Raw genomic sequence first — 115343 nt, 5'->3', positions numbered from 1 at the left:
TGATCTTGTCGACGAAAAGAACCGCAGCAGTGTTTTTGCTGTTTTTTATACATCAACCAATATTTCGGTCGTTGTCGGGCCCATTCTGGGTTCAATTTTTTACATCGACTATCCGTCTCAACTGCTGGTTGTCTCTGGGCTAATCGGTTTCGCGCTGGCGTTCATTCTTGGGAAATGGGTGCGGGAAACGCTGCCGGCATCAGTTGCTGCCTCCAGAACAGCGGACAACTTAAGATGGTATCATGTGCTCAGGGACCAGTTTATGGATTATACAGTAATTATAAAGGACCGGACCTTTCTCCTGTTCATCATTGCAGGAATTGTGCTTGGACAGACATTCATGCAGCTCGACCTTCTATTTCCGGTGTATATGAGTGAGATGGTCAACAACCAGAATCTCTTCAGTTTCGGCAGCTGGTCGTTCGATATTGATGGTGACCGCGCCTTTGGACTGGTTCTCGCGGAAAACGGCCTGCTTGTTGTCTTATTGACAGTGGTCATTACACGATGGATGGTGAAATTCAAGGAACGCGATGTCTTCATCGCCTCGGCGGTCCTGTATGCAGTTGGGATTTATATATTTGGCCAGACAACATGGATTTGGGGGCTTATTATCGCAATGGCGATTTTTACATTCGGGGAGCTAGTATCGGTAGGGATCCAGCAAAGCTTCGTCTCCAACCTTGCTCCCGAACACTTGCGCGGCCAGTATTTCGCAGCAGCCAGCCTTCGTTTTACTATAGCCAAGACAATCGCACCCATTTCGATTCCGTTGTCCGGCTGGGTTGGATACGAGTGGACCTTTATCATACTCGCGCTCCTTTCCTTAGTAAGCGGATGGATTTACTGGATTACCTTCAAGACCTACTATAAACAGAGGTCTCTGGCTTAGAGATTTTTTAAAAAAAAAGCAGGTTATGCATTAATGGAATTGAATAATAACATGATGGTGCACACGCAGGTTCAGCAAAGCTATAGTGTGCGCCTTTTTACTATATATAACCGGAGGAAATTCGTATGCATTGGCAGACAAAAAAACAAATGGCAGAGCTGCTGGCACGCCTTGTCAGCATTCCGAGCATCACCGGTTCCGAGTCGGAACTGCTATTCCCGGACTTGCTCGCCCTTGAATTAAAGTCACTTCCTTATTTTCAAAAAAACAGCCATCATTTACAGGTTCATAAATCACCGGGGGCGTCTTTCCTGACCGCATTCGTTGAAAAACCGGACACTAAAAAGACCATTGTGATGATCAGCCATTTTGATGTAGTAGGCGTCGAAGATTACGGCCAGCTAAAAGAGGATGCCTTTTCAACCGAAAGGCTGACCAATCGCTTCAGAGAAGAGCCCGAGATGCTGACAGAGGCTGCCCGAGCTGAGCTTGAGAAAGGTGACTGGGTATTTGGCCGCGGGACGATGGATATGAAGGCCGGACTCGTTGCCCAGATATCTTTATTGGAGAAGTCTTCTTACGGTGAAATTGATGGGAATTTGCTTATGGTCACGGTTTCCGATGAGGAAGTCGGCTCAAGAGGGATGCTTGCCGCTGTCGAGGAAATGGTACGCCTCCAGGAGGAGCTTTGCCTGGAATACGAGCTTTGCCTCAATTCCGAGCCATCGTTCAAGGAGCATCCGCTCGATACAACCAAATATATGTACACCGGCACAATTGGCAAAATGATGCCGACATTCTTTTGTGTAGGCCAGGAGACACATGGAGGTGAACCATTCGCCGGGCTCAACGCATCGCTCCTAGCCGCAGCACTAACCATGGAGTTTGAACTGAGCAACGATTTTCTAGAGGAGGTTGGGGTGGAGAAAACTCCTCCGCCCACCAATTTGATGCTGCGTGATTTAAAGGAAAGCTACAATGTCCAGACTCCGACTTCGGCGGTTGCCATGTTCAATCTTCTTTATATGGAGCAGACTCCGGAAGAAATTGTTGCCAGGTCGCTTGAAAAAGCAGAACAGGCTGCCAAACATGTTCTTTGTCATTACCGCAGCAAAGCGGAAGCTGCGGGCGTTGCCGGACTTCCTTTTGATATTCCAGTGCTCGCGTGGGCGGATCTTTTTTTAAAAGTAAAGGAAAGCATTGGTGCCTCCCGGGCGGAAGAATTGCTAACATATGCACTTAAGGCAAGTGCCGGGGAGGATGAGCGCGGCAGGAGCCTGCGTATTGTTCAGGAGTTTTCCGCCTACGTTGAATCAAAACCATTCATCGTCTTTTATTTCAGTCCGCCTTTTTATCCGGCGGTTTCGTCGAGATTCCATGAAACCATCCGTTCCTTGGGCGATTTTTTGAAAAAGGAACAGCCAGAGCTTGTTGAACGGGGATTCTTCCCTGGATTGTGTGATTTGAGTTATGCTACGTCATCGGTTTCAAAAAAGGATACGCAGCTGCTTATTGGGAATATGCCTCTGTATAAACATGGCTATAGCATCCCATTTGAGTTGATCGATCAATTAAGGATGCCCGTTTTCAACCTTGGGCCATACGGTGCAGATCCCCATCAAAAAACGGAGCGTCTGGAGCTGAATTATTCCTTTGTAACATTGCCTGGTTTGATCGAGAAGCTCGCCCGCCATGTATTTTCTATGTGAGCCCCGTTAGACTTATCAATAAAAGATGCTTAGCCGCTGCTAAGCATCTTTTTTATGTTTCGTCCTAATACCAGTGGATAAAAGAGCTTTGGATTCATGCGATTATGGAAGAAAAACATTCGTCAACTGGCTTTTTTGAAAACTTTGTGAACTTTCAGTTGTATCACTTGAAACATGAGCGTATACTGCTATTAAAGGTAGATTTCAATATTGGGATGGTGAAAATGATGGATTGGATGTCGCCGACCTCTTTGTCTGGAATCATAACATTTGTAGCGTTATTTTCCTGGGGTGTTTTCCTAAACGTAAAGCTTTATAATGATATCGGACAGTAGGCTTAGCCTGCTGTCCTTTTTTCTGAAATCTCAGCAGTTATTATTTCTTTTTTACCTAAAAACGCGCTAAACTGTAGAGGACGAAATTGGAAAAGAGGTACATAGGATGAGTGATTTTAAAACGAGATTGGAGAAGTATGCAGAGCTTGCCGTGAAGGTTGGTGTTAATATTCAGCCTGGGCAAACTCTTGTTATCAATTGTACGCTTGATGCAGTCGAGTTCGTCAGGCTCGCTGTCAAAAAAGCGTACGAAGCGGGTGCGCACAATGTTGTTGTCAACTGGACGGACGATAAAGTATCCCGCACGAAATATGAACTTGCTCCTGAAGAAGCATTCAACGAATACCCGAAATGGCGCGCAAAGGAGTCTGAGGAACTGGCAGAAAATGGCGCGGCGTTGATGTCAATAGTGTCTTCTTCACCAGACTTGCTGAAAGGCGTTAACCCGCATCGAATTGCCAACTTCCAAAAGTCTGCCGGCAAAGCTCTATCCCGTTACCGCCAGATGATGCAGGCAGATAAATTCAGCTGGACTGTTATTGCGGTTCCTTCCGCGGAATGGGCTGCAAAGGTTTTCCCGGATGTCCCAGAATCCGAGCAGGTCAGCAAACTTTGGGATGCCATCTTTGCTTCTGTCCGTGTCGATGCTGAAGATCCGGTACTCGCGTGGAAGCAGCATGACCAGACATTGCACGCAAAGGTTCATGTATTGAATGAACGACGCTTTAAGTTCCTTCATTATAAAGCTCCAGGAACTGATTTGATTATTGAGCTGCCACAAGGCCATCTTTGGGTGGGAGCAGGCAGCACGAATGAACAGGGCCACGAGTTTATGGCGAACATGCCTACTGAGGAAGTGTTCACCGTTCCTTTAAAAACAGGTGTGAATGGCGTTGTCTCTTCGACCAAGCCGCTTTCATACGGCGGCAATATCATCGACAAATTCAGCGTTACCTTCCAGGAAGGCCGAATTGTTGATGTAAAAGCGGAAGAAGGCGAGGAAATTCTTCGCCAGCTAGTCGAAACCGACGAAGGCTCTCACTATCTAGGTGAAGTGGCGCTCGTACCGCACGACTCACCAATTTCAAACTCGAATGTTTTGTTCTACAATACATTGTTCGATGAGAATGCCTCAAACCACCTTGCAATCGGGGCTGCTTATGCTTTCTGTCTCGAAGGCGGCAAGACAATGACCCGGGAGCAGCTTGACGCGGCAGGTCTGAACGACAGCCTGACCCATGTCGACTTCATGATTGGCTCTGCTGAAATGGACATCGACGGCATTTCCGAAGACGGTACACGAGTGCCAGTCTTCCGCTCCGGCAACTGGGCAATCTAAGCCCTGCGCGGGTTTAAGCAAATTTAATCAAACGTCCGTTTAAATTTGAATACTGAAGCCAAGCATGAAAAGCATTGGACTCCTCTTCAGGAATCCAGTGCTTTTTTCCATTTCACAAATAGCCGAATGCCTTAAAAAGCTTGTATCTCCTGACAGCCAGTATCCCTTTCCAATGCCGTTTTGCTGTTTCCGCCTCCTCGGGGTACATACCCCAGCTCCAGGTAATATCCCAGACACCGTCTTCATCCATCGCCTCAAGATAATGCGACAAGTTCTGCTCGACAAGTGTTCCGAACCGCTCACAAAGCGGGCTTTCCGGTGTGTCTATGAAATCAAGCGGCAGTGGTTTATAGCCTTTTCCCCATTCGGAAACGTTTCGGTCCACTGCCTGTTCTGCCAGGGAAAGCACCTTTTCGGTAACGCTATTTAACGAAAACGGTAGCTTTAAATTAAACTCCTGTTCCTGCGGGCTGAGGATTTTTATCATTTGAAGAAAATTATTAATCTCATGCCAGTCCATTTCGGATTGTTCCATTAAATAACTGACTGCTTTTTCAATGCTGTCCCATCCGGTTTGTGCGGCCTCACTTCCAGCCTCTGACCAATGTACCAGGAACGCAGCGAGTTCCGCACCAGGGTTGAACATCCAATTGTCCTGTGCCCTCTCCTGCCAGTGCCACCATGGAGCGTGTGGATATTCATTGTTTGCAGGCTGGACTGTTTCCCACATTCCGGTGTCAGTATCGGCGGTTTTTACGAGATAATCCAGCATCCTACTCACAACCGGCTCATCCCGATCTGCCCCAATTTCAAATAAAATCTGCCCTGCTGTCCAAGTTCCGATGGCAGAAGAAGCTGGCAGCCAGAAATCTGGTTCAATTCCATGCCCAAAACCGCCATCTTCATTTTGATAATGTTTCAACTGCTCGATAACTTCTTCCCTACTTCCATTTTGAAAAAGAAAATCAAAGCGGGCTAGTTCCAAATCCCTTCCTTGTGTCGCTATGTATTCCCTTGCCTGTTGCAGCTTACTTTCCTGAACCTTGCTCATATCCATCTCCCCCTTAAAAAACTTACTAGTAAACAATTCGATAGGAAACTATCGATTTCCTTTTGAATATATGAAAAGGCCATCCTTATGCTGGATGGCCTTTGTAAAAATAATTTATGCCGCCTTTTTCCAGGTCCGGACCTCACCTTTTCTGAAGGTAGGGAAATTGACTTGATAGTATACTGAAACGACTCTTATCGTAAACGTGACAGCCAGACAACTATAAAAAGCAACTGCATCCGGAACATGACCGTCCAGCATGCAGTAAATGAACGCCCCTGCTATGGAGGCTACCGCATAGATCTCCCGCCTGAACACGAAAGGAATTTCTTTTGTAAAAATATCGCGAGCAATGCCGCCTCCTATTCCGGTGGCAAGGCCCATCGACAGGACAAGGAACATCCCTGCACCAGGAATAGAAAGAGCGGCATCCGCACCAAGCCCAGTGAAAACGCCAAGGCCAATGGCGTCCGAGACCATAATTGTGTTTTTCAGCCTGATTGTATTTTTATAAAAAAGAATAGTAGTAATTGCGGCGGCAACACTTGCCAGAAACCAGTACGGTGATGAAAAGGCTACTGGCGGAAACTGACCAATCAATACGTCGCGGATAATCCCCCCGCCTAGAGCAGTTGCAACAGCCAACGAGACTATGCCAAAAAGGTCGAGCCTCTTCTTAATTCCGGTCAATGCCCCCGACACCGCAGCGGCAATGATACCAATATATATGAAAATCGTAAATATCACAGTGTCCATTGTGCTTTCTCCTAAAGATGAAATGCATTCCGAAAATAAATGTACTCTCCCTGGAGCGTCACGGCAATTGATTTTTTATGAACGTTTTGTGTAGATATATGACAATGCCATTTACCACCTATTTCTCTTTGCCAACAAATTGCAGTGACTTTTATCGATACTATTGATAGAGTATTTTATAGCTTTATTTATAATTGGGGGAATACCAGATGAGTCAATTTTTACAAGAGTTTAAGAAGTTTGCAATGAAGGGGAATGTCATTGATTTGGCAGTCGGGGTCATCCTTGGTACAGCCTTTGGTAAAATTGTTACTTCTCTTGTACAAGATGTCCTTACGCCCGTGCTTGGTATCTTGATGGGCGGCATTAAATTTACCGGTCTGAAGATTCAAGTTGGCAAAGCTGTAGTGCTTTATGGACAGTTCCTGCAGACTGTCTTTGATTTCCTGATCGTCGCCTTTTCCATCTTCATGTTTATCAAATTCATTAACCGATTTAAAAGGAAAGAAGAAGAGAAAGTTGTTGAGAAAATCGACCGGTCTGAGGAGCTTCTGACCGAAATTAGAGACCTTTTGAAGGAGCAATCAGGGAAACGCGGACTAGAATAGTGTGGACGTAATTTTTAAAAAAAACGATTAAAAGGTTGAAACCTTTCATATAGTTGTTCGTAAAACACTTTACTACAAATCCAGAGGTGACCTTTTATATGTACGCTCAAACAAGTACAGAATATTTACCGTCCGTGATGAGGACTTTTGCCATGTCGATTGCGTTTGCATTCCTTGGCTCCATTGCAGGCATGTTTGTTCCGCCTGCACTGTTCATGCCGCTTGTGTTCGTTGAACTTGGCATGCTGCTGTTTGCGTTCTTGATTCGAAGAAAAAAGCTGATATCATATACATTCCTTTATACCTTCACGTTTATCTCAGGGATTACGACGTATCCAGTGGTTGCCTATTATGCAGCAGCATCAGGCGGAAACACCGTTCTTTTGGCGCTAGCTACAACCACAGTCGTGTTTACCGGCATTGGTGTTTACGCAACTAAATCGAAGCGCAATTTTTCCTGGATGGGCGGGATGCTCGTCGCAGCCCTTCTTGCTCTGATTGCGATTTCCATCTTCAATATCATCTGGCCGCTTAGCTCGACAGGGATGCTTGCCTTTTCGTTCATAGGAGTTCTTGTTTTCAGTGGTTATGTATTATTTGACTTCAGCAGGATGAAGCATTACGGAGTATCTGCAGAGGAAGTGCCGCTGATGGCCCTTAACCTGTATCTTGACTTCCTTAACCTGTTTACCAGTATCCTGCGGATTTTCGGAATCCTTGGCAGCGATGACTAAACTTCTAATTATTGATATAAGAAAGCAGGTCCCCCGTCCTGCATTTCTGAAACAGTTAAACCCGGCTTGAGCCGGGTTCTTTTTATGTTATTTTGTTTTTATAGGAGAACTGACTTCGACGTATCGTTTTTGAGTGAGGATAGCTGCCTCATTTAAAAAACGAATTTTTCTTCTTACCCCGCAATATATCACCGGACCAACCCTTCCTCTTTACCATTCCGAACAGTAATAATGTAGAAAAGATAATTACCCCGAAGGAAAAAAGGTAACCATACTTCCATTCGAGCTCCGGCATATACTTAAAGTTCATTCCCCATATTGCTCCAAGTACAGTAGCTGGAGTGAACAAGGTTGTCAGGACCGTCAGTGTTTTCATTATCTCATTGCCGCGGTGTGATGAAACTACCTCTTCCAGATTAATTAAGGTATCAATCTCTGCCTGATAATCACTAACTATGGTGAAGCCTCGTTCAATTTTCAGGCAAATTCGCTGATAATACGGCTTATCAGCAATCTTTTCGGTGAAGGCCTCCTCCAGCGCTATTCTAATTTCCCTGATTGGTATCATCAAATGCTTCAACACGAGAAGCTCATGCCTGCACTGGTAAATCTCTTCGAGTATCTCGGTACTATTCTGCTCCTTCATTTTCCAAAGTAAGTTATTCAGCCTTACTTCAAATGGATCGATTTTAATAAGACTGCTAGTCATCACTTCACCAAGGAGAACTGAAAAGCCCTCAATTGCGTTCCCTGTATTCTCCATCTGCTCATCTAAAATATATTTGCTATCGTTTTTACCAAGGAGACTGTATTCAAGATTTGAGGTAATCAGAAAGTCCTCGCCCACAAAGAAGTGGAAAAGGTGGTTATCATCTTTATCCAATAAGTCCTGCCTGAACACCAATGAACCCCCGACCCACTCCGCCCCCGGCCTAAACGTATTTATCACAATACTATTTGTTTTTGTTTCCTGGATTTTTTTTATCCAGTAATCAAGGTCATATTGAGCTTTCTCAGCAGCTATCTCCTGCAAACCTTCTAAGTCAAAATCCTCAAAGTCATACCAGTACCATGAATTATTAAACTTTTTCACCATGCCGCTCCACATCCTAAGAAAAAGGTATTACTTTATCCATCCCCATCTTGCCCCCATTCAAAACTGGTACTACTTTATTGACATGTTTTTAAACTTAAAAGGCGGGTATTTAATATAGACAAGATATGAAAGATAGTAGAGACAAATTTTTATAAAGGAGAGGATTTAGCCGTGAAAACAAATACAAGATATTTGGTCGCAGGAGCCGGAATTGGAGCGCTTCTCTGGTATGCGTTAAAGCCTTCAAAAATGGATGTAAAAGGTATGTATGAAACGGTTGCAAACAAACTCCCTTTTGGAAAGACAAGCACCGAACCGGTAGTCGCAAAAGCAGGTCTTTCAGATCCGATGGATTTCGATGACAACAAGATGGTCAGTGAAGGTTCGCAATATGGGGTTCATTACTATAATCAGAACGAGCAGGATAAGGCCTAAAGGAATATCTTCCTTTAGGCTTTTTGCCGCTAGAAATACACGTATTCGGCCTATTTAATGGGGGAATTTCCATGGGGTATGGATTTATTGCGGTATATATCAGTATCATTCTCTTGGTGGTTGAATTGTGTACTGCCCTATTTGTGCTGACCGGCCTGGACAAACATATTGCGCGTTTTCAGGTTATATCAATATTAACAGGGACCGGCTTTACGACAGGTGAGTCGGAGTTAATTATTGCACATCCAATCCGAAGACGGCTCGGTGCCTTTTTGATATTCTTTGGGGCCTTTTCACTTGCGGTTATTATCTCTGCAATAAGCGGAATTCTTCAGGAGAGCTTTCACTTCAAGGAAATTGGCATCGTTGCGGGTATCCTGGCAGCCATCTTGTTGATTGTCAAGCTTCCTTCAGTGCAAAAAAAGCTTTCTGATAAAATCCACAAAGAGCTGGAGGAGGATTTCAGCCTCGAGGAGCTGCCTATCAAGGACGTTTTTTTGCATGAGGAAGATGATTTCTTTGCAGATATTCATATTCATGAGGAATCGGGTTTTATCGGGAAGACGTTAAAAGAACAAATTAAAGAAGAGGACGACATGAATGTTCTTTTCATCAGGAGAGGCGATGTCATTCTCCGCCATAACCGTTATAAGGAAAAAATCCAGGCAGGTGACCAGCTCCTCCTTTATGGAGATAAAAACTTCCTCGAAGATTTTTTTGCTGATGAAATTGAAGCTCAAAGGAAAATGGAAAAGGAGAAAATTAAGACCCACACCAGAAGCCAGAGATAAGAAAAAGCCCTTCATTTAGGTGAGGGGCTTAGTCATAATAGCTGTTACCCTGAAAGATAAGAAATAATTACTATTTAGTCAAATTGTGCTTGAATGCGTAAATAACGGCCTGGGTCCGGTCCTGGACCTGTAGCTTGGATAGGATGTTGCTAACATGCGTTTTGACGGTTTTCAAGGCAATGAACAGCTCGTCGGCAATTTCCTGGTTCGCTTTGCCTTCAGTCATCAGAAGGAGAATTTCCATTTCACGCTCTGTCAGTTCTTCATGGGGAAGGATTTCCTTCTTCTGCCGCATTTTCATCATCATTTTTCCGGTGACTTCGGGTTCAAGAATTGACTGCCCCTTGTATGTAGAACGGACTGCGTTTGCTATTTCGCTTGCCTTGGAAGTTTTCAACATATAGCTCGTCGCCCCTGCCTCGAGAGCTGGGTAGACCTTCTCATCATCAAGAAAACTTGTCACAATGATGATTTTCGCATCGGGCCATTGCTCGATAATTTGCCTGGTCGCCTCGATGCCATCCATTTCCTTCATAACCAGGTCCATGAGGATGATGTCCGGCCTTAAGCTAAGGGCAAGTTCCACGCCTTTTTTTCCATTATCAGCCTCGCCGATTACCTCGATGTCAGGCTGGGCTGAAAGATAGGATGAAACACCGATCCGCACCATTTCATGGTCATCCACAAACACTACCTTAATCATTTTCCCCATCCCCATTCGACACAGCCGGAACCTTTACTTCAAGCCGTGTCCCTTTATTTTTAACGGAAACAATCTTCAATGTACCGCCAATTTCAAGTGCCCGCTCATGCATATTTTGCATGCCATATGAGCCCGCCTTCCTGTCCTCTTCATCAAAGCCAACTCCATCATCGGTTACACGAAGGATGATCAAACCGTCGCGTTTAACTAATAGGACACTCAACGAATTTGCCTTTGCATGGCGAAGCGTGTTCGAGACGGATTCCTGAAGGATCCTGAACAAGTGGTCCTCGACCCCTTTATCCATCTGGAACTTTTCTGCCTTCCAATTAATTTCGATTGTAACCTTTTGGGCCAATTCGCTCATCAGTTCAGCTATGCCTTCTTGAAGCGTCTTACCCTTCAACGCAGCCGGCCTCAAGTGAAGGAGGAGTGCGCGCATTTCAATTTGCGACTGGTGAATCATTCCCTCCACTAGCTTTAACTGTTGAGCTTCCGGTCCTTTCTCCAGCATTGTCTCTGTTATCGCCGACATTAGCATCGAGGCAGCAAAAAGCTGCTGGCTGACCGAGTCGTGCAGCTCGCGGGCAAGGCGATTGCGCTCCTGTGAAATAATTTCCTGGATTCTCGTTTCCTGGACTTCCGCCTTTTCTGTCGCAAGTCGCTGGGATATTTTCGCTTTTTCCGTTAGCTGGCGATTGAGGTGCCCAATTTGGGCCTGAATTTGCCTCATTTCGTACAGCGAGCTCTCTGACTTCTGTTCCGCGTAATGGCCTTCCTCAATTTGGCGTAGCGACTGCTCAACCAAAGCAAACTGCGACCTCCAATATTGTCCGGAGACAAATCCGCCAACCATTCCCAGGACACCCCCGAACAGAGGAGTGAAGATGAGGAATGGAATACCCAGAATATGTGTTGTCCATAACGAAGACCATTTATCGAGCGGATAAACGGCAAAAAACGCCGCCGTGCTGGCCACTGTTAAAAGAAAGGCAAAACCAAGGCTCCATAGGACCTGACGTTGAATTGCGCTCATATCCTGGCCACCTCTAGGTTCCCGACAACGAGTGAAGTAAAAATCTTCACTTTCTGGCTCGCGATATCGTAATCTCCCGTTTTCATGTGAAGAACCTGATTAAACACTTTTGGTTCCTCATGTTCAAACACAGTCGTTGAGCCGGCGACCACAGAATGATGAACGCTGACTTCAAGCTCATAAGGCACAAGGATTCGGACATTGCCAATAATATTGCGGACAAAAATCACTGATTCCCCTTTTGGCAGCAGAGTATAAGTTAAATCAATTACAGTGTCGCCAATGCCTGTTTGGATATTGATGTCGTTCCAGTCATATACCCCGCCAGGAGTCTTTTGTGATGCAAATATGACATTCTCGAGAAGCGGCTGTCTCCGGATGAGGGGTCTGCCGGGTTCAGGAGTGACAGCCGACAGATCGATGTCGGGCTTTATTTGCTTTGGCGTTTTTTTGGATTGAATAAATTGGGTGAGCACAAATAACAGCAACGCAATCAGGATAAGCTTAAATGTCATCATATTAATAATGCTCGTGACCAGAATGATAATTCCAATCCAGAAAATCAGCCTCCAGAACTTCGAGTGCCGTTTTTTCCTTCCCATATAAATCATTGCACCCGAGAGGAAGATAGCAAATAACAGCCCGCTATTAAAAAAGGCAATTTCCAAAAGAAGCACAATCGCTCCAGCAATGATTAGCCAGCCCATATAATCCCCTGTCATTTTTCTATCCATCTTGCTTCCTCCCCACAGGTGTCAGTCTATAGTGAATTCACCAATTAACTTTTGGTGAAAAGCTTTCAAAATTAAGTTAAGTGCAGCTATTCCTGCACATGATAGTCCATATCAAGGATATCATTCCCAAGGTTTTTCAGGAAGGGACAGGTTAAAACTTTGTTCTCTTCTGTAACCTTTTGACTATTTCCGCGGTAAAAAATTAAAGGGCGGACTCGTTCGAAATAACGATTTCCACACACTTGTTTTGTTTGCCAAAAGGAGACTCCATTCTGTAGGAGTCCCCTTTCATCCCTTTCTTACTGAGCGTCTTTCATTTCCTTGCTCTTCATATCTTTTTCAAGCTGGGCAATTCTGGCATCAATTGTGTTGCGGAAATACGAGCTATTGACTTCATGCTCCAAATTATCAAGGTATGATTCAATTTCCCTGAATTTGTTCGCTGATTTAATTTCACCTGTATCGACGACCTGATTAATTCGATGATTGGCGCGGCTCATATTTTCCCGTCCCATTAATTCCAGGCGGCGCAGGTTCATATCCTTCAATTTGTGCTTCATTTCCTCATACTTTGCCTCAAGCTCATTCAACTGGCGGCTGGCAAGGGCAATTGCTTCTTCCAGGCGTACAGCCCGCTCCGTATATTGCATCTGTTCACGGTTAGCAAATTCGTAAAGTTCCTGTTCGCCTGCCAGGTTGGCTACATCTGCCTGAGACGAGCGTTTTTCCGCCATTTCCTTAGCAAGGTGATACTCACGAGTGAATTCTTCCTTCAATGCATGCTGGCGCTCTACAAGATTCCTGACTTTTTCAGTTTCCTTTTCACACTGGCGCAGGTACTCGTTCAGCATCGCAACTGGATTCTGCCTTTCCTTTTGGTCCAATGCTTCATGAAGGTCTGCCATTACTGTGTTTTTAAGCTTTGTAAATAAGTTAGCCATTTCGAGTCTCTCCTTTAATTAGTAATTTTTGTTTAGTTCGTTCCATTGCCTTTCAAAGTTAACGAATGGATCGCCCGCTTCTGTTTTTACTGGCTCAGCATACTTTGTGCCGTTCCAGTGTTTGTACACAAGGTACAGCACATAAGCAGCCGCTACACCGAAGATGGCCGGGGCATTGCTTGCGGCGATTGATAAAACAATTAAGCCGATGATTCCCAGTCCGATTTTCCCCATTGTGGAATCCGTTTTGAGGAATTGTTTAATGACGAAGTACAGGATTGCCAGACTAACCGCCATCCCTGCAATCGGCCCGATGGTTGACAGCAATACAATCGCCGCTATCCCTCCAGCAACAAGTAACCCAAATTTTTTCATGTTCATTTCCTCTCCTTTCATGTCTCTATCTTAGCTCTATCGCAGATTTTCCATAACGAACCCTAGCCAGATTTTGAACTAAGACTTGAGGCTGAGGACATGCAGGACCTATGGATTTTATCCTCCAAAAAAGCACCCGTCGAATTCCAAGGGTGCCAGCAGTAAGTCTTATTTGATATGAGTATTTACTGTGTGACCCAGCCCCATAGAAGACCCAATATGCGAAAAGCTTCGGTTCAGGATGTTGCTCCGTAACCTGGTGAATTGTCAGACCATGGCCTCTTCCAAACTAATGGTGTTTTTCTCACAAAAATATCCCGATTACGATTATTCTTTTCACCATCAGGGAAACAGTTAAGCAGGCGCACTAGAATGAAAAACCAGGCCAAGTTCACACTATACAACAGAGGTACACAGGAGGCGCATTAATGGAAAACTTTGGAAACCTGTCATGGTTGGAACTAATCATATTCATACTCGCCAGCTATCGGCTTACACACTTGATTGTTTTTGACAAAATTACAGAGTTTCTCCGCAAGCCGTTTATGAAAAAAAAGCGAATCGAAACGGCTCATGGGAGCGAAGTCAAAAACGTTCCAAAAAATATGTTCGGCTATTTGCTTAACTGTTACTGGTGCGCGGGAATTTGGAGTGCTATTTTCTTCGGAGGGGCTTATCTTTTGTTTCCGGATTTTGCACTTATCATTGCGTTTGTATTCGCGATTGCAGGCGGCCAATCCATCATTGAAACATTCGTTGGGGTAAATATAAAGAAGGTTGCCTATTATTCGGCACTTGAGCACGCCAACAAAGATGTCCCTGCATCACCGCCAAAAGAAAATCCAAAGGGATAGAAGGTGAAAATAAACGGGATTCCACCGGCAGGCGGGATCCCGTTTTGCTTTACATAGAATTTTTATCCTTTTCCTATCAGTCCGTCTCCATTTTTATCAAATCCCAGGAAGATACAATTCCTACCGGCTTTTCTTTATGGGAGCCGTTCTCGGTTATGATAACTGCTTCAAGCTTGTTTTCACTCTCCGTACGTGACTCATACAAATCTTCTAATTCAAAAATATTTATATCCTTTGACACGATTTTAACTGTATTAGTCTTTTCATACTTTTGGACATCAGCAATTTTTTGTCCGGAAAGATCAATTGATGCTTCCTTTAGCCTGCTTGAAAAAAACTTGCGCAGTCCGCTCTCGGTCATCAAGAATTTGAATTGGTCCCCATCATATACCGGGTATTGAGTATACTCATATTTGTCCATTTCCAGGATGGCCTCACTTACATCACCGTCTGCCTGAAAGGTCTTTACTGGCTTTGAAGCAACAGTCAAAATTGATGGCGGAACTGACAAAAATTCAGCAATGCTCTCAATTTGCTCAACAACCTCTGTATGAGGCTCGGCAATATAGAAATTTTTGCGGCTCTTCTCATGTACAAGTGCGTTACGGAGCCGGGCATAGCTTTTCAAATCATCAAAATAGCGTCTGATTGGAGCATGACGGTTTTTCACTTTATGGAGAAGCTCAACAAAATGGTCTGTATCACCATTGTTCCCAAGCTTTTTCAATTCTGTGTGAATCTGATTGAACGCAATTTCAAAGCGTTCCGATTTTTCTCTTTGGCGTTTTATCTCGTTTTTTTCGTTAGCCATAGGCTGCCTCCTCAAAATTTTCTGACCCCCTCCTTATTTACCATTCTTGTTAAAGATCTGAAACATAGAGGATGTTTCCAGCCCATGTCTCCCATATGAAGACAAATTGAGCTGCACCCAATCTCGAAGTGTTATACATTCATAAGCTCGATGAATGACAAAACAACCTGGTTTTGCTCTCGAAGTGTCATTCACACTAAAAATAGCACCAGGCATAAATGCCCGGTGCATAAGACGAATACTAGTTCTTTGATTCACTTATCGCTTTCTCAAACTGGCCAATAATGTCATCGGCGTGTTCAATGCCAACAGAAATGCGGACAACCTGACGATTTATACCCAGTGCAGCTCGTGCTTCCGGCGAGAGTGCCCGGTGCGAGGTTACTTCAGGATGAGAAACTGTTGTTTCTACTCCCGCTAGAGTTGGAGCTATTTTAATCCAGGACAAAGCACGGAAGAATTTGTTCATATCGGCCTGTTCCGACAGTTCGATTGTAACCATTGCCCCAAAGCCGTCCTCTCCACCGTATTCAAAAGGATAATAGACACTTTTTACGCCAGAATTCCCTTTAAGAGCGAGTGCAAGCTTGCGGGCGCTCGCCGACTGTACCCTCATCCTTAGCGCTAACGTCTTAAGGCCGCGGACGGTAAGCCACGCTTCAAATGGGCTTAAATTGGAGCCGAGATTGGAAATTTTTCCGCTTGCCCTTGCTATCAAATCCTCCCTGCCAACAATGACACCAGAAGTAACATCGCTGTGCCCGCCAATGTACTTTGTCGAGCTATGAACAACCATATCCGCACCAAGCTCATAGGGGCGAACATGAAGCGGTGTTGCAAACGTATTATCAACCAGTGTCAGCAATTGTTGCTTCCTGGCCAACTCAATAACCCCACTTAGGTCTTCAACACGCAGCAGTGGATTGGTAATCGATTCTGTATAGAGAAGACGGGTGTTCTCCCGAATCTCTTTTTTAACCTGGGATAAATCTGTAAATGAAACAAAGCTCGTCTCAATGCCAAAGTCGTTTAGTTCATCCTTTAGCATATGATAACTTCCGCCATACAGATCATCAGCAGCAATAATATGGTCGCCTGCCTTTGCAGCTGCGAGAATCCCGGCTAATATGGCTGCAAGCCCAGAGGACGCAGCTGCACCCGCCGGCGCGCCTTCTAGCCTGGCTACAGCTTTACCAAGCTCGTCCGTGTTCGGGTTGCCTGTACGTGAATACAGGTATCGGCCATTCCCTTGGTAAAAGCCTTCTAGCTCGTCAAGGTCCTTAAAGGTGAATGCGGACGTCTGGTAAATCGGCGTCACTTTGCTGGCAATCTCTCTGTTCTCTTTTTTGTCACCATGCAATACTCTTGTCTCAAACTCATTTGCCATTTTTGACACCTTCTTCTGTAATCTTCCCTTATGAGGTGGAGTATATCAATCCATGCTTAATCCGTCAACGACCCATGTCACAAAACCTCACACAGAAAATGACATTACTAACCTAGTTAAGCACAAAATATTGGATTCATTTACCTAAGTTAGGGAACTATAAAGTAGATAACCAACCGAGGAAAAAGGAGGACCACAATGAGCGGACAAAGCAAAATGCCTAAATTTCCTCGAACTTATTGGCGGGAGATCGAACTGCCTAAGTTCGAAAAGCTAAGCGAAGATGTTTCTGTCGATGTCGCAATCGTCGGGGCAGGAATGACCGGAATTACCACAGCCTACTTACTTACCCAGCAAGGAAAACGAGTAGCCATCATTGAAGCCGGAAGTGTTTTGAACGGTACAACCGGGCATACAACTGCGAAAGTTACCGCACAGCACGGTTTGCTATATGATGAATTGATCAATCATTTTGGCGAGGAAAAGGCCAAGCTCTATTACGAATCTCATTCTGATGCACTCGGCTTTATTAGAAGGACTGTCAACGAACAGGGTATTGATTGTGATTTCAGTGACCAGGAAGCCGTTATATACGCGACAACCGAGGAATATCAATCCAAGCTTGAAACCGAAATGGAAGCCTATCAAAAGCTTGGCATCCCGGGAGAACTAAGGAGCAGCATCCCGTTTGATATTGAAATAAAGAATGCCCTGGTTATGCCCAACCAGGCCCAGTTTCACCCTCTCAAGTATTTACGGGCACTCCTGAAAAAGGCTGTTGACGCTGGCTGCCTCGTGTATGAAAATACGACCGCCAAAGATATCACAGTTGAAGGCGGGACTGTTGTGCATACGAAGGAAGACAGAAAAATTTCCTGCGGTCATGCAGTCATCGCCTCGCATTGGCCATTTTTTGACAAAAGAGGGTTGTACTTTGCCCGTATGTATGCGACACGCTCGTACGCGATTGGAGTCAAGACTGAAAAAGAATATCCTGGCGGGATGTACATCAGTGCTGACTCACCGTCACGCTCGATCCGCTATACGCCGGTTAATGGTGAGAATCTGCTGATTATCGGCGGGGAAAACCACCGGACCGGGACTGGCAAGGATACGCTTGAGCATTATCAGGCACTTGAAAAATGGACCGAGGAAGTTTTCGGCATTCATGAATATGAGTACCGCTGGTCGGCGCAGGATTTGGAGACGCTTGATAAGCTGCCGTATATTGGGCCATTAAAGGACGATGAGGAGAACATCCTTGTGGCAACAGGCTATAAAAAGTGGGGCATGACGACCTCGACGCTAGCGGGGCATATCCTGACTGATTATGTGTTGAATAAGGAAAGTACCTACAAGGAACTCTACCATCCTTCCCGCTTTGAAATGGACCCTGCCCTTAAGAAGGCTGCTACCTTTAATTTGGAGGTTGCGGGTCATTTTGTAAAAGGGAAGCTTGAGTTCATTCCTAAGGATCCGGATGATCTGAGGGTTGGCGAAGGCGGGGTTGTGCTCGTAAACGGAAAGCGGGCTGGCGGCTATAAGGACGAGAACGGACAGCTTTATTTAGTTGATACGACTTGTACACATTTGGGCTGTGAATGCGAATGGAACCATGCCGAAAAGACCTGGGATTGTCCGTGCCATGGTTCGCGTTTCTCGTATGGCGGCGATGTGGTTGAAGGTCCGGCTATCGAGGCGTTGAAAAAGCTGGAAGAGTAGTTGGGGAAGATGGCAATTCACTTAAGTGGGTTGCCATTTTTCTTGGGGAGGGCAAGTGATGGAGCTTAGCTTAAGAGAATAGTTATGTTGAGTGGTTTTTTGCTGTTTGTAACTAGTGAAAAAAGCTTATACGGAATGTCTATATTTATTAAAGATTTTGCTAGTAAGGACTAAATACTAACCTGAAACTGGCATAGTCACTGCCTGTTAGGTACTAGCCCCTGCACGGCAGTGTCTAGATACTGCCTGACAGGTACTAGTAATTCCCGCCGTCTGCTCCGAATGATAACTAGTGATTATATAAGATTTTCGGAAAATTGGTTAGTTAGGAAAGACTAGTCATCCTCTTGGCAATTTAGTATCGACCGATTTCTTATTAAGCCATCAATCTCGGCAAACCAGAACCGTCTGCCCCAAAAGGAGGCACTTCCAAAAAATAAAAGCCACCAAGCGGCGGCTGAGTAGTGTTATGGCTTCATATTCATCCAGCTTTCAAGATAATGCATTGCGAATACAAGGTTTCCCCCGTACTGAACCTGCACAGCAGAAAGCTCGACTTCCATATACGCTTTGCCTTCTTCATGAAATGTAATAAAGTCACCTTCATTCGTTGCCCCTGTCTCGACACCTATCACAAGTTTCTTGCCAGCAGCGCGGGCCATATTGACTTCATTGCCGATGATGTCAGCAATGGCGGGTGCTGTATCCCGGTAAGCCATGATGGTCGGCGAGTCGACTGTACCTATTACCCATTCAGCTAAATTGCCTTTACCGAGTTTATTGTTGTATGTGTGTTCATCGAACCAGAATGGCATGTCGGCTCCAAGCGGAAGCCTAAGCTGGGCGGCCTGGGATTTCGCACTCAATAGAATATTTTGGTACGAGAGGACAGTGCTTTTATAATTGGACGTCCATCCGCTGAATAAGTAAGGCTCCACATCGAGATGGACTCCGGCAAATTTTTCTGCAGGCAAAGCCGTTGCCTGATAGTTTTTAACCCAACTAAAAAATGCATTCAAATATGTTGAACCCTTCGAGGATACCCAGTTAGGCGCTCCGTCCAGGGCATGTACCTGAATACCGGTAGCCGAAGCCTTGCTAATGAATTGCTTGTAGGCGGCATTCGGAATACTGCTGTTGATTTGGAGGTAAACCTGGTTGGCATTGTTTCCGGCGAGAAAAGCAACCACATCATCCGGTTTCGACTGTATGAGGGCTGTATCCCAGAGCCAGGTTGCTCTCGGTGTTCCCTCCGCTTTTACAACTCTTGAACCAAACGGATTTGCCAATGAACCAACCACCAATAATGTTAACATGATACATACAATCTTGTTGCGCAAAAACATTGTTCTTCCTCCTTTTGATTTGTCCCAGACATTCAAAAGAAGTCCGGCGGCGTGGCAGCCGTTCGGTTTCCCGGGTAGGCCCATCGCTTTGCGTCCCTGCCTTTAGACAGGTTTGCCTTTGTCAGATTTTGCTTTGATTGCGTAATCTTATTATAGCGCCTTAGTACCTATTCAAAAATAAGTCTTTATAACCAGAAAATATGACAAATCTCCGCAACGAAAAGCCACCTAGGGATTCCCCAAAGTGGCTGCAAAATTTTCCTCTTAATCGTCGTTTGGCCGGTTGCGCACAAGCCTGTCCTGGCCTGTCGTGAATTTCACAAGCTCCGAGCTTGTTTTACCGACCTTCTTGTTGTTGTTTATTTGCGCATTGCGGTTCCCCAGCTTTTGTCTGCCCATAATAAAACACTCCTTTACCAGGATGTATTCATAGTTTGGGCTCTTTAACCCCGATTATGCTGGCAGTTTCTTCATTCCTCTTCCTAGCCTGTTATTTTTTTGAACAGTATAGACTTGCTCTAGGCCGGGCTGCCAAGCGTACTTCCTACCTTCTAACTTACCAATAAACAGCTGTTATCCGACATGTAAATCCTGCTTGGCGGACACGCCTCCCTCCATTTAAGATCGCTGCTGTATTCCTGCACAAAATCTCACTTGCTTTGTATACATCGAAAACAAGAGAGTGGATATACTTTATTTATAAAGCCTTTTAGAATGGATAGCGGAATAACGAATTTAGGGTTATTCCCTCGTTACAAAACCAGTCCGCCTAAAACCATGAGAAGATTTAAAATGATGTACCATATAACGGAAGGAAAAATACTCTTGGATTTGATTGTTATACCACCGAACAATTCTCCAATTGAAAAGGCCAGACAGATCAGCCAAGGAAAACTAATGAGTTACGCTGCAGGCCAAAGCCCAAGCTTGTCGCTGCCACTGCACTTTTCACCTACTTGCTCCGAAAACCGGCTCAAAAGAGCCTTCCCAAAAAGCTCTTTAAAAAAGCATTTGTAAATGCAAATAGAATAGCGAGCAGCCATATTTCTTGAAAATAAGACCAGCCATTACTAATAATAAAAGGCAAAAATACCGCCACATTGATTGTTATCGCTATCATCAGAAAGTGCGTAATCTTTATACAGTGGAAACCTGACTAGATGAAAGGAAAGCAGATCGGTTCATTCCAATCCGGTTTCCTCAAATATTTAATAAAAGTGGCTATAAAATAGAAAGCCAATACACAGCCCTCGGTGGTTAAACCGCAACTAAAGATAACCTGCTTAACACAATCCGCCATTCTTTTGTTTCGAACTGCCCGTCCAATTTGAGTTTATAAACAGGTAGATAAAGAACCCAATTCTAAATGTCATAGTGGTAATAATGAGGGATATGGGATAGACGTACAAGCTAAACAGAATTCCTTTCATATCATATAACTAATCAGCTAAATAAAGGAGATTGGTATATGTATATTCGAAAGCGCAATCCTGCGAGGGATGATGATCGGTTAATTGATATAACAGTTAATAATTTTCGGACAAGCACAGCGGCGGTACGTGAAAAATTAAGGACGGCTGACGGGGTAGTCGTCGTTTGTACGGAGAATCATGAAGTTGCCGGGTATCTTTCGTACAGACTGGTTTTTCCTGGAACGGCATATATCACCTATGCAGTTTTGGATAAAGAATTCCAAGGGCAAGGAATTGGCCGTGCTTTACTTCCGGACTTAGTTGAGTATGCAAGAGAAAACGGAATCCGTGCTCTAACCGGATTTGTCAGCAATCAGAATATGAAGAGCTTGAATCTATTTATGAAATGGGGATTCGTCCCCATAGCTACCCGGCAAAACGGATATTTAATTGGAAGATTTTTGTTATGAAGCAAGCAACTTGTATTTCTTAAACAAAAAAGTGTTCGCCCAGTTGAAAGCAGGGGAACGCTTTTTCTTTTAGGTTCCGTAACCGCGCATATTTGGGGAAACTATCCCCTGTCTCTCCTTCTTAACGTATGTAACTTACTTACGGGTCTACTTTTTTATTCCAGAAAAGTAAAAAAAGTGTTCGCCCAGCCCATAGCTGGTGAACACTTTTTCCTTCTTAACAGGAATGTCTATTCCTGCCTCTGCGATCCTGGTCTCTTCTATCTTTGCGGTCCTTGTCTCTAGGATCTTTTAGGTCCTTGCCTCTTGTGTCTTTGCGATCCTTGTCTCTGGGATCTTTTAGATCCTTGCCTCTTGTGTCTTTACAATCCTTGTCTCTGGGATCTTTTAGGTCCTTGCCTCTTGTGTCTTTGAGATCCTTGTCTCTGGGATCTTTTAGATCCTTGCCCCCGACCGAGTCTCTTCCGCGGCAATTTGAATCTTTTCCAATGAAATCTTTTGAATGCTGGTCTTTCCCGGACGGATTTTTGTCACTCAGACCCAACACAGAGGTATTTAGTAGCGGCAGGTTGCCGGATGGGATTTTTCCAAGAGGCGTCTTGCCGGATGGAATTTTGCCTGATAACAGATTGTTGGATAGTAGCGGGGTTTTTCCTCCTATAGGAATCTTTCCTGTTAATCCCAAGACGGAGTTGCCCATGTTGTTTTGTAAAGATTGCCTAAGGCTGTTCCGAAGAAGTTCCCTTGCAATCCTTTTTCCTCTGCTTTCACTCACCTGTATCACCTCCTTGTTACTGTCCTACTACTACTTTATGATTCTAGGACAAGTTTGCTCACGGACAAGTGATGATTTTTGAAAAAATAGGCTATTTAGAATTAAGGTTTCAACTTAAATTCTTGGGCTTTTCCCCCTAGTTTTAATGGCCTCATCCAGGGAATAGAAAAGTTCATAAACTCCCTATCCCAATATGAGTCCTATCCTATAAATAGCACTATTCTAATGAGCTCATTTCCACTTCAGTGCATAGGATTCTACTCATTAACAAGGATTTGAATATTATCCATAATTGCCTCAATGTCTACCTTCTCTTGTGTGTTGGCCATGTTATATAATTTGATTATCTTTGTCAATTAGGTACATGGTTGTATTGTGGGCGATAGCCCCGCCATTTACCTTCTGAAATTTCATATGATACGAATCTGCAATTTCTATCGTTTCAGCAATGCTGCCTCTAAGAAATTTCCATCCGGATGGGTCAGTTTGAAAGTTTTGTGCATACTTTTTAAGTATCTCTAAACTATCCGTTTCCGGGTCTAATGTAATTGCTAGTAACTCAACTTTCTCTCCAAACACGCCTTCCTTCTTCAATTCGGCCTGCATTTTTGCAAAATCAATCATAGTTAGGGGACAAATATCCGGGCAATTTGTATAAAAAATGTCAGGAGCTTCACTTTATGATTGTTTAATAAAACATCTGTCGCATGGGTGGCAAGAGTTTAGCACATGACATTTTAGATTTGTGGTCTCTAAATAATAAAAAAGAGCTGTCCGAAAAAACCGCTGAATAACGGTTTCTCGGACAGCTTTTACCACAGATTCTTTATTCCTCGGCCTAGTCTGCTGTTTGTTTTTCAGCCGCAAGTACTGGCGCCTTCCTAGCCATGGTGGCTTGTTCGTAGGCAAAGGCAATCTGGATAAGCTCCGGCTCGCTCCAGGCCGTTCCGGCAAACGTAATCCCAACAGGTTCTCCTTCATCGGTATATCCTGCCGGTACGCAAACTGAAGGATACCCCGCCCGCGCGGACAAATCGCAGCCTTCCTCATGTGGAAAAAGAATCGCATCTACGCCATAATCCTTCAATACGAAGTCAATTCCGTTTTCCTTTGCATGATATTCGTTAAATTCAAGTGACCGGATATACTCCTCCTCATACAGCCCGCCGCTTGTTGCCTCAGAGTTCTTTAGGACATCCTGCCCGTAACGGAGCATCTCCTCAGGATTTTCATCATTGAAGTGAATCACGTCAGCAAGTGTCCTTACCTTGGCTGACGGTGTGAGCCCTTTTAAATAAGCATTAACGCCCGCTTTAAACTCATATTTTAACACTTCCCAATCCCACATAAATCTCGCGGATGGGATAACAACATCGACTACCTCTGCTCCCAGCGATTTCAGCACCTCAATCGCGTGATCGGCTATCTTCGCCTTTTTTTCACCAGCTTGGGAAAAATAAAAATCACGGGCAATCCCTATTCTTTTCCCGGTAAGCCCCTCTTCCAAAAAAGCTGTAAAGTCAACATGTTCTAATGGATTTGCAAGCGTCGCCTGATCCGCTGAGTCAACCCCGGATAACGCTGACAGCAAGATGGCCGCATCGGTTACCGTCCGAGCCATAGGGCCGGCCGTATCCTGGGAATGGGCAATCGGAATAATACCGCGGCGGCTGATTAGACCGACCGTCGGTTTAACGCCGACTAGTGAATTCTGGCAAGCTGGATTTAGGATGGACCCGGAAGTCTCCGTCCCAACTGCTGCCGCAGCAAAATTCGCGGCAATTGAAGCCCCCGATCCAGAGCTTGACCCGCCTACATCAAATTTTCCTGGCCCATACGGATTCAATGTCTGCCCGCCGCGTGACGAGTACCCGCTTTTCATTTCATAAGCCATGTAATTTGCCCATTCGGTCATGTTTGTTTTTCCAAGAATGACAGCACCGGCTATCCGAAGGCTTAGAGCAACCTCCGAGTCCTCGATTGCATATGAATCAGCCAATGCTTTTGAACCTGCACTTGTATGCAGCTTATCTGCTGTGTCGATATTATCCTTCAGCAGCACCGGGATACCATGCAACGGGCCACGCGGGCCATCCGCCTTGCGCTCGGCATCCAATGCCGCCGCAATATGCAGCGCCTCGGGATTGATTTCTAGCACTGACCGCAGCTCCGGTCCTTTATGGTCATACTGAGAAATTCGGTACAGGTACATCAGCACGAGTTCCTTCGATGTCAGCTCGCCGGATTTCATCTTTTCCTGCATATCTTCAATTGTGGCTTCTTCAAGCCATGTATCATACAAATTCTTTAGTTTTGGATTTTGCAAAACTCTCTGCCCCTTTTCTGTGCCAATTTTATTATTTTTATTTCGCCAGTCGGCTATCCAAAACCTTTTTTATAAAAATAAAAGCCCCCGAAATTGGGGGCAAATCATAATTAAACACTATTTTTGTATTGATAACATTTAGTCCGCTCTTTCACCCTGAAATGTTGGCAATTATCATATGGATAGGTTACCATTTTTCATTAAAAATGTTGCCAACAGCCTTTATTGGCATCGTTTCAATAGAATTTTTACTCTGAAATGTCTCCAATAGCTTCTATTGGAACCGTTTCACCGGTCTATTTACATTAAAATGTTTCCAATAGCCTGTATTGGCATCGTTTCACTGGGATTGTTACTCTGAAATGTCTCCAACAGCCGATATTGGTTCCGTTTTCACCTACTTATTACTAGCGGAAATGTTACCAACGATTATTTCCTTTTCGCGCGTTCAAGCTGACGGATGTTGTCTACCGCAATTTGGCCTTTATAGAAAATCCGTTTTTCAACAGAGAGATTCAACTTCTTTGCAAAAATCTTCAACTCGCGCTCTTCCCGCTCGGTTACGAGCGAAATGACCGTTCCATCTGCACCCATCCGGCCAGTCCTTCCCGAACGGTGGATGTACTGCTCGATATCCCGCGGGAAATCCACATGGACCACATGCGTGACTCCTTGAATATCGAGGCCGCGCGCCGCGACATCGGTTGCAACAAGCATGTTTATTTTCCCATCACGGAAATCTTTAATAGCCTTCTGCCTGACCGTTTTATCAAGCTCACTGTGGAGCAGGCCTGCAGATAACTCTTTAAACTGAAGCTTTGCGGTAATTACCCCAATCTCAGTTATATCATTAATAAACGCAAGTGTCTTAATGTTTTGGAGGCGGACAATCTTCTCAAGCAGGAGCAGCTTTTCCCGTTGCTCACATGAGAAATAAATATGCTCGACCTTCCCTTGCTCGATTGACGTGTCCTTTTTAATACGAATTACTTCCGGATTTTCTGTCAGCCTCTTGGCCATCTCTTCTGTTTCCGGCTTCATTGTTGCCGAGAACAGTACCACCTGGCGGGACTTCAGCGATGATTTAACAATGTCCTCCACCTGCCCGATATGCTCGCGGACCAGCAGCTGATCGCCTTCATCTAGTACAACCATCTTCACTTCATGCATCTTGATTTTCTTCTGCTTGATTAATTCATTCATCCGGCCTGGTGTCCCGAAGGCAATATGCGGCTTCTTCTTAAGCTTCTCAAGCTGCCGTTTCACGTTGGCGCCGCCAATGAACGTTGCGCCGCGGATGCCGCTCCCTTCCGACCACTTCTGGAATTCTTGATACACCTGCATAATTAGCTCCTGGCTGGACGCAAGCACGACCGCCTGAAGCCCAATGCTTGAGCTGTCGATTTTCTCGAGGACTGGCAGCAAGTACGCAAGTGTCTTTCCGGTCCCAGTCGGCGACTCGGCAATCAAATCACGTCCATCAAGGATCGCAGGGATTGCGGCCTCCTGAATTGACGTCGGCTGCTTAAAACCCGACTTCTTCCAAACACTTTGAACAAATGGCTTAAAAGTTTCTTGTATATTCAGCATAAACTGCTCCTTTTTCACAGGTGATTGTTCCTATTATAAGGATAATTCGGGGATAAATCCATTCACGCCCGTTTTGGAAAAAGAATGCTGCCCATACGTTCAGCCTTTACCTCATTGGCTATACCCCCGGTTTATCTTTGTTCCTATCCTTACAAACTTACCATGCTTCGGGACGGCGATTTGATTGAAGTGGCTGACAAGGTAATCAAGGGCTTCTGCAAGTTCATCCCCGTTCATGGGCAGGCCATGTCCGGTAACTGCGAGTAGTGGCTTTAAGAACAAGAGTTTCTTGACTGATTGGTACGCGGCTTCCCAGTCGGTTGTGTAGTACTTTGGCGGGCCGCTGATTTCCTGTGTTTGTGTTAGTACCTTATAAAGAGATTCCTGTTTTACCGTTACAAATGCGTCTCCGGCAATCAGGGTCCTGTCACGCTCCCGGAACAGTGAAATATGCCCCGGTGTATGACCTGGAGTATGCACCCATTTCCATTCCTCAAGCCCCGGAACGCCTCCATCATTAGGCAAAGCCGCTATCCTGTTACCGAGATTGATGCCGTGATTCGGGAAGAGAGGGGAAAGCTCAGAGACCAAACCACCATCTGTCTCCGGGTCTCCTTTCGGGTAATCCCCTCTCCCGGTCAAGTAAGGGAGTTCCAAACGATGTGCATAGACAGGCACCTCCCACCTTTCAAGCAACTCAGCAAGCGACCCAACATGGTCAAAATGTCCATGAGTCAAGATAATTGAAGCAGGTTTTGCCCCTTTTCCGAACCGATTCTCGGCGGCATCAATAATTTCATCCGCGCATTTCGGCATTCCTGCATCAATTAACGAGAAGCTTCTTTCTGTTTCCGGATTGCCAATTAGAAACAAATTCACAATTTTCGTTGTATACATATAAACGTCATCAAGAACATTAATGCCAATTTTATCGCCGATGCTAATTAGCGGCAAAACTGAATTCTCAAATTTGTCATCCATTGTTTTCTCCTCCGGCCACACCAATTATTATTCTTACTATGTGAACAGCACTCATTTTTATCCAGCAAACGCTTGCTTACCTTAAATTTGACAGATTTGTCAAAGCAAATTTGAAACTATTGTGAACAATGACCGGACGGCAACTTTATGGAGGGAACCAATGATAAGATAAAAACAATACGATACCAACATATCGGAGTTGAAAATAATGCTTAAAAAGACCCTATTAATCATCGTCCTGTTATTTTTGGCGATTTCCAATAAAACACTTGCAGACACTCATATAAATCCATTCCTTTTGAACACAACGATTGAATTGGCTTCTCCTCAGGATTCCACTCCTATTGCAGCTGAAACTAAAGTCTTGTCGGTAAGTGAAACCTTACCCATACAGTCCTTTATCATTCCTGTTGTTGCAGCAGTTTTAATTATCGGCGGACTTATCTTTTATTGGTTTTACCTTAGGAAGAAACTCGTTTAAACCCAACACTTTCGAACCTGTTAACCAAAAATCGTCCGAGGCATATTATGCCCCGGACGATTTTTTAATGGCCAATATTGTTGACCGACGGAATCAGCATCCTGAATTCCTCATACGTAATCATTGTATCCCAATGGCCGGTCAGCTTGGCCATTGCGACAACAATAAAGAAGGTTGCAAAGAAAGCGATTGGAATGGTCCATTTATTAACCTTTTTGTTGGCGACCGTCATGTTCAACGTATCTTTGACAGGGCAGACTTCCACACACGACATACATGCCGAGCAATCCGGAGTCCTGACTGCCTTTTTCGTCGAAACGGAAATACGCTGAGGACAAACCCTTGTACAGGCATTGCAATCGATACAGGTTTCTTCGTTCCTCTTGATTTTGGTAATCCCAAAAACAGAACCCAGCCCAATCATCGCACCGTACGGGCACAGGACGCGACACCAGAAATTTTTAAAGAAAACCGACAGGACGGCAAGTACAAGCAAGACAGTCAACCCTACACCGCCAATATTTAAAAAGAACATCATCATCTTTACATCGGAAATTTTATTATAATTACCAGCCATGAAGTCAATCGCATAAAAAACCGGCATATCAATAATGATCGCCTTCAGGAAAAATATCAGTATCAAGTATTTCAATGGAGTCAGAATCCAAATAAGCCATCTTGGCATGTCAAAGTTCCGTTTGAAGAGCTTTCTGCCAAACCTGGCAAGCCATTCACCAAGCGTTCCAATTGGACAAATCCAGCCGCAGAATGCTTTCCGAAAAATAAAACCAGAAGCTACAAAAAATGTGAATAGTACAAGTCCTGCAGGATGGATTGGATCAAAGATGCCTGTCGTGACCCAAACCTTCAATCCGACTAGTGCTGACACTGGAAGGAAGCCCTCTACCGCCCCGGGCCTTGGCACGAGCCGCTCAATGCCCATCAAATTGAAATGCTGGTAAAACTGATAAAAGCGAAACCCGACAAATAGCATGAAGAATGCAAATGCTATTTGCACTGCCATCCTAGTATATTGGATAGGGTGCCTCTTGACCCGCTTATAATATTTTGTTAATGCTGACATGTCTCTCTTCCTCCGTTTCATTCCTTATACCGGACACTTAAACTAACCATTAAAAAGGAATTCTGGCAGTTCGATCTATATCCACTATAAAAAATGTTTCGGAGGGAGTATGTGATTTAAATAACAAAGGTGGGAAGTTCGGAAAAATGTCACACAAATTGACCGTGTAAATGAACAATGGGTGAACGTCTGGCGCTTATTGGAAGCATTTCACCCTCTGCAATATGGCAAAATGTGCCCAATAAGCTGTATTGGAACCATTTCACCCTTTGCAACAAGACAAAATGTGCCCAATGAGCTGTATTGGGACCATTTCATCCTCTGCAACAGGGCAAAATGAATCCAACAAACAGTTTTTTACTCGAAATAATGACGTCGCCCTTTTGCCTGTTGCATGCGAACGATTGTTATTCTTTTTCCACTTTAAAAATAATCCCGTTCTGTTTCCTTGCTTCATCTATGACTTCGAGCACAATGCGAGATTGCTGCTTTAATTCCTGGTAAGCTTCATTCTGCTTTTGCTCAATGATATCTGCAAAGCGAGCTGCTTCGTACATCATGTCTTCCTCAGCAGGCTTGGAACCAAAGCTAAGCTTCTCTCCGCTTTTCCTGTCCAGAAATTCAATTGACGAAATCGGGGCCGCATCTCCCAGGATAAAGGTTCCGCTCTCCCCATGGATTTCACACGGAATAAATGAATCGGATACTTTCGAGCACATGATCGTACAAACAAAGCCTGGATAGGACAATACCAGAGTTCCGGAGCCATCAATCCCTGTTGGCAGCATGACTGGAGAGTACGACACCTTTTGCGGCCTGCCAAACAGCCGGACAGCAAGATGGATTGCATAGACACCGAGGTCCATTAGAGCCCCGCCGGAGAATTTTGCTGAAAAAATATTTGGTTCTTCACCTTTTAAAACAAGGTCATAGCGTGAGGAGTATTTCATATAGGTAAGAAATGCGCTCCTCAAAGTCCCCGCTCGGCCAAGCTCCTCTCTCAGGATGTCAAGATTCGGCGAATGGATATTGCGGATTGCCTCAAATAAATAGACTCCATTTTCCTCCGCTACACGAAATGCCTCTTCCAGCTCTTTTGAGTTTGAGAAAATTGGTTTTTCGCAGAACACGTGCTTCTTATTTTTCAAAAAAAGAAGTGCCTGCCTGAAATGCTCGGAGTTTGGAGATGCTATGTAGACTGCGTCGATATCTGGGCTTTGTGCCATTTCTTCAAGGTTTGTGAAAATTTGAGGAGCACCTGTCTTCTCGGCAAATTCTCGAGCCTTTTCCTCAGATCGAGAGTAGATAGCCCTAAGCTCAAGTTTGCCGCTTAGACGAGCTGCCGAAATGAACGCCTCTGTAATCCAGCTCGTCCCGATTGTTGCAAGATTAATCATCGAAGATACCGCCTTTATGGTTTTTCTTTCATTTTAGGCTTATTGGGACAGATGTCAAAATTGAGGTCTTAAATGGCGGGTTTTATGGAAAAATAGTAATATATATGATATATATACAAATAACATTTATTGCGCTTTATGAAAGAGGTAGAAAACTGTGGAGCATACTTCATCTAATTTTATCCGCGATATCATCATAAAAGACTTGGAATCAGGAAAGCGTGACAGCGTTGTGACCCGCTTCCCTCCTGAACCGAATGGCTACCTGCATATCGGGCATGCCAAATCAATCATCCTGAACTTCGGCCTGGCTGACGAGTTCAAGGGAACCACCAATCTACGCTTTGATGACACCAATCCTTTGAAGGAAGACATTGAATACGTCAATTCAATCAAGGAAGATGTCCAATGGCTTGGCTTCGAGTGGGACAATCTTTATTTTGCTTCTGATTATTTTGAGGAAATGTACAACCGAGCTGTACTTTTAATTAAAAAGGGGCTTGCCTATGTGGACGACTTGTCCGCAGATGAAATCCGTGAATACCGCGGCACTCTGACCGAACCTGGCAAGGAAAGCCCGTACAGGAATCGTTCCATTGAGGAGAACCTCGACCTGTTTGAACGGATGAGGGCTGGCGAATTTGGGAATGGCGAGAAGGTACTCCGCGCTAAAATCGATATGAGCTCGCCGAATATCAACCTGCGTGATCCTGTCATTTACCGGATTTCACATACGACTCACCACAACACTGGCGACAAATGGTGCATCTATCCGATGTATGCATTTGCCCACCCTATCGAGGATGCGATTGAAGGTGTGACTCACTCGATTTGTACGATTGAATTTGAAGACCAGCGCCCATTTTACAATTGGGTTGTCGAGCAATGTGAAATGGAGGCAACTCCGCAGCAGATCGAGTTCGGCCGCCTAAATGTCACGAATACAGTTATGAGCAAACGCAAATTGAAGCAGTTGGTTGACGAAGGCTTCGTTGACGGCTGGGACGATCCACGGATGCCGACAATCTCCGGGATGCGCCGCCGCGGCTATACCCCTGAATCGATTCGTGCGTTCGTCCGGGAAACAGGCGTTTCAAAAGGCTCCGGTGCAGTAGACGAGCAAATGCTTGAGCACTTTGTCCGTGAAGATTTGAAGCTGAAAGCTCTTCGGACGATGGCGATTCTGAACCCGCTCAAGGTTGTTATCACCAATTATCCTGAAGGTGAAGTTGAATGGCTTGAGGCTGAGAACAATCCGGAAAATGAGGAAATGGGCAAAAGGCAAATCCCGTTCTCCCGCGAAATTTATATCGAGCAGGACGACTTCATGGAGAACCCTCCAGCCAAGTACTTCCGCCTCTACCCTGGCAACGAAGTGCGCCTGAAGCACGCGTATTTCATTAAATGCGAGGAAGCTATTAAAGACGAAGCTGGCAATGTTGTCGAGCTTCGCTGCACGTACGACCCGGAAACAAAGAGCGGCACTGGTTTTACCGGCCGGAAAGTAAAAGGAACGATCCACTGGGTCGAAGCTAGCCAGGCGGTTCCTGCTGAGTTCCGTTTGTACGAGCCGCTAATCCTTGATGACAACGGCGAAGAAGATGGCGAAGATGATGCGAAAACGTTCCTGGACAAGGTGAATCCAAATTCGCTTCAGGTACTGCAAGGCTTTGTCGAGCCAAACATGAAGGGTGTGGCAGCCCAGGAGAAGTTCCAGTTCTTCCGCCACGGCTACTTTAATGTAGACCCGAAATATACAAATGAAGAAAAACCGGTATTCAACCGGATTGTTTCGTTGAAGAGTTCGTTTAAGCTATAAAAAGACTATAGCCCCTTCCAAATCCGGAAGGGGCTCTTTTTATAGAAGTTCACTTTTGATTTCCTCAATTTGTGCGATATGCCTCTTCTCATGAAAACCCAGACACTCAACGTAGTTCTTCAGGCTCATTCTCCCAAACCTTGGGTGTTCAGCAGATTTTGTTTTTAAGGAATCTTCGCCTATCTCATCAACAAGCTGTTCAAGGCTCTCCCTAGACTCAAGCAGCAATGCACATACATCCTGCTTCTCCATAAATTCCTCTGGTGGCTCGTTCTTTGTTCTTACCTTTTCTGAGCGGTCAGTGATAAGGCTGAAATCACGTTCTTCAACCGTCTCACTTTCAGCCTTTTTCAATATTTCAACGGCTTGCTTCTCTATCGAGTACAGATGATGGGCAACCTGTGCCGCACTCCACCTGTCCTCAGCTGGTTTTTGGTTAAATTGTTCTTCGGTGAATTCCATAATGCACTGCATTAGGTCTTCCCGGATTGATTTAAGTTGTGACAGCATTCTACTCACCTCGTTTATTATCTAGTTTCCCGCTGCAACAACTTGTAAAACTAGTTAAATAGAACACTCCGTACTAGCGCAATATTAATTCAGCGATTTTTTAATTAATTCTAACAGTTTTGAGATTAATTCAGCGGTTTTGAAATTAATTCTTAAAGTGCATAATATTCGGAAAACTAATACCAAAAAAGGCGGGGCTCACTTAACCCCCGCCAATCTTATTCATATCGCAATGATTCTATCGGGTCGAGCTTTGATGCCTTGTTCGCCGGCAGGATTCCGAAAATCACGCCGATGACCATTGAGAACAGGACACCGCCGACAACAACCTGCCAGGAAACGAGTGACGGCCAGCCTGCGAATATGCTTACCAATGTCGCAACGCCCCAGCCCAGGCCAATTCCCAGTATACCACCAATCAATGTCAACGTCACAGACTCAATCAGGAACTGTGTGAGTACCTGATTTCGGGTTGCACCAAGCGCCATCCGAATCCCAATTTCCCGCGTCCGTTCTGTGACGGAGACGAGCATGATATTCATTACACCTATACCACCGACAAACAGTGATATCCCGGCAATGCTGCCGATGATGAGGGTCATGATATTCGTAATTTGGCCCACTCCCGCCGCTATTTCTTCCATATTGATGACCCGATACGACTCCTCCGTATTATGAAGATTATTCAGTGTCCTTTCAGCCTTTTTGCCGGCTGTCTGGATATGGTCCGGATCATCGGCCTGAAGGGTCACTTGCGTGTAATCCGAGCTGCCATACATCATCCGCCAAGTCTGGAAGGGCATATACACTTCCATCGAACCAAACGCGAACAATCCTTCGGGCTTTTCGAGTACACCTATAATTTCCACAGGCTGATTAGCAACCAGAATAACCTTACCGACAGGTGATTTTCCTTCAAAAAGCTCTTCCTGAAGCTTGTTGCTCGCAAGCCCTACCCGCCTGCCACCAAGGAAGTCAGAGGAGGAAAGCTCCCTTCCCTTTTCAATTTTCAATTCATACAGGTCCATATACTCTTTTGTGATTCCAACTGCAGAAACATCTATCGTCTTTTCCTTCAGCCTGGCAGAGGAAAATTGAGTGCTCGAAGCGACTACTCGTTTCACCTCGGGGATTTGTTCAAGAGCGCGAATATCTTCCTGGGTGAACGGGGCTTTAAGCATGATATTTGGATTGGCACGGATTTCTTCGTCAGAAGGCTGATAAAATACTTCTATCGTATTGCCGGGTCCGGTTATCTGTTCCTTCAGCATCGCCTCACCGCCCTGGCCAATCGCCACGACTATGATGACTGCCCCGACCCCGATGATAATGCCTAGCATAGTCAAAATCGACCTCAGCTTATGTGCCTTCAGTGAGCTCAATGCCATCTTGAAATTTTCCATTACACTCATCAGCGCGTCCCCCATTCCTCAGAATCGGGCCGGACAACCTCTCCATCCCTCACAAGGATAGTCCGATTCGCGTATTCGGCAATTTCCGGCTCATGAGTCACAACAATGACCGTAACTCCTTCTTCCTGGTTGAGCCTCTGGAAGTGCTCCATAATCGTCATGCTCGTTTTCGTATCCAGCGCTCCCGTAGGTTCATCAGCAAGGATAATTGACGGACGATTGACGATGGCGCGGGCGATGGCCACCCGTTGTTTTTGGCCTCCTGAGAGTTCGTTAGGCATATGGTCCATCCTGTCCCAAAGACCCATTTTACCAAGAGCCTCCTCGGCCCGTTCCTCCCGCTCATCCTTACCCACTCCCGCATAAATCATTGGAAGCTCAACATTTTTCCGGGCAGACAATCTTGGCAGCAAATGAAACTGCTGAAATACGAAACCTATTGACCTGTTTCGCACTCCAGCAAGCTCTGCTTCCTTATAATCCGAGATATTGACTCCTTCAAGGAGGTACGTTCCTTCAGATGCTTTATCAAGGCAGCCAATAATATTCATGAGCGTTGATTTTCCCGATCCGGAAGGGCCCATAATGGCAACAAACTCGCCCTCTTCAATCGTTAAATCCACTTCCTTCAGGACATCAATTTTCTCGGAGCCAATGGTATAGGATTTTGTGACTGACCTTAGCTCAATCATTTAACAGTCACTTCCATCGCGTCCTCAAGATCTTCATTCGGGTCAGTGACTACCTTCTCCTTCAGTTCCAGCCCCTCAGTAATTTCAACCTCGGTGCCGGAAATAATGCCTGTCTTCACCTCTCGCTTGTAGACGATGCCTTTTTCTGCGACAAATACATACTGCTGGTCACCGTCGTCAACAAGTGCAGAATCCGGGAGGACAATCCCTGTCTTCTTCTCGATTTCAATTTCCATAATGACCTGGAAACCGGGCTTCAGGACGGAGTTTTTTCCGCTAAGCTTAACAAACACTGGATACTGGACCGCCTGCTGAGGGGCACCAGCGATTTGCGTTTCAGGCAGCGTCCCTACCTTTGTTACTTCCGCACCCCACTCCTGGTCTTGAATCGCGTCCGAGCGTACATTTACCTTTTGTCCAAGGCTAACTTTCAATGTGTCATATTCGGATAAAAGGCCTTTGGCCACCAGGCCATCCATTTTTCCAACAACAACGGCTGGCTCTGCACCCGCCGCTGATGCATTTTCGTTCACCAGCAAGACGGTACCATCTATATTACTCTTAATCTCCAATTCTGCTGTTCTCTTCTCAATGCTTTCTTTTTGCAGGTTTGCCTGCTTCAGCTCAAGCTCGGCAATCTGTAATTCAGCTTCAAGCTGGCTAATCTGCGCAGTTACCTGGGAAAGAGCGGCAGGGTCTGGAAGAATTGTGTCTGTCAAAGCTTCCTCCTGCGCCCTTAGCTCGGTCAGCTGGCTTTCAGTTTGCGAGATTCTAAGATTAGTTGATTCGAGAGAAAGACTGTTTTGCTCTTCCTCAAGCTGAAGCTGGGCATTTTCAAATCTGGCTAAGACAGTGCCTTTTTTAATAGACTGTCCTTCCTCAACAGTAACTTCCTTCAAGGTACCGCGTTCTGGAGAAGGATAGACAATCTGTTCCTGTTCAAGGCTAATTGTTCCCGGCACTAGCAAAAAAGAGGAAATTTCGTCTTCCGCCACTTCAATTACTTTCACTGATGGGCCTTTCGCGTAAACCTCCCGATAGACGCTGACACCAATCATGGCCGAAAGCAGCAATAGGATGAGTGTGCCTATCAATATTTTCTTTTTCATAAGAAGTTAGGCGCCTCCTGGTATCATGGACCCAAGAAGAGCCATCAAAATACCAATCAGGAAGAAAATAATTGCAATCGTCCATGATAGCCACTTCGAAAGTCCCGCTACTTTGTGGAGGCCGATTGCCGTAAGAATCGTTGACCAGATGGTAAAGACCTCGATTGCTCCAAGCACACCAGTGTCCTTGCCAAGCAAGCCTCCTAACGAAGTGACATGAGTCTCATAGCTTGTCCCTATCAAATTACCAATGATCATATTCAGCAGGTGGCCAACCGATGTTACAAATACAATGTATGTATTCATTGAAAACAATTGCCTGAACGTCACAGGTGAGCCAGCAATCTTTGTGATGGCAAGGTAAATTGCGCTTGAAATTAGCACTGTTAGGATTGGAATGAGCACTCCTGAACCAATCATCGTATACTTTGTAAAAGCAAGAACCATGTCTAAATCCTGTTCAGAAATTCCTGGGCCGTCCACGTCACTCGGCTTCATCAGCCGGGACATTAGCCACATTGCAACAACCTCGATGATGGTTACAATTAGCAGTGGTACCCAAATTTTTGGTTTTCTCCTAATTCGTTCAAATGTCTCGATCGGGCTGGTAAAAATCCCAATCAAGGATGGTGCTGGCTGTTTCACGTTTGCCTCTACTTGCGGTTCCATAGCTGTTCCCCCTTAAAGATTTATAAGGAAACCGTACCATATTTAGGAATTTCTATAAATAGATAAGTCGAATTTTTGCGAATTTTACAGATAAAACAAGCAACGTTAACAAATTTTAACAGCGCTAAAGAGGACTCATCCCCCACCGAGAGTTATTTGAATATTATTCAATGAAAAACTCAAGAACGAAAAAAAGCTTATAATATAACAGGCCTGGCTCAAAAAGCCAGGCCTGTTGCATTTAAGAATTCCTGAAAAACATATATATAGCCGCCATGAGTAAGATGGTGCCGATTGATCGATCAAACCCAAAAGATACCTGCCGGCCGCCAAACCATCCGAAATGATCAATAATGGCGCTAATCAAGATCTGCCCGGCCATGACCGCTACAATCGTTGTCGTCACACCTAGTTGTGGCACAAGGAATACAAGTATGAAAACATAAAACGCCCCCAAAAGTCCTCCTACAAGCTGCCACTTCGGGACTCCGGAAGCTAGTAGCACATTGCCTTTCCCCAAAATCGGCATCAATATTGCAAGCGCAATCGTCCCAATAACAAAGGAGACAAACGACGCCTCAATTGTTCCGACTGTTTTTCCAAGCCTGCTATTAACTGCCGATTGTATGCTGACTGCCATCCCGCCAAGCACAGCAAGGAGAGGCAAAAGTATTTTTCCCAAAAAAAGCCCTCCTTCTTAAAAACCGTTTACATTATAGCAATATACCTCTTTTATGTATAATGAAAAAGGCAAATGGTTATATCTGTTAAAAAAGTTTAAATACAGTCACTATGATTTCCTTTGATTGTTAGTATCGCAATGCGGGTAATCTTGTCTGTCCCTCCTTTTTCTACTAGTACATATACTATACAGGACGTAAGTGGATATCTGTTTACGCTGCATGAACCGTTTATAGACAGGAAAACTATTATTATACGCCTGGGAGGAACACACAAATGAAATTCATCAGAAAAACACAGCTAGCCGCCATAGGCTTTGCACTTGGCTGGCTGATTTATTTAAATATCCTGGCATTAGTGAATGATTCCAATCAAGCCATGCCCTACATTGATTGGTTGGTATATATTCTAGCCTTCCTGCTGGGAACAGCCATCTTTTTCTATACAAAACGGTATATAGGCAACCAATGGCTGGCAGCACCTTTCGTACTTGTCCCTTATATCTTTCTTTATCACCCGCTCCTGCCAATTTTCCAACGGGCAATTAGCAGTGAAGGATATAATCAAAGGCTATTGCTTTTTTTCATGTCAACGAGCCCCTACATTCTGCTCATAACAGCTCTGGCATTTATGGGGGGGATCCTGTTAAGCAAAAGAATCTAAAAGTGAAAAATCCTCCCGTCATTTGGCGGAAAGATTTTTGCTCTTACTTCTGTTTCACACTCTTAATCTCATTCAAATCCTGTCATTTCCCTAACAGCTTGGTCTATCTTCACACTAATTTCATCACTTCCGCCAGCATAAAACATCAGTACATTGCTGGCTTTGTAAATCTGATAGCCAATCAGGTTCATTGTGGCGGTGGACTCATTAAATTGATTGATTGCCGAGTCAACTTCATGTTCATTTTGAAACACATACACGGAAATTTGTCCTTCAGAAAGATTATAAATAACAGGTTCGAGCCGATTCAGATCTTGATGGAAGATATTTTCCTCGATGCGCTCAGCTTTATTAATCTCCAGGCCCTGCGTCCTCAGAGATTCCTCCACCAATTCAAGCGACAACAGAACCGTGCTCGCATTCTCTTTAGCATCCGAATAAGCTCCATCGCTATCATGTACAACCTTAGCAGATTCCTGTTGGCTTGTTGAATTCATTGGTCCTGTCAGTGAAAGGCCAATAAAAACAAAGAGGAACAAGGCTGCAAACCCCGCAACGCCCCACATGGATTTTTTTAAAATTTTCATCCTTCTATCGTTCCGGCCCAGCCGGTTGGCCTCTTCCAATAAGTTACCGTGGATACTTTTGAATGCTTTCGGGGCTAACTGTTTTTCTGGCATACTCTTCAAGGCAAGCTCGAGTTCACGAAATTCTTCCTGACCATTCATTGAAGCTCCCTCCTTTCTGGCTGCGAAGAGCTTTTAAAGCACGATGATAATTTGTCCTGACCATATCAGGAGTCCAATTTAATACCTCTGCCGTCTCAGCCACACTCAATTCCTTGATGCCCCTTAATATGACAACATCTCGGTAGCTCTGTTTTAGCCTTTGAATTGCAGACAGCAACTCCTGTGCCTGTTCATTTCCTTCAAAAATTGATTCCGGGGTCTCCCCGGACATACCCTCATGTCTCTTATCCAGTTTGGCTATTGTTTCCCATATCCTGTTTTTCTTCTTTCTTGCTTCATCAATAGCCACATTGCGGGCAATCGTAAATAGCCACGTTTTGGGGCTTGAGTTGTAATTAAAGCTATCTAGTCCTTTCAGTGCCTTTATGAACGTTTCCTGTACTAAGTCCTCCACATCGCGCTTGCCTGTGTAGTAAATCAAAAAATTATAGACATCGTGGCTATAAGCATGGAACCACTCTGAGATGATTTCTTGTCTCGACATTCGTTTTTCCCCCGTTTTCCCTCTCGTATATTAGACGGAAGTTCTGTCATTCTATAACACTCCATGCAAGAAAAAGATAAAAAACCCACAGATCTGCCTCTATTCCTCTAAAAGTTGGCGCTATGGGAGGAACTCGCGGAATAGACCCGAATGAAAAGCTGAATAGTAGCATAAATTTACTGCCCAGCTCCGCCCCTTCAAAAAAAGCCTGGCAGAAAATCGACCAGACTTCTTACTTTCTATAGTACATTTTTAAAATTGAAATACCACCCTTAATTTACCAATATTTCTTTTCAAGGTAATGCAAGAAAGAAGAGCTTTTATAGCGAACCTTTGATAAAACCCGTGTTCCTTAACAAATCTATCATTCTATGTATAGTTTTCATCATCTGCAAGACATATTGCAGATGGTACTTGTAGCATTAGAACTTCCAATAGAGTATTCTTTAAAGCTAAAAATAAATATAATACGATTCGGTGTTCCGTTTCACCGTACAGCCATTTTTTAAAAAAACCTTCTGCATTTCTCTATTTGCCTGATGGGTGCTGCCAACATAATAGCTTGCGCCAAGGCCCATAAGCATATAAAGGAATTGTGCATGCAACACTGGACCCAGGCCCCGTCCCCTTGCTTCAGGAAGAATGCCGAAGTAAAACAACCTTCCCTCCTCATATGTACCAGGCTCAATATGCGGGATCGTAACTCCAATTGGTGTATCTTTTTCAAAAAAGACTCGGCAGGCACTGCGCCAGCTCTCACCGAGTTCAGCCTTTACCGACTGGAGATGCTCGTCCATAGAGAGAGCAGACTGCTGATTGGCGGAAAAACTCATCGACTGGCCCCAGTATTTTTTGAATTCCTCGTCAGCCAGGCCGGAACTATCGAGCGAAAGCCAATCCAACGAAACCTCTGGCATTGGCAAGTCTAGTAAATCCTTATACACTTCCACGCTTGAGGAGAAATGTTTAAATCCGCTTTTTAGTAATGCCTCTACAATAGAAGCTTCATCAGCTGTTTCTTTTTCAAACATAAAACCTGCCCGTTTTGCCCCAAACCTTGAAGCCATTTGGACGAACATTCTTACTTTATCTCCCCAGTTTAAACCTAAGCCTGGATGGGCCTGCTGTTCAATAACCAATGACTCCGGCAATCCATACAACAGCTTAAATCCTTCCCCAAATAGCTCATTAACCAACTTTATTGATTCCTGTTTCTTTTCCAAAAATCTCTCCCCTAGCTCTTACCTTATTTTTATAAACTTCAGCCGTATACTCTATTTATTTGCGCATTGTCCTTAGTTAAGCTTAGCTCAAACACATCCGGATTGGACAGGGACCTCCATTGTTCAAATCCAAAGTTTCTATCATAGTGATTCAAAATTAGAGCAAGCAGGTTCCCATGCGTTACGAATGCAGCGTTGCCTTCGGAATGTGCCAAAACGTCGTTTAGGGCGGAAAGACCCCTTTCCGTTGCCTTTCTGCCTGATTCCCCGCCTTCAAACTCCAGGTCTGGATTTGCAAATGAGTGTTCAAGCATAGACAGCCAATTCTTTGTTGGAGTTGAAGTCAATACCCGTTCTGCTAATCTTGGATCTGTTTGTATAGGTAGCCCAGTCTTTTCCGCAAACGGTCTTATTGACGAAACTGCCCTCTCATAGGGACTGGAAACAATATAGCTGATCTTCATGCCTATTAATAACCCAGCCAGCTCGAGGGCCTGTGCTTTTCCCAACGCGGTAAGGGCAGCATCCGGCTCCTGTCCATCAGCCTGGCAATGGCGAATGATATACACCTTTTTCATTTTTTCTCCTCCATTATAAGTTTAATTACATTGACGTTTTAATTCTCCAGGTGTTTCAGCCAAATTGTTTTTTAAAAAAGTTGGGAAAATAATGTTAGAATTTACAAATTATTCAGAAAGAATTATAATTACTGTGATTTTGTTATAAAGGGGGATCGTTTTACGTAAAATTTAAATTTTAGGGGGAATTGCCAATGGCAATGAAAGAAGAATTAATTAAAAAGGCTAAATCTCAACCTACTTCTCCAGATTACACAGCTATCGTCCAATCTCATGCCTTCAAGCAGCTGCTCCAGGAAAAACGCAAATTTTTGCTGCCATTTTGTTTGTTCTTCATGGCATTTTACTTCACTCTTCCAATTTTAACAGCCTATACAACGGTTCTGAACAATCCTGCATTCGGCCCTATTAGCTGGGCATGGGTGTTTGCCTTTGCCCAATTTATCATGACCAGGGCACTTTGTACGATTTACACTAGAAAAGCGTCAAAATTTGATTTACTTGTTGATGAAATTAAAGAAACCTACGTGCGGGGGAAATAGCGGATGAATATTTTGGCTTTTTCGTTGTTTTTAGGAATTGTAGCATTGACCTTGGTCATTACGTATTTCGCTTCTAAAAAGACAAAAACAGCAAGTGATTTCTATACAGCCGACTCGAGCTTAACAGGCTTCCAAAATGGACTGGCTGTTGCCGGCGATTATATGTCCGCCGCTTCATTCCTAGGAATTGCCGGAATGGTTGCCTTATCAGGCTTTGATGGCTTCTTCTATAGTATCGGCTTCCTTGTCGCCTACCTGGTTGTCCTTTATCTGGTTGCCGAACCGCTCCGGAATCTCGGGAAATTTACCATGGCCGATATGATCGCGGCCCGCTTTAATGATAAAAAAGTAAGAGGTGTTGCCGCCCTTAATACAATTACTATCTCAATATTTTATATGATTGCCCAGCTAGTCGGCGCAGGTGCACTTATAAAGTTATTATTAGGAATTGATTATATTTATTCAGTCCTGATTGTTGGGACTTTGATGACGATTTACGTGGTTTTTGGCGGGATGACAGCAACAAGCTGGGTCCAGATTGTAAAGGCCGTACTTTTGATGGCAGGTACCTTTATAATCTCATTTATTGTATTTGCAAAGTTTGATTTCAGCGTCGTTAAAATGTTCAACGAAATGAAAGCGGCTACACCTCTTGGTGAGGCGTATTTAAATCCTGGAAACAAGTTCAAAAATCCGCTCGACACTATTTCCCTGAACCTGGCGCTTGTTCTTGGAACGGCCGGATTGCCGCACATTCTCATTCGCTTTTTTACGGTTAAAGATGCAATAACCGCAAGGAAATCAGTTGTTTATGCAACTTGGATTATCGGAATTTTCTATGTTATGACTGTATTCCTTGGCTTTGGAGCAGCGGCCTTTGTCGGTTTTGACGAAATTATTGCTGCAAATGCTGCAGGCAATATGGCAGCCCCATTGCTGGCTGAAGCACTTGGCGGGGAATTCTTGTTTGCTTTCGTTTCGGCAGTGGCATTTGCGACTATTCTAGCGGTGGTTGCGGGCCTAGTTCTATCTGCCGCTTCTGCTTTTGCCCATGACTTCTATGCCCATATCCTTAAAAAAGGGAAGGCTGAAGAGAAACAGCAGGTAAAAGTGGCACGCTATGCTTCCGTTGGCGTTGCAATCCTGTCCATCCTGCTTGCCCTGTTTGCACAGAAGATGAATGTTGCCTTCCTGGTTTCCCTTGCATTTGCTGTGGCGGCTAGTGCGAATCTTCCAGTCATCCTATTCACGATTTTTTGGAAAAGATTCAACACAGCCGGGGCGATAACCGGTATGATTGTTGGTTTGGCAAGTGCGTTAATCATGGTAGCTATTTCTCCAAATATCTGGTCTCCTGAAGCCGGAGCCGCCATCTTCGTCGGAGAACCTCTTGTTAGCCTGACAAACCCTGGCATCGTTTCGATTCCGCTTGGCTTCATTGGCGCATATGTTGGCACCCTCCTTTCTTCGAGGAAGGAAGACGTCAAGAAATTCGATGAAATATTGGTAAGGGCCAATACTGGGATTTAATCTTCTGACAAAAGTTAGAATCGGTCTGCGGATTTCCGTAGCCGGTTCTTATTTTTGAGTTGGGTGGGCAACTTCAATTTATACTGGACAATGCGTTTCAAGGACATTTCACCTTACCGACAGTATCAAATTGTACTCGAAACCCCTTTTCAAGGACATTTCACCTAACCGGCAGTATCAAAATGTACTCGAAACCCCTTTTCAAGGACATTTCCCTTACCGCCAGTATCAAATTGTACTCGAAATCACGATTCGTCCGCGGCAGAATCTTTTACCCCAATCCCAGTAACCTTAGGGAAATCAAAAAAGAGCAGCCCACTGCTGATGCCCTTCCAAGCAATGGCCGCAGAACTGCCAAATTCCCCGATTTCTCTCTTCTCTCCGTTTATCTAGCAGGTACTTCCAAGACGACCTTCGTCCCTTTGCCAGGTGAAGATATAATTTGTAGTTCCCCGCCGGATGCTCGAGCCCGCTCATCCATGCTAAACAGCCCAACCCCCCGGGAAGCAGCCTCCGTGTCAAATCCCTGCCCGCGATCCTCAATCATAACCCGGACCGCATCATCGTATTCACGAATGACTACAAAAGCCTCATCCACCCCTGCATACTTTCTGACATTGGTGAGTGCTTCCTGAATGACCCGATAAATAGTCGTTTCGGTGCTTGCTGCAAGCCGGCGCCCAAGCACACATTCAAAATGAACATCAATTTTATAATGAGTTGAGTAACGATTTAAAAAAGAACGGATTGCCGGCACAAGCCCGAGGTCATCCAACACAGACGGACGCAGTTCCCAAGAGAGGCTGCGAATTTCTTCGATCAGTTCCATGGCTTCTTCCTGCATTTGAGTAAGTAATGGGTGGTCCATCTCGGACAGGAGCCGGTTAATGGTAATCAGGTGGCTGTATAAATTTTGGCCAAGCCCGTCATGCAATTCCCGGGAAAGCCGCTTCCGCTCTTCTTCCTGGACATCAATGATGCGGGTCATCATATGCTGCAGCTCAGCTTCCATTCGTTTCCGCTCTGTAACTTCGAAACGGATTGCCAGGTATTGATATGGCTTACCTGATTCATCCAAAAACGGAACAATGGTTGTATCAACCCAATACAGGCTTCCGTCCTTTGCTCTATTTTTTATTTCACCATGCCAGACATCCCCGTTGGAAATTGTCCTCCACAGACTATTAAAGAATTCCTTCGGATGATAACCAGAATTAATGACTCTGTGGTCTTCACCAATTAATTCATCAGCCCTGTATTTGGATATCTCGCAAAACTTATCATTCACATATTGGATTGTTCCTCGCCTATCCGTAATCGCAACGATTGCCGACTGGTCCAATGCAAATTTATAGTCGACCAATTCATTGAGCGGCTGCGACAGCTCCTTGTCAAGGCGACTCCTGTTTTTTATATCCTGAAACACAAACAGGGAGTATATCTCCCTATCCAATTCAAAGCTGTTCATGCTGAAAAAGAGCGGAAATGTCTCCCCCTCTGCATTATGTCCATATGTACTTGCGACCAATCCCTGCGTACAATTTTCAAGGTCAATATCAGGCAAAAGCGTATAAATATCAACGTTTCCCTCTATACTCGACTCAGGATTTAAACCAAAAATAGTACGCGCCTGACCATTTATATAGGATATTTTACCGAGCGAGTCTACCAGGACGACCCCATCGCCTAAATCAAGCTTATTAACTGCTGGTCCTTCTCCCACTTTAAAAAGCCCCCTGCCTTAAAGTTGTATGTACCCTGCAAGTATTTTCTCCAGAGCCGCCGCGGCTTCTTTCACATCGGCGCACCATGGGATGACAAAAGACTCGTTTGACCGGTTTCCAACAAGCAGTACACCCTTTGGGATGCCATTAAAAAATAATGGGACGGCATAAGCAGATTTTAGTTTTTCGGCAAGCATGATTGGATAATCTGTCGCTTTGCCCAGTATATTAGCAGGAAAGTTTTCCGTAAGTATCGGACTTCCGCTTGATAGTACCTTCCCGGCAATTCCCTTTCCAAACCGGACAGTGATTCGTTCATATTTATCATTCAGATTTCCTGAAGCAGTATGCCAGCGGATGTCTGGTCCAATTTTATTTTGAATCGCCAGTCCGACAAAGTCGCATCCAATTTTACGCCGAAGATGCTCGCAAATTTCTGCGATGGACTGAAGGTTTCTCAATTCATCCACGCCGGTCTACTCCTCTCACAGTCCGTATCCCAACAGCCCTTTTTTTATTGCATACTGAACAAGTTCAGGCCTGGTTTTTAAGCTTAACTTCTCCATGACTTTTCCCTTATGAGTTTCAACTGTTTTGACAGAGATCACAAGCTGCTCGGCAATTTCCTTATTAGAAAATCCTTTGGCAATGAAAGTTAGTACTTCTTTTTCCCGATCGGACAATAAATTCAATGTATCTGTACTTCCCTGCTTAACGGCACCCATATATTCTTCCATCAGCCGTTTGGTTGCGGCAGGATGGAGATATGCCTCGCCATTCGCAACGGATTGTATAGCACCCTGCAGTTCATCATGAGGTGCACTTTTTAAAATACAGCCCGATGCTCCGGCCTGAATCGCCCTAAACAAGTACTCCTCATCATCATGCATGGTCAGAACCAGGATGTTTACCTCTGGCATTAGCTTCTTTAGCTCGGTTGTCGCCGATAACCCGTCCTTGCCATGAGGCATACTCAAGTCCATGATAATAACATGGGGTTTGAGTTCCAGCGCTTTCCTGATTCCTTCATTCCCTTCGGACGCTTCCCCGACTACTGTCATATCGGGATGAGAATTCAGGAGCATGGAAAGTCCCATTCTTACAACAGCATGGTCATCTACTAGCAGGATTTTTATCAAGACAAACTCCCCTTTATCTCTTAAACGATATGCTGCTTTAGAAAATAGGCAAAGTCAATTCTATCCTTGTACCTTCCCCTATTGTAGAGGATATCGTGCAGTCACCGCCAGCCAAAAGCATCCTTTCCTTCATAGCGGCGAGGCCTGACATCTTGGCGGAGAGTACATCACCTTCAAGCTCAAACCCTTTGCCAAAATCGAGAATCTCAACTCGAAGCTCCTCAGCTTTGCAGTTCACCCTTAGTTCCACCTGGCATGTGTCCGCGTATTGGGCAATGTTAGCAAGGGCTTCCTGACAGACACGAAAAACGGCAATCCCGCCTTTTTCCGAGATTGGCTTTTCCTCCCCTTCTGTGACTATATTGACGAGGATTCCAAATGTGGATGTATAGAGTTTGATGTAGCTTTTAATTGCCGGGACAAGGCCCAGTGTACCCAATGTCGGCGGATGCAGTTCAACAGACAGCAGCCGGATTTCCTGGATGGTTTTTTCCATCAGCTGGGCCATTTCCTTCACATACGCCTTCATCGATGGTTCCTGGACAGCATTTTGGATCAGCTGCAGACCATTAAAAACACTATAAAGGTTTTGGCCGACACCTTCATGAAGATCCAGAGCGATTCGCTTAAGCTCCGCCTCCTGCGCCTGAATGATATATGAGCTGATTTCCTTGCTTCCAGTTAAAAGCTCCATCATGCTTCCTCCTAATTGTGCATCTATACCTTCTGGACTACATAAAACAGCGAGCTGTCCGCGTCATAGGCTGTCAGCTTATCCTCGCTGCCTCCAAACTCACTTGAGAGAGGGATGGCAAGGAACTTATTTGAGTCAAAATAAAACCGGACATGCGTGCCATCCGGACACATTAATACATATTTAATCGTCTTCCGGATTGCAGGGGCTTGTTCACCTTCTGAATCCTTTATGGCAAGCTCGACATTCTGCCCCTCAAAACGTTTTAATTCTTTTAGCTTAGTGGGTTCCACAGCTATTGCACCCTCTCTTGTTCGGGTAGATGAAAATTTTATAACCCTGCAGGTACTCCCAGAAAACGTCCTGAGCATTAGTTTCTATGAACTCAATCGCTTCATCTTCGCTCTGGAACGGGCTCATTCCCTTAAGTTCAGCAATGACGACATCCGCACCTTCAGATACCTTCTCCTCAAGATACCAGGAAAGCCGTTTACCAGGGAAAAGCTCCTTCAGCAATGAATCGATTTCAGGAGTAAATCCTCCGCCTTCATGTTTTTTCGCAAAAATGAAGTCGATGTACGTTTCGCTGTTCATCATTTCCCTTCACGCTCCAGCTTGCGGTCCCGTTTATACACATAAAAGGCAACCGGGAATAGCAGAACATTCAATGTCCCAAAGATTAAAGAGGTGGCATAATTCTCGAAAAAGTACTGCTGGATCATGAAGTGGGTGCAAATAATGTTCAGCATTAATATTGCACATAGGATGAAGAAATACACTTTGCTAGGCTTCATAGCGTTTCACCCCTGTTGCATAAATGCCACCTTTATCGACCTTCACAAAAATCTCCGGAAGCGGTCTTCTAGGCGGACCCGCTGTTGGCGCACCGGTTTCTACATCAAATTTGCCATGGTGGCATGGGCAAAGCAAATCATTTTCTTTCTTATCCCAGAAAACCGGGCAGCGAAGATGTGTACATGCATTCTGATAAGCTACAAATTTTTTCTCCGAGAGCCTGATCATAATCGCACTGTCATGCTCACCGGGATAGTGGAATTCAACAGCATCGCCAATAGCGACTGAATCCAGGTTGGCAATTTTTTGGCGCGGGTATTCCTTTTCCCCAAGCCCAGCCAATTCCTTTGCAGCCATTACTCCCCACGGCAGGGAGGAAACCGCGAAAACGCCCGCCGCTCCGACAAGAGTCTTCATAAAGCCGCGGCGGTCCAGCTTCCGCTCGTTGTTGCGGTTAATATTATGGGTATAGTTATCTTCTTCGAACGGGATTTTATTATTTTTCTCTGACATGCCAATCCCTCCTAAAACAGTTTCGTTACACCCTGCAGGATACCCGGCAGGTTGACTTTAACATTTGTTTCTCCCTCCAGATATGGAAGGCTTGTTACCCACTTGCCGCCGTTATCCAGATTGAATTGCTCTCTTTTTGCATCGATCTCTTCATCCGTCAGCCATTGCAAAGTATTTGTCGGGCACACACTCGCACACATTGGGGGAATGCCATCCTTCGAGCGGTCGATACAAAGATCGCATTTATACATTAAGTTTTGCTCGGTATCAAACTTAGGAATACCGTATGGGCAGGCGATTGTACAGTTTTGACAGCCAATGCACTTTTCAACAAGCGCTGACAGGACGGCGCCTGTTTCATGAATCTGAATTGCCTGGGCTGGACAGCTTCTTGCACATGCCGGGTTCTCACAGTGAAGGCACATCAGAGGCATGGTTTGCCGGTTAACAAGCGGATTTACGTCATAAACGTAGTTCCTGTTCCGCTCCTCATGCCCGCCGCACTGTGTGCAGGCAGCCAGACATGAGCGGCATCCTATACAGTTTTCGAGTTCTATATACAACCTCTTGTTCATGATTGCACCTTCTCCACTAAACGTTTTTCATTCCGTGCACCAAATTTTTCAATCTGGGCAGCGCATGCCTTGAATTCAGGCATCCGGCTGATTGGGTCCAGTGCCGGTATTGTCAGCAGGTTGATTGACTTTTCATGTCCCCATGAATACGGGACGAATACAGTATCTTCCCTAATTGCTTCGGTAATTTTCACTGGATACTCCGCCTCACCTCGGCGTGTATACAGGCGCACTCTTTCTTCGTGTTCAATGCCGTACTTCGCAGCAGTTTCCGGATGAACCTCTACGAAAGGCTCGGGACACATATCATGCAAGAATTGAATTCTGCGAGTCTGGTTGCCTGATAGATAGTGATAGACTACACGGCCAGTTGTCAGGCGGAGCGGGAACTCAGTATCAGGCTCCTCTGCCGGCGGTGTATAGGGAAGAGCAAATAGTTTTGCTTTTCCATCTGGATGATAAAACTTCTTGTCGAGGAACAAATGCGGTGTTCCTGGATCATCTTCGCTCTTACAAGGCCAGAAGACGCCGTCCTGTTTATCAATCTTTTCCCATGTAACACCGGAATAATCCGCTATTCCGCCTTTTGAAGCTCGGCGAAGTTCATTAAAGATATCCAGCGGTGTTTTCAAATGAGAGAAATACTCACCCCGGCCCATCCGTTCTGCAATTTCAACCTGAATTTTCCAGTCTGGCTTGGATTCGCCAAGCGGTTTCTGAGCCTGGTTGATCTTAATGATCCGTCCTTCTACATTCGTTGTTGTTCCTTCATCTTCGGCCCAAGTAGTAGTTGGCAGGATAACATCCGCAATTTCGGCTGATTCAGACATATAGAAATCAACACAGACCATAAAATCAAGATTCTTCATTTGTTCTCTTACATAGTTCAGATTTGGTGCCGATACCGCTGGATTTGAGCAGAGCAGATACAAGGCACGAATTGTCTTTTGTTCCATCAGCTCGAACATTTCATATGCGGATACACCTGGTAAAGGCATTTCCTCAGGTGCAATCCCCCAAACCTCCGCTACTTCTTTAACATGTTCCGGGTATGCAAGCTTCCGGTAGCCTGGAAGTGCGTCAGCCTTTTGCCCATGCTCGCGGCCGCCCTGTCCGTTACCTTGTCCGGTGATTGTGGCAACCCCTGCTTTAGGCCGGCCAATTTTACCAGTAACCAACGACATATTTACATAAGCGGATACGTTATCAACGCCTTTTTTCTGCTGCTCAATACCGCGTGCGAACATAACAATTGCATTTGGGGCTTTCCCGAACAGCTCAGCTGCCTTAATAATTTTCTCGGGTGCAACGCCCGTTATCGCACTTGTAAATTCTGGAGTGAACTCTTTAACAAGTTCTTTAAGCTCTTCAAAACCATTCGTATGGTTATTTACAAAATCAATATCAGCATAGCCATTTTGGATGAGCAGATTTACAATACCATTTGCAAGGGCAAGGTCAGTTCCAGGCCTTAGATCAAGGTGTACATCAGCCCGTCTTGCAATTGGCGTTTCCCGCGGGTCGGCAATGATCAGGTAGCCGCCGCGTTCCTGTACATTCCAGACGCGGAACATGGAAGTCGGGTGGCACTCTGCCGTGTTGCTTCCAGCGATAAACAATAAGTCAGTTTCGTGGACATCAGTCCAAGGTACAGTAGAGCCGCGGTCGATTCCCAAAGAACGATTCAAGCCGCCAGCCGCGCTTGACATACAAAAGCGGCCATTATAATCAATATATCTGGTCTGCAGGCCGACACGGGCAAATTTCCCTGTCAGGTAGCACTTTTCATTCGTCATCGACACGCCGCCATATACAGACACGCTGTCTTTACCATATTCCGCCTGAAGCTTCTTAAAGTTAGTAACAATCAGGTCATACGCTTCATCCCATGTCGCTTCCCGGAACCCTTCTTTTGTACCCTTCAAGGATTTATCATCCCTGATTAGCGGCTTCAGGATCCGGTCCTGGTGGTTAACCTGCTGGTATGCAGTTACGCCTTTCGGGCACATTTTTCCAAGTGTGACTGGCCAGTCGTAGCGAGGCTCAACCCCGATAATCTTATTCGTTGCAGTATTAACGCGAAGATTCATCCCGCATTGCATCGCACAGTAGCTGCAATGTGTCGGAACGAGGGTTTCATTTGGATGAATGACATTTTCTACTTCTTTGAAATATTTATCGCGTTCGTTCCTGAACTCAACCTTTTGCATTCTGGTTGGCCTCCTTGACTTTCACTTGATGTGTCGCAATTCCTGAGAATTGTGCGATCCGGTATTTGCGGCGGCAAGGCAGGCATAGCTCGGCGAGGTGATAGCCTTCCTGGGACGCAAATTCCATTTTGTTTACTCCGAGTACATCTATAACATCGTTTGATTGTTCAACTGAAACAAATTCGGTTCCGCACACCTTACATTCTTTCATCGCCTGTTCACTGTAATGTTCACGATAGTTTCGAGCTAGAACACTCATAGGGCGGAATGGGATATGCGCCAATTTGCCAAATGGCATATAAATCAGTGTCACAATAACTGAATACTGATGAATCAGGGACATTGCCTGGTGGCCAAAGCCGTGCAGGAGGACATTGATGAATGTCAAAGCCAGGCCAGTTATCGAGACGAAAAGCAGCAGATAAAGCGGCATGAAATCATACATGAATGTCTGCTCCGCCCTTGCCTGCATATTTTTCAAACGGCGGTACAGCGCCATACATACACCAGTGATCACCATGATTGCTGAGATATTCAATGCATTATAAGACAAGAAAGCGATAAAGCCGTCAGCAGGTACTGTCATTAAGTTAATTCCCATAAAAACGATGGTGTACATGCCATTGTGTGCCATCGTGAAGTACATCCAGCCAAACACGAGTGGAAATGTAACCATAAGCGCGAGCACGCAGCCCCAGCCCATCATGATGTGCTGTGTCCAGCGGTACAGGCCGCGGTTCCAGATGAACCGATATGTAACCAGCTGTTCTGTCGCTGTTTTAGGAGTTGATTTCCTGAATATGAGCTTTAACCCTTTTTTAATAAAAACCTTAGTAGGCGGGCGCTCTCCCCAGGAGATAAACCGGTAAAAGAAGCCTCCTAGAAAAACAATTGTGCCTACCATATATCCATAAAGGTTCAAGTCAACATGGGTGAACATCCGGGTTGCAATAAATGAAAGGATAACGATTCCACTAACTGTTAAGAACATGGACTTGGCAAAATGTGATGCGAACGCATCGCTTACCGATTTACCTGGCTTTTTTGCCGTTTCAAGATTTGCCTGCATTGAGAATTCCTCCTCGAAATAACACTCTCTTATATGATAGTTTTATTGTAAGGAAAAACCTCTCCCTTCCTGTATCAGGGATTTCCCCTATCCTTTGGGGAAAATCCCCCTAGTTCAGCTCGATTTGACAAACTTTAGACACAAAGCTCACAATTAAGCAAAAATAGCCATTCGGATTTAAATTTCTCCGAATGGCGTTCCACAAAAAACAGCCTCCGTCCATCCGCCCAAAGGCAAAATTTCCGGAAGCTGCTTTTCTATATTTCTACTGTTTTTTTACATTAGCCAAAATTCCCGCAGCTACCTCATTCAAGGAACAACCTTTGTTGCAGACGATGATACACCGAATCTCCTACAGGCAATTCTGGATGATTGACAGCTTGACCACCAATCCAGACTTTTTTTCAATTGTGACGGCTTGCTATAACAGCTTCTTGCAAGAATTTTTCCTTTCCAAATAGTTACTCTTCTTAGTTAGTCCTATGAGTTTAATATATTTCGTTTTTTCTTTTTAAGTGAATATAAGACTAGGCTCATTCCTACAGTAAGAGGAATTAATAGAACAAAAGTGTCAAAAAAAGAACCCGTACCTTTATATAGTGAAACTATCATTTTAGAAATATAAAGGATTTGAGGTATGAAAAAAACCAAGAACACTACTATGGTTATGACTACCCCTACCACGTACATAACTGAGTAGATATATAGCGTTCCCTTTTCTTTTTGATATATGGTTTCAGTTCCATTTGCGGTTTCTTTTGAAAAAATGGACTTTAGTAGTTTCAATGTATTTTCCATAAGATTATAACAACCTGTATTATTTTCTATCAGGTAATAAAAATCTGTCTTCATATAAACGCAGCATTGAAAAACTGTTCTTAAAACAACATCCAAAACAACATATCTGCATATCCCAAGTAGAATTGGATGGCTTTCCACAAAAAATATCTGTACAAATATGGCTAAAGTCAGCATTAGAACATCAAAGGAGAATCCCGCAAGATAAAGAACGTTTCTCTCTTTGGGAGGAAGGCCCCAAGCCTGTGACATATCAGTTTCTAAAACAGGTATCATAAGCCGGTTACCAATTTCTAACCTGGTCGATAAATTGAACGCTCTAATCGCAAGTATATGGCCTAGTTCATGAATGATAAGCAGAACTATAGAAATCCCCAACCATAACAATATATTTCCTGATAGGCTTTCCAAAATAAATATGTCTTTATAATGAGGGAGCATATCGGGTGAAAGCAAGAAAATAGAAAGACATATGAGAAATAATATAGAATAGAGTAAATACATAAGCTTGTTAAATGCGAACTTTCCTAATTTTTGTGGTACCCACATGAATCCGTTCACTTTATCATAATTTTGGGCTTTGGCTATACTAATACCATCAATTTCCTCAACAAGGTTCATTTCCAAAAGTTGTTCTACAAAATCAATCATATCAATTTCTTCGTGTGGAAATTGCTTTTTAAGCTCTATCTCAGCATCAACAAGGGTGTACCCTTTTTTAAGCAACTCCAAGGAAGTTATGGCAGCTTTCGGAAATTCATAGTATTCTCCTGTATTGCAATCTTCAACAATATAATTTCTCTTATCTTTACGTGTTTTATTTGGGACTACTTTTATTATTGATTGCTTAGACAAGTTGTGCATTTTTTCACTCCAAAAGCTAAAATTTAAAAAATTAAAAAAGGACGCAAGCACCTCACTCTTGCATCCTTCTATTTTAATATATTATAGACCTGGGAAAAAGTAGCACCACCAACATCCAGTAGCTTTAATTTTGTTTAGCTTCCGAATCTTCATATTATCACCTCCTAAATAATACTTAAATTTTGGAAGGGTTTTGTATGTGGATCTGCATTCCATTTTCTATGAATCTCAATCCACTCAGGATAAATGGATTCAAATACTTCCACCAAATTAGGATCGAATTGGGTTCCTTTCCCATTTAATATACGATCATAGGCTTCTTCAACCGATAATGCACTTCTGTAAGATCGGGAAGATGTCATAGCATCAAATGCATCTGCAATTGCAGCTATTCTAGCAAGGTAGGGAATCTCTTCACCTTTTAACTGGTCTGGGTAACCCTTTCCATCCCATCTTTCATGATGTGATCGTATTACGGCAATACTTGATGAAAGACCCTCTACTGTAGCAATGGCCTGTTCCCCAACTACCGGATGAGACTTAATAATTTCATATTCCTCTTTTGTCAAAGAAGTCGGTTTCATCAATATTTGATCAGGAATGTGTACCTTACCAATATCGTGTAACAAACAAGCATAATGAAATGACCTTAATTCGTCTTTTGATTGCTTCCCAATTTTTTTTGCCATTAACAACGCATAACTAGCAACCCGTTCGCTGTGTCCACGTGTGTAAGGATCCTTAAGTTCAAGAGTGGCAATTACACCTTTTACCATTCCAACAATTTGCGAATCATACGAGAATTTCACTGCATTCACATATGACTGAAAACGATTTAAAATTATATAACAAAATCCCCCAATGATTACAACCATTAAAATGGCAAATAATACATTAGTAGTTTTGAGGATAAGTCCCAATAGAAGATACTTTGTTATTAAACCTCCCAGTATCGCGAAGAAAAACCGGCTGTTGACAAAAATTGGAGCTAAAAGGAGCCAAAAGATTTCTACAGCATTCCCACTTTTAAAATCGTTCGGTCTATCGAAGAATATGATTACGTCATTTACTAATGTTAAGAAAACATAGGAAAAGAAATAAAGATATTTTATAACAAAGGGCTTGTTCCTTTTAATTAATATGAAAGCTACCGGAACTAACCCAAATAAAATAATGTAAATCCAATACCCCAGTAAATCCACAGAGTCTGTTGCATAGCTTGGGGTAACCATGGGTGCAATAAAATCAGAGAACAAATCAAAAGAGAGTGAAATAATTAAGCATAACGAAATAAACCATGTAACTGTCTTCTGTTCTTCATGCACTAGACTTCGATTAATTAATTTTTGCATTTATATACCTCACTACTATTAAATACCGGTAGGTTGCTTTCAGAAACTTCGAGAAAACAACATACTATTAATTATCCTTCTACAATTATAATGTAAATTTTATCATGAATATATAGGTAGCAATGTTTAAATATGTATAATGAAGTAAAATTTTAAAAGGATTTTGGTAAAACTTTATATTTACTCTTAATTAAAGTGCAGGGAATTTTATTGTAATTTTCGTACCTTTATTTATTCTACTTTCAATATTTATTCTACCATTGTGATCTTTTACAATTTGATTAGTTACCATTAATCCAATTCCAGTTCCGCCCTTTTTTGTAGTGAAAAATGGCTCAAATAGCTTTCCAATATTTTCTTCAGGAATACCACACCCCTCATCAGTGATACTAAACATTACTGATTTATCGTTTAAGGAATCCACACAAACAGTGATTGCACCTTCGTTCCCCATGGATTCAATAGAATTCTTTATCAAGTTAATAACAAGTTGTTTTAATTGCTTTTCATCTCCAAAAATTACTGTAGGACCCACGCTGTATTCTTTATGAAAAACTATAGTTTTCTCCCCAACGAGTTGTTCTGAAATAAATAATCCATAATCTACAATCTCTTTAAGGTCCACCTTCTCAAGTAAATAAGGTTTTGGCTTACCTATAATCATTAAATCATCGACAATAGAGGATATCCTTTCAATCTCTGATTTCATGATATGAGAATATTTTTGAACTTGTTCAGGCATTTCTTGCTGTAACTGGATAAACCCTTTAAGTGATGTAAGTGGATTCCGTATTTCATGGACAATACCAGTGGCAATTTGCCCAATGCTCGCTAACTTTTCTTTATGGTTCATTTCTTCATATACCTCTGTTAAAGATTTGAGATAAGAGAATATCCTAGATAAAATAATGAAAGTAAGAGTTGAAATGATAATTATTAAAATAATTGGATTAATAACATTCAAAGTTTGGGTGACGAACCCAATTATTATATATTTTAAAATTAGTCCAATAGTTACAACCCAATAATAATTTTTATTTATAAAAATAGGAGTTGAAAAAGCAAATAGGATTTCAGCAAAAGCACCACTTTTAAAATCATCGTCAATATAGCTATAAAGTACCATTGTATTAAATAAATCAAGTAGATTAAAACCAATAAAATAACAGTATTTAATAGAATAAAGATACCCTTTTTTGTGCAAATAAAATGAAAAAGGTAACAATAAAACAATTAAAATAGGAAAAACCCACCCTAATCCGCCCAAAATTGAGCTGCCACCTAAGTAAAACCTATTAAAAATGACATCGTATCCTAGGTAAGTCAAATAAAAAATGGGAAAAAAAAGCTTAAGTGCCTTTATTTCTTCTTTATCAATTTTTCTTATTCTATTGTATGGGCCGCCAGCCTGAGTCATATCAATTTTCTCCTTGAACAAATGAATATTATTCCATCTTATTTTATCATCTTTTAAATAATATACTATGAATGTTTTACAAAAATCGTGTTCATTCGACATTTTCCCAACATTTAGTTAGACGTTTACGGATATAAAAAGTCACACTTTCCCAAAAAAGATTCGACCAGCCAATAAGGGAATCGGATAAACAGTGTTTTTATTGACCATTACCTTTTCCTTGTCCCCTATTTTTTCTATTGGGAGGAAGATTTCCTAATAAGAGGCGCCCCCGAATGATATTTTGTGTTTTCATCGATCTCACAGGCTCGCTCTCCTAATTCATATACTTTAAAATAAAAAAGGCTCTGCATCCATTTGCAGAAACCTCTTCTCTCACCCTTTAAGTATGCTTAGCCTTTTCGTTTCGGGAACAAGGACCGTTTTCTTGACCGGGAGCTTAAGCATTACTTCCGTGCCCTTTCCCTTTTCACTTTTAAACTGTATGTTCCCTTTCATTGCTTGTATGATGCCTATTGCCACTGTTGTTCCAAGGCCTGTTCCTCTGTCTTTCGTTGTGTAAAAGAGAGTGCCGATTCTGGAAAGCTGTTCCTCTGTCATTCCCCGGCCATTATCTCGTATACCTATTCTCGCCTGGCCATCCTCCAAATCGAGTGAAAGAATTACCTTCCCTCCCTGGGGGGTAGCTTCAATCGCATTTTTCACACGATTGACGATGGCCTGTTTCACTTGGCTACGGTCAGTGGCATAATATAATTCGTCGGCGGAAAGATTCCCTTCAATTATGACACCTTCTTTTGCCGCCAGGGGATCGAGCAGGGCAATAATCTCCGAAAGCAATTTTTTATAATTGAATTCCTCGATTTTATTGAATTCGGGCTTTGCGAAACTCAGGTAGTTACTAATAATCATTTCCGCCCGGCCCACTTCACTTAACGTAAGTGTAAGGTAATCACGATCTTTCCCATCAGCCTCTTTATGCATAAGCTGGATAAACCCCTTCACAACAGTCAAAGGATTTCTTACCTCATGAGCAAAAGACCCGGCGAGGTCGGCCATTGTATTCAGTTTCTCTGTCCGGATTATCTCTTCTCTCATTTGCTGTCTTTCTATTATTTCCTCGATTAATCGGGCTGCAACTGCCAATGCCAGGACATGGAACAAAGCGTCTATTAAAAGTTCCCTGTAGAGATGCCCGGTATCAAAGCTTCCCATTACCAACCCATCGAATAAAACAAAGGCTATAAACGCAGCCGTTGTTGAACATACACCTATTAGTATAGAGAACTTTACTCGGCGTTCGGGTTTTAACATCCAAAACTTTCTCGAAAACAGGATTGGCACTATCATTACGCACATACTCCCTAGGTAGGCGTAGATAGCCCAATCACCCCCAATAAAGCCTCTTGTGATCAAAATAACAAATAATACAGCAGATCCAGGAATAGGGCCTGCATATAAAGTAGTAAGGACTAACGGTACAAACCTCAAATCCCAATAAAGACCGTGTGAGTAATTTGAAAATGCGATACTTAAAAACGCCGCACCGCACTGGAGCAACGTGAAAACCAAATTATTTTTCTTTATTTTACAACCGTCGGTCATGATGCTGAAAAGAAAAACAGGCGCTAATATTATCAATATGTGGAGCAGCAATTTTTCTGCAATCATTCTTGCACCTAATCTCTTTCGATAGTTTCCTTCCTCTAGTATTATTTTACGACATAACACCTCGTCTTCGAACCGTTTGCACACGTGTTTCGTACGACAATTCACAGCTATATCCTTCAAAAAACGACACTGTTCTTCCTCTCTACGTCTATCTTTGTCCGAAAATGGATCCATAGACTATTTAGCTGATCTCATTCCCTAGCAGGACTCCCCTTACTAGCTATAGGCAAAAAAAATTGCCAGGAACCCCCCGGCAATCCATTAACTTTTATTATTTTGCAATTCATGATAATAGCCCTTTTGCTTTAAAAGAGATTCGTGGCTGCCCTGTTCTGCAATTTCGCCATTATTTAGCACAAGAATTTTATCTGCGTTGCTAATCGTATTCAGGCGATGAGCAATTACGAAGCTTGTTCGGCCTGCCATTAGCCTGCCTAGTGCTTCCTGAATTGTTAGCTCTGTTATTGTGTCAATCGAGCTGGTCGCTTCATCGAGAATTAGGATAGTCGGATTGGCAAGGATTGCCCTCGCTATGGATAGGAGCTGTTTCTGCCCCTGTGATATCCCGCTGCCGTCCTGTTTAAGATGAGTGTTATATCCCTCTGGCATTTTCATGATAAACGAATGTGCATTGGCAGCCTTTGCCGCTGCAATGACCTCATCATCAGTGGCATCCAGCCTGCCGTATCGGATATTTTCCAAAATCGGACCTTCAAAAAGGAAGGAATCCTGGAGTACGAAGCCCATATGGCTCCTCAGGCTTTTCCTTTTTACAAGGGCGGTATTGTGCCCGTCAATAAGGATCATTCCTGAGTCAGGATCATAAAACCGGGACAATAAATTAATGATTGTGGACTTCCCGGCACCTGTTGGCCCAACGAGCGCTACCATCTGACCCGGTTCTGCTAGGAAAGAAATATTCCTGACTGTATTTCCTTCCTTTTCATAGGAAAATGACACTTCACGAAACTCAACTTTACCTTTAACCTTTTCCAGTTCAATTGCCTCTGTTTCATCCGTTGATTCGGGATCCTCCGCAAGGATTTCAAATACCCGCTCAGCGCCGGCAACTGCCGAAAGGAGCGTATTAAATTGGTTGGCAAGGTCATTCAGCGGGCGTGTAAACTGGCGGGAGTATTCAGCAAAAACAATGATGACGCCAATTGTAATCATCCCTTTAAGTGCGAAAATACCGCCAACCGCAGCAATTATTGTAAAGCTGACGTTGTTCAAAACGTTCATCAGCTTCGGAATAAAGCCGGAAAATGTCTGGGCCCAAAACCCGGATTGCCTTAGGCGTCCGTTTTTCTCAATAAACTCATCAATCACCTTTTGTTCCTGCGAGAATGTCTTGACAATTCTCTGCCCCGAGATGGTTTCCTCAATAAATCCATTCAACTCACCAAGATTGCGCTGCTGGCTTTTGAAAAGCACCCCAGTGCGATTCGTAATCCATTTCATCCCCATATACATGAGCGGAACAATAATTAAGGAAATGACCGTCAAAAGCGGGCTTAGCCAAAGCATGACTGAAATCGTACCAACAAGCATGAGGATGCTTGAAAATACCTGAATAACCGAACTGTTGAGAGTTGTACTGACATTTTCAATATCATTAGTGACGCGGCTCATCAATTCACCTGATTGCCGTTTATCAAAAAAAGAAATCGGAAGTCGGTGCAAATGGGTAAACAAATCGGTTCTTAACCTGGAAACTGTATTTTGGGCTATTCCAATCATAATATAGCCTTGCAGAAAAACGGCGGCAGAATACAACACGTACACAATAAGGATCCCTATTAAAAGCGCAAATAACCCTTCCGTTTCCTTTGTGACAATATAGTGGTCAACCGTCCTTCCAATTAGTACCGGGCCGAGGAGCGATAAGCCTGTGCTTAGGATGACTAGAAACAATACTGTAACAATACCGCCTTTTTTAACTGAAAGATAATCCCAAAGCTTTTTGACTGTTGCTGTCCAGTTCTTTGCTTTTTCAGCCTTTTTTCGGGCAGACCCCTTCGTCTCAATCACAGGCTTTGGATACATGAATGGCTTAGTTAATACCTTCAGCATATACTCGTTTCTCCTCTTCCTGCTGTGTCTCATAGATTTTTCTATATAGTGGCTCAGTCCGGAGCAAATCGGCATGAGTGCCGGTAGCCTTTATCATTCCTTCTTCCAAAAGAAGGATGATATCCGCATTAACAGCTGTAGATATCTTTTGTGTAATAATCAAGGTTGTGCATTTGTAGTTCTTTAATGCCTTCAGCAGCTTTGATTCTGTTTTCATATCAAGCGCACTGGTACTGTCATCCAGCAGCAGGATTCTTGGCTTGCGTACGAGCGCTCTCGCAATCGATATCCGCTGCTTCTGGCCCCCCGAAAGATTAACCCCTTTTTGACCGATTCGGGAATCGTAGCCCTGCGGGAATTTTCCAATCGATTCATGAATTTGCGCGCTCTCAGCGGCCTCGATAATTTCCTCCATTGTTGCGCCTTCCTTACCCCATGAAATATTCTCGGCAACCGTTCCGGTGAACAATAGGACATCCTGAGGCACATAGCCAATTTTCCGCCTAAGCTCTTCAAGCTTCAGATCACGGATGTCCTTCCCATCAAGCAGAATTCGTCCGGCACTCACATCATAGAGCCTTGGAATCAGCTGAAAGAGGGATGTCTTGCCTGAACCTGTCGCTCCTAGAATCGCAACCGTCGATTCCGCTTTCGCGGAAAACGAAATATTTTCAAGGACCGGAATACTTGTACCAGGATATTGAAAGGAAACCGAGTCAAATTCAACCTGGCCTTGAGAAGCTTTATCTTTAATGCTCTCTGCATCTGCCGTTTCCAGCAGGTCCACTTCTGTATCAAACACTTCAACAACCCTCTGTACGGATGCCCTTGCACGAGAGAAAATCATGACAATCATCGAGACAACACCGAGTGCACCTGTAATCCGCGTCCCATAATTTATAATCGCGACCACTTCGCCAACCTTTGTCTCCCCCGCGTTAACCTCAAAACTGCCAAACCAGAGCACTGCGAGGATGCCGGCATTCATGAACAGCATAAGCACCGGGGTTGTGTATTCAATCAGTCGAAAAGCGGATACTGTTTTTTCCTTCAATCGGTCATTCGCTTCCGCAAACCGGCCAACCTCATGTTTTCCACGTAAAAATGCTTTGATCAAGCGCATGGATGTTAAGTTTTCCCTAAGCACAGAATTGACCCGGTCAAGGTATTTCTGCATCGCCAGGAAGAATCCTCGGGCTTTCGTCATCGCCCATCCCAGAAAAATCACAAGAAAAGGCGTGACACCGGCCAGAATAAGTCCGAGCTTAACATCTACAACAAGAGCCATTATCAGGCCTCCGAAAATGAGCAAAGGGGCTCTCATCATGATTCGCAGACTCATGAACACAGTATTTTGAATCATCGTGACATCGTTCGTCATTCTTGTAACGAGCGATGAAGTGGAAAAGCGATCAAAATTTGAGAAAGAAAAAGATTGTACTTTTTCAAAAAGGGCCTTCCGAAGGTCATAGCCATAGCTTTGGCTCGCATGCCCTGCGTAAAAGGAGTTCAAAATCCCCGCCCCAAAGGCTAGAGCCGATACGCCAAGCATGACCAAACCCCAGGTTGTAACAACTCCTATATCCTTTTTCATAATCCCTTCATCAATAATTTTCGCCATAAGAAGTGGCTGCCATAACTCAACGACAAGTTCGACGAGCATAAGCAGAATTGCAATCGCCATATGTAAGCGGTAGGGCTTTAAATAAGAAACTATCTTTGACACAGTTCCACCTGCCTCATCCTCTGTTGTCTAACTCCAATGCCTTGCGCCAGCAATGCTTCGATTATCTAAATATTCTTGTTTTCCATCATACTTCACTTTTATTAATAAATAAATTGATTTGCAGTATTTGTTAATAAAAATTTTATTTGACAAATCGATGGATTGGGTGTATTATAATAAATTGTTCGTCATTTTTAAGTAACTTGAATTCGTGCGGATTGCAATGTAATACAGACTGGCATTCTGCTTTTGTTTTTCATATAAGGGCTTATTCACACTGGCGCGGCTTCGGAGCCGTAAGGATGTAAGAGAGGTAGGGCTTACGTCGTTTAGGTTTTAAACAACCAGGTGGAATATTGAACCGCGGCAAATGATTGTTTACATTGAACAATCTCAACTTAGATTATTACCTTGCAACAGGCTGCAAGTTACTTCAAAAAGAGCTGGCGTTTAACAGCCAGCTTCTAATATACGACAAAAGGCAGGGGGATGAATCCCCCTGCCTTTTCCAATTTAATTGTTGTTAACGCTTGGAGGAATCTCGTCCTTCCCCTTTAAAGCGATCATCAAAGCTGTCACGGTTTTTGTTCGTTTCTCTTAAGGTGTCGTCTGTCCCTCTAAATGGGTCGTTACTGACCAGTGAATCTCCATAGTTTTCACCAAGTTGCGCATTTGGTGTATTTAAGGATGGATCACTGTTAAGCTCGTTGTTATGGTCCACATCAAACCTTTCATTTTTACCAACGGTTGAATTCCCGCCTGGTCCACCAGTACCACCGATAATAGTATTATCATCAGTGCCGAACGCAGCTCCAGCTGTATTTTGGTTTATCGCTGATGGGTCGGATGTGCCTGTATCTGCATTATCCAACGAGGTGTTGCTTCCAAGGAATTTGTTGTCCCCTGAACCGCCTGTGCCATAATCATGATGCTGATTGTTTTGAAGGGAACCGCCAGTGTTAAGTCCTCCTTCAAATCCGTTCATCATCCCGGTATCTCCTGTATCTGTTTGCCTGGAGCCGCCCATTGTCGCGCCGCCATGCAGAAGGCCGCTAGTGGATGTATCCGAACTATTCATCGGCCCCTGGTTCTTGCGGGTTGTGTCATCTGGTGAATGAAGGTTTCCACCAAGGGTATCGTGGTTGGCATCAACCGTGCCTGAACCGAACTCATTACGATGCCTCAGATTAGGGTCGTCCATCGTCGTGCTTCCTGACCAATCATTGCTGTTGCGTGTCACAGACCCGTCAGTTGTGTTAAAACCCCTTCCTTCTTCGTCTACAAGAACAAGGATTTTTCCGGCCTTAACATCACTTTCGTAGCGATTGGCTTCATCCTCAGGAATACCCATACCAATCAGCGCCCCAGCCAAACCTCCGGCACCCGCTCCAACTGCCGCTCCGGTCAATGTTGCCGCTATTGGCCCCGCCGCAAGTATTGGCCCAACTCCAGGAATGGCAAGTGCACCGACACCAGCCAGGAACCCAGCCAGTCCGCCAAGAACTCCTCCTGTAGCTGCTCCTGTCGCCATGCCTTCTTCTGTCTTCGTACCTGTTTCTTCATGTATGTCTTCGACGTCGTCTCTGTCTTTTGCAATTACTGAGATTGAATCCCTGTCATAACCTTGTGATTTCAATTCTTCAATAGCTTGTACAGCTTCATCTCCGTTGTTATAAACCCCAACAATTCTCTTATCCATTTGATCTTCCTCCTTTAAAGGTTGATACAAAGAATAAATACCCGACATGCCTGTACACTAATCCTCCATAAAATTACAATTACATTTCAAATCTTCCTGCATAGGAAGTTTGAATGCGCCCATCCCGGCATTATTAATATAGGGTTATCGAACTTCCTTCTTATAAAGTTATGAGTAACAGGCTAATATGGATTATTACGCGAGTCGGGTTTAGACCACTTTTGGTTATCTTTTACAGTTGAAGTGTTACCAACAGAACCATTACACCTATTCAGAAAAAGAGCACCTGCTATTTACACAGATGCCAATCGGTGTCGCTATATATCGAACCTTCGTTAATCAAACGTTTGATTAAACAATCATAACACTATGGTCTATCAAGGTTTTGATCTTGTCGAAGCTTTCATCAAATAAATCCGTCGATGAATTAAGTTCAATGCTTCGGAAAAAACGAGCCCCATTGCAATCGCACCGGAAAGAAGGAATGCCCTTCCCGCCAAGTTCATTGCATTGTAATAGTCAATTTCAACAAAATGGCGCATCGCATCATAGGATATTCCGCCTGGTACGAGCGGAATGATTCCAGCTACACTAAAGACAATGACAGGAGTACGGTAGAATTTTGCAAGTGTATGGCTGATAACACCAACTATAAACGCTGCTGCAAATGTAGCACCGGCAGCATCCCCTGTATTCAGCTCAATAAGGAAATAAATAAGCCAGCCAATCATTCCAACCATCCCGCATTTTATCAATGAGTTTCGCGGAGCATTAAACAGGATGCCAAACGCAGCCGTGGCTACAAAACTTGTAATAAGCTGTTCAACTACTTCCACCCTCTTTTAGCCTCCTTTGTTAGTATTTGTTGTCCTATTTTTAAGATAAGTAAATAAGGACCACCGCAATCCCTGCCCCTATCGCAAAGGCTGTCAGAAAAGCCTCCGCTCCTTTTGACAGGCCTGCCACGAGGTGTCCGGAAATTAAATCACGCACCGCATTCGTTAAAAGCAGCCCTGGTACGAGCGGCATAACCGAACCGATAATAATCTTATCCAGCTCCCGCCCAAGGCCAGTTGAAACAAATATAAGAGAAATGAGTCCGATTACGAATGATGCAGAGAATTCAGCAAAAAACTTTATAGGCACAATTTTATGGAGAAAATAGGCTGTTAATAAGCCAAACGCTCCTGCTACCATTGCCGCAAAAAAGTCGAACCAGACTCCCTGAAACATAATCATAAAACATCCGCTCGCCAGTGAAGCAGCGGCTACCTGAGTAGATAATGGAAACGTATGCCCCACTATTTCAATTTCCTCCAGCCGTTTCTCTGCTTGCTCAATGTTTATCTGTCCTTCATGTATACTTCTCGAAATCGAATTGACCAAGGCCACCTTATTCAAATCTGTCGATCGTTCCGATATCCTAATCAGCTTAGTTATTCCGGATTCAGTGCCCTCAACCGTAAAAAAAATCCCGGTTGGCGTGACATATGAATGAGATTTGCTTATACCAAACGACATGGCAATCCTTGTCATTGTATCTTCAACCCTGTACGTCTCCGCTCCGCTTTGCAGCATTATTCGCCCGGCAAGAAGACAAAGATCCATCACTTTGTACACTTCTTTAATCTGTTGGTTTTCCATATAGTTTCCCTCTCAAGCCGTTTAAAAAGATAGATTACACACCATTATAATCCCTTTTAGTCCCATTCCAAAAACTAATCGTTTAAAATTCATTTTAAATTTCCTTATTTCTTTGTAAATTCTTGTATACACCTGCACGGAAAGGCTAAAAGTTACAACTTTATGAACAACCATTCGTTTTCACAAATCGTCCAAAACTGGTGTGATGTTAATCACATTTTTCGTGCTAATATCTGACTATCATTAAGATTGTTAATACAGACGTAGTGATAACTCGTCTTGGATGGAGGGAGATTTTCATGGCAAGAATTACGAATTGGAATCCCGAGGATGAACAGTTCTGGAAAAAAGAAGGAAAGAAACACGCAACCCGTAATTTATGGATATCAGTACCATCCCTTATGCTCGCATTCATCGTCTGGCAAATCTGGTCAGTTGTGGCTGTCCGGCTGAACGATATCGGTTTTCATTTCACAAACGAACAATTGTTTACACTTGCAGCATTGCCTGGATTAGTGGGTGCAACTTTGCGTTTTATCTATACGTTTGCAGTAGGATCAATCGGAGGAAGAAACTGGACCGTCATCTCAACAGGCGTTCTCGCCATCCCGGCGGTCGGTATCGGGTTTGCTGTCCAGAATCCTGAAACACCATACAGCATCATGCTACTCTTGGCAGCATTGTGCGGACTTGGAGGCGGTAGCTTTTCATCCTCAAATGCCAACATTTCATTTTTCTTCCCTAAAAAAGAAAAAGGAACAGCGCTTGGAATTAACGGCGGCCTTGGCAATATGGGCGTATCCGTCGTCCAATTCGTAACACCGCTTATTATCGCCTCCGGTACTTTTGCACTTGTTGGCGACAATCAAGTAATGGCAGATGGTACAAAGGTATATTTACAAAATGCTGCTTTTATCTGGGTCATTCCAATCATCATCATGACAATTGCTGCTTATTTCGGGATGGATAACCTCCCAGCGGCGAAGCAATCTGTTTCTGATCAGTTTGTTATTGTTAAACGCAAACATACATGGATTATGACTATCTTGTATGTCGCAACATTTGGTTCGTTCATTGGAAATGCCGCAGCGTTCCCGCTGTTGTTGAAATCGCAGTTCCCTGAACATGTTTCGCTCGCCTTTTTAGGTGCATTGCTTGCTGCATCTGCCCGTCCGGTTGGCGGCTGGATTGCCGACAAGCTAGGTGGCGCGAAAGTGACAGCCTATGTACTGGTTTTTCAGGCACTAGGTTCAGGAGGAGTAATCTATTTCCTTGCAGATAAGCAATTCTCTGGTTTCCTTGCTTCATTCCTGGTGCTATTCCTTGCTTCAGGTATCGGTTCAGGCTCAACATTCCAAATGATTCCTGCCATTTTCATCCCTAAGGAAGCTGCCCCTGTTCTTGGCTTTACCGCTGCATTCGCAGCTTACGGGTCGTTTTTTATTCCAAAATTATTCGGATGGTCAGTTGAAACAACAGGCTCTTATGCAACAGCTTTTTACTTCTTCATCGCGTTCTATGTTGTATCACTTGCCTTGAATTGGTACTATTACCAAAGAAAAAGCGCAGTTGCCGCTCAAAAGGCAGCGTAAGATTGGAAGCCAAAATCCCTTCACCATATGTGAGGGGTTTTTTGTATTTAAAAAACCCTATCTTTTTCTATTCCAACCTATCTCTGATACTATATTTAGGGTAACGAAATATATACCCGAGAGGTCACGAAAGAAGTGATGAGCTTGAAAGAGCATTCTATGTTAAAACGGAATTTGGCCATCATGTGGTTTTCCAATTTCTTCATTGGCGGGAGTCTCACCATGGTTATGCCTTTCATTTCTCTTTATATTGAGAGCTTCGGAGTTTTTTCCGAGGAATATGTACAGCACTGGTCGGGGATAACTTTCGCAGCTACATTTGTGACTGCATTCCTGTTTTCTCCTGTTCTAGGCCGGCTCGGCGACAGGTTCGGGCGAAAAAGAATTCTTTTGATGCTTGGTTTGGGAATGTCGCTTTCTCTATTTTTAATGGGAATGGTAACCACTGTTTGGCAGCTTCTTGCACTCCGCTTATTCATGGGTTTTTTTGCCGGGAGCATTCCAATCACCCAGGCCTTTATCTCGACACAGACACCAAAGGAAATAGCAGGTAAAGTGTTGGGCACCTTACAAACCGGAAACATTACCGGCACATTGCTTGGCCCCATGATTGGCGGTTTTCTCGCCGACTCCATTGGCTATGCTGGTACCTTTAGAGGTACCTCGGCAATCATTCTCATTTCGGTCCTTTTAATTACAATGGTGAAAGAATTCAGGGTTGATATAAAGCTTGATGAAAAAATTAATTATAGCCGCCTTGACGTTGTACAGCTCATCATAAGGAATCCGGCGCTTACCGCTGTCCTGTTTATTTCAATGCTCATCCAAATTGCCTTATTTAGCATCCAGCCTATTCTTGCACTTTTTGTCAGTGACATTCACGGGCCCGAAAATCTCGCGTTCTTTTCAGGTCTAGCCTTTTCGGCAGCAGGCTTCGGCAATTTGATTATGGCAAGGAAATGGGGCGAACTAGCCGACAAAATAGGGTATGTAAAAATCCTGATCTTTCTTCTGCTCGCCGGAGGAGTTCTGTATATTCCTGGTATGTTTGTAACCGAGGTCTGGCAGCTAATTTTAATCCGCTTCGGCCTAGGAGTCACAATCGGAGGGATTATCCCAGTGAGAATGGCTTATATCCGCCAGGAGGCTCCCGTGACTATCCAAGGTGAAATTTTGGGTTATAACCAAAGCCTCCGTTTTCTCGGGAACATTATAGGACCCATTCTGGGCGGCTTCCTTGCGGCTAGCTACGGCTTTCCTTCAGTATTCCTTGTAACAAGCATCCTTCTTCTCCTAAGCGGGTTCACCTTGCTTGTGGTCACAAGAAAAATGCATGACTCAAAAAACGAGGTACAATAATATATTCACCTGATAAATTTTTCTCGTACACTTAAAAACTGAACCGGCGGCCATAAGCTTTGGGCCGCCGGTTTTTTCATTACTTCTCAGTTTACCTATAAGCCTGGAGGGTAAAATGTCCAAATACATATAATTTGCTCACCAGCAGAAAATAGGGACACTATGTTTGGGAGGGTGCAAGTCTTGGAAGTAAAACCTTTAATTGAAATTGAAAATCTAGCACAGAAAAAACTTAAAATCTATAACCAAAGTATAATTCATTACTTGCTTAGGGCCATGCTCGCCAGCATGTTCATTGGCTTCGGTGTCATCGTTGCGTTTAAAACGGGGAATTACTTCTACATGGAAAACTCTCCACTAACCTATCCGATGGCCGCACTCACATTTGGAGCAGCCATTATCTTGATCGCTTATGGCGGCGGTGATTTATTTACAGGCAACACCTTTTATTATACATATGCCGCCCTTCGCAGAAGGATGGCCTGGACCGATGTACTTAAGCTATGGGTTACCAGCTATGCCGGGAACATTCTTGGCGCCGCGGCGTTTGCATTCCTAATTTGGTCTACCGGACTTTTTGTCGATTCCTCCGTCAATCAATATTTGCTTGACGTTGTTGAGAAAAAAATGCACGTCCCCACAGATGAACTGTTTTTCCGGGGAATTCTTTGTAACTGGCTTGTTTGTCTTGCCTTCTTCATCCCGACCACTTTAAATGGTGATGGACCCAAATTATTTACAATGATGTTGTTTGTCTTTTGCTTCTTTATATCCGGATATGAACACAGCATCGCGAATATGTGCACATTTGCAATTGCACTCGTCCTCAATCATCCTGGCACAATTTCATGGGATGGAGTTTTCCATAATCTAATCCCAGTTACAATTGGCAATTTGATTGGCGGTGCCATTTTTATGGCTGCGATGTATTACTACGTAAATAAACCCTTCATCCAAGAATACGAGAAACAAGAAAAATAGGCAGAGCCACGAGGGCTCTGCCTTTTTTAACACAAGCAGTTTTAGTTATCTGCGAAATCCAGCTCCACTAGAAAAGTTTCCGAGTTTAACCACCGCAAGGACACAAAGGAATGCTTCCAAGAATACTCATCGGGACACGAAGGAAAGCTCCCGTGAATAATCATCGCAGAGACAGGCGACCTTTGCCTGTCACGAGGCGATTTTTGCCTGTCACAAGGCACTTAAACCTTTTTACCCGATAATAATTCGTTCCTTCGCATAATGGAACTTCTCTTTCTGCGGTTTCCCTCTCACAATAAACAAGAACGAAAAGATTCCAATCCTGCCGATAAACATAAGGATCATAATGATCCATTTTCCAGCAGTACTCAGTTCAGGAGTAATACCAAGTGAAAGCCCGGTCGTTCCAAAAGCCGATGACACTTCAAACAATATTTGTTTCAAGGAAAAGGCCGGTTCTATAAAAGAGAGCAATATGACGGACAATCCGCAAATCAGGAAAGCAGTCATGATAACGATAAATGACTTCACAACGTCTTCTGGCATAACTTCCCGTTTGAACACTTTAATATTTGTTTGCCCTTTTGCATAAGAGATAATTGCCAAAATTGCTATTGCAAAGGTTGTTGTCCGAATCCCCCCGCCAACACTGCTTGGGGATGCCCCAATGAACATAAGCAGGCTAAGCAGCAGATGGGTCGGCGAAGAAAATTGATTAATATCAATTGTAGCAAGACCTGCACTTCTGGTAGTAGATGAATGGAAAGCAGAGTAAAAAAACGCCTCATGCCAGGTCATGTCCTTATACAGATGATTGAATTCAAACAAATAAATAAACAAGGTACCGAAAACGAGCAAAGCCGCAAAGGTTGTAACCGCAATTTTTGTAAAAAGGGTAAACCTGAACGGGAACCTCCCTCTATGTCTCAAATATTCCCTGAATTCAAGCAAAACAGGGAACCCTATCGCTCCGACAACTATCAGAAGCATGTTAACTATTTGAACAAAATAATCATTTGCAAAAGGAATCAATGACTGTCCTGTAATATCAAAACCCGCATTCGTCGTCGCACTTACAGACGCAAAGAACCCCTGCCTGAAAGCTTCCTGCCAAGTTGGGAAATAGTCGAGAAAGTGAACCCCAAGGACTATTGAGCCAATAATTTCGACCGCAAAGAACAAAAGCAGGATTTCGCGCATTAGATGGACAATTCCCGATAGAGCGGATTGGTTTTGGTCAGTCATAATCAGCATCCGTTCCCTCAAGCCAATTTTTTTACCGAGAATCAGCCAGATAAAGGTTCCGAGGGTCATGACTCCGATTCCGCCAACTTGCAGGATGAGGGCAAGGATAAATGTTCCCGGATAGCTTAATACCTCATGGATTGGAACAGTTGCCAGCCCAGTCACACTGACAGCACTGACTGCTGTAAAAAGAGCATCAATGAAGGAAAGCTCCGCTGAGTCCTTCAAGGTAATCGGCATTAATAGCAAAAAGGTTGAGATAATAATCGCAGTCAAATAATAAAGAACAATAATTTGCACAGAAGAAAGTCTGTCGGTTACTTGATCAAATTTTGTTTTCATAAAAACCTCTTGCATGTGACATAGGATTTTTTGGAAATGAAATGAAACTTACATTTCCATCTTCAGATGATATCACTATATACCCTTTTTCACAAAAAAACATCACCTCCCCTAAATAGGAGGGTGATGTTGGTTTAATATAATTTTTCCCCTGTCATGTCAAGCCACTCAAGCTGCCTTAACCTGATAGTGAACAATGACATCGGGTCATGGAATTTTTCGGGATTCTTCTTCATGTCAGCTGCCAACCCTCTGCTGTCGGCCAATTTATCTTCCGTGTCCGAGAGAGTTTCTGCAAGGACGGTACGCGGGTTCTTAAAGAACAAAGAAATATCATTACCAATTGCTTTTTCAAACAAGTCAAATTGCAAGAAGAACCTGCTATTGACTTGCCTTGCCGCATCGGTATAATCCTCGCCTTCAACAAATGCTTTATAACGGTTATAAAGCATGGCATTATTTTGCGGCAATGCCCCCAACAATTTACCCGCGCCTTTTAAAAGAATTTGCGATGGGGTCCGGCGCAGCAGCACATTTACCTTATCAAGTTGATATCTGGTTCCCATCCTGTCAATATCCCGTTTCCAATCTTCGAGTATCCTGAAATCGCAATCCAGCTTAATCCAATTGTTCCCGTAAAGTGAATTGAAGCTTTCACTCATTTCATCAAAAAATTCCTGAATAACATCCAATTCTCCGCCGGTTTCTTCAATCCAGCCAGCTAGCGAGGACCTTAACTTCGGCAAAAGTGTATCATTCAAATACACATTTAATCTTCTGTTCATTTCATCATTCATCTCAAAATGAACGGTGCGGAAATCACTCGTTTCCTTTAAAAAGTCAGCCGACCTCTTAAGCAGTGCGGGAATGTCAACCAGCGCTTCAGCTTTTGCTTCATCAATGATTTGACGGTAAGATTTCCGTACCTTTTCAATCCTTTCCGCTTCAATGTCATCCAACTGGTTCATTGCTCCTGTCAATTTGGCTGACATTTGCTCCCGATTCTCTATAATCTCCTGTATGCCTTTTTCCTGTTCCATTCTTTGTAACAGAAGATGGTCAAGCGTCTTTCTAATCAGAAGCAGCAATTTATCTGTCCGGTTGCCGAGAATGCTTCGTTCTGGAGTTCCTATGACGGCGGCCTTAACTATGCTCTCAAAAAGCCTATTCTTGTTCGGAGCCGGGCCCACTTTAATGACTTCGGATTCCGGAAAGGAGTTTTTCAGCACCATAGCCGCTTGTTCGAACTCATTCGGGTCAGGTTCACCTTGCTGAGTAAGCAAGAAATGGACTGGAAGCCCTGGTGCCTGCTCCCGGATACGAGCAAGCGCAATCCGTTCCGGCGTTGTCAGCAAAGCTGCTGAATCTACCGCAAAGAAAAGGCTATCTGCCAAATGTATATACTCCAAATCCTCGGTTCCTACATCCTCACCTGTAAACTCAGGCAGGTCAATAAGCGAAAGTCCAGAATCCCGGAGAAAAGGAATCGGCATTGAAAATGTAAATATCCCATTACTTGAATTTTCCTCTTCTACTTCTTCAAGTACATCCGCTTTAACAATTCCCTCATCTGTCACAAGACCAATTGCAGCTTCGTCCTGATAGTGAAAAGCGAATGCCTTGCGGGATCCACCGGCTTCTTCTGGATATGATTCCCCAAGAATCATACGGAGTGCCCAAGCTTTTCCGCTCCCTTCCATGCCAGCTGTCACGATATGCCTGGTCCTGAAATTAGCAAGTTCCCCTGCAATCCATTCAAGTCTCGGACCAATCTTTAAACCTCGTGATTGTGCCCATGAAGCTATTTCAGAGAGAAGGGCCAGACCTTCAGCAAAATCATTCTCTGTCCGACTGGAATAAGTTAATGCCTTTTCTGCTGTTTCTATCGAATTCTGTGATATACCCGCAGGGAACTTCCCACTCCAGGCAAGCAGTGCTGAGGCAGCCAGCCCCAGCGTGGTCGGATCTGCTATCGCAAGCCAGTTGCTTAAAAGCGGCGGCATGATTGGAGCAAGTGATGAAATTGAATAATTCCCGGATGTCGTGAAATCCAGATAAGCCTCTTTGTAAAGAATCGATAACTCAGGCCAAATACCAGACGGAACATCTTCTAATTCTCCAAGCAGCTGATTCAAGCCTGTAATCCAGGAAAAATGGCTTTCTCGCCCTTTATAGCTCCTCCAAAGTGCCGCGGCAAGAAGTCCAAACTGTTCCTGATCTACCCCATAAAGGGTTTTCAAGACATGTTTGAAATAGGATGGTTCCCGGTTTACTGTTACTCCTCGTTCAACATATCCAGTAAGGACACCAGCCCACTCCGCCGACCTAATTCTCACCGTTTCATCAGCAGCAAGTTTCGTTGCACTATCCCAATCCTCTCTGCCCTCAAAAAACTTTCGTGCCAGGATGGTGGCATCCGGATAATCTGGGTTTTCCTCAATTAATCCCTTAATAGTTTGGGAAGCTGCATCTTCTTTTCCTCTTTCAATGTAAAGCGAGAAAAGCTGGAGCGCCACTTCCGCACGTAAGGTCCGGTTCTCGGAACTAACCGACTTGTAAAAGTCCTCTGCTTTAGCGAGCTGCCCCATTTCATAATAAGCATCGCCTGTATTTTTTATAGCCCATTGCCCAAGTGCCCCATCTATTCCCTCCCATTTAAAAATGGCGGATTCATAGTCACGGAATGAAAAGTATACTTCCCCCTGAGCAAATCGAATTTCCGGAAGCCCAGCTTCTCCCTTCTGCATTGCGGCAAGAAACGCTTCTGCCAGTACAGCTGCGGGATAGCCCCCTTCATGTCCTTCCATCAAGCGTTCATAATACATCTTTTCAATCAGCATTTTTTCAAGATTCATAACCGCTGCCCCCTGAATACGTGCGTCGTTTTAGTTTGTTCTGATTACCTATTTAACTATTTTTGTACTCTTCAACCCTATTCTAACAGAGTTCGCAATAGAGTACTCATTTCTGCCTAATAGAAGTACGAAATTGAGTAAGTCTTTCTGCCCGTCCTCAAATGTTAAAAGAAGCTAAACAGCCATCAGTAATCACGGTTGGCCTTTCCGACTTCGAAAAAATCCGACCGATTAGCATAGTTAAGGGAAACCGATGTAAGAACACTATCTCTGACTTATAAATGGGCGGATGCCGTGTCAGAAGCGACTTACCAACATAGAGTATAGGGACTTTGCCCATTACAAACAAAGGAGAAATGCCCAATGTATCCATACGGTTACTTTCCACAGCAAATCCAGCAACAACCAGTTTTCGCATCACAACAACCTCAATACCAGTATGACACGTTTATCCAGCAGCCTCAGGAGCTCACAGAATTTGAAATGCAGCAATTTGATCCAGACCGCCAACGTCCGCAAGAGCTTGAGAGAAGGATTGCTCAGCTCGAAAGGCGGGCTACACAAATCGAGCGTGAAAATGAGCGCCAATCCAGGGAAATTACCCGGCTGAATAATCAACTTGATCGGACCCAACGCCGCCTTCAGCGCGTAAATCAACGCCTGCGCACCCTTGAAAACAGATTCAACATCCCGTTTGTCCCATTTGATGGAGAATTTTAATATTACCCCGGGCCTGATTTATTAGGCCTGGGCATCCAATTATTTTTCATTTATACCCCAAATTCCACACAATGAAAGTACTATTTTAAAACACCATACTTAATTGCAGCATCAGAATGATATATGTTACTTTCTCCCTAGCGAGGAATACTCGGAGACTCCAGGTACCTGAGAAATAACGGACTCCATATTGTTATTCCAGAAGGAGGCAGCACTTTTTTACCAGCAACTCCTAACTCACTAACCATCCAAAAATTCTTGTGCGTTAATGGAAGCAATTCCCAGTTCTAAGAGTGCCGTAAGCAGCAATGAGAAACTCTCTTGCTACCAAAAAAGATTATCTGCCTGCATGCCGGGAATAATAGAAGTGGAAATTCATTGGAGGAGGTGGAAGGTTGCTTTACCTCGAAAAGGAACATAACTCTAGAAAAAACAGACAATTAATCGCGGAGCTGTCAGCAGGAAGCCCGAATATGTCAGAGGCTGTTGCGCATACCGAAAAACTTTTCGAAAACTTAAGTGCCGACGGCAGAGAGATTATTAGACAAAAGTCCTTTCCCTCTAGGCTGAAACAATTTTTCAACAGAATGCCCGTCCTTTTTTTCGCAAAGCAAGCTGACATGCCCGATGAATCAACCACTCTAGTCGGGCCTGATGGACATGCCTTTCCATCTTGGAAACCAATTCTCGATGAGGAATACACTCACCTGATGTCAGTCATTGATACTGAGGTGAATGTCTCCGACTTCGGTGCTGTTGGGGATGGTGTTACTGATAACACAGAAGCATTCAAAAAGGCCATCGGCAAAGGAAGGGTAATTGTACGGATACCAAAAGGAACATACGTCACTCAAGAGATTCGCCTTCCATCCTGGACCTGCCTGATTGGCGAAGGAAAAGGCCAAACTATTCTTAAACTCCATGACAAGGCACCAAAATCATCACAGCTAGTTACAAACTCTTCCCATTGGAAAGGAAATCGCAACATCTTCGTTAAAGGCATGAGCCTTGACTGGAATATTGAAAGGCTGGGGAATGTCCCTAAAACAGCAGCAGGTAATAATTTTTCCAGCTGTTTGCTCTTTGCGAATGTTACGTTTGGCTGGGTAATGGATGTGGAGGGAATCAACCCTGGGCTTCATTGCTTTGATGTATCCTCGACCATTTATAATTATTCGGGTGACGGGTACCGGGCACGAGGAGGAAGCAACTATATCTGGCTGGACGGGCTGAACGGATACGGCTTCGGGGATGACGGCGTAACAACCCATCATAGCGATAATATTCTAATTTCCAACTGCCATATGTGCGACCCAAGCGGACGCTCGCATAAAAAAGGGTTTTCTAATTCAAATGGATTTGAAGCCGATGACGGATCCAGGAATGTTTGGCTCGTTAACAACTCGTCAACGCGCTGCTTTGGCGGGGTTGAAATAAAAGCGCATCATAATTCCTCCGCCGCATCAAACGTCCATATCATCGGCCACTTATCGGTCAACGATAACCGTTCCTTCAATTTTCGCCATATAGGGCACCACAAAAGCACCGATCCGATTTCTAAAACAGCTTTTAATATCCGCGCGACAAACCTTGTATCTATTGCACCAATCCATACGGATTTGTATGTGGATTCAAAACCGCGGGCACTGGTCGTTTCCGCATACCGGAATGTAGCTATTAATCAGTTTACCGCAATCGGGGACCCGGATTATGACTATGGTGGCGAACCAGTGATGGCGATTCAGTACAGGTCTCGGAATGTTGTACTTGATAATATTTCAGTAAGTAATTTCCGCACTGCCTGTGCAGATGTAAAAGTATTCGGGGGCGACAACTGCGCTGATTCCGTAGCGGTTCGAAACCTAACAGTCAGAGATTCCGCTAAACAAGCTGTCCAGATTGGCAAAGGCGTTAACCAAGTAAGTATTGGCAGGGTACTTGCGCTCGGAAGCAGCCAACCACAAAATAAAAAAAAGGCATAGCTGGTCTGCGCCCCGCTTCGCGCAATACGATATTGATATTCTGTACCGATGTTATGATTCCGTAAACCTTTAACTTAAAGAGGGGTTGGATGGCAGGCATCCCCCCCTCTTCTCCCAACTCCCTCAACAAATTTATCCTTTACAGCTCCATTTCCCTTTTAAAACCAGCATTTAACTCTCTAAATATCCCTCATTTTAGATACCCTTCAGGTATTCTCCTATGGTAGTATAGGAATACACTCACAAGAGGTATGCAAATTTTTACAGGGGGACCTATGAACAAAAAGATTTACCTTTCTAGCATTATAGCCATCATCGCCCTAATTTTCGGAACAAACTATCTATTTGCCCTGTTTGGGGCTTCAAACCAAGTTATGGCGCTTAGTCTGGCAAAGGATACTCTATTAACAACAATTATAGGTATTCTTATTTACCTTCTCTTTAAAAAAACAAGAGAACTTAATCGAGCCAGACTAGGGGAACAACAACTTTCCACCCTTATCAACTCGATGGTTGATTTTGTGAATTTCAAGGATGGAAAAGGAAGATGGATTGAGGTTAACGAATATGGACTTGAGCTGTTCCAACTTACCGGAGTAGATTATCGAGGCAAAAAGGATTCTGAACTGGCACCATTTTCGAAGGATTATGGCGATGCACTCCGTTATTGTGAAATTTCAGATGAAGAAGCCTGGACCAATGGGAAGATAACTAGAGTTGAAGAAATCCTTGAAACACCCTCGGGAGTTAAAAGGATATTTGACACCATTAAAATACCCCTGTTTTATCCTGATGGAGAACGTAAAGGACTTGTCATCATCGGCCGTGATATTACTGAAAACAGAATGCTCATTAATTTGCTCGAGGATAGCAGGCAGCAGTATAAATCCTTGTTTGAATATAACCCGGATATCGTTTACATGACTGATTTAACAGGAATGTTTACTAACGTCAATTCACGCTTTAAGGAAGTAACTGGCTATGAACCAGCTGATATTATCGGTAAACGTATTCTAGATTTGATGCCGAATGCGGATAAAAGAATGCTTGGCCGTTATCTTTCAGCGGTCGTGATTCATAAGAAGCCACAAACCATTGAACTGGAATTAACTACGAGTACGGGATCCACCATTATTGTGGAGTGCACCTCGATGCCAATCATCATAAACGGAAACACCACAGGATTAATTGGATATGGCAAAAACGTTACCAAGTTGAGAGAAACCGAGGAGCAGCTCCGGCGCTCCGAAAAGCTTTCGGTTGTCGGAGAAATGTCTGCAAGTGTAGCACATGAAATACGGAATCCGCTGACATCGCTGATTGGGTTTGTACAGCTCTTGCAATCCGAGGATGAAAAGCATCAGTCCTACTATGCAATCATGAAAAACGAGCTCAATCGAATCAACTCGATTGTAGGGGAGCTGCTCTTATTAGCAAAGCCACAGGAAATAAAATTCCAGCATTCAAATTTATATCTGATTTTGCACGATGTCATCACATTGCTAGAAACAGAAGCTGCCTTTTATAATGTACAGCTCGAGTACACCATCGGAAGGCAGGATTTATTTCTGGATTGCGAGCGAAACCAGCTTAAACAATTGTTTATCAATGTGATCAAAAACGCAATTGAAGCCTCACATCCAGGCGGAAAAGTAAAAGTGTGGGCAACAAGAACGGGGCACGGAACCGTAACTGTCACCATAACTGATACAGGAATTGGAATCTCCAAGGATAGACTTGAGAAGATAGGCCAGCCGTTCTATTCCTCAAAGGAAAAAGGAACAGGACTTGGCCTAACCGTCAGCTATAAAATAGTTGATTCACATCGCGGGAAGATGGGATTTTCAAGCGAAATCAACAAAGGGACAAAAGTGCTAATTGAATTACCTATCGAAAAAACTTCCCCTGCAGCATAACCCCCCTGCAGGTTGACCAAAGACATATTGAGGGACCCGGAACCATACCGGGTCCTTTTACTTTTCTCCAGAATTCTTCTCCAATAATTCGTCTGCAATCTTTTCCGCAACACGCCTGTACATATTGCTCATATGAACTAGCGACGCAATCAGCAGAACTTTTCGATTGACATCTTCAGAGTTTGTTTCACATTTATCGTTAACAGCGGCATATCGTTTTGCCAATTCACCCATAAAGTCTTCAGTGTTCGTCTCACAAAGGTCGAGGTAGATTGAATAAAAATCGCTTAGATTCAGTTCGCCTCGTACAGCCTGATTATTGATACCCTCTAACACACCTTTGATATCATTGATTGATAGAGCACCCTTCAGCTGATAAATCATGCTGATCATAACAAGGTGGTCCCTGGTATATTTTTTCTTTTTTACAGGAAAAAACAAATCCCCTTTTGCATAGTTGTTTATCATAGTCTTAGTCAGGATCTTTTCTTCCTCATTTCGTTTTGTATCTGCATATTTGTTTTCAAAAAGCTGAATAACCTGATCCATGTACAAGTCTATTCTCGGTATTTCGTCTAGTCTTAATTGTTTATCAAGTCCAAGCTTGGCCACTAATTCCTCAATTTCTTTCATTGTTACCTCCATCATTTAAATGCTTTGCCTATAGTATACAGGAAAATACCTTTTACATAAACATTGACTACATATCGGTATATATGTATTATTATAAGTAGTTATTAAAACTATATTACGAATTGCCGAGGTGTATTTATGAATACTTATGTTCGCGAACCTGTTAATGGATTCACCCATCTAGCCGGTGCCCTTCTTTCCTTTGCCGGGCTTTTGGCAATGGTCATAAAGGCTTCACTCGCTGGAATGTCCGGAGTTGCCATTACAGCAGTAATCATTTTCGGTGTTAGTATGATTTTGCTTTATTCCGCTTCCGCTACTTACCATTTGGTCATCGCGAAGGATAAAGTAATTGCATTCTTGCGCCGTCTTGACCATTCCATGATTTTCATTTTAATCGCCGGAACGTACACCCCTTATTGCCTAATATCTCTAAATGGGCGTGCCGGTTGGATCCTCTTTGGGATTGTTTCCACAGCAGCAATTGGCGGTATTATTTTCAAAATGGTCTGGTTCGACTGCCCGCGCTGGCTTTCGACCTCCCTCTATATTATTCTCGGCTGGATGGTAGTATTTGTGGCTCCATTACTATCAGGAAACCTTCATTGGGCAGGTTTATTCCTGCTGATTCTTGGGGGGATTTTTTATACAATTGGCGGAATCATTTATGGTGCAAAGCCCGAATTCCTCCGGACAAAGCATATGGGCTTTCATGAGATATTCCACATTTTTATTTTGCTTGGGAGTTTATCCCACTTCCTGAGTGTTTATCTATTTGTCTTATAATGAAATTTCACCAACCACTTCGATAACGGGGTGGTTTTTCACTTATTTTTTCTTCCCTCTCCTATTCCCGTTGACCATGTTAGGTTTCTTAACATATAATGTACTAAATTACTAAAGTCAGAACATTTGAGTTTTCCAAGGGGGAGTCAGGGTGGGGACTGGAGCGTTTTCCTACAAGGATAAAAAGGTTATTTCCATCGGAGTGGTCAAGGAATTAACAGGGCTTTCCGAACGGCAAATTCGTTATTACGAAGAAAGAAAGCTTATTTTTCCGGATCGGACTTCTGGAGGAAGTCGAAAATACTCCTTCTCCGATGTGGAATTGCTTGTAGAAATTGCTGAAAAAATCGAAGACGGCGTCCAAACTTATGAAATACGCCAGGAAATTAAACGAAAGAAAGTGGATTCTGAAAAGAATATACGCAGGAAAATGATTCAAGGCCAGATTAATGCACATTTTGGATTAAAAAATAACCAATAAGAATTCTATGTTAGGTTTTCTTACATGATTGTAGAATCCTATCTCCTTCCATGCGAAAATATCTCTACAAAGAGGGAAATCAAAATGGAGGGAGATTTTTTTAATGGATCTATTATTTTTAATGAATAGCTTGTGGGTTATGGTAGGCGCTGTTTTGGTCATTTTGATGCTTGGCGGTTTCATCCTGCTTGAGACTGGTTCAACCCGGATGAAGAATGCTGGCCATATTGCCGGAAAAACAATTTTAACATTCGGTATTTCCTCGCTTGTATTCTGGGCGATAGGCTATGGACTTATTTTTGGTGAAGGAAATGCATATGTTGGATTTTCGGATTTTTTCTATTCTGGTTACGATATTGAAGGTATAAACCTTTCAGGGGCTGTTTTCTTTTTATTTCAGCTAGCCTTTGCCGGCATTTCACTAACAATCGCTTTCGGCGGCTTTGCTGAACGGGCAAAATTATCTGTTTATCTTGTTTTCGCTTTCCTTTTTTCAATTCTAGTTTACCCTGTTATCGCCCACTGGATTTGGGGTGGCGGCTGGCTTGCCGAACACGGCAAGCAGGATTTTGCAGGTTCTACAGTTGTTCACCTGACAGGTGCAATGGCTGCCCTCGCCGGAACAATCTTGCTAAAACCCAGAATTGGAAAGTACAACAAAGATGGCTCGTCTAATAACATTGAGGGACATAATCAAGTGTTTACCGCGCTAAGCGTCCTCCTCCTTTGGGTAGGCTGGTTTGGCTTTAATGCAGGCAGCACGGTTTCCGTTGATGCCGGATTCTTTGGATTCGTTGCACTTAATACAAACCTGGCAGCTGCCGCAGGCGTTGTCGCGGCTCTCATAATCTCCTGGGTGGTCACCGGCAAAGCTGATGTGCCAATGATGTTGAACGGAGCATTGGCCGGACTTGTAGCTATAACAGCATCGTGTGCATTCGTTGATACATGGGCAGCAGTGTTAATTGGTTTTATCGCAGGTATTCTTGTATTCTATAGCATCCGTTTCTTTGAAAAGAGAAAAATCGATGATCCCATCTTTGCCCTTTCTGTCCATGGGGCTGCAGGAATTTGGGGAACCCTTTCAACCGGGTTTTTCGCAACCGAAGAACTTGCTAGCGTTGGCAGGCCCGGTCTCTTCTATGGGGGAGGCCTTGAACAGCTTGGCGTTCAGGCACTTGGCGTTATCGCCTCTGGCACATTTGCCTTCGCCGTTTCTTTCGCGATACTTTACGTTATGAAACTGGCGATGAAAGGCCTGCGTGTAACGGAGGAGGAAGAAATTATCGGTCTCGATATAAGTGAACATGGAAGCTATGGTTATCCAGAGCTTCTGAAAGCCGAAACGAATCAGGAAGATGCTATTTTCCATCAAAAAAAACATGCCGCAACGGGAACTTTTGCTTCCCAGGAGTAAGTACCCCAAAAGATTCATATGGCGGTTCCCTTGGCAGGGACCGCCATTTTTGAGCTAAAAGTTAATGTGCATTAATTACAGGTAGAAGTGTTTAATTAATCCAAAAGAGACATTACGAGGAGCTCTGAGCAGTAACTAATAGAAGGTTTTTTTAATAGCTCAAGGAGGGCTGTCACTATGGCCAACGGCAGCATATATGAAAAAATCAGATCATACCGGACCGAAATAATGATGGCAGGGCTGGACTCAAATACAACCCTCGCCAAACTCAATAACACTATTATGGAACAGGTCGTATGGCTTGCGATAGAAAAAGTTGCCCAGGAACTAGGCCCTGCCCCTTCCCCCTTTTCATTTTTTGTCCTTGGGAGCGCAGGCCGATGCGAACAGGGCATATGGAGCGACCAGGACCACGGGCTTATTTTCGTCGACGGGGGAGAGAACGTAAAAGGGTACTTCCTTACGCTCGGCAGAGAGATTACCGAGGGCTTAACTGAGGTTGGCTATCCTAAATGTGATGGCAATGTTATGGCAAGCAACCCAATGTGGTGCCATTCCTTGGCTCACTGGCAGAACCAGGTTGAATATTGGACAGAGGAAGCATCCTGGGAAACAATCCGCCATTTGCTTACATTTCTTGATTCCAGAAGCCTAGCTGGTAACGAAGACTTGCTTGGAGAATTAAAGAGAGTTGTATTCCATTCAATTCACCAGAAACAGCTCCTTCCCAGGATTATAAATAACACAATGCATATCAAAAAGGGGGTTGGGGTCCTTGGGCAACTTCTTGTTGAAACCCATGGACCTTTCACAGGTATGATCAACATCAAGGAAACCGGGCTCCTCCCCTATATAAACAGTGCTAGAATCCTTGCCATCCATGAAGAAATCGCTGAAACATCAACAATCGGAAGGTTTCGCCGGCTGCCAGACAGTATCCTTTCAGCCAGTGAACGAATTTACTATGAATGCAGATTTTCAAAGCTACTCGATTTCCGGCTAGCCTTCGGCGGCCATGAAAACTATGAAGCGGAACATTATTTGCATCCAGGGAAGCTTACGAAGGATCAAAAAAAAGAACTACGGGCAATTCTTCTGGATGGTGTCCATTTGTTTGAGAAGGTCAGAAAACTGATTGAAAAGGAATCCCGCCATGGGAATGAATGATTTCCTCAACTACTTCAGAAGAACATCCTCCCACCGGGCAAAAGGACTATCAGCAGCCTCCACTGAGCAGGATTTAAGGCATATTTCATTATTAAGGCAGCTTGACAAAGAAATGAAAGATCATGATGTACTTGGTACTCCCCTTGTTTCCCTAAAGGCAGTTTCCTTTGACCTTGAAACAACGGGCTTCTTTCCTGATAAAGGTGATAAAGTCATTTCGATCGGGGCCATCAAAATGGTTGGGTCGACTATTGTGGATTCGGAGAAGTTTTACTCTTTAATTCATCATGAAGGTCAGCTCTCGCCCGTCATTGTTAATCTAACTGGCATTACGAATGAAGATGTAGCACATGCACCCCTTCCTGCTGATGTCCTGGTTGATTTTTATAAGTTTGTCAGAAGCAACGTCCTAATTGCCCATCATTCACAGCATGAACAAGCGTTCATGAAACAGATGGCCAGAGAATCGCTAAAAATATCCTTTCGCCACCGAATTATCGATACTTCTTTTTTAATTCGCCTATTCAATCCTGCCTACAAACAAACTACACTTGAGGATATATGTAAGGTGTGCGGAATTGAGCCAGCAGGCCGACATCATGCTCTAGGCGACGCAATGCTGGCAGCCCAGGTTTGGTCTTATTACCTTGAAAAGGCAATCGATGCTGGGTATAGGACCTTGAGCGACATCTACTCAGAGCTTTCAAGGTTGAGATAAACAAACTAAAAGACAAACTTTCAACTTGTACCTACCCTTAGATTTCACTAAAAATAATGAATGCATGACTCAGTCCACTTTCTTGTTGGAAAATACAACCTGATAGGGAACGCTTACATGATTGATAAATAAGCTTTCCCCCTCTCCTAAGGTATTTTTGAAGAGGAGCAATTTTTCAAATTGTCTAAAAAAGATGTTGACACCTTCCTGAATTCTCTGATAGATTATGTTTAAATTATTTTTAAAAAATGAAATCGATGACGAGAAGAGTAAGCTAGGAAGACTGTTCCCCAGAGAGCCGGCAGATGGTGAAAGCCGGTGTCCAGTGCCTATCCGAATATCATCTCCGAGATGCAAAGCTGAAGTAAAAGTAAGCTTTGACGGGATTTCCGCCGTTACAAGGAAGACGTATGTTTGTACGTTGGCTGAGCGCCGCAATCATCTTTGGTGTTGCGGAATAAGGGTGGTAACGCGAGTTCATTAACTCGTCCCTGTATAACGGGGGCGGGTTTTTTATTTTTCAAAATAATTTCCGTATTGTGTACCATCACAGTGCACTACTTCTAAAAAGAAAGGGAGAATTAGAGAAATGAAAAAGTTTGACACGTTGTTTATTGGCTTTATGTTGTTTTCTATGTTTTTTGGAGCAGGCAATCTAATTTTCCCTCCTTTCCTTGGGGCTCTTTCCGGTACATCGTACTGGCTTGCGATGGCTGGATTTGTACTTACCGCTGTTGGCCTTCCACTACTTGTGATCCTTGCAGTTGCACGGGTTAAAGGCGGTGCAGTAGAAATGGGTAATCGTGTTCACCCAGTCTTCAGTGCGGTTTTCATTGCAGTCGTTTATCTTTCTATCGGTCCATTCCTTGCGATTCCGCGAAATGCATCCGTTGCGTTTGAAATGGGCGTTTTGCCGTTCGCACCAGATACAATGAATCAAACAGTCGCATTATTCGTATACTCGGCATTATTCTTCCTTGTTGCCTTTTTCACTGCATTAAACCAAGACAAGATGCAAAAATATATGGGTCGCTGGATTACTCCCGTATTGCTTGTATCCATCGTCGTCCTTTGTGTAGTAGGATTCGTCAAGCTCGATGGTTCCCTTCTTGCTCCATCTGGCGGCTATGATACCGGCGCATTTTTCAAAGGCTTCCTTGAAGGGTATAACACAATGGATGCTCTAGCTTCCCTTACCTTCGGGATTGTAATCATCACTGCTGTCAAACAGCATGGTGTGAAAGACGAAAAGCAGCTTACTAGCTATTTGATGAAAGCTGCAGTCATTGCAGGTTCATTGCTTGCTCTGGTATATGTATCGATTGGTTGGGTAGGCGCGAGAATGGGCGAAAGCGGTCCATTCGAATCAGGTGCTGAGCTTCTCGCTACCGCCTCGACTCTCGTTTTGGGCAAACCAGGAACAGCACTTCTCGGGTTGATTTTCACCCTGGCCTGCTTTACAACAGTTGTCGGTCTAACCTCCGCCTGTGGTGAATATTTCTCTAAGGTTATCCCAAAGGCTAGCTACAAGGCTGTCGTTACAGCTATCACCTTGATTGGGTTTATCCTTTCCAATGCAGGACTTGCACAAATCCTGAAGGTTTCCGTACCATTTTTGGTTACTGCTTATCCGTTAACTATTGTCCTTGTTACACTTAGCTTCTTCCACCGTTATTTCCGGAATCCGCGCATGGTGTACGGGACATCGATGTTACTAACTGGCGTGTTCGCGGCTATTAGCGGGCTTACCACATTCGGCCTTGACCTTGGCCCACTGGTGACTTTTAGGAACGCATTGCCATTTGCATCAGCTGGCATGGATTGGGTTGTTCCAGCCATTGTTGGCGCTTTGATAGGCTTAGCCTTTAGCGGAAAAAAAGAACCGGGCTCTTTGCCGCAAAACCTGAAAACTTCATAAGAAAGTAACAAGGCTGGCTCCTTATAAAGGTGCCAGCCTTTTCTCTTATTTGTTCATCTTTCGTGCAAAAGCCTCAATTCTTCCCCTATCAAGTCCATCTTTATCTTCCTTCAGTCCCAAGATAGATTTGACAATAATAGCCTCAAGGCGGTTAAGGTCTTGGATATGGATTTGATAGCCTAAAATATCAGCAGCTGCCGCTTGCACCATCAGCTCTTTCGGATACGCCAGCTGAAGTTCCTTTTCCCGCTCCTTCTGGTCTGGATGCGCCCCACAAATGAATAAGCCAAGCTTTTTTCCAAGAAGCTCTTGCCTGTTCTTAGCAATGAAACGCGATATCGTCTTTTGGATTTTTCCAAAGTAAATGGATCCGCCCAGAATAACTGCATCAAAGCCGGCCAGAGGCGGAATATTACCATCTGATAGCTTCACAGCAACCACTTCCCCATTAAGACTCTCAGTAAGAATAGATGCTGCATGGGCCACTGTTCCATGTTTTGATTCATAAAGAATCAATGTGTTCACACGAAATCACCTTCCACTTCCTTCACATTGTAAAGGACAAGATACAAGCAAGCCGCAATCAACAAAGTAATCACGGCAAATATGCCCGTCTCAGCCAGGCTGCTAGTCACTCCAGCTATAAACATCCTAACAGCCATCGCTGTAACAGCAGTCGACAGTGTCATAACTTTAATAATGATTATAGGCCCGAGCAAATATCCTGTTGGCCTTTTTTTCAGTAACATCCATCCCGCAACTATTCCGATAGGAACCACAAAACCCAGGTCAAGTGCCTGGATGACGAGGGTGGTGTAATGGTCAAGCCCTACCGGTACCACTCTCCCGGTCAATGAGGGTACAATCCTGCCAATCCACATCAATCCGATTGCAAACCCCAGAAAAATCAGTACGCCGCCTAAAAACCGGACCGGCATCGTTTCCTTAAAACGCGCGGCCAGTGCGTTGGTGTTGAAGGAAGTCAATGTTAGAGTAAAAGCAAAGAAGCTTGTAGACATTAGAAGTACATAGATGAGGAAGAATGGATTATAAGCCGAAAGAAAGGAGTACGAAGCATAGGTGTAAAGAAAATAGCCAAGGGTGCCTGCAAGTAACAGCCTTCCCTTCAAAAGCCCCTTATTCGAAAGAAAAAGGGAAACAATCAAAAGCGGGATTCCCAGAACAAGTGTGACAATATCTTGGGCAATCTCCTGTTCTGCCCCCGAAACAGAATCATGTTTGTACAACCCTTTTCCATAAAGATCAATTATCTCACCGGATACGGTTTTATACGGATGAGGCCCCGCGCCTTCACCTGAAAATATTCCCCAGGCTGAAGCAAGAGCAGCTAACAAAATAATAAAGATAGTCAACCATGCAATCAGACGGTTACCTTTCATCACTTTACACCCCATTTATATATACATTCACCATCATTCTAGCTGAATGGCTTTAATTGTTTACAGAAGAGTTTGTCAATTGTGTGAAAAGAATCGCGCAATAAAAAGTCCTTGCAAAGGTTCAAGAGAGGAACCTTCACAAGGACTTAAATAGATGAGTTATTTTTTCACTATAAAATAGCCAGCCGCCATGATCGCAAACCAAATAGGTGCAACCAGTAAGGCCACAGAAGTTCCTTCAATAAAGCCCATTGAAATGACAACAACAGCTAGCAGTGCCAGAGCAAGATAAGAAGAAACTGGATGGAAAGGCATCCTGAAATGCTTGCCGCCGCCTGTTAGTTTGCGGAACTTTATATGGGTCAAGAGAATGATTGTCCAACTTGTCACCGCAGCAATTGTCGCAATAGACATAATATAGGAGAAAACCTTTTCCGGCACAACGTAATTCAGGTAAACGGCGATAAGAAGAATCGCTGACGTGAATAAGATTCCCCTTGCCGGAATGCCATGTTTATTGAGCTTCCCGAAAAGCTTCGGGCCGTTTCCCTGGTCAGCAAGACTAAAGAGCATTCTGCCTGTCCCATACATGCCGCTGTTGAACGCCGAAAGAGCAGCAGTCAGAACAACAAAGTTTATGACATCCGCAGCGGCAGGCATGCCGATTTTATCAAAAATAAGTACGAACGGGCTGCCTTCTGTACCAATTTTGTTCCATGGATAGAGGGTCATGATGACACCTAGCGCGCCAATGTAAAAAATCAAAATCCTCCAGATAACGTTATTGATAGCTGATGGAATGGTCTTCTTCGGATTCTCTGCTTCACCCGCTGTCAGCCCGATCAATTCAATTCCTCCGAATGAGAACATGACCATGACAAGAGAAAGAACAACTCCCGTTAGACCTTCGGGCATGAAGCCTCCATGAGCCCAGAGGTTATTGAAGCCTACTGGATTCCCCCCATTGCCAAAACCGAACAGGATGATGCCCAGCCCGGCCACGATTAATCCGATAATAGCAAGGACTTTAATCATGGCAAACCAGAATTCAAATTCACCAAATGCCTTTACGTTGATTAAATTGATAGCGGTCATCACCGCAAGCACAACAAGAGCAGTCACCCAAGAGGGGATGTCTGGGAACCAGTACTGGATATATGCTCCGACAACGGTAATTTCGGCCATGCCGACTACTACCCAGTTGAACCAGTAAGTCCAGCCAGTAACATAGCCGGCAAATCTTCCAAGATACTTGTTCGCATATTCACTAAATGAGCCAGATACAGGATTGGCAATCGCCATTTCCCCAAGCGCTCGCATAATCAGAAAGATAACAAAACCGCCCACAGCATAGGATAGCAGTATGGCGGGGCCGCCTAGTTCTATCGTCGAGCTGGATCCGTAGAAAAGTCCAACTCCAATAGCCCCGCCAAGAGCAATCAACTGAATATGGCGATTACTTAATCCTCGCTTCAATTGATCCTCATTTCTACCGGTTGGGTTTGAAGGGTTATTCATGTTAGTTTTTTCGTCCAATATATTGCACCCCTAAACACTTATACTTTTACGCTTTTATGCGCTAAAACATCATTTTGTTATCATATCTTAAAATGAGTATTTTGCCTATTCTTTTACCCGCTTTTCTCGAAAAAATGTCATTCTGAGGAATTGCAGTTTTCTCGTTCACCTTTCCGACTATATTCAGGCAAATATAAAAAGCCCCGGCTCCTTTAAAACCAAGGCATTTATACTATTTCTTTTTTGCTTTAGCAGTTCATTACGGTCGACGGTTTTGGGCGGGGATTCGAACAACTGTGCTTGATTAATATTTCAGCGCCATCCTCCGTATATAGCTGGATTTCAGCTGACAGCCTTTGATACATGGAAGCAAGGGCTCTGCGCGTACTAAACGAAAGGCTCATCCCGTAAAAACCAATTTCAATCGTAGTTAAATCATTCTCAAGGTGCATCATCAGCTTATCAGAAAAAACGGCTTCCGTATTCGAGGTCACTTCGGTATCCCAGGTCATGGGTGCGGGTATATCCTCGTCCCTCAGTACATCACTGAACAAATTGATGTAGATATAGGCCCCCCAGAGCTGCGAGATTTCAGCAGACGTCAGCCGAACCGAATGAATGTTTTCCATGCCGTAACCTCCATAAGCCTCATATTAAAATTTTTCCCACTGCCTTCCCTTTTATACAAAACCCGCTATTAACTGTATGGGGATTGCCAACTACAGGATATTACCATTCATATTTGAGTACGGAAGCCGGAAACTAAAGGAGTACCATAACTTGAAAGCAAAGGGGGCTATTCGTTTGATAAAGAAAACAATTGGTCTAGCAATGGCCGCACTTCTTGTATTCGGCCTTGCCGCCTGCAACAATAATGGGAACGACAATGCAACTGATCATGGAACAGGCGCATACAATGTTCGGAACAATGGGGATAGGGACAACAACAATGACTTCTTCGGAATGGATAATGAAGGGCTATTAACCGAGGAATGGGACCCAGGTCATAACGATGATGACCGTGAAGGACGTTCAGACACTTTTGGAAATGACAGGAGAGATGGAAAGCAAAACGGAAAACGAAACGACAATGGAAACTGGTTTGGCCGCAATGATTTATCCAGCATCCAAACATCCATGTCGAGTAGAAATTACCCTCACACACAACCAGTTTTGATCCGTCCAGCAGAATACCAATTTGTACGAATGGACGAACAAAACCGTGCAATAAACCAACAAGGGCAAAACCAACAGCTAATACCTGGGGCAATGCCTCCGGTAACGAATCAGGGACAACTGCCAGGTGCCGGACAACAGGGGCAGGGCTTTTACCCACAACTGGGACAACAACAAGGTACAGCTCAATTACCACAGCAACAAACAACGAATCGCCAGCAGCCTGCTGCAGGACCTGGAATTAGCCAAATGGCCCAACAAGTAATTGACTTAACGAACGTCCAGCGCCAGCAGAATGGGCTCCCGCCATTACAGGCTGATACACAGCTAAGCGGTGTTGCTCAAAGAAAATCTTTAGACATGGCACAAAACAATTACTTTTCCCATACAAGCCCAACATATGGGTCACCGTTTGATATGATGCGCGACTTCGGCGTTTCGTACCGGACTGCAGGTGAAAATATCGCTGTAGGACAGCGATCTGCTCAAGAAGTGGTACAAGCTTGGATGAACTCCGAAGGACACCGCCGAAACATTTTGAACAGGGAATTCACCCATATCGGGGTAGGGTTCCTGCAAAACAGCAACCACTGGACACAAATGTTCATCGGGAAATAGTACAGCGGTTGCGCGTTAATTAGCACAGAAGCCGAAAAGCCGGTTCCTTCTTGGAACTCGGCTCTTATTATTGCCTGCTCCTCTTCGATTTCCTCTACCTAGCTGCATTTTGTTGTGTTACTTTTTTAGCTCCGTACACCTGCGCTTGCTATCATAGCTCCCATTTTTTAAAAGGAAAACGTATGCTTATCCTCATCTCATATACTTTAAAATCGGCAGCTGTTAAAGAGGATAAACCCTTCTATACGGAATGAACTTTTTTCCTGTGTATAGTATGCTAAGTGTGTGATAAAGGGGGCGTTTTAATGTGGCTGCTTTTTAGTATTCAACTCGGCACTGCCGTTTTGTTCCTTTTGCTTGGATGGGGTTTAAGGCGGGGAGCGTACTGGCTAATATCAGGCTTTTCAATCAGGCCTAAGGAGGAACAAACCCAGCTTATCGAACGGGGCTACCCACAGAGAACAGGCAGCCTGCTAATAGGGACTGCAATCGGAATGATTGTTTTGCTTCCGCTAATTTTTACGTCATTTCCATATGCGATTGAAGTCAATTTTGGCTTTATGCTGGTTTTCCTGCTTGGAGGATTCATATATCTCTCTCGCTACGAGGTCCAAAAAAAGCGAAAAATGAGCTATATTATTAGCATAAGCATTGGGTCAGTGACGATTATTTCAATCGGGATACTGATGTTTTTGGGCTATCAGGACCCGAAGCTAATTTTAAAAGAAGAAAGCTTTGAAGTTACTGGAATGTACGGGGATTCATGGACATACGCGGAAATAGAAGCAGTCAGCCTCCTCGATGACATGCCAGAAGTAACCTGGAAGGTGAACGGATTTGGCCTGGAAACCGTTGCAAAAGGCAAATTCAAGGTAACCGGCTATGGGACGAGTCTGCTGTTCATTCAAAAGGGGGTACCTCCTTACCTTCATATAAAAACAAAAGATGAGGATATATTTATTAACGCCCAGAGCGCCTCCAAGACCCGAGCTTGGGAGAAAAAGCTTACAGGCAGAATTCAATGATGATGAAGATTAGGCAGGTTTCCATTGGTAAATAACAATTATTATAATAGTTTTTGGAGGTAAATATGACAACACTAGGATTTATCCGGCATGGAAGCACAGCTTGGAATAAGGAAGGCCGGATACAGGGAAGCTCCGATATTCCGCTAGACCAAGGCGGTCTAAACGAAGCTGGCTTGCTTGCAGAAAGGCTTTCAAGCGAAAAATGGGATTGTCTTTACGCAAGCCCTCTCCTTCGAGCAAGGCAAACAGCTGAAGTGATTGCCGGCAGGCTGGGAATTGGAGAAATCCATTTTGATCCTCGGCTGCGTGAGGTAAGCTTCGGACAAATTGAAGGCACGATTGAATCGGAGAGAATTGCCAAGTGGGGCACTGAGTGGCGCAACCTCGATCTTGGATTTGAAAAATATGAAGCTGTGCTGGATCGCGGACTTGCTGCACTGGCGGATATACAGGATGCCAATCCTGGTAAAAACGTACTGATCATCAGCCACGGCGCATTTATCAGGAAGATCCTTCTAGAACTTGTACCCCATCTGGACAAGGAGGCTCCACTTAATAACACTGCCGTTACGATTGTCACCCAATCAAATGAAATTTGGGAGTGCGGTTTGTATAATTGCACGAAGCACTTGAAATAAATTAGAATGAGGCAGAATCAATTGCGATTCTGCCTCATTTGTTATTTAATCCGGATTTTTTCCTTCGACTCAATCCATTCAGGATAAAAGGAGAGTTCCAATGATATCGGGTTGGCATAGCCCTTCACTTGAGTGAGGCTAAAACCAAATTCATTTCCAAATCCCTCACCACTGCGGTTAAAGCTATTGCTAAGATACTTTTCCTTTCCATCAGCACTTTTGACTTTACTGAACGGAAAGTAAGGAAAACGTTTTTCGGAATTCAATTTTAGTATTACGTCTTCGTTCTCTACTCTCAAATCACTGAACTTTTTGGAAGCAGGCTGTTTCTTAATGATCATTGTCTCTGTATCAATAACAATCTCTGCTTCATTTTTATTTACGGCCTGGATTTTTCCTACAACGAGGTACAATTCCTTCGGCTCCCTGAAGTAATTGCTCTGCAAATAAACGATTTTTTTGTTTTCATCCTCGGCAACACCGCTGGCTGTTATTCCATTTGTAATATTGCCCCATATCTCTCCGCGCTCATCAATTAATTGGATGCTATCGAAACTGAGAAGTTTCTTGCTGTTTCCAGCTCCCATAGTTACATGGATAGCTGCCCGCAGCGGATACATCTCGATATTTTCAATCGTCACCTCCTGCCCTTCGATGATGATAGTTTTGTTTACAAGATACTCCTTTTTGCCATGAATGTCTTTCTTCAAGGTGAAGTCAAGAGAGTGTTCTGTACCACCGACTGTGGCCTTTAATGAAAAGGACTTTGCCTTGGAAGGCTTTTGGTAGTAAAATTCCATCATTCCTGTGAATGATTTATCTTCTTCGTCTTTAACTGGCATTCCATAGCCTATCGTTCCAATGACTAACTCCGAGCCATCTCGGCTTTCCAAACTGGCACTATCGACGGAGATATCTTCCTTGCTTGTTTCAATTGAATAAAAAAGGACAAGACCGTTTTCATCTGCAATTGCCCGTTCTATTGTGAAGGTGACATCCTTGTCTTTGCTCGAGACACCAACTTCTTGGTCATATTCAGACTCAAAAGCAGCGATCATTCCTTTGTCTCCCTGAATAAAATCCACCAGTTTACCAATCCCCGGAATATCAGACATATAGCCCGCGAATGCGGGAGAAACCTTAATTGATGTGAAGAACCCAATTATAATAACTGCTGCAATCGCCAAACCCATCCGACCTGCCCTACGAGGCCGAGTAACTTGCAGTTTTGCTTTTTCAAAACCCTTCAGGATCGCGGCATCCAGGGCGGCTTCGGGTATAGGCAGTTCATCGAGCACCTTTTGATACTGCGCCATTTCCTGACCTTCATTGTTATGCATGATGGCTTCCTCCCTTATCATCAAGCTTTTTCCTGAGAGACTTCAACGCTTTATTCAGCCAGGTTTTGATTGTCCCTTCAGGAAAATTAAGTTCATTTGCTATTTCTTTGATTTTCAAATCCCGAAAGTATTTGAGTGCCAGGATCTCCTGTGAACGCTCATCAAGGCTTTCCATGGCATCCCGCAATTCAAGATTATCCCTGTTCTCTACCTTCCCCTGTGCATGTATATATTCTTCATCCAGGACAACCCGTTTGTTCTTTTTCAAAACATCTTGGCAATAATTGATCATGATCCTGGTAAGCCATGTTTTCACATAGGCAGGATCCCTCAGCTTGCTTATCCCCTTATAAGCTCTAAAGGTAACTTCCTGTAGCGCCTCGAGCGCTTCTCCCTCATTTCGCAGGAAAGCCAATGCCGTTTTATACAAGTCAACCTTGTATATGTACATTAGATGAAGAAATGCTTCATCATCCCCTTTGATGGCTTTACTCGCTGCCTGTTCAATGCCGTCCATCTGTCCGCCCCCTTTTCCTATACATTAGACATACGTCTGGCAAAAAGGTTTTATCTTTTTTTATCATAACAAAGGAAACTGGATAAAATTTGAATAAAGGTAAGAAAAATGGTAATCTTATAGAACTCTGAATTACAAAAGGAGTTTTAGAGAATGGCAAAACTTACACTTGCAGAAGCAGTTAAACTAAAAAGTATATTGAATAAACGTGTACATGAGCTGGAAGAAGAAATGGACAGGGTTGCTTTTGCCGAAGTTGAAAAAGGCAGTAAGCCGCCAAAACAGCAGAGACCACTCCCGGATGTAGAAAGGGATCTTGAGACTGTTCGCAGAGATATGCGTACATTGGACCGGCTTGTGTATGCAGCAAATATCGGAAATACAGTCAGCTTTAACGGGGAGGAGCTGCCAATTGTCGAGGCAATTGAGCTTGCGACCCAGCTAAGGGCTAAAGCCCGGAAGTACAAGGAATTCGGATCAGCCCAAAAGGAAGAATTCCCGTATTCCTATGCTGAAAACAACTCTATTGTAAAAGTGGCCTTGTTTGAGCCGGAGGAATACCGCCAAAAAGGCCTCGAAGCAGAAAGGCAGGCAAACAGGCTGTCCAACCTGATTAACGCCAAGAACTATGCCGTTGAACTTGATTTCGATGCAGCAGCCTATTTCTAAGAAACCTTGAAGCGGTGAGACTCCTCTTCAAGGCGCGGAAGGAGCCTCCCCATATAGATGGTATTTTGTAATGGCAATGGCAAACCAATGACCACTGTCCACTTACTTTGTGACCTTTGACCCATGACCAACTAGTGCAATGGCGGCTGAATGCTAAACTCATAGTTTAATTTCTGCTTCTTCCGTGTGGCCCTCTTCTGTTTTAAGAAGGGGGCTTTTCTGTGGAAAAAGGGCAGAGCTGGGCAAAAATACAAACCCAAAAGTAACGGTAAAAGTACAGCTAGGAAAGTTAATTTCTCCTTCTTCGCTCCACCACCTTTATCGTACTAAGTTTCAATTGTTGAATTGCTAGTGAAAACTTCATGAATGTTTATTGCATTAAAAATATCGTACTACTTTTAGCAACTTTGCATATGGCTTCCCCGTCTAATAGATAAGAAAACTTCATCCGGGGGGATGAGCATGGATAAGCTTTTAAAAAATGTAACAGTTGTGCTAACGTTTATGGCAGCGTTATACGGGGTATTGTCGATAATTCCCTTTGGGCCGCCTGGCTTGTCTGTTTCAGCTGGGGAGCAAAGTGTTTCAGCGGCACGGGGATCCTTTTGCTGGGAAGGCTATATTAGAGAGAAGTGCGAGGATACTCCATCACCGCCAGAATTGGTAAAGTTACACAACCTTAAACCAATTGTCGTGTCCCCTGGTGAAGAAATAAAGATCGCATTTAAAAAAATCCCTATAGCAGATACAGTAGGAATCAGCCGCTGGGTCAGCGATATTGGAGCCGAAGCCGCGTCCCTGAATGGAAATATCCTTACTGCTCCCGACGAAAAAGGGATCTACGTCTATAGTATGTATGGAAGCTGGGAAAAAGGTTCTTCCGGATATGCGTTTGTGATAGAAGTGAAATAACACTATAAACAGTCTTTTCCGAACTCAACGGGAGGGGCTTTTTATTTTTTGGGCTATGTTAAGGGATAATGATGTTTTTATACAGAGTTGATTGTAGTGGACGGCGCGAAGACTCCTACGGGAGAAAAGGTCAGCGGGAGACCCCGCAGGCGCTCGCGCCGAGGAGGCTCCCATGCCGCCCGTGGAAAGCGAAGCGCCTGGAGCGGAAATCTTAGTAAAAATTTATTAATCAAACGTTTGATTAAATAGTGTTTAACCCAATGCTGGTGCAGGTTTAGAACAATTCCGAAATAAAAATAACATTCACGAAATCTATAACTTCCTTACCTACAAGAAACACCTTTAACTATTTCTCCACTGTTTTAGCAATGATCGCCCCAACTATCAATCCCCATACCGGAGCACTGATATGAAAAAACGATACATTTGATAAGGCAATCAGGAAAGCAAACAACGCACTTAAGCGGAATTTCTCACTGGAAAAACCCATCTGCAAACTGGAAAGGAGCACGCCTAACAGTGAAAAGCCTGCCAATATTGCAATAAAGGCCTTCGGCAAGGCTTGAATGAAGGGCACAATTTTCCACGAGAACACACCAAAGAATACGGTTAATATTCCTGAAACTACTGAAGCCATATATCTCTTTTGTTTTTCTCCTGCCTCCGGATTGGAACAGATCGCAGTCATCATTCCTGCAATGTTTGCACTTTGGCCGCCGAAAAAGCTAGCTATTACCGAGAAAATCCCGCTAAAAGAAACCACTTTTCGTATTGGCGTTTCGAATTTCGAACTCTCAAGTGCGCCTATCCCAGTTGCTACATCATTACTCAAAATAAGCATAGCAAGAGGCAATGCAAGCGTGATGAAACCCAGCCATGTAAATTCCGGAACCTGCAGAGATGGTAAAGCAAAGGAAAGCCCATTTGATGAAATAGTGATATCTTCGGTTAACAACAATGCAATGAATGCAACGACAACTGCAACCACAACTGCCGGAATACGTTTTGACATTCTCGTGCTAATAAAGAATCCAACTAATGCTAAGCCGCCTACCACAGGCAGGACCTTAACTCCCTCGACGAGCTGGACGACATAATTGGTCACTAGCCCAGCAAGCATTGCAGCAATCACTTCTTTGGGTACCCACCTGATAATTTTGGTGAAGAGGCCTGAAACGCCGATTAACAAAATTATCAGAGCTGACATTACATAGCCACCAATAAGTTGAGAATAAGTAAAATGCGCTGTTACTGTTGCCAAAAAAGCAACCCCTGAGATTGAATGGCCCCCAGTGATGGGAATTTTAAACCAAAGTGGCATGACAATCCCATATAGCCCTCCAAAAACGTAGACTGCGAACATCCAATTAATTGTTTGCTCACTGGTGAATTGCCCCGCCGCGGCTGCCTGTAAAATAATCAATGCAGGTCCTGTCATTACTAAAGTAGAAGAGATAAGCCCCGCAGAAACCGTTTGGCCCGTTAAATCCTTAAAAACAGTCTTTTTGTTATTCTCTCTCAATGAATCGTCTTGAATATATACACGCCGCTTCGGCTCCCCCATGTTTGCCCCCATATGTTTGATAAGTTTGTAGCATTAAACACTTACTGTATCTACTGCCTATATTAGCGAAGTTAGGATTAAAAACAATAAATTTATCAAATTTAGTAAGAATTCTTTTCACTCCAAAGTCCGCATACATTGGAGGTCAGTTGCCAAAAATAACTCTATTCTAATTGTGATGGAGGGAATAGGGATGGACAATACACACGAATTTGTGGAAAAGCTTCATGAGAAGCAACGGAAAGATGAAGAAAATAAAAAACGCCAGGGAAAGGGAAATCCAAGCAGGGAGCTTCCAAATAAGCAGCACTGAGTAAAATTATTAAGCAATAGCTAAGTACGAAAATAGCCCATATTTTTTTAAAGAAAGTCCCGTTATATCAGAAAAGAGCCAAACCAAAAGGCTTTGCAGCCGTTAGCTGCAAAGCCTTTTTTAATCTTCGTCCTCTTCAGCTTCGAGAACTTCTGCCCGGACTTTTGTAATCCGGCGGTCGTTCATATCCTCGACCGTAAACAGAACATTTCCATGCTGAACTGTATGCTGCTCTAGCTCACTTGGAATATAACCAAGGTGTCCAATGATAAAACCACTCAGCGTATCGTACTCCTGAATTGGCAAGTCAATCTTAAGCAGATTTTCCACTTCATACAAATTGGTTGTGCCGTCAATCATGTATGTCCGTTCATCAATCATCTTAATTTCTTCTTCTTCATTGCCAGGCTCATCATATTCGTCAAAAATGTTCCCGACAATTTCTTCAATGACATCCTCAATTGTAACAATGCCATCGGTACCGCCATATTCGTCAATCGCGATTGCCATATGGACATTATTAGTTTGCATATCCCTAAAAAGATGGTCGATGCGCTGGGATTCCAGGACATAGAACGGATCCCTCAACAGATTTCTCATGTTGAAGGCATCTTCCCCTCTGTTTTCAACAAACTGAATCAAATCCTTTGCATGGAGAATCCCGACAATGTTATCAATATGCTCCTCGTAAACCGGAAAACGGGTGTATCCTTCTTCATTCACAACACGGACTGTTTCTAACAGAGTAGAGTCAATCGGCAGTGCGACGATATTTGTTCTATGCGTCATGATATCGGAAACTGTCTTGTTATCCAACTCAAAAATATTATTGATCATGACACGTTCTTCTTCCTGGATGGTTCCTTTTTCCTTACCGACATCAACCATCATCCGGATTTCTTCCTCTGTCACATTCTCTTCCTCGGCATTTGGATCAATTCCAAACACACGGACAACACTGTTCATCGATAGAGTCAGAAATTTAACAAACGGCTTGGTCACCTTTGATAGAACCGTCAACGGAGTTACCGCAAAAAATGCTATAGGTTCAGCTTTTTGCATTGCAATCTGCTTTGGTACAAGCTCACCCAGGACGAGGGTAAAATAAGAAATAACAAGCGTAATAACGACGAGGGACAAGGATTCTAGAACGCCCCGGTCAAGCGGGACTCCTACTTCATAAAGCCAGGCAGCAAGCCTGCCAGCAAAACTTTGTCCGGCGAAAGCACTCGCCATGAATCCTGCAAGGGTAATCCCTATTTGGATCGTTGCCAGAAATCGACTCGGCTGAGACAATAATTTTTCCAGTGCTTTTGCCTTTTTATTTCCGCCTTCAGCCATCATTTTAATCTTATTATCATTCAAGGAGATGAGTGCAATTTCGGATGCTGCAAAAAATGCATTCAGAATGATAAGTATAACTAGCACCAGTATTTCCGTTAACAACAAAGACCAGCTCCCAAGTATGGAAAGTAACCAGGCTTCAGAAATGAAGCCTTTTCTTATAAGTTATCGTATGTTATTCCACTATTATGCAGGATAACCCCCTCCCACCGATGGAAGGTTCACTTTTATATTGTAACGTATTTTCCAAGAATAGTCTTGTCATACAATAATAATCACTCTATTATCGCTGTACCTCTTTGGCACTTCCTACCTGGAAAACGGATTTTCTTTCCCTTTTGAAGCTAGGTATAAATCGCTTTTTATAAATCATCGCTATCAGATTTAACAGCTTTTGCGGCAGTTTTTTGGGAAACCAGCCATGTTTATACAGTAAAGAATGGGCCATCTTCAAGTCTTCCCATTGTTTACACTGCTTGGTCTGTCGAAACCGCGCCACATCGATTATCTTTATTTTTCCTCTAAGGGTAATAAAAATATTCTTTAAATGGATATCTGAAGGGTTAAGTCCGCGCTGCCTGGCCTGGGAAAGGGCATAATCTATTTCGCTTATTTTTTCTTCCTTGATAGGTATGCCTTTAATCAGGCATTCAAAGAGAGTAACCCCTGCTATATAGTCAATAACAATGTAATTGGTACCGGTTTCGTATAGTTTCGGGAAATATTCCAGTCCTTCCAAAAGGCGGTAAATATTTGCCTCCTCATTGGCAAGATGGACAAAAGATGGATAATATACCTTCAGCACTTTGTCAGTTTTTCCGACCCTAAACACACAGGCACTGCGTCCTGCCCCAACAAAGGTAAGATTTTCATCCTGATTTAGGATGGCAATTTTCATGCCTCGTTTTTTATACGTCACACTTTGAGCCAGTTCCTGATATAATCTCATATCTCTCACACCTTTATTGAAGACTGGCGTTTATGGCCGATAGTCTATTTTATTCACAAGCAGGAAAAGGTGCCTTTAAGCATCATGATTTCACAAGGGAATAAGAGACTATTTCTTTATTTTATACTTTCCTGAACTAAATAGCACCCGTCCGAAACTACATCAGGTCAAAAGTAGTTTCCAGCTCTTTAAAAATATAAAAACTGATACCAATTCGGTATCAGCCATTACTTTTATCCCGCTTGATTTCTCACAGGTTGAAGCTCACCTATTCAAGATGATTTTATATGTTTCTGCGCCCTTTGAAATCCAGCAGTGCATATTTTCCCAGTTCATGAAAAGGTGATGTAACAGCCGGTTTGCCGGCTGAAATGTACTCAGCAACTAATCAGATTGGTCGCTTTTATTTAGCAGTCACCCTGACAATTGACACTACGATTGTTTTAATGCCTTAATAGCATCTGCCGCCCGCTGCTCATAAGCATGGTATTTATAAACGTACTGCTGCCCTTTGTTTGCGACTTTTTCCCTTGCTGAGTCGTTTTTTAAATAAAAGTCCATCAGTTCTATGGTTTCATCATAGCCTTTCGACCAGACAAGATGCTTATGATTTTTAAACATTGATTCGATTGCCAATGTTAGCTGGGTTAACAAGATTTTTCATAAGTAATCCCTTCACTTTACCTCTTATCTTATTATTTTAAAGACTCGATGGTTTCTTCTATTCCCTCGATTAATGAAACTCTCGGGAACCAGTGAAGCACTTCAAGGGCTTTCTGATTTAGGAGACAACTAATCCGTATATCGCCAGCCCGTTCTGGCAACTGGACGATTTCCGGGCGGTTATCTGTTAGCACGGAAAGGAGAAAAATAAGATCATTAATAGACTTTGTTGTATTGGAACTAATATTAATCGTTTGATAATCACCATGATGAATAGCCTGAAGATTGGCAGCAGCTACATCCTTAACAAAAACAAAATCTCTCCGCTGGTTGCCGTCGCCATACATTGTCAAGGGCTGGTTAAGCATAAAACTATCCAAAAAACTCCGAATTACTCCCGCTTCGCCTTTAATGCTTTGCCTCGGCCCATATACATTTGCATACCGTAAAATCGTATAATTTAAGTTAAATAGCTTTGAGTAAAGTTGGATATACGTCTCTCCTGTTAATTTTGACAGCCCATAGAATGACTCCGGAGCAAGTGGATGGTTTTCATCAATTGGGATATACTTCGGTGCTCCATATACTGCTGCAGATGATGAATAAATGAATTTTTTCACTTGGTATTTTTGGCAGCATTCTAAAAGTTTGATGGTCCCATTAATATTTTGCCTGCAATCATCAAAGGGATTGTCGATTGATTTCTTCACGGAAACTTGAGCTGCAAAATGTATGACAATCTCCGGTTTTTCTGTCAAAAATACGTTCTCTAAGCCGGAATCGTTCAAATCCATTGCGTAATTGGCAATACCTCCTGGCACATTCCTCTCCATACCGGAAGAAAAATTATCAACGACAGCAACTTGGTAGTTCTCTACTAGCAGCATATCAACAACATGGGATCCAATAAAGCCTCCTCCACCTGTTACTAGTACCTTCAAATTATTTCCGCCTTTCTATTATGAAGGAATTTAACATATCACCCCCTGGCTATAGGCTGAGGGCCAATTTCGCATTGATTTTTTTAGATGAAAATTAAAAACAATTCTTTATACCTTATGTCAGATAGGGTGTTTTGGTAAGGGCAGATTTACCTGTTAGATTAAGCTAGGGGCTGTTTAACAGTTTCCAATATTCCCCCAACCGATTTATAGCGAGGGTTACTGATTCTAAGAAGGGAGATATAACCCAAACACACACGACCATTATTTGGTAAAATCTAATATTTTTTTAATCTAAAAATCAACTTCACTACAAAGCTGCAAAAGTGTTCTAACTCCAAAAAATCAGTTGCCAGTTGATGTACCTTATAAAAAATGACACCTGCCTTGGCAAAGTTTAAGGCAAGAAGCTGTGGCCGTTGAAAGAGGGGGATATCCCAGTCGATTAAGGAAGGAACAGGATTATGGATTTTTCAGGTTGATTTCTTATGATTGGGTCCAGCTCCCCAAACATGGCTTTTTGAAAAGAAGAGGAAGCCTTCACTCTATCTCTCATGCGAAAGCCGACAGCGTCCTCCATCAATCACTCCCTCCTGCTCTTGAACTGGCATAGCGGGCAAGGTTCTTTGTCCTCAGGAGTGGAGTGCAGTACCTCTTTAGTCGATTGTTATCGGCATCAGATGTGTGGTGGCCCTGCCAATAACGGATATAAATATAGTTGTATGGCGAAGAAGCGTATATACCCATGTTTTGTTTTAGTCACTCATCTAAAAAGGCTGAATCCTCGCCAACAAATATCGGAGGAAAGCTCACACTATCTGAAATCCTTTTTTTAAATACAAGAGTCGCTCCTCCCAGTGTTTCCGCAGCTTCTTCCCTTACCAGGTTTATATATCGAGAGTAATTCATCCTTTTTAAAGTAAACTAAATAAGATTGTTTCCCGACTACTTCTGCCTGACGCTTTTCCATAACCTTAAGTGCTTCGGCAAGATATTGCGGGCTATAATAATCATCATCAAATTTAGCAATCACTTTAAAACTTGTATGTTTAACCGCCTCGTTCAGGCAGGTGCCCAGCGGCATTTCTTTCGGTAAATATAAGATTGTACAACGGGGATCTTCGGCGATTAGTCCTGTGTCTAACCCATCTAAACCGTGCAGGACAAGGATAAACTCTTTCAATTCATAATCCTGCCGATTGAAATTACTGTATAAAGCGTCAAGAAATCCTGGACGTTTAGTGCAGGTGATGATAGAAACAAATTTTATCGCCTCCATACTACTATCGATATGAATGGACTAGCTAAGAAATGCCAACGGAAACCATTGACGGAAACTTATGATAGGGTCTATAATGGTACCTTCGGGCAAAACCGCGTGGTTCGAGAACCTCCCACGATAAAAAACTAAGGAGAGAGACGTTATGAATATAAGAACACTTGCAGTAAACGGAATTATTGCTGCTTTGTACATTGCTGTCACTATGTTGATCCAGCCTCTGGCATTCTCAGCCGTTCAATTCCGGGTTTCCGAGATGTTCAACCATCTCATTGTATTCAACAAGAAGTACTTCTTTGGCATTATTCTTGGTGTATTCCTGGCGAACCTTTTCTTTTCAACGCTGGGTGTACTTGACCTTATATTTGGCTTTGGCCAATCCGTCATTGCACTCCTGATTACCATTTTTGCTTCCCGCTATGTAAAAGGGATTTGGGCAAGAATGGCAATTAACACAACAGTCTTCACGGTAACCATGTTCCTGATTGCCTGGGAGCTGAACATTGCGCTTGATTTCCCGTTTTGGTATACATGGCTTACGGTGGCTATCGGTGAATTTGTCGTTCTCGCTGTTGGCGCGCCTATCATGTATGCTATCCATAAACGTGTCAATTTTGAAAAACTTGTTGGATAAAGTTAAGACCAAATCGCATATGCGGTTTGGTCTTTTTTATGGCAATGACTCTGTTGATATCCGCTCCCCAACCGGAATCACAAAGAATTTTAGAATCATCCATATTTTTTCATTTTCTTACAATTAAGGTTTGTGATTTCCATCCAAACACATTATAATTAACTTAGGTTAATTGTTAAGACAACTTAACAGTTTAAATAAATTAAAATTTTTGAAGGTGAATTCAGCATGGATTTAAAAAGAGTTTTATTTGAAGCGAATAGATACACACAGGAAATACAGGCAATTTTTATAAAGGAATATAAAAAAATCCTTGACGAAAATGATATGTCAACAAAGCAGTCTGTTGTTTTAAGCATGCTTGATATGAAAGGAAAGCTCACGATGAATGAAGTCGCTGAAATAATTGGTGCTACCCCTAGTGCAGCCAGCCAATTCATAAAAAAGCTGGAGAGCATGCAATACGTCAAACGCGATGTAAATAAGGAGAATAGAAGGGAGGTATTTGTAACACTGGACAAACTGGGTGAGAAGTTTTTCAGAGAAATTGCTGAGCTCGATGATAGGATTTTTGATAAATATTTCATGCACCTTCCCGAGGAAGACATCCTCACCTACCACTCTATCTTAAAGAAACTCCATGAAATTGTATTAAAGAAAGATTCTTGACGAGAGAGGGAGTTATCGTATGAAAAATAGTGGTCGCTACCCAAAACAACAAGATATGCATTTATTCACATACCATATCCAGTCAGGTTACACAGCCTTCACATGGGCAATGGTTGTGGTCATGATTGTGGAGTCAGTCGGAGTTTCCTATCTGCTATACAATTGGAGTCCCCTCCTTCACTTGCTGCATCTTGGAATGGCTGTTTTCGTACTTGTGTACCTTCTGGCTGACTTGAAGGCCGTAATACAAAACCCCATCATGCTCCGCGAACGTGAATTATTTATAAAAGTGGGAATCCGTCCTCACGTCTCCCTAGATACTTCCGAAATTAAAGAAATCCGGAGCGGCAAAATATACTACGGAAGTGACAGAAAAAACAAAGATGTCCTTGACCTCTCACTCATGGGCTTCGAGGAGCCGGCATTTGAGCTCGTATTAAACAAACCGGTTGAAAGCACAGCCCTCCTTGGGGGAAAAAGGCACGTTAGCCGCATTTTCTTCTCCGTGGATGATAAAGATAGATTTCACGCTTTGTTAGCAAAAAGGCATAGTTGACATAGGAGGAATGTATGATGGAGTTTTTTTATTGGCTAATGATTATTTTTCTAATAACCTACGAACCGGTGTATGGATTCTACGATTATAAGAGATTTAAAGCAAACGTCCGTAACAATTCAGGTGTACGGGTCCGATATTATAAAAAAATTATGGCCGGGCTTTGGGCTCCAACACTCATAGTACTCGGAATGGTTGCACTTGGGCCAATCACGGTGGGAGATATAGGCTTCAGCGGAATAAAAATTCAGACAGAATTACTCGGATACTGGGTTCCCTATTTTGCTATTGGTATTGGTTCCGCTTATATATTCATTCTCCTTTATTATTGGGCAGCTTCAAAGTTTAGTGAAAGGATTAGATCCCAAATTCAGGAGGCCAAAAGGCTCGGGCTTGGGAAAACCGGGTTTTGGACATCCTGCCTGTTACTAAAAAAGAAAAAAAGATGTGGACATTTGTTTCCTGGACAGCAGGTATAACCGAAGAAATCATTTACCGGGGATTCCTTATCTTTGCATTTCAGCAATTGTTCCCGCAACTTGGGATTTGGATGGTACTCATTCTATCCTCAATCCTATTTGGGCTGGCCCATACATACCAAGGCATCTCAAATGTCATTAGGACTTCCATCATTGGCCTGTTCTTCGCACTTCTGTATATTAGTCTGGATTCCATCATACCGCTTATTATATTGCACTTTCTCATTGATTATATCGGTAAGCTAGACGATGGAGAGGAAACTGATTCAGCATCCGAACACATTGCCTGAGCGCATGCGAAAGCCGCTTTTGAGGGCTTTCGCAGTCACGCTTCCTGGCTATTGTTTTCGGGTCTAACCGTTTTTATTTTTGTGAAAAAATAATAGTATTTGTAAATGACCACAATTGCAAGGAAAACCCTTAGTATTAAGCTGTCAGTAAGAATAAAAGGAATAGCGATCATACAGTCGGCGAAAATCAGAAGGACTGCCTTTTGTTTTGCTGTCATTTCCCGCTTCTTTACAAAACCTTCGAGATGTTCCTTATAAATCCTGGTACCCTTGAACCAAATCTCAAACTTTTCAGAACCCCGCATAAAGCAGTAGGACGCAAGTAAGAGCAAGGGGGTGGTCGGGATTACTGGAAGAAATATACCAATTACACCTAGACCCAGTGAAAGGAAGCCGGCCAGAATAAAGGCCAGCCGAACCGCTTTTCTTAAAATATCCACTCCCCCCTGCTCTTTCCAATAAAATTATTTCGTTTTAAAGGAGTATTTTGTATAGGAATAATACTCTTCTCCCTTTTCAAGAACTATAGAAGGAAAATCCGGATGATTGATGGCATCTGGATGCTTTTGTGTTTCAAGGCAGACAGCAAGATAAGGCTGCGGCTTCACTCCTCCATTTAGGGTAAAATCGCCCTCAAGCTGGTTGGAGGTATAAACAACAACGGCCGGTTGGTTTGTTTCCACCTCTAGTACACGCCCGCTTTCAGGACAACTTAGCTTGATGCCTTTGGAGCCCGATAGCACAAATGGGTGGTCGTAGCCTCGGCCAGCAAGCAGATTTTGCTCATGGTTCGACACTGTCCCGTCACCTATCTTCCTTCCCATCCTAAAATCAAAGGCTGTACCTTGGGAATCAAGAGTTTTGCCTGTCGGAATCAAATCACTGCCAAGTTCAAGGAACCCATCAGAGTCAATTTGCAAAATGTGGTCTAGAATAGTTGATTTAAAATTGCCGCTCAAGTTGAAGTAACTATGATTAGTCAAATTAATAAGAGTTTTCTTATCGGTCGTTGCATAATACTCACTAATCAATTCATTGTTTTCAGTAATTGTATAAACTGTCCTGAATGAAACCGTTCCAGGGTAGCCTTCCTCATTTTCCGGGCTTACATATGTAAATTCGATTTTTGCATTCTCACCTGCCTGGCTTGTTTCGGCCGTCCAGACAACCTTATCGAGACCTTTTAACCCGCCATGCAGATGATTTTGGCCATCATTTTGGGCAAGTTGATAGTCCTTGCCATCGAGTGAAAACCTTCCTTTGTTTATCCGTCCGGCAACCCTTCCGACAACCGATCCAAAATAAGGAGAGTGCTCGATATACTCCTCAATTGACGCAAAGCCAAGGACCACATTTTCAGATGTACCCCCCTTGCCTGGTACATTTAGTTCATTGATAATACAGCCATAATCGAGGCATGTCACACTCATGCCATTATTATTTGTTAGTGTATAAGCATGGATCTCTTGCCCGCCTGTTTCCCCAAAAATCTTTTTCGTGATTTCCAATTCTCCATCTCCTTACCGTATTATTATAACCATCCCTTTATTAATCACGATGGTATAATCCCTAGGCCTTTATACTATTTATAATAAACTAAATACAAGCCGATTTCCTTTTATACACTTTGGCAAGCTCCTTATTAAGTAAAAAAGCATGCCTTTTAAAACAAAATAGTTCTGTTACTACAAAGAAAACTTAAAATAACAGACTAAATAACATACGAATCTACACGTTAAATCACACAGTAAATAGCACACAAAAAGCATGCCGATTAAACAGGCATGCTTTTATGGAGCAATTCTTGAACAGAAGCAGCAGGTTTGGGTTGACTGAATAAAAACCCCTGGCCTACAGTACAGCCATTGGCAACGAGGTAATCAACTTGTTCTTGTCTCTCAATGCCCTCAGCAATAACATGGAAGCCCATATGGAGACCCATATCAAGAATTGTTTTCACCATTGCTCCTCCATCTTCTTCGGTGGAAATGTCATCAATGAACGATTTGTCAATTTTCACTGTATCAATTGGAAGATGTTTTAAGTTGCTTAACGATGAATACCCCGTACCAAAGTCATCGAGGGCCAGCTTTACACCAAGCTGATGTAGCTCATTCAAGATATAAATTGAGCGGTCAATATTTCTCATAACACTTTCGGTTATTTCAAGCTCCAAGGAACTTGGGTCCATTTCTGTCTCTTCAAGGATTTTTTTAACAGAATCGAGGAAATTGTCATCCTGAAATTGCCTGACCGAAATATTAACCGAAATCGACATAGGCAAATACCCCTGTCTTAGCCATAGAGTGTGTTGTTCACAAGCCTTCCTTAGTACCCAATTGCCTATCGGGACAATAAGGCCAGTTTCCTCAGCAAGCGGGATAAACTCAGATGGCAGAATAATGCCTCTTATCGGGTGTTTCCATCTAATCAACGCCTCAAGCCCAATAGTATTGCTGGTACTCAATTCTACCTGTGGCTGGAAGACCAGGGCCAGCTGTTCTTGCTCCAATGCTTTCCTAAGCCCTGTTTCTAATTCCATCTTCCGTGAGGACAAGCCCTGAAGGAGCGATGTATAGAATTGGTAGTTATTCTTGCCGCGGTCTTTGGCTAAGTACATGGCTGTATCGGCATTTTTTATCAGCGTCTCCCCGTCCATGCCATCTGATGGATACATACTGATTCCAATACTTGGGGTTACATAGAATTCCTCACCGTTAATCTTGAATGGAACGGAAAATTCATTAAGGATATTCCTGGCTATATGAACGGTTTTTTCACGATTTATATTTCTGAGGAAAATAGTAAACTCATCTCCGCCTTGGCGGGAGACAACCCCTGCCTCAGCCACGGTATGAGCCAGCCTTGATGCAACACCCTGCAAAAGCATATCTCCTGCAGAATGGCCTTTAGTATCATTGATGATTTTGAACCGATCAAGGTCCAGGAATAAGACGGACAATGCCTGGCTTGGATTATACCGCAATGCTTCATTTAGTTGAGTTCGGAATTTATAGCGATTTGGAAGCCCTGTAAGGCTATCAAAATACGCCATTTGCTGAATCGTCTCTTCCGCCCTCTTGCGTTCGGAAATATCCCTTCCAACTATTTGACGCGCAGCTCTGCCTTCAAAAAATATGGGCATTGATATCATTTCAATATTAATTTCTTCACCATTCAGCCGTTCAGTCTTAAACTCAATACTAATTTTTGTATCAGGTTCATCAATTGAAAGCGCTCTGTACCTCAACTCGTTTAATACGGATTCCGGTATTAACTCTGATAGAGGCATGCCGACCAGCTGCTTCGGTGAATTGTATCCAAAGACAATAGCACCTGTCTCATTAATATAATCAATATTGCTTCTGCTATATACCGCAATAATGTCAGGGGACATTTCGACAAGTGTCCTATAACGGTTCTCACTTTCCATCCGATCTGTAATATCAAAAAGGACTGAACTAAAGTCAATAAGTTTGCCATTTTCAATTGTGGGGATTCCCCTGTCCTGTATCCAGCGGATTTCTCCATCAGAACGGATAATCCGATAAATGCTAGTGATTGCTTTACCCTTTTCAAGGGAGGCTTCCCTTTCCTTTAAAAAAACTAGATCCTCAGGATGGATGACCTTTTTCCATAATTCATGATCTTCATAAAAATCACTCAAGGAATACCCGTATAGTTTTTCAATTCCCGGTGTAATCATCAAATGGTTTGACTTCATATCGTGTGACCATATAGCGACATCAAGTGTTTCAAAAATATTCTTAAGCCTTTGCCGGTTCTTTTTCAGCTCTTCTGTCGTCAGGTCAATACCATTTATGACCCCAATAATCAACACACCAGCAATAGCCAGCAACAGAGCATGGACAATTTTTTCATTCACAGAAAAAAGTATGGAACTAGTTTCAGCAATCAACCCCACGATAATTGCCGAAATTAATAATAGTTTTCTGGTGTCCCTGAAAATTGCTTTTAACCTCATCGTTTCCCCTCGATTGCCATTTATCGACATTTTAATCTATGTGTTAAACATACCAAATATGAACCTTCTTCACAATGAAGTTTTTATTGTCCTGGCTATAGAAAAAAATAACTGCATGCCTAAAAGACATGCAGCAATTTGGTTATTGGCCAGTTACTTTACTAGCGGCGTAAGGAATAATCTCAGCGATTTGATCACCAAAAGGGTCCAGCTGCTGAGATTCGAGAACGTTTCCTTCCTTATCAAGGATGGCGAAACCCCTAAGAGATTTAGGGCCACTAGGGTCTTTTAATTCTGCTTTTTCGATCAAAACAAGGTATTTGTCAGAAAGAAGGGTATAATCAAGCCCCAGGTCTTCCTTCATTTCCTTGTGATCTTCAGGTGACGACGCACTCAAAGCATATACATCCCCTGGAAACTGATTAAATAATTCTTTATTCTTCTGCAGCTCGACCAGCTGCGATTTGCAATAGTCTCAGGTATTGCCTGTAAAAAAGAATACGAGTGTGGGCTTGTCCTTATTTTCAAGCGATACCTCTTTACCTTGATCATCAAGTATAGCTTTGTTTCCGGAGCAGCCTGCCAGAGCGGAGACAAGCGCCAGAATCACGCAAAAGCCAAAATATAGGCTGCGTTTCTTCATTTTTTCCAACACCTTTCAACTATAATAGATAAAACTCCACGCGGAGAATTTCCTTTATTATATCCCACCATATATCCCAGGAAAAATAAAGAGTATCGACCCAATTCGTTCTTCTCTTCTCTTAAAAAGGGCTTTTGAAGACCACTAACGAGGTGCTGGCTGGAAGAAGCCTATCTAGAGTAACGGTATATTAGGAATCTCTCATTAATATTTTTTTCAGCAAGCCCTGGCAAGGGGATATCCTGAACCAATTCAAACGGTGTTTGGTATTCAAGAAAATGGACATAGTCGCCAGAAGGATAATATAAAATTAAATCAATATTACGAGGAACCTCTTCCGCGGAGGCCAGTATATGTTTGATAACTTTTGTAAAAATCGCGACTGTGAAAGGATTGAAAAAATAAAACCTGTTCTCTTCAGGCTGTACTATGTATTCCTCTGCCAGCCCACAGTGGAACCGGACCCTATCTCTACGCTTTTTATATTTAGTAAGATATCCATTTAAATTCTCTACTGCATCATGATAGAAGACCTCATTAAATTCAACACCGATAGCAGTGGTATTAAACAAATGGTTTACATAAAACGGGAGCCTTCCTTTTCCGCTTCCAAAGTCAACGACCACATCGCTCTTTTTTAACTCATATTCAGAGAAAAGTATATCCAGGGCGTTATAAGGTGTCGGCTCATAGGGATGGTAATGAATTAATTCAAAAAGCCTTTCTGATTGCCGACAGTTTTTATATTCATTAAAGTATCCTTGTAGCGTTCATCATCCAAATAGCTCTCAAACCTTTCTATAAGAAAAGCGCAAGCGCCTTGTCCAGCGTCGTATGGACTGGAGGGCCTCGAAGGAGATAAAGGAAACACGATGAGCGATAGCGAATCGATGTTGACTTATCGTAACGAGGGGACCGAAGTACACTAGGCGCTAGGCGCTGAAGCTAGACAGTACTCAAAAAAAGATATACTTCCTTATATTTCCGGAAAAGGCAGCCCCGCCCCAAGCGTCCACTGCCTTCATCGTCTCATACTAATATTATAGCAAATCCATACGCAGTCACCTATTTCAATGTCCGGGTCAAGAAAGCCTTGGTCCGTTCATTGCGAGGATTTGTAAAAATTTCGTCAGGGTGTCCGTACTCAATTATTTCGCCATTATCCATAAAAATAACCTTATTGGCGACTTCGCGGGCAAAACCCATTTCATGGGTGACAACGATCATCGTCATATGCTCCTCTGCAAGCTTTTTCATAACTTGCAAAACCTCACCTGTCAACTCAGGGTCTAGGGCAGATGTCGGCTCATCAAAGAGGAGGATATCAGGATCCATCATCAGAGCCCGGGCTATCGCAACCCTTTGCTTTTGCCCGCCGGAAAGCTTGGCAGGGTAAGCATTGGCATGGCCCGCAAGACCGATTTTCCCTAGCAGTTCGGTACTTCGATGCTGTAAATCCCCAAGCTGTTCATTCTTTACTAACTTCGGTGCAAGCTCAAGATTTTCCTTTACCGTTAGATGAGGAAACAGGTTGAAGTGCTGGAATACCATACCCATCTTTGCGGTAATTCGTTTTGTTTCCTGTGGCTTCGGATAGATTCCATCCTTGGCCAGAAATTCACCTTCTACCTGAATTGACCCGCCATCAATTTTCTCTAAATGGACCAGGCTTCTAAGCATAGTGCTTTTTCCCGAACCAGAAGGGCCGATTACGGCAACAACATCATTTTTATTAACCTCGAACGAGATTTTCTTAAGGACATCAAGCGCCCCGTAAGATTTTTTCAGATTGGAGACTTCGATAATGGCCATATTCAGCCCTCCTATTCAAACGTAAATCGGCGTTCAATCCACTTAAAGAAAGCAGTAAGCACCAGAGTCATAATTAAGTAAATCACACCAGCCACGAAGAATGGCACGATAGTAAAATCACGGTTAACAGCAGTCTGGGCGAAATGCAGCAATTCCGGGACTGCGACCGCATAAAGCAGGGCTGTATCCTTTACCAGTGTTATGGATTCGTTGGCTACGGACGGAAGGGCAATCCTGAACATTTGCGGAAGGACAACCCTCGTTGTAGTTTGCCATTTGCTGAGTCCCAGTACTTGGGCTGCTTCGTATTGTCCTTTGTCAATGGCGAGCAGGCCACCCCGGAAGATTTCCGCAAAATATGCGGCATAATTAAGCACAAAGCCCAGGCTTGCCGCGACAAAGCGGTCGAGTACAAGATATTCCCCCACCACAGGAATCATCGGTAAGCCAAAACATATAAACAAAAGCTGCAAAAGAAGCGGCGTTCCGCGCATAACATATATGTAGCCCTGAGCCAGCCAGGATAATGGCTTAAAACTGCTTCTAACTGCCAGTGTAAGTAGAAATCCCAGCGGAATTGACAAGATGATCGCAATGAAAAAAAGCAGAACGGTCATCTGGGCTCCTTCAAGCATCGGGCCAAGGATTTCTAGAATATAGTCAATTGTCATAAGGATTTCCTCCATTTAGCAAGTGCCATTGCAAGCGTAACAAAACAGGGTTTCCTGAGGAAATCCTGTTTTGCCCACTGTTCTTATTATTTTAGTACTTTATCTTCGCCAAACCATTTCTTTGAAATGTCAGCGGCTGTACCATCTTCATTCATCTCATCAAGCGCTTTTTGCAATTTTTCGAGCAGCTCTTCATTGCCTTTTTTCACACCAACACCATATTCCTCTGGAGCAAGTGATTCTTCAAGCACCTTAAAGGATTCCTCTTCCTTCTCCATATAATAGTTAATGACTACTTCATCAATAATGACCGCATCAAGGCGTCCGCTTTTTAAATCATTCAAAGCCATAACATTATCGGAGAACTCGGTTACTTCCTTAATCTTCCCACTGATTGGGTTTGCTTCAAGAGCGTCTGCTGCTGAAGAAAGAGACTGCAAGCCAACTATCTTACCTTCGAGATCTGAAAGCTTCTCCAACTTTGAGTCAGCCTTTGTCACGACCACCTGGGCGTTTTTCAAATACGGCTTTGTAAAAAGAACTTTTTGCTTCCGTTCGTCTGTGATAGTATACCCATTCCAAATTAGGTCAATCCTGCCACTTGAAAGCTCGGATTCTTTTGTTTTCCAGTCAATCGGCTGGAATTTCACTTCAAGACCCATCTTGTCTGCGGCTGCTTTGGCGTAATCAATATCAAAACCGACAATCTCATTGTTTTCATCACGGAAACCCATTGGAGCAAATTTATCATCAATGCCCACTATCAACGTATCCTCAGATTCCTTCCCAGAAGTAGAACCGCCTGAACATGCTGCCAGGACTATAAATAAAGCTGAAATTAAAAGCATCATAGCTGTACGTTTCATTTTGTATACCATCCTTTAATAGATTATTTTAATAGATTTAAAAATCCTTTAGTGCGTTACCGTATTATCACACTATCAGATTATATCACTAAAATTCATAGTGGACAATACCCCAGCATATGTTCAGAAAATTTTCTGCTTAAGGGTTCTTTTTCAGCTAAAATGCGCTTCCTAATCCATAAATTAAACCAGCACCTTCTTCGGGATTTTCCGTAGGGAGGTGCTGGTTTTGTTTTTTTTAAAAATTCAGACGCTATGTTTAGCTTTCTTCAGTAAAAAGGCAAAGAGAGCAACGACTGGCAGCAGCAGTAGGCCGGAAACGATAAGAGAAAGCTCCATCGTGGTCTTGTATGCAATATACCCTATGATTGGGCCGCTAATGATTTGTCCGAAAGCATCCAACTGGCCGTAGGTTGAAAGAACGGTTGCTCTTACACCAGATTCAATGTTTTCATTTAGCCATGCACTATATATTGGCCCATTTGTGGTTCTAAGAATATAGAATAATAGATAGGAAGAAAAAGCTGTCCCATAATGGCCCGCCATTGCAAATACAATAATACTTAAGACCATGACCGCATTAATAACAACAAGCAGCCAGACCTTTTGCAGCTGTCCTGTTTTCTCGAGCCTTCTCTTTATGTATTCAACCGCAAGAATACTTGCAATAAGGGCGGTCCCGTTAATCAAACCGACCCAGACAATCGGCTTAACATTTATATCCGGAAGAGTTACATCCTGCAGGATATGGGCAATCCAAAGCCGGTCGAGCCCTTCACTATACAATCCATAGAAAAAGGTAATACACGCCATAACAATTAGAAACTGGCTTTTTTTCATAAAACGAATGCCTGCCGTAAAGGTGGAGGCCATCTGCTGAAAGTAGCTTCCTGCTTCTGCTGCAGGAGTTGGCTTAAAGCTGGTTTCAGGCATGTATATAAGCAGGAATAGGCCTAATAAAATAAAGAGAATGCCACCCACAATCATCGGCAGGTTAATAATATACGCACCTATCGCCGTACTAAGGACTATGGCAATCAAGGCACCAACTTGCCGGACTTGCGCTCCTTTTAAAAATATCCCCGTCAATTCTTTTCCGCCAACCTCATCCGATATCCACGCCTCAAACGCCCCGCTTGTAAACGTGTATCCTATACCCCAAATAACCTGGCATAGAAGAATGACCATAAAGACCGGCACAAGGCCTTCTATCAGGAAACCTATTCCGATCAGAATGACCCCGATAATTACAGATAATTTCCTGCTCTTTAAGTCAGCCAGGATTCCAGTTGGAATTTCAAAAATAAAACAGGATAATTCGAGTGCGGTGCCTACTATGACCAGCTGCCATGGTGAAAAGCCGGCTGCCTCAAACCTGTACACCTCATTTACGGTAAAGACCATCTCAAATAAAAACGCAGTGATTCCAGCATACAAAAAATATACTGTTTGTGCAGGCAGTTTTCTTGCCATGCATGTTCCCCCAAATCCCTTAGTATTCTTTCCTTTCTGCTAGAATACCAAAAGTAGCCAAAAGTAACTATCGGCAAATTTTATTGTGGTTATACGATTGAACTAGATTTTTGTCTTTATTTAACTGCTACGGTCGGATCAATGAGCCTTCCACGAAGATCATTTCAAAAACATTGAGGACTCATTTGATAAGTTCTTACAATGACTTTTTTTGATAGCTCGCTAAATATAATGAAACTCCCGAATATCTCATATGTATTCTATATACTATCTAAACTGAAAGGCCTTCCCATTTTGAGAAGGCCTTTCCGGTCATTAGGTTTCTTCATTATCTATCTTCCCAGTCAGTTCAGCAGAAGCCTCGGTCAATAATTCCCCCTGATAATTTCGGCTTTTGGTGCCGGCTTTTTCCTCCCTGCGGATTTGAGTCTTTGTTTTCGACCTTACCAACACATAAACGGCTGAAAAAAAGATGACCATTATAAGCCCTGAAATGAGACCTGCTTCCTGCCCCGGGATAAAAGGCATGCAAAGGAGTATGACTACAATGGCCACCAAAGCGATCCAGGAAGTGTACGGGAACCCGGGCATCTGGCATATCCCATTGGGCGGGCAGCCGTTCCGTTTCCGAAACTTGATATGGCTGGCCATGATCACACCGTAGGTAAAGAGCAGTGCAAATCCACCTGTTGTAATCAGGACAAGATAAACTCTGGGAAACAAAAGTCCAAAACCAAGGCCAAGCAGCATGGCTACTCCTGAAAACAATATTCCCCGATAAGGGACATCCTGCTTGTCTATAAGGAATTTTGGCGCATGTCCTTCATCCGTGAGCGAACGAATCATCCTTCCAAGCCCAAAAATTGCTGCCAGCATAGCCGAAAGAATTGCCGTAATTAAGACAATATTAAGTACTCGCCCAGCCCATCCGATACCCCATCGTTCCAGCGAAGCAACCATCGGTGAGACATTTTCATTTAAGGCAGAAGTAGGGATAAGCGGCAGCAAGACTGCGGCATAAACGACATAAAGACCAACCAGTGTAATAACGGTGTAGCGAATTGCTTTTGGTATAGTCTTTGCAGGGTCCCTTGTTTCAGACGCAGCCAGACCTATAATTTCAAAACCTGCATATGCAAACACGACCAGCAGCATACTTCCGGCCAATCCGCCTAACCCTCCTGGCATTAGCGGCTCTCGGGCAAGTTCCCCCGCCCCTACAGCTGGAGTTCCAGGGAAGAGCCCGAAAATCAGCACTAAGGCGGTAACAATAAAAAACAAGATGGCTAATAATTTTATTGAGGAAAGGCCGCTTGTCAGTTTCCCAATTTTATCTGCACCCAAAAGATTTACAAGCGTGACACCAATAATGATTGCTCCTCCCAGGAGGCCAATTGATACATTTGGATACCATTCACGGACAAGAATGGAAATCGCGGCTGCTTCACTCGACATTGACAGAATTGTCCCAGTCCAATATAGCCAGCCA

Annotated in this window: 112 protein-coding genes, 3 pseudogenes, 2 riboswitches and 1 other annotated feature (1 of these 118 cut by a window edge); of the genes and pseudogenes, 39 read left to right on the top strand and 76 right to left on the bottom strand. The window is 43.4% G+C overall.

Annotation, left to right across the window (positions count from 1 at the left end; all coding sequences use genetic code 11):
* The 4 genes from TY16_RS08040 to TY16_RS08025 form a co-directional block, all read left to right on the top strand.
* Window positions 1-892, top strand: the 3' portion of a protein-coding gene (locus TY16_RS08040; RefSeq protein ID WP_043934592.1) for an MDR family MFS transporter. It extends 377 nt beyond the left edge of the window; only the last 892 of its 1269 coding nucleotides appear in the window; its start codon lies off the left edge, out of view; it ends in the stop codon at window positions 890-892.
* A 125-nt stretch (window positions 893-1017) separates the two neighbouring features.
* Complete coding sequence (locus TY16_RS08035; protein WP_043931333.1) at window positions 1018-2601, top strand: M20/M25/M40 family metallo-hydrolase; 1584 nt, start codon at window positions 1018-1020, stop codon at window positions 2599-2601.
* Between the two features lie 104 nt (window positions 2602-2705).
* Window positions 2706-2936 (top strand): hypothetical protein, encoded by a 231-nt coding sequence (locus tag TY16_RS08030; protein ID WP_043931332.1) that lies wholly within the window; start codon window positions 2706-2708, stop codon window positions 2934-2936.
* Between the two features lie 106 nt (window positions 2937-3042).
* Window positions 3043-4275, top strand: coding sequence for an aminopeptidase (locus TY16_RS08025; protein WP_043931331.1), 1233 nt, complete (start codon window positions 3043-3045; stop codon window positions 4273-4275).
* A 112-nt stretch (window positions 4276-4387) separates the two neighbouring features.
* On the opposite strand, the gene TY16_RS08020 is transcribed toward TY16_RS08025, so the two are convergent.
* Entirely contained in the window at window positions 4388-5326 is a 939-nt protein-coding gene (locus tag TY16_RS08020; protein WP_043931330.1) for a hypothetical protein, read from the bottom strand.
* A gap of 114 nt (window positions 5327-5440) precedes the next feature.
* Window positions 5441-6082 (bottom strand): trimeric intracellular cation channel family protein, encoded by a 642-nt coding sequence (locus TY16_RS08015; protein ID WP_043931329.1) that lies wholly within the window; start codon window positions 6080-6082, stop codon window positions 5441-5443.
* Window positions 6083-6291: 209 nt separating this feature from the next.
* Here TY16_RS08015 and mscL point away from each other — a divergent pair, with 209 nt between their 5' ends.
* On the top strand, window positions 6292-6690 hold the full coding sequence (gene mscL, locus TY16_RS08010; RefSeq protein WP_043931328.1) for a large-conductance mechanosensitive channel protein MscL: 399 nt from the start codon (window positions 6292-6294) through the stop codon (window positions 6688-6690).
* Window positions 6691-6788: 98 nt separating this feature from the next.
* A complete protein-coding gene (locus TY16_RS08005; RefSeq protein ID WP_043931327.1) occupies window positions 6789-7424 on the top strand; it encodes a Bax inhibitor-1/YccA family protein in 636 nt (211 codons plus the stop codon).
* A 148-nt stretch (window positions 7425-7572) separates the two neighbouring features.
* On the opposite strand, the gene TY16_RS08000 is transcribed toward TY16_RS08005, so the two are convergent.
* Window positions 7573-8520, bottom strand: coding sequence for a magnesium transporter CorA family protein (locus TY16_RS08000; RefSeq protein WP_043931326.1), 948 nt, complete (start codon window positions 8518-8520; stop codon window positions 7573-7575).
* Window positions 8521-8691: 171 nt separating this feature from the next.
* On the opposite strand from TY16_RS08000, the gene TY16_RS07995 reads away from it, so the two are divergent.
* Complete coding sequence (locus tag TY16_RS07995) at window positions 8692-8955, top strand: hypothetical protein (RefSeq protein ID WP_043931324.1); 264 nt, start codon at window positions 8692-8694, stop codon at window positions 8953-8955.
* A gap of 71 nt (window positions 8956-9026) precedes the next feature.
* The gene (locus TY16_RS07990; protein ID WP_043931323.1) at window positions 9027-9746 is read left to right on the top strand and encodes a TrkA C-terminal domain-containing protein; all 720 of its coding nucleotides are present in this window, start codon (window positions 9027-9029) and stop codon (window positions 9744-9746) included.
* Window positions 9747-9816: 70 nt separating this feature from the next.
* Here the strand turns inward: TY16_RS07990 and TY16_RS07985 are convergent, their stop codons facing one another.
* The 5 genes from TY16_RS07985 to TY16_RS07965 all read right to left on the bottom strand — a co-directional run bounded on the left by TY16_RS07985 (window position 9817) and on the right by TY16_RS07965 (window position 13535).
* Complete coding sequence (locus TY16_RS07985) at window positions 9817-10449, bottom strand: response regulator transcription factor (protein WP_043931322.1); 633 nt, start codon at window positions 10447-10449, stop codon at window positions 9817-9819.
* The gene (locus tag TY16_RS07980; RefSeq protein ID WP_043931321.1) at window positions 10442-11485 is read right to left on the bottom strand and encodes a sensor histidine kinase; all 1044 of its coding nucleotides are present in this window, start codon (window positions 11483-11485) and stop codon (window positions 10442-10444) included. The genes TY16_RS07985 and TY16_RS07980 overlap by 8 nt, the downstream gene beginning before the upstream one ends.
* Entirely contained in the window at window positions 11482-12219 is a 738-nt protein-coding gene (gene liaF, locus TY16_RS07975; RefSeq protein ID WP_043931319.1) for a cell wall-active antibiotics response protein LiaF, read from the bottom strand. The genes TY16_RS07980 and liaF overlap by 4 nt, the downstream gene beginning before the upstream one ends.
* Before the next feature lie 299 nt (window positions 12220-12518).
* Window positions 12519-13160 (bottom strand): PspA/IM30 family protein, encoded by a 642-nt coding sequence (locus TY16_RS07970; protein WP_043931318.1) that lies wholly within the window; start codon window positions 13158-13160, stop codon window positions 12519-12521.
* Window positions 13161-13178: 18 nt separating this feature from the next.
* Window positions 13179-13535 carry a lmo0954 family membrane protein gene (locus TY16_RS07965; RefSeq protein WP_043931317.1) on the bottom strand — a complete coding sequence of 119 codons (357 nt, stop codon included), beginning with the start codon at window positions 13533-13535 and terminating at the stop codon, window positions 13179-13181.
* Window positions 13536-13963: 428 nt separating this feature from the next.
* Between TY16_RS07965 and TY16_RS07960 the strand changes: the two genes are divergently transcribed.
* Entirely contained in the window at window positions 13964-14389 is a 426-nt protein-coding gene (locus TY16_RS07960; protein WP_043931316.1) for a DUF1360 domain-containing protein, read from the top strand.
* Between the two features lie 76 nt (window positions 14390-14465).
* On the opposite strand, the gene TY16_RS07955 is transcribed toward TY16_RS07960, so the two are convergent.
* Both TY16_RS07955 and TY16_RS07950 read right to left on the bottom strand, forming a co-directional pair.
* Window positions 14466-15200 carry a CBS domain-containing protein gene (locus tag TY16_RS07955; RefSeq protein ID WP_043931315.1) on the bottom strand — a complete coding sequence of 245 codons (735 nt, stop codon included), beginning with the start codon at window positions 15198-15200 and terminating at the stop codon, window positions 14466-14468.
* Window positions 15201-15441: 241 nt separating this feature from the next.
* Complete coding sequence (locus TY16_RS07950) at window positions 15442-16587, bottom strand: trans-sulfuration enzyme family protein (protein WP_043931314.1); 1146 nt, start codon at window positions 16585-16587, stop codon at window positions 15442-15444.
* Between the two features lie 198 nt (window positions 16588-16785).
* On the opposite strand from TY16_RS07950, the gene TY16_RS07945 reads away from it, so the two are divergent.
* Entirely contained in the window at window positions 16786-18309 is a 1524-nt protein-coding gene (locus tag TY16_RS07945) for an FAD-dependent oxidoreductase (RefSeq protein WP_043931312.1), read from the top strand.
* A 467-nt stretch (window positions 18310-18776) separates the two neighbouring features.
* Here the strand turns inward: TY16_RS07945 and TY16_RS07940 are convergent, their stop codons facing one another.
* Together TY16_RS07940 and TY16_RS27085 are read right to left on the bottom strand one after the other, a co-directional pair.
* Complete coding sequence (locus TY16_RS07940; protein WP_052342649.1) at window positions 18777-19655, bottom strand: hypothetical protein; 879 nt, start codon at window positions 19653-19655, stop codon at window positions 18777-18779.
* Window positions 19656-19697: 42 nt separating this feature from the next.
* A riboswitch (cyclic di-GMP riboswitch) is annotated at window positions 19698-19782 on the bottom strand.
* 137 nt (window positions 19783-19919) lie between these two features.
* On the bottom strand, window positions 19920-20054 hold the full coding sequence (locus TY16_RS27085) for a hypothetical protein (protein WP_269320278.1): 135 nt from the start codon (window positions 20052-20054) through the stop codon (window positions 19920-19922).
* Between the two features lie 1069 nt (window positions 20055-21123).
* On the opposite strand from TY16_RS27085, the gene TY16_RS07930 reads away from it, so the two are divergent.
* Window positions 21124-21537 (top strand): GNAT family N-acetyltransferase, encoded by a 414-nt coding sequence (locus tag TY16_RS07930; RefSeq protein ID WP_043931310.1) that lies wholly within the window; start codon window positions 21124-21126, stop codon window positions 21535-21537.
* 217 nt (window positions 21538-21754) lie between these two features.
* On the opposite strand, the gene TY16_RS07925 is transcribed toward TY16_RS07930, so the two are convergent.
* From TY16_RS07925 to TY16_RS07905, 5 genes are all read right to left on the bottom strand, one after another.
* Window positions 21755-22312, bottom strand: coding sequence for a hypothetical protein (locus TY16_RS07925; protein ID WP_043931308.1), 558 nt, complete (start codon window positions 22310-22312; stop codon window positions 21755-21757).
* A 330-nt stretch (window positions 22313-22642) separates the two neighbouring features.
* Window positions 22643-22975, bottom strand: a complete 333-nt coding sequence (locus TY16_RS07920) for an SCO family protein (RefSeq protein ID WP_269320339.1) — start codon at window positions 22973-22975, stop codon at window positions 22643-22645.
* 175 nt (window positions 22976-23150) lie between these two features.
* Window positions 23151-24638: an amidase family protein gene (locus TY16_RS07915; protein WP_043931307.1), complete on the bottom strand. Its 1488-nt coding sequence runs from the start codon at window positions 24636-24638 to the stop codon at window positions 23151-23153.
* A 429-nt stretch (window positions 24639-25067) separates the two neighbouring features.
* Window positions 25068-26228, bottom strand: coding sequence for a DEAD/DEAH box helicase (locus TY16_RS07910; protein WP_043931305.1), 1161 nt, complete (start codon window positions 26226-26228; stop codon window positions 25068-25070).
* 111 nt (window positions 26229-26339) lie between these two features.
* The gene (locus TY16_RS07905) at window positions 26340-27209 is read right to left on the bottom strand and encodes an MBL fold metallo-hydrolase (protein ID WP_043931304.1); all 870 of its coding nucleotides are present in this window, start codon (window positions 27207-27209) and stop codon (window positions 26340-26342) included.
* 208 nt (window positions 27210-27417) lie between these two features.
* On the opposite strand from TY16_RS07905, the gene TY16_RS07900 reads away from it, so the two are divergent.
* The gene (locus tag TY16_RS07900) at window positions 27418-27690 is read left to right on the top strand and encodes a hypothetical protein (RefSeq protein ID WP_043931303.1); all 273 of its coding nucleotides are present in this window, start codon (window positions 27418-27420) and stop codon (window positions 27688-27690) included.
* Between the two features lie 64 nt (window positions 27691-27754).
* Here TY16_RS07900 and TY16_RS07895 read toward each other — a convergent pair whose 3' ends face one another.
* Both TY16_RS07895 and TY16_RS07890 read right to left on the bottom strand, forming a co-directional pair.
* Window positions 27755-28774: a 4Fe-4S binding protein gene (locus TY16_RS07895; RefSeq protein ID WP_052342647.1), complete on the bottom strand. Its 1020-nt coding sequence runs from the start codon at window positions 28772-28774 to the stop codon at window positions 27755-27757.
* A gap of 407 nt (window positions 28775-29181) precedes the next feature.
* Window positions 29182-30168 (bottom strand): Gfo/Idh/MocA family protein, encoded by a 987-nt coding sequence (locus TY16_RS07890; RefSeq protein ID WP_052342868.1) that lies wholly within the window; start codon window positions 30166-30168, stop codon window positions 29182-29184.
* A gap of 160 nt (window positions 30169-30328) precedes the next feature.
* Here TY16_RS07890 and TY16_RS07885 point away from each other — a divergent pair, with 160 nt between their 5' ends.
* On the top strand, window positions 30329-31990 hold the full coding sequence (locus TY16_RS07885; RefSeq protein WP_043931299.1) for a glutamine--tRNA ligase/YqeY domain fusion protein: 1662 nt from the start codon (window positions 30329-30331) through the stop codon (window positions 31988-31990).
* A 39-nt stretch (window positions 31991-32029) separates the two neighbouring features.
* Here the strand turns inward: TY16_RS07885 and TY16_RS07880 are convergent, their stop codons facing one another.
* The 6 genes from TY16_RS07880 to TY16_RS07855 form a co-directional block, all read right to left on the bottom strand.
* Complete coding sequence (locus TY16_RS07880) at window positions 32030-32500, bottom strand: DinB family protein (protein WP_043931297.1); 471 nt, start codon at window positions 32498-32500, stop codon at window positions 32030-32032.
* 218 nt (window positions 32501-32718) lie between these two features.
* A complete protein-coding gene (locus TY16_RS07875) occupies window positions 32719-33912 on the bottom strand; it encodes an ABC transporter permease (protein ID WP_043931296.1) in 1194 nt (397 codons plus the stop codon).
* The gene (locus TY16_RS07870) at window positions 33912-34604 is read right to left on the bottom strand and encodes an ABC transporter ATP-binding protein (protein WP_043931294.1); all 693 of its coding nucleotides are present in this window, start codon (window positions 34602-34604) and stop codon (window positions 33912-33914) included. The genes TY16_RS07875 and TY16_RS07870 overlap by 1 nt, the downstream gene beginning before the upstream one ends.
* Window positions 34601-35713 carry an efflux RND transporter periplasmic adaptor subunit gene (locus TY16_RS07865; RefSeq protein ID WP_043931293.1) on the bottom strand — a complete coding sequence of 371 codons (1113 nt, stop codon included), beginning with the start codon at window positions 35711-35713 and terminating at the stop codon, window positions 34601-34603. The genes TY16_RS07870 and TY16_RS07865 overlap by 4 nt, the downstream gene beginning before the upstream one ends.
* Window positions 35714-35719: 6 nt before the next feature.
* Window positions 35720-36382, bottom strand: coding sequence for a Yip1 family protein (locus TY16_RS07860; protein ID WP_043931292.1), 663 nt, complete (start codon window positions 36380-36382; stop codon window positions 35720-35722).
* 241 nt (window positions 36383-36623) lie between these two features.
* Window positions 36624-37064: a DMT family transporter gene (locus TY16_RS07855; protein WP_231505582.1), complete on the bottom strand. Its 441-nt coding sequence runs from the start codon at window positions 37062-37064 to the stop codon at window positions 36624-36626.
* Window positions 37065-37339: 275 nt separating this feature from the next.
* Here TY16_RS07855 and TY16_RS07850 point away from each other — a divergent pair, with 275 nt between their 5' ends.
* Entirely contained in the window at window positions 37340-37726 is a 387-nt protein-coding gene (locus TY16_RS07850) for a hypothetical protein (RefSeq protein WP_043931290.1), read from the top strand.
* Window positions 37727-37794: 68 nt separating this feature from the next.
* Here TY16_RS07850 and TY16_RS07845 read toward each other — a convergent pair whose 3' ends face one another.
* The 4 genes from TY16_RS07845 to TY16_RS07830 all read right to left on the bottom strand — a co-directional run bounded on the left by TY16_RS07845 (window position 37795) and on the right by TY16_RS07830 (window position 40760).
* Window positions 37795-38454: a hypothetical protein gene (locus tag TY16_RS07845; RefSeq protein ID WP_043931289.1), complete on the bottom strand. Its 660-nt coding sequence runs from the start codon at window positions 38452-38454 to the stop codon at window positions 37795-37797.
* Window positions 38429-38959, bottom strand: a complete 531-nt coding sequence (locus TY16_RS07840; RefSeq protein WP_043931288.1) for an RNA polymerase sigma factor — start codon at window positions 38957-38959, stop codon at window positions 38429-38431. Before TY16_RS07840 ends, TY16_RS07845 begins: the two co-directional genes overlap by 26 nt.
* A gap of 452 nt (window positions 38960-39411) precedes the next feature.
* Window positions 39412-40182, bottom strand: a complete 771-nt coding sequence (locus tag TY16_RS07835; protein ID WP_043931287.1) for a GNAT family N-acetyltransferase — start codon at window positions 40180-40182, stop codon at window positions 39412-39414.
* Between the two features lie 38 nt (window positions 40183-40220).
* Window positions 40221-40760: a histidine phosphatase family protein gene (locus tag TY16_RS07830; RefSeq protein WP_043931285.1), complete on the bottom strand. Its 540-nt coding sequence runs from the start codon at window positions 40758-40760 to the stop codon at window positions 40221-40223.
* 194 nt (window positions 40761-40954) lie between these two features.
* Here TY16_RS07830 and TY16_RS07825 point away from each other — a divergent pair, with 194 nt between their 5' ends.
* On the top strand, window positions 40955-41302 hold the full coding sequence (locus TY16_RS07825; protein ID WP_043931284.1) for a DUF485 domain-containing protein: 348 nt from the start codon (window positions 40955-40957) through the stop codon (window positions 41300-41302).
* Window positions 41303-41305: 3 nt separating this feature from the next.
* Window positions 41306-42832 (top strand): solute symporter family protein, encoded by a 1527-nt coding sequence (locus tag TY16_RS07820; RefSeq protein WP_043931282.1) that lies wholly within the window; start codon window positions 41306-41308, stop codon window positions 42830-42832.
* A 385-nt stretch (window positions 42833-43217) separates the two neighbouring features.
* Here the strand turns inward: TY16_RS07820 and TY16_RS07815 are convergent, their stop codons facing one another.
* The 20 genes and pseudogenes from TY16_RS07815 to TY16_RS07720 form a co-directional block, all read right to left on the bottom strand.
* The gene (locus tag TY16_RS07815; protein ID WP_052342646.1) at window positions 43218-44555 is read right to left on the bottom strand and encodes a PAS domain-containing sensor histidine kinase; all 1338 of its coding nucleotides are present in this window, start codon (window positions 44553-44555) and stop codon (window positions 43218-43220) included.
* A gap of 18 nt (window positions 44556-44573) precedes the next feature.
* Window positions 44574-45026 (bottom strand): GAF domain-containing protein, encoded by a 453-nt coding sequence (locus tag TY16_RS07810; RefSeq protein ID WP_043931281.1) that lies wholly within the window; start codon window positions 45024-45026, stop codon window positions 44574-44576.
* Between the two features lie 15 nt (window positions 45027-45041).
* Window positions 45042-45695: a response regulator gene (locus TY16_RS07805; RefSeq protein ID WP_043931280.1), complete on the bottom strand. Its 654-nt coding sequence runs from the start codon at window positions 45693-45695 to the stop codon at window positions 45042-45044.
* Between the two features lie 37 nt (window positions 45696-45732).
* A complete protein-coding gene (locus tag TY16_RS07800; protein WP_043931279.1) occupies window positions 45733-46389 on the bottom strand; it encodes a sensor histidine kinase in 657 nt (218 codons plus the stop codon).
* A 23-nt stretch (window positions 46390-46412) separates the two neighbouring features.
* Window positions 46413-46682 (bottom strand): hypothetical protein, encoded by a 270-nt coding sequence (locus tag TY16_RS07795; RefSeq protein ID WP_043931278.1) that lies wholly within the window; start codon window positions 46680-46682, stop codon window positions 46413-46415.
* Window positions 46669-46986: a hypothetical protein gene (locus tag TY16_RS07790; RefSeq protein WP_231505581.1), complete on the bottom strand. Its 318-nt coding sequence runs from the start codon at window positions 46984-46986 to the stop codon at window positions 46669-46671. Before TY16_RS07790 ends, TY16_RS07795 begins: the two co-directional genes overlap by 14 nt.
* A complete protein-coding gene (locus tag TY16_RS07785) occupies window positions 46983-47183 on the bottom strand; it encodes a hypothetical protein (RefSeq protein WP_043931277.1) in 201 nt (66 codons plus the stop codon). Before TY16_RS07785 ends, TY16_RS07790 begins: the two co-directional genes overlap by 4 nt.
* On the bottom strand, window positions 47173-47697 hold the full coding sequence (locus tag TY16_RS07780) for a Rieske 2Fe-2S domain-containing protein (RefSeq protein WP_043931276.1): 525 nt from the start codon (window positions 47695-47697) through the stop codon (window positions 47173-47175). The genes TY16_RS07785 and TY16_RS07780 overlap by 11 nt, the downstream gene beginning before the upstream one ends.
* Before the next feature lie 11 nt (window positions 47698-47708).
* Window positions 47709-48272 carry a 4Fe-4S dicluster domain-containing protein gene (locus TY16_RS07775; RefSeq protein ID WP_043931274.1) on the bottom strand — a complete coding sequence of 188 codons (564 nt, stop codon included), beginning with the start codon at window positions 48270-48272 and terminating at the stop codon, window positions 47709-47711.
* Window positions 48269-50482, bottom strand: coding sequence for a molybdopterin oxidoreductase family protein (locus TY16_RS07770; protein ID WP_043931273.1), 2214 nt, complete (start codon window positions 50480-50482; stop codon window positions 48269-48271). The genes TY16_RS07775 and TY16_RS07770 overlap by 4 nt, the downstream gene beginning before the upstream one ends.
* The gene (locus tag TY16_RS07765; protein WP_043931272.1) at window positions 50469-51551 is read right to left on the bottom strand and encodes a membrane protein; all 1083 of its coding nucleotides are present in this window, start codon (window positions 51549-51551) and stop codon (window positions 50469-50471) included. Before TY16_RS07765 ends, TY16_RS07770 begins: the two co-directional genes overlap by 14 nt.
* 480 nt (window positions 51552-52031) lie before the next feature.
* Window positions 52032-53213 (bottom strand): hypothetical protein, encoded by a 1182-nt coding sequence (locus TY16_RS07760; RefSeq protein ID WP_043931271.1) that lies wholly within the window; start codon window positions 53211-53213, stop codon window positions 52032-52034.
* A gap of 164 nt (window positions 53214-53377) precedes the next feature.
* Window positions 53378-54565, bottom strand: coding sequence for an HD-GYP domain-containing protein (locus tag TY16_RS07755; RefSeq protein WP_043931269.1), 1188 nt, complete (start codon window positions 54563-54565; stop codon window positions 53378-53380).
* Between the two features lie 190 nt (window positions 54566-54755).
* Window positions 54756-55982 carry an ATP-binding protein gene (locus tag TY16_RS07750; RefSeq protein ID WP_043931267.1) on the bottom strand — a complete coding sequence of 409 codons (1227 nt, stop codon included), beginning with the start codon at window positions 55980-55982 and terminating at the stop codon, window positions 54756-54758.
* Window positions 55983-56357: 375 nt separating this feature from the next.
* The gene (locus tag TY16_RS07745; protein ID WP_231505693.1) at window positions 56358-57587 is read right to left on the bottom strand and encodes an ATP-binding protein; all 1230 of its coding nucleotides are present in this window, start codon (window positions 57585-57587) and stop codon (window positions 56358-56360) included.
* 327 nt (window positions 57588-57914) lie between these two features.
* Window positions 57915-59726 (bottom strand): ABC transporter ATP-binding protein, encoded by a 1812-nt coding sequence (locus TY16_RS07740; protein WP_043931266.1) that lies wholly within the window; start codon window positions 59724-59726, stop codon window positions 57915-57917.
* Window positions 59707-61452 (bottom strand): ABC transporter ATP-binding protein, encoded by a 1746-nt coding sequence (locus tag TY16_RS07735; RefSeq protein WP_043931264.1) that lies wholly within the window; start codon window positions 61450-61452, stop codon window positions 59707-59709. Before TY16_RS07735 ends, TY16_RS07740 begins: the two co-directional genes overlap by 20 nt.
* Window positions 61453-62644: 1192 nt before the next feature.
* Window positions 62645-63151: pseudogene (locus tag TY16_RS26875) on the bottom strand (general stress protein); the annotation flags it as partial.
* 377 nt (window positions 63152-63528) lie between these two features.
* Complete coding sequence (locus TY16_RS07725) at window positions 63529-63987, bottom strand: threonine/serine exporter family protein (protein ID WP_043931263.1); 459 nt, start codon at window positions 63985-63987, stop codon at window positions 63529-63531.
* A gap of 40 nt (window positions 63988-64027) precedes the next feature.
* On the bottom strand, window positions 64028-64795 hold the full coding sequence (locus TY16_RS07720; protein ID WP_043931262.1) for a threonine/serine exporter family protein: 768 nt from the start codon (window positions 64793-64795) through the stop codon (window positions 64028-64030).
* A 299-nt stretch (window positions 64796-65094) separates the two neighbouring features.
* On the opposite strand from TY16_RS07720, the gene TY16_RS07715 reads away from it, so the two are divergent.
* The 3 genes from TY16_RS07715 (at window position 65095) to TY16_RS07705 (ending at window position 68727) form a co-directional block, all read left to right on the top strand.
* The gene (locus tag TY16_RS07715) at window positions 65095-66387 is read left to right on the top strand and encodes a NarK family nitrate/nitrite MFS transporter (RefSeq protein WP_043931261.1); all 1293 of its coding nucleotides are present in this window, start codon (window positions 65095-65097) and stop codon (window positions 66385-66387) included.
* A gap of 159 nt (window positions 66388-66546) precedes the next feature.
* Window positions 66547-67746, top strand: a complete 1200-nt coding sequence (locus TY16_RS07710) for an MFS transporter (protein ID WP_043934585.1) — start codon at window positions 66547-66549, stop codon at window positions 67744-67746.
* A 183-nt stretch (window positions 67747-67929) separates the two neighbouring features.
* A complete protein-coding gene (locus TY16_RS07705; protein ID WP_043931260.1) occupies window positions 67930-68727 on the top strand; it encodes a formate/nitrite transporter family protein in 798 nt (265 codons plus the stop codon).
* A 231-nt stretch (window positions 68728-68958) separates the two neighbouring features.
* On the opposite strand, the gene TY16_RS07700 is transcribed toward TY16_RS07705, so the two are convergent.
* Both TY16_RS07700 and TY16_RS07695 read right to left on the bottom strand, forming a co-directional pair.
* Window positions 68959-70329 (bottom strand): TrkH family potassium uptake protein, encoded by a 1371-nt coding sequence (locus TY16_RS07700; protein WP_331281054.1) that lies wholly within the window; start codon window positions 70327-70329, stop codon window positions 68959-68961.
* 119 nt (window positions 70330-70448) lie between these two features.
* A complete protein-coding gene (locus TY16_RS07695; RefSeq protein ID WP_043931258.1) occupies window positions 70449-73169 on the bottom strand; it encodes a tetratricopeptide repeat protein in 2721 nt (906 codons plus the stop codon).
* Between the two features lie 363 nt (window positions 73170-73532).
* Here TY16_RS07695 and TY16_RS07690 point away from each other — a divergent pair, with 363 nt between their 5' ends.
* The 3 genes from TY16_RS07690 to TY16_RS07680 all read left to right on the top strand — a co-directional run bounded on the left by TY16_RS07690 (window position 73533) and on the right by TY16_RS07680 (window position 77787).
* A complete protein-coding gene (locus TY16_RS07690) occupies window positions 73533-73889 on the top strand; it encodes a hypothetical protein (RefSeq protein WP_043931257.1) in 357 nt (118 codons plus the stop codon).
* A gap of 395 nt (window positions 73890-74284) precedes the next feature.
* A complete protein-coding gene (locus TY16_RS07685; protein WP_043931256.1) occupies window positions 74285-75871 on the top strand; it encodes a glycosyl hydrolase family 28-related protein in 1587 nt (528 codons plus the stop codon).
* A gap of 275 nt (window positions 75872-76146) precedes the next feature.
* Entirely contained in the window at window positions 76147-77787 is a 1641-nt protein-coding gene (locus TY16_RS07680; protein WP_043931255.1) for a PAS domain-containing sensor histidine kinase, read from the top strand.
* A gap of 57 nt (window positions 77788-77844) precedes the next feature.
* On the opposite strand, the gene TY16_RS07675 is transcribed toward TY16_RS07680, so the two are convergent.
* Window positions 77845-78420 carry a DUF1836 domain-containing protein gene (locus tag TY16_RS07675; protein WP_043931254.1) on the bottom strand — a complete coding sequence of 192 codons (576 nt, stop codon included), beginning with the start codon at window positions 78418-78420 and terminating at the stop codon, window positions 77845-77847.
* Window positions 78421-78558: 138 nt separating this feature from the next.
* On the opposite strand from TY16_RS07675, the gene trhA reads away from it, so the two are divergent.
* The 6 genes from trhA to brnQ all read left to right on the top strand — a co-directional run bounded on the left by trhA (window position 78559) and on the right by brnQ (window position 84907).
* Entirely contained in the window at window positions 78559-79206 is a 648-nt protein-coding gene (gene trhA, locus TY16_RS07670; RefSeq protein ID WP_043931253.1) for a PAQR family membrane homeostasis protein TrhA, read from the top strand.
* Between the two features lie 151 nt (window positions 79207-79357).
* Entirely contained in the window at window positions 79358-79687 is a 330-nt protein-coding gene (locus tag TY16_RS07665) for a MerR family transcriptional regulator (RefSeq protein ID WP_043931252.1), read from the top strand.
* Window positions 79688-79790: 103 nt separating this feature from the next.
* On the top strand, window positions 79791-81104 hold the full coding sequence (locus TY16_RS07660) for an ammonium transporter (protein WP_043931251.1): 1314 nt from the start codon (window positions 79791-79793) through the stop codon (window positions 81102-81104).
* Window positions 81105-81281: 177 nt separating this feature from the next.
* Window positions 81282-82271, top strand: coding sequence for a DUF294 nucleotidyltransferase-like domain-containing protein (locus TY16_RS07655; protein ID WP_043931249.1), 990 nt, complete (start codon window positions 81282-81284; stop codon window positions 82269-82271).
* Window positions 82258-82989 carry an exonuclease domain-containing protein gene (locus TY16_RS07650; protein ID WP_043931248.1) on the top strand — a complete coding sequence of 244 codons (732 nt, stop codon included), beginning with the start codon at window positions 82258-82260 and terminating at the stop codon, window positions 82987-82989. The genes TY16_RS07655 and TY16_RS07650 overlap by 14 nt, the downstream gene beginning before the upstream one ends.
* A gap of 248 nt (window positions 82990-83237) precedes the next feature.
* Window positions 83238-83485, top strand: a binding site (T-box leader).
* Between the two features lie 93 nt (window positions 83486-83578).
* Window positions 83579-84907 carry a branched-chain amino acid transport system II carrier protein gene (brnQ, locus tag TY16_RS07645; RefSeq protein WP_043931246.1) on the top strand — a complete coding sequence of 443 codons (1329 nt, stop codon included), beginning with the start codon at window positions 83579-83581 and terminating at the stop codon, window positions 84905-84907.
* 45 nt (window positions 84908-84952) lie between these two features.
* Here brnQ and TY16_RS07640 read toward each other — a convergent pair whose 3' ends face one another.
* The 4 genes from TY16_RS07640 to TY16_RS07625 all read right to left on the bottom strand — a co-directional run bounded on the left by TY16_RS07640 (window position 84953) and on the right by TY16_RS07625 (window position 88454).
* The gene (locus TY16_RS07640) at window positions 84953-85432 is read right to left on the bottom strand and encodes a flavodoxin domain-containing protein (RefSeq protein ID WP_052342644.1); all 480 of its coding nucleotides are present in this window, start codon (window positions 85430-85432) and stop codon (window positions 84953-84955) included.
* Window positions 85429-86307 (bottom strand): hypothetical protein, encoded by an 879-nt coding sequence (locus TY16_RS07635; RefSeq protein ID WP_197028369.1) that lies wholly within the window; start codon window positions 86305-86307, stop codon window positions 85429-85431. The genes TY16_RS07640 and TY16_RS07635 overlap by 4 nt, the downstream gene beginning before the upstream one ends.
* A gap of 159 nt (window positions 86308-86466) precedes the next feature.
* Window positions 86467-87825, bottom strand: a complete 1359-nt coding sequence (locus TY16_RS07630) for an amino acid permease (protein ID WP_043934582.1) — start codon at window positions 87823-87825, stop codon at window positions 86467-86469.
* 248 nt (window positions 87826-88073) lie between these two features.
* On the bottom strand, window positions 88074-88454 hold the full coding sequence (locus TY16_RS07625) for a DUF3231 family protein (RefSeq protein WP_043931245.1): 381 nt from the start codon (window positions 88452-88454) through the stop codon (window positions 88074-88076).
* Between the two features lie 175 nt (window positions 88455-88629).
* Here TY16_RS07625 and TY16_RS07620 point away from each other — a divergent pair, with 175 nt between their 5' ends.
* From TY16_RS07620 to TY16_RS07610, 3 genes are all read left to right on the top strand, one after another.
* The gene (locus TY16_RS07620; protein WP_442853211.1) at window positions 88630-89619 is read left to right on the top strand and encodes a CAP domain-containing protein; all 990 of its coding nucleotides are present in this window, start codon (window positions 88630-88632) and stop codon (window positions 89617-89619) included.
* Window positions 89620-89924: 305 nt separating this feature from the next.
* The gene (locus tag TY16_RS07615) at window positions 89925-90644 is read left to right on the top strand and encodes a DUF3784 domain-containing protein (protein WP_043931243.1); all 720 of its coding nucleotides are present in this window, start codon (window positions 89925-89927) and stop codon (window positions 90642-90644) included.
* 65 nt (window positions 90645-90709) lie between these two features.
* Window positions 90710-91285, top strand: a complete 576-nt coding sequence (locus tag TY16_RS07610) for a histidine phosphatase family protein (protein ID WP_043931242.1) — start codon at window positions 90710-90712, stop codon at window positions 91283-91285.
* Window positions 91286-91326: 41 nt separating this feature from the next.
* On the opposite strand, the gene TY16_RS07605 is transcribed toward TY16_RS07610, so the two are convergent.
* Window positions 91327-92625, bottom strand: a complete 1299-nt coding sequence (locus tag TY16_RS07605; protein WP_043931240.1) for a DUF4179 domain-containing protein — start codon at window positions 92623-92625, stop codon at window positions 91327-91329.
* Window positions 92618-93142, bottom strand: coding sequence for a sigma-70 family RNA polymerase sigma factor (locus TY16_RS07600; RefSeq protein WP_043931239.1), 525 nt, complete (start codon window positions 93140-93142; stop codon window positions 92618-92620). Before TY16_RS07600 ends, TY16_RS07605 begins: the two co-directional genes overlap by 8 nt.
* 153 nt (window positions 93143-93295) lie before the next feature.
* Between TY16_RS07600 and TY16_RS07595 the strand changes: the two genes are divergently transcribed.
* Window positions 93296-93811 carry a hypothetical protein gene (locus tag TY16_RS07595; RefSeq protein ID WP_043931237.1) on the top strand — a complete coding sequence of 172 codons (516 nt, stop codon included), beginning with the start codon at window positions 93296-93298 and terminating at the stop codon, window positions 93809-93811.
* A 462-nt stretch (window positions 93812-94273) separates the two neighbouring features.
* On the top strand, window positions 94274-94723 hold the full coding sequence (locus TY16_RS07590) for a hypothetical protein (protein ID WP_043931236.1): 450 nt from the start codon (window positions 94274-94276) through the stop codon (window positions 94721-94723).
* Between the two features lie 346 nt (window positions 94724-95069).
* Here TY16_RS07590 and TY16_RS07585 read toward each other — a convergent pair whose 3' ends face one another.
* Window positions 95070-96287 carry a benzoate/H(+) symporter BenE family transporter gene (locus TY16_RS07585; RefSeq protein WP_043931234.1) on the bottom strand — a complete coding sequence of 406 codons (1218 nt, stop codon included), beginning with the start codon at window positions 96285-96287 and terminating at the stop codon, window positions 95070-95072.
* Window positions 96288-96480: 193 nt separating this feature from the next.
* Between TY16_RS07585 and TY16_RS07580 the strand changes: the two genes are divergently transcribed.
* Window positions 96481-96600, top strand: a complete 120-nt coding sequence (locus TY16_RS07580; protein WP_043931233.1) for a DUF4023 domain-containing protein — start codon at window positions 96481-96483, stop codon at window positions 96598-96600.
* Window positions 96601-96720: 120 nt separating this feature from the next.
* On the opposite strand, the gene TY16_RS07575 is transcribed toward TY16_RS07580, so the two are convergent.
* From TY16_RS07575 to TY16_RS07555, 6 genes are all read right to left on the bottom strand, one after another.
* The gene (locus tag TY16_RS07575) at window positions 96721-98049 is read right to left on the bottom strand and encodes a hemolysin family protein (protein ID WP_442853210.1); all 1329 of its coding nucleotides are present in this window, start codon (window positions 98047-98049) and stop codon (window positions 96721-96723) included.
* A gap of 178 nt (window positions 98050-98227) precedes the next feature.
* On the bottom strand, window positions 98228-98893 hold the full coding sequence (locus TY16_RS07570; protein ID WP_043931229.1) for a lipopolysaccharide core heptose(II) kinase RfaY: 666 nt from the start codon (window positions 98891-98893) through the stop codon (window positions 98228-98230).
* A 432-nt stretch (window positions 98894-99325) separates the two neighbouring features.
* Window positions 99326-99547: a glycosyltransferase family protein gene (locus tag TY16_RS07565; protein ID WP_043931228.1), complete on the bottom strand. Its 222-nt coding sequence runs from the start codon at window positions 99545-99547 to the stop codon at window positions 99326-99328.
* A 41-nt stretch (window positions 99548-99588) separates the two neighbouring features.
* The gene (locus tag TY16_RS07560) at window positions 99589-100497 is read right to left on the bottom strand and encodes an NAD-dependent epimerase/dehydratase family protein (protein WP_043931227.1); all 909 of its coding nucleotides are present in this window, start codon (window positions 100495-100497) and stop codon (window positions 99589-99591) included.
* A 445-nt stretch (window positions 100498-100942) separates the two neighbouring features.
* Window positions 100943-101077, bottom strand: a complete 135-nt coding sequence (locus TY16_RS27080) for a hypothetical protein (protein WP_269320277.1) — start codon at window positions 101075-101077, stop codon at window positions 100943-100945.
* Between the two features lie 252 nt (window positions 101078-101329).
* Complete coding sequence (locus tag TY16_RS07555; RefSeq protein WP_155922190.1) at window positions 101330-101776, bottom strand: glycosyltransferase; 447 nt, start codon at window positions 101774-101776, stop codon at window positions 101330-101332.
* Between the two features lie 93 nt (window positions 101777-101869).
* Window positions 101870-101914, top strand: a riboswitch (PreQ1 riboswitch).
* A gap of 7 nt (window positions 101915-101921) precedes the next feature.
* Here TY16_RS07555 and TY16_RS07550 point away from each other — a divergent pair.
* The 5 genes from TY16_RS07550 to TY16_RS25135 all read left to right on the top strand — a co-directional run bounded on the left by TY16_RS07550 (window position 101922) and on the right by TY16_RS25135 (window position 104404).
* A complete protein-coding gene (locus TY16_RS07550; protein WP_043931224.1) occupies window positions 101922-102410 on the top strand; it encodes a QueT transporter family protein in 489 nt (162 codons plus the stop codon).
* A gap of 228 nt (window positions 102411-102638) precedes the next feature.
* Window positions 102639-103079 carry a MarR family winged helix-turn-helix transcriptional regulator gene (locus tag TY16_RS07545; RefSeq protein ID WP_043931222.1) on the top strand — a complete coding sequence of 147 codons (441 nt, stop codon included), beginning with the start codon at window positions 102639-102641 and terminating at the stop codon, window positions 103077-103079.
* 19 nt (window positions 103080-103098) lie between these two features.
* The gene (locus TY16_RS07540; protein ID WP_043931221.1) at window positions 103099-103635 is read left to right on the top strand and encodes a hypothetical protein; all 537 of its coding nucleotides are present in this window, start codon (window positions 103099-103101) and stop codon (window positions 103633-103635) included.
* A 17-nt stretch (window positions 103636-103652) separates the two neighbouring features.
* Window positions 103653-104114, top strand: a complete 462-nt coding sequence (locus TY16_RS25140; RefSeq protein WP_052342643.1) for a hypothetical protein — start codon at window positions 103653-103655, stop codon at window positions 104112-104114.
* Window positions 104081-104404, top strand: a complete 324-nt coding sequence (locus TY16_RS25135) for a CPBP family intramembrane glutamic endopeptidase (protein WP_052342642.1) — start codon at window positions 104081-104083, stop codon at window positions 104402-104404. Before TY16_RS25140 ends, TY16_RS25135 begins: the two co-directional genes overlap by 34 nt.
* Before the next feature lie 35 nt (window positions 104405-104439).
* Here the strand turns inward: TY16_RS25135 and TY16_RS07530 are convergent, their stop codons facing one another.
* The 11 genes and pseudogenes from TY16_RS07530 to TY16_RS07485 all read right to left on the bottom strand — a co-directional run.
* Window positions 104440-104844 carry a YbaN family protein gene (locus TY16_RS07530; protein WP_231505580.1) on the bottom strand — a complete coding sequence of 135 codons (405 nt, stop codon included), beginning with the start codon at window positions 104842-104844 and terminating at the stop codon, window positions 104440-104442.
* Between the two features lie 24 nt (window positions 104845-104868).
* Entirely contained in the window at window positions 104869-105912 is a 1044-nt protein-coding gene (locus TY16_RS07525) for an aldose epimerase family protein (protein WP_043931220.1), read from the bottom strand.
* Between the two features lie 266 nt (window positions 105913-106178).
* Window positions 106179-108389 carry a bifunctional diguanylate cyclase/phosphodiesterase gene (locus TY16_RS07520; protein WP_043931218.1) on the bottom strand — a complete coding sequence of 737 codons (2211 nt, stop codon included), beginning with the start codon at window positions 108387-108389 and terminating at the stop codon, window positions 106179-106181.
* A gap of 142 nt (window positions 108390-108531) precedes the next feature.
* Window positions 108532-108849 (bottom strand): annotated as a pseudogene (locus TY16_RS07515) (redoxin domain-containing protein); the annotation flags it as partial.
* 15 nt (window positions 108850-108864) lie between these two features.
* Entirely contained in the window at window positions 108865-109032 is a 168-nt protein-coding gene (locus TY16_RS26110) for a hypothetical protein (RefSeq protein ID WP_155922188.1), read from the bottom strand.
* A 170-nt stretch (window positions 109033-109202) separates the two neighbouring features.
* A pseudogene (locus tag TY16_RS07510) lies at window positions 109203-109783 on the bottom strand (class I SAM-dependent methyltransferase).
* Between the two features lie 314 nt (window positions 109784-110097).
* Window positions 110098-110844 carry an amino acid ABC transporter ATP-binding protein gene (locus tag TY16_RS07505; protein WP_043931216.1) on the bottom strand — a complete coding sequence of 249 codons (747 nt, stop codon included), beginning with the start codon at window positions 110842-110844 and terminating at the stop codon, window positions 110098-110100.
* An 11-nt stretch (window positions 110845-110855) separates the two neighbouring features.
* Window positions 110856-111515, bottom strand: a complete 660-nt coding sequence (locus tag TY16_RS07500; protein WP_043931214.1) for an amino acid ABC transporter permease — start codon at window positions 111513-111515, stop codon at window positions 110856-110858.
* An 86-nt stretch (window positions 111516-111601) separates the two neighbouring features.
* On the bottom strand, window positions 111602-112381 hold the full coding sequence (locus tag TY16_RS07495) for an amino acid ABC transporter substrate-binding protein (RefSeq protein WP_081772920.1): 780 nt from the start codon (window positions 112379-112381) through the stop codon (window positions 111602-111604).
* 246 nt (window positions 112382-112627) lie between these two features.
* The gene (locus TY16_RS07490) at window positions 112628-113854 is read right to left on the bottom strand and encodes an MFS transporter (RefSeq protein WP_043931211.1); all 1227 of its coding nucleotides are present in this window, start codon (window positions 113852-113854) and stop codon (window positions 112628-112630) included.
* A 315-nt stretch (window positions 113855-114169) separates the two neighbouring features.
* The coding region (locus TY16_RS07485; RefSeq protein WP_043931210.1) for an amino acid permease at window positions 114170-115343 on the bottom strand (1174 nt) is incomplete at its 5' end.

This window comes from Bacillus sp. EB01 (genome assembly GCF_000613125.1).
Taxonomy (GTDB): Bacteria; Bacillota; Bacilli; order Bacillales; family Cytobacillaceae; genus Bacillus_D.
The sequence above is the reverse complement of the archived record's forward strand: the minus strand, read 5'-3'. Positions and strand labels throughout refer to the sequence as shown.

What these genes read in the sequence shown, in the direction of transcription:
- TY16_RS07590 (WP_043931236.1), top strand. Translation starts at nt 94,274, where the DNA reads ATGGATAAGCTTTTAAAAAATGTAACAGTTGTGCTAACGTTTATGGCA.
- TY16_RS07850 (WP_043931290.1), top strand. Translation starts at nt 37,340, where the DNA reads ATGAAATTCATCAGAAAAACACAGCTAGCCGCCATAGGCTTTGCACTT.
- TY16_RS07600 (WP_043931239.1), bottom strand. Translation starts at nt 93,142, where the DNA reads ATGGACGGCATTGAACAGGCAGCGAGTAAAGCCATCAAAGGGGATGAT.
- TY16_RS07745 (WP_231505693.1), bottom strand. Translation starts at nt 57,587, where the DNA reads ATGACCGACGGTTGTAAAATAAAGAAAAATAATTTGGTTTTCACGTTG.
- TY16_RS07570 (WP_043931229.1), bottom strand. Translation starts at nt 98,893, where the DNA reads ATGAGATTATATCAGGAACTGGCTCAAAGTGTGACGTATAAAAAACGA.
- TY16_RS08035 (WP_043931333.1), top strand. Translation starts at nt 1,018, where the DNA reads ATGCATTGGCAGACAAAAAAACAAATGGCAGAGCTGCTGGCACGCCTT.
- TY16_RS07820 (WP_043931282.1), top strand. Translation starts at nt 41,306, where the DNA reads ATGAATATTTTGGCTTTTTCGTTGTTTTTAGGAATTGTAGCATTGACC.
- TY16_RS07970 (WP_043931318.1), bottom strand. Translation starts at nt 13,160, where the DNA reads ATGGCTAACTTATTTACAAAGCTTAAAAACACAGTAATGGCAGACCTT.
- TY16_RS07505 (WP_043931216.1), bottom strand. Translation starts at nt 110,844, where the DNA reads ATGGCCATTATCGAAGTCTCCAATCTGAAAAAATCTTACGGGGCGCTT.
- TY16_RS07775 (WP_043931274.1), bottom strand. Translation starts at nt 48,272, where the DNA reads ATGAACAAGAGGTTGTATATAGAACTCGAAAACTGTATAGGATGCCGC.
- TY16_RS07630 (WP_043934582.1), bottom strand. Translation starts at nt 87,825, where the DNA reads ATGAATAACCCTTCAAACCCAACCGGTAGAAATGAGGATCAATTGAAG.
- TY16_RS07910 (WP_043931305.1), bottom strand. Translation starts at nt 26,228, where the DNA reads ATGCTGAATATACAAGAAACTTTTAAGCCATTTGTTCAAAGTGTTTGG.
- TY16_RS07680 (WP_043931255.1), top strand. Translation starts at nt 76,147, where the DNA reads ATGAACAAAAAGATTTACCTTTCTAGCATTATAGCCATCATCGCCCTA.
- TY16_RS07945 (WP_043931312.1), top strand. Translation starts at nt 16,786, where the DNA reads ATGAGCGGACAAAGCAAAATGCCTAAATTTCCTCGAACTTATTGGCGG.
- TY16_RS07740 (WP_043931266.1), bottom strand. Translation starts at nt 59,726, where the DNA reads ATGCTGAAGGTATTAACTAAGCCATTCATGTATCCAAAGCCTGTGATT.
- liaF (WP_043931319.1), bottom strand. Translation starts at nt 12,219, where the DNA reads ATGGATAGAAAAATGACAGGGGATTATATGGGCTGGCTAATCATTGCT.
- TY16_RS08030 (WP_043931332.1), top strand. Translation starts at nt 2,706, where the DNA reads ATGGAAGAAAAACATTCGTCAACTGGCTTTTTTGAAAACTTTGTGAAC.
- TY16_RS07840 (WP_043931288.1), bottom strand. Translation starts at nt 38,959, where the DNA reads ATGTCGAGACAAGAAATCATCTCAGAGTGGTTCCATGCTTATAGCCAC.
- TY16_RS07650 (WP_043931248.1), top strand. Translation starts at nt 82,258, where the DNA reads ATGGGAATGAATGATTTCCTCAACTACTTCAGAAGAACATCCTCCCAC.
- mscL (WP_043931328.1), top strand. Translation starts at nt 6,292, where the DNA reads ATGAGTCAATTTTTACAAGAGTTTAAGAAGTTTGCAATGAAGGGGAAT.
- TY16_RS07715 (WP_043931261.1), top strand. Translation starts at nt 65,095, where the DNA reads ATGGCAAGAATTACGAATTGGAATCCCGAGGATGAACAGTTCTGGAAA.
- TY16_RS07500 (WP_043931214.1), bottom strand. Translation starts at nt 111,515, where the DNA reads ATGACAATTGACTATATTCTAGAAATCCTTGGCCCGATGCTTGAAGGA.
- TY16_RS07610 (WP_043931242.1), top strand. Translation starts at nt 90,710, where the DNA reads ATGACAACACTAGGATTTATCCGGCATGGAAGCACAGCTTGGAATAAG.
- TY16_RS07580 (WP_043931233.1), top strand. Translation starts at nt 96,481, where the DNA reads ATGGACAATACACACGAATTTGTGGAAAAGCTTCATGAGAAGCAACGG.
- TY16_RS07990 (WP_043931323.1), top strand. Translation starts at nt 9,027, where the DNA reads ATGGGGTATGGATTTATTGCGGTATATATCAGTATCATTCTCTTGGTG.
- TY16_RS07555 (WP_155922190.1), bottom strand. Translation starts at nt 101,776, where the DNA reads ATGGAGGCGATAAAATTTGTTTCTATCATCACCTGCACTAAACGTCCA.
- TY16_RS08000 (WP_043931326.1), bottom strand. Translation starts at nt 8,520, where the DNA reads ATGGTGAAAAAGTTTAATAATTCATGGTACTGGTATGACTTTGAGGAT.
- TY16_RS07930 (WP_043931310.1), top strand. Translation starts at nt 21,124, where the DNA reads ATGTATATTCGAAAGCGCAATCCTGCGAGGGATGATGATCGGTTAATT.
- TY16_RS07660 (WP_043931251.1), top strand. Translation starts at nt 79,791, where the DNA reads ATGGATCTATTATTTTTAATGAATAGCTTGTGGGTTATGGTAGGCGCT.
- TY16_RS07690 (WP_043931257.1), top strand. Translation starts at nt 73,533, where the DNA reads ATGTATCCATACGGTTACTTTCCACAGCAAATCCAGCAACAACCAGTT.
- TY16_RS07955 (WP_043931315.1), bottom strand. Translation starts at nt 15,200, where the DNA reads ATGGCTAACGAAAAAAACGAGATAAAACGCCAAAGAGAAAAATCGGAA.
- TY16_RS27080 (WP_269320277.1), bottom strand. Translation starts at nt 101,077, where the DNA reads ATGGAGGACGCTGTCGGCTTTCGCATGAGAGATAGAGTGAAGGCTTCC.
- TY16_RS07800 (WP_043931279.1), bottom strand. Translation starts at nt 46,389, where the DNA reads ATGGAGCTTTTAACTGGAAGCAAGGAAATCAGCTCATATATCATTCAG.
- TY16_RS07860 (WP_043931292.1), bottom strand. Translation starts at nt 36,382, where the DNA reads ATGGAACCGCAAGTAGAGGCAAACGTGAAACAGCCAGCACCATCCTTG.
- TY16_RS07940 (WP_052342649.1), bottom strand. Translation starts at nt 19,655, where the DNA reads ATGTTTTTGCGCAACAAGATTGTATGTATCATGTTAACATTATTGGTG.
- TY16_RS07785 (WP_043931277.1), bottom strand. Translation starts at nt 47,183, where the DNA reads ATGAAGCCTAGCAAAGTGTATTTCTTCATCCTATGTGCAATATTAATG.
- TY16_RS07540 (WP_043931221.1), top strand. Translation starts at nt 103,099, where the DNA reads ATGAAAAATAGTGGTCGCTACCCAAAACAACAAGATATGCATTTATTC.
- TY16_RS07960 (WP_043931316.1), top strand. Translation starts at nt 13,964, where the DNA reads ATGGAAAACTTTGGAAACCTGTCATGGTTGGAACTAATCATATTCATA.
- TY16_RS27085 (WP_269320278.1), bottom strand. Translation starts at nt 20,054, where the DNA reads ATGGGCAGACAAAAGCTGGGGAACCGCAATGCGCAAATAAACAACAAC.
- TY16_RS07490 (WP_043931211.1), bottom strand. Translation starts at nt 113,854, where the DNA reads ATGGCAAGAAAACTGCCTGCACAAACAGTATATTTTTTGTATGCTGGA.
- TY16_RS07765 (WP_043931272.1), bottom strand. Translation starts at nt 51,551, where the DNA reads ATGCAGGCAAATCTTGAAACGGCAAAAAAGCCAGGTAAATCGGTAAGC.
- TY16_RS07750 (WP_043931267.1), bottom strand. Translation starts at nt 55,982, where the DNA reads ATGACTCAGGCTGGCGGCCCATACAATAGAATAAGAAAAATTGATAAA.
- TY16_RS07655 (WP_043931249.1), top strand. Translation starts at nt 81,282, where the DNA reads ATGGCCAACGGCAGCATATATGAAAAAATCAGATCATACCGGACCGAA.
- TY16_RS07760 (WP_043931271.1), bottom strand. Translation starts at nt 53,213, where the DNA reads ATGCACAACTTGTCTAAGCAATCAATAATAAAAGTAGTCCCAAATAAA.
- brnQ (WP_043931246.1), top strand. Translation starts at nt 83,579, where the DNA reads ATGAAAAAGTTTGACACGTTGTTTATTGGCTTTATGTTGTTTTCTATG.
- TY16_RS08015 (WP_043931329.1), bottom strand. Translation starts at nt 6,082, where the DNA reads ATGGACACTGTGATATTTACGATTTTCATATATATTGGTATCATTGCC.
- TY16_RS07550 (WP_043931224.1), top strand. Translation starts at nt 101,922, where the DNA reads ATGAATATAAGAACACTTGCAGTAAACGGAATTATTGCTGCTTTGTAC.
- TY16_RS25140 (WP_052342643.1), top strand. Translation starts at nt 103,653, where the DNA reads ATGGAGTTTTTTTATTGGCTAATGATTATTTTTCTAATAACCTACGAA.
- TY16_RS07790 (WP_231505581.1), bottom strand. Translation starts at nt 46,986, where the DNA reads ATGATGAACAGCGAAACGTACATCGACTTCATTTTTGCGAAAAAACAT.
- TY16_RS07905 (WP_043931304.1), bottom strand. Translation starts at nt 27,209, where the DNA reads ATGGATGACAAATTTGAGAATTCAGTTTTGCCGCTAATTAGCATCGGC.
- TY16_RS07755 (WP_043931269.1), bottom strand. Translation starts at nt 54,565, where the DNA reads ATGCAAAAATTAATTAATCGAAGTCTAGTGCATGAAGAACAGAAGACA.
- TY16_RS07595 (WP_043931237.1), top strand. Translation starts at nt 93,296, where the DNA reads ATGGCAAAACTTACACTTGCAGAAGCAGTTAAACTAAAAAGTATATTG.
- TY16_RS07675 (WP_043931254.1), bottom strand. Translation starts at nt 78,420, where the DNA reads ATGAAAGAAATTGAGGAATTAGTGGCCAAGCTTGGACTTGATAAACAA.
- TY16_RS07770 (WP_043931273.1), bottom strand. Translation starts at nt 50,482, where the DNA reads ATGCAAAAGGTTGAGTTCAGGAACGAACGCGATAAATATTTCAAAGAA.
- TY16_RS07625 (WP_043931245.1), bottom strand. Translation starts at nt 88,454, where the DNA reads ATGGAAAACATTCATTCGGTTCGGCTGACGTCTGCTGAAATCTCGCAG.
- TY16_RS07825 (WP_043931284.1), top strand. Translation starts at nt 40,955, where the DNA reads ATGGCAATGAAAGAAGAATTAATTAAAAAGGCTAAATCTCAACCTACT.
- TY16_RS07895 (WP_052342647.1), bottom strand. Translation starts at nt 28,774, where the DNA reads ATGTCAGCATTAACAAAATATTATAAGCGGGTCAAGAGGCACCCTATC.
- TY16_RS08025 (WP_043931331.1), top strand. Translation starts at nt 3,043, where the DNA reads ATGAGTGATTTTAAAACGAGATTGGAGAAGTATGCAGAGCTTGCCGTG.
- TY16_RS26110 (WP_155922188.1), bottom strand. Translation starts at nt 109,032, where the DNA reads ATGAAGAAACGCAGCCTATATTTTGGCTTTTGCGTGATTCTGGCGCTT.
- TY16_RS07585 (WP_043931234.1), bottom strand. Translation starts at nt 96,287, where the DNA reads ATGGGGGAGCCGAAGCGGCGTGTATATATTCAAGACGATTCATTGAGA.
- TY16_RS08020 (WP_043931330.1), bottom strand. Translation starts at nt 5,326, where the DNA reads ATGAGCAAGGTTCAGGAAAGTAAGCTGCAACAGGCAAGGGAATACATA.
- TY16_RS07605 (WP_043931240.1), bottom strand. Translation starts at nt 92,625, where the DNA reads ATGCATAACAATGAAGGTCAGGAAATGGCGCAGTATCAAAAGGTGCTC.
- TY16_RS07985 (WP_043931322.1), bottom strand. Translation starts at nt 10,449, where the DNA reads ATGATTAAGGTAGTGTTTGTGGATGACCATGAAATGGTGCGGATCGGT.
- TY16_RS07880 (WP_043931297.1), bottom strand. Translation starts at nt 32,500, where the DNA reads ATGCTGTCACAACTTAAATCAATCCGGGAAGACCTAATGCAGTGCATT.
- TY16_RS07830 (WP_043931285.1), bottom strand. Translation starts at nt 40,760, where the DNA reads ATGAAAAAGGTGTATATCATTCGCCATTGCCAGGCTGATGGACAGGAG.
- TY16_RS07710 (WP_043934585.1), top strand. Translation starts at nt 66,547, where the DNA reads ATGTTAAAACGGAATTTGGCCATCATGTGGTTTTCCAATTTCTTCATT.
- TY16_RS07865 (WP_043931293.1), bottom strand. Translation starts at nt 35,713, where the DNA reads ATGAAAAAGAAAATATTGATAGGCACACTCATCCTATTGCTGCTTTCG.
- trhA (WP_043931253.1), top strand. Translation starts at nt 78,559, where the DNA reads ATGAATACTTATGTTCGCGAACCTGTTAATGGATTCACCCATCTAGCC.
- TY16_RS07545 (WP_043931222.1), top strand. Translation starts at nt 102,639, where the DNA reads ATGGATTTAAAAAGAGTTTTATTTGAAGCGAATAGATACACACAGGAA.
- TY16_RS07520 (WP_043931218.1), bottom strand. Translation starts at nt 108,389, where the DNA reads ATGAGGTTAAAAGCAATTTTCAGGGACACCAGAAAACTATTATTAATT.
- TY16_RS07845 (WP_043931289.1), bottom strand. Translation starts at nt 38,454, where the DNA reads ATGAATGGTCAGGAAGAATTTCGTGAACTCGAGCTTGCCTTGAAGAGT.
- TY16_RS07720 (WP_043931262.1), bottom strand. Translation starts at nt 64,795, where the DNA reads ATGGAAAACCAACAGATTAAAGAAGTGTACAAAGTGATGGATCTTTGT.
- TY16_RS07965 (WP_043931317.1), bottom strand. Translation starts at nt 13,535, where the DNA reads ATGAAAAAATTTGGGTTACTTGTTGCTGGAGGGATAGCGGCGATTGTA.
- TY16_RS07870 (WP_043931294.1), bottom strand. Translation starts at nt 34,604, where the DNA reads ATGATTGAGCTAAGGTCAGTCACAAAATCCTATACCATTGGCTCCGAG.
- TY16_RS07635 (WP_197028369.1), bottom strand. Translation starts at nt 86,307, where the DNA reads ATGAAAGGTAACCGTCTGATTGCATGGTTGACTATCTTTATTATTTTG.
- TY16_RS07695 (WP_043931258.1), bottom strand. Translation starts at nt 73,169, where the DNA reads ATGAATCTTGAAAAAATGCTGATTGAAAAGATGTATTATGAACGCTTG.
- TY16_RS07780 (WP_043931276.1), bottom strand. Translation starts at nt 47,697, where the DNA reads ATGTCAGAGAAAAATAATAAAATCCCGTTCGAAGAAGATAACTATACC.
- TY16_RS07875 (WP_043931296.1), bottom strand. Translation starts at nt 33,912, where the DNA reads ATGAGTGTAATGGAAAATTTCAAGATGGCATTGAGCTCACTGAAGGCA.
- TY16_RS07950 (WP_043931314.1), bottom strand. Translation starts at nt 16,587, where the DNA reads ATGGCAAATGAGTTTGAGACAAGAGTATTGCATGGTGACAAAAAAGAG.
- TY16_RS07980 (WP_043931321.1), bottom strand. Translation starts at nt 11,485, where the DNA reads ATGAGCGCAATTCAACGTCAGGTCCTATGGAGCCTTGGTTTTGCCTTT.
- TY16_RS07615 (WP_043931243.1), top strand. Translation starts at nt 89,925, where the DNA reads ATGTGGCTGCTTTTTAGTATTCAACTCGGCACTGCCGTTTTGTTCCTT.
- TY16_RS25135 (WP_052342642.1), top strand. Translation starts at nt 104,081, where the DNA reads ATGTGGACATTTGTTTCCTGGACAGCAGGTATAACCGAAGAAATCATT.
- TY16_RS08005 (WP_043931327.1), top strand. Translation starts at nt 6,789, where the DNA reads ATGTACGCTCAAACAAGTACAGAATATTTACCGTCCGTGATGAGGACT.
- TY16_RS07495 (WP_081772920.1), bottom strand. Translation starts at nt 112,381, where the DNA reads ATGAAACGTACAGCTATGATGCTTTTAATTTCAGCTTTATTTATAGTC.
- TY16_RS07700 (WP_331281054.1), bottom strand. Translation starts at nt 70,329, where the DNA reads ATGCAAGAGGTTTTTATGAAAACAAAATTTGATCAAGTAACCGACAGA.
- TY16_RS07900 (WP_043931303.1), top strand. Translation starts at nt 27,418, where the DNA reads ATGCTTAAAAAGACCCTATTAATCATCGTCCTGTTATTTTTGGCGATT.